The 90,819-nt window shown below is 66.4% G+C and carries 91 protein-coding genes; 37 read left to right on the top strand and 54 right to left on the bottom strand.

The genetic code is table 11. The annotated features are described in order from the left end of the window. Positions 1–115: 115 nt before the first annotated feature. Positions 116–916, bottom strand: a complete 801-nt coding sequence (locus OE647_RS12580; protein ID WP_263722088.1) for an NAD(P)-binding domain-containing protein — start codon at positions 914–916, stop codon at positions 116–118. Continuing rightward, positions 913–2,223: an ATPase gene (locus OE647_RS12585; RefSeq protein WP_263722089.1), complete on the bottom strand. Its 1,311-nt coding sequence runs from the start codon at positions 2,221–2,223 to the stop codon at positions 913–915. The genes OE647_RS12580 and OE647_RS12585 overlap by 4 nt, the downstream gene beginning before the upstream one ends. A 147-nt stretch (positions 2,224–2,370) precedes the next feature. Between OE647_RS12585 and OE647_RS12590 the strand changes: the two genes are divergently transcribed. After that, entirely contained in the window at positions 2,371–4,038 is a 1,668-nt protein-coding gene (locus OE647_RS12590) for a hypothetical protein (protein ID WP_263722090.1), read from the top strand. Here the strand turns inward: OE647_RS12590 and OE647_RS12595 are convergent. From OE647_RS12595 to OE647_RS12650, 12 genes are all read right to left on the bottom strand, one after another. Next, complete coding sequence (locus tag OE647_RS12595) at positions 3,978–4,505, bottom strand: prepilin peptidase (RefSeq protein ID WP_263722091.1); 528 nt, start codon at positions 4,503–4,505, stop codon at positions 3,978–3,980. The two genes, OE647_RS12590 and OE647_RS12595, sit on opposite strands and share 61 nt — an antisense overlap. A 12-nt stretch (positions 4,506–4,517) precedes the next feature. Continuing rightward, entirely contained in the window at positions 4,518–5,363 is an 846-nt protein-coding gene (locus OE647_RS12600; RefSeq protein ID WP_263722092.1) for a tetratricopeptide repeat protein, read from the bottom strand. A 26-nt stretch (positions 5,364–5,389) separates the two neighbouring features. Continuing rightward, entirely contained in the window at positions 5,390–5,956 is a 567-nt protein-coding gene (locus tag OE647_RS12605; RefSeq protein WP_263722093.1) for a tetratricopeptide repeat protein, read from the bottom strand. Positions 5,957–5,960: 4 nt separating this feature from the next. Next, positions 5,961–6,953 (bottom strand): type II secretion system F family protein, encoded by a 993-nt coding sequence (locus OE647_RS12610; RefSeq protein WP_263722094.1) that lies wholly within the window; start codon positions 6,951–6,953, stop codon positions 5,961–5,963. Between the two features lie 10 nt (positions 6,954–6,963). Beyond that, positions 6,964–7,932, bottom strand: coding sequence for a type II secretion system F family protein (locus OE647_RS12615; protein ID WP_263722095.1), 969 nt, complete (start codon positions 7,930–7,932; stop codon positions 6,964–6,966). Positions 7,933–7,937: 5 nt separating this feature from the next. Beyond that, positions 7,938–9,383, bottom strand: a complete 1,446-nt coding sequence (locus OE647_RS12620; RefSeq protein ID WP_263722096.1) for a CpaF family protein — start codon at positions 9,381–9,383, stop codon at positions 7,938–7,940. A 15-nt stretch (positions 9,384–9,398) separates the two neighbouring features. Continuing rightward, positions 9,399–10,640, bottom strand: a complete 1,242-nt coding sequence (locus tag OE647_RS12625) for an AAA family ATPase (RefSeq protein ID WP_263722097.1) — start codon at positions 10,638–10,640, stop codon at positions 9,399–9,401. 248 nt (positions 10,641–10,888) lie between these two features. After that, the gene (locus tag OE647_RS12630) at positions 10,889–11,551 is read right to left on the bottom strand and encodes an OmpA family protein (RefSeq protein ID WP_263722098.1); all 663 of its coding nucleotides are present in this window, start codon (positions 11,549–11,551) and stop codon (positions 10,889–10,891) included. Positions 11,552–11,555: 4 nt separating this feature from the next. After that, complete coding sequence (locus OE647_RS12635) at positions 11,556–12,950, bottom strand: type II and III secretion system protein family protein (protein WP_263722099.1); 1,395 nt, start codon at positions 12,948–12,950, stop codon at positions 11,556–11,558. A gap of 209 nt (positions 12,951–13,159) precedes the next feature. Further along, positions 13,160–14,038, bottom strand: a complete 879-nt coding sequence (gene cpaB / locus OE647_RS12640; protein WP_263722100.1) for a Flp pilus assembly protein CpaB — start codon at positions 14,036–14,038, stop codon at positions 13,160–13,162. Positions 14,039–14,249: 211 nt separating this feature from the next. Then, positions 14,250–14,516 carry a hypothetical protein gene (locus OE647_RS12645; protein ID WP_263722101.1) on the bottom strand — a complete coding sequence of 89 codons (267 nt, stop codon included), beginning with the start codon at positions 14,514–14,516 and terminating at the stop codon, positions 14,250–14,252. A gap of 133 nt (positions 14,517–14,649) precedes the next feature. Beyond that, complete coding sequence (locus tag OE647_RS12650) at positions 14,650–14,835, bottom strand: Flp family type IVb pilin (protein ID WP_263722102.1); 186 nt, start codon at positions 14,833–14,835, stop codon at positions 14,650–14,652. Positions 14,836–15,201: 366 nt separating this feature from the next. Between OE647_RS12650 and OE647_RS12655 the strand changes: the two genes are divergently transcribed. Together OE647_RS12655 and OE647_RS12660 are read left to right on the top strand one after the other, a co-directional pair. Beyond that, complete coding sequence (locus tag OE647_RS12655; RefSeq protein WP_263722103.1) at positions 15,202–16,071, top strand: lytic transglycosylase domain-containing protein; 870 nt, start codon at positions 15,202–15,204, stop codon at positions 16,069–16,071. A 7-nt stretch (positions 16,072–16,078) separates the two neighbouring features. Beyond that, positions 16,079–17,509, top strand: a complete 1,431-nt coding sequence (locus tag OE647_RS12660; protein WP_263722104.1) for a UbiA family prenyltransferase — start codon at positions 16,079–16,081, stop codon at positions 17,507–17,509. 15 nt (positions 17,510–17,524) lie between these two features. Here the strand turns inward: OE647_RS12660 and OE647_RS12665 are convergent, their stop codons facing one another. From OE647_RS12665 to tldD, 8 genes are all read right to left on the bottom strand, one after another. Next, entirely contained in the window at positions 17,525–18,262 is a 738-nt protein-coding gene (locus tag OE647_RS12665) for an SDR family oxidoreductase (RefSeq protein ID WP_263722105.1), read from the bottom strand. Continuing rightward, positions 18,259–19,572: an FAD-binding oxidoreductase gene (locus tag OE647_RS12670; protein ID WP_263722106.1), complete on the bottom strand. Its 1,314-nt coding sequence runs from the start codon at positions 19,570–19,572 to the stop codon at positions 18,259–18,261. The genes OE647_RS12665 and OE647_RS12670 overlap by 4 nt, the downstream gene beginning before the upstream one ends. After that, complete coding sequence (locus OE647_RS12675) at positions 19,553–20,563, bottom strand: lysylphosphatidylglycerol synthase transmembrane domain-containing protein (protein ID WP_263722107.1); 1,011 nt, start codon at positions 20,561–20,563, stop codon at positions 19,553–19,555. The genes OE647_RS12670 and OE647_RS12675 overlap by 20 nt, the downstream gene beginning before the upstream one ends. Positions 20,564–20,668: 105 nt before the next feature. Next, positions 20,669–21,313, bottom strand: coding sequence for a CoA transferase subunit B (locus tag OE647_RS12680; protein WP_263722108.1), 645 nt, complete (start codon positions 21,311–21,313; stop codon positions 20,669–20,671). Continuing rightward, the gene (locus OE647_RS12685) at positions 21,313–22,017 is read right to left on the bottom strand and encodes a CoA transferase subunit A (RefSeq protein ID WP_263722109.1); all 705 of its coding nucleotides are present in this window, start codon (positions 22,015–22,017) and stop codon (positions 21,313–21,315) included. Before OE647_RS12685 ends, OE647_RS12680 begins: the two co-directional genes overlap by 1 nt. A 78-nt stretch (positions 22,018–22,095) precedes the next feature. Beyond that, a complete protein-coding gene (topA, locus tag OE647_RS12690; RefSeq protein WP_263722110.1) occupies positions 22,096–24,675 on the bottom strand; it encodes a type I DNA topoisomerase in 2,580 nt (859 codons plus the stop codon). 200 nt (positions 24,676–24,875) lie between these two features. Next, positions 24,876–26,054 (bottom strand): DNA-processing protein DprA, encoded by a 1,179-nt coding sequence (dprA, locus tag OE647_RS12695; protein WP_263722111.1) that lies wholly within the window; start codon positions 26,052–26,054, stop codon positions 24,876–24,878. 293 nt (positions 26,055–26,347) lie between these two features. After that, complete coding sequence (tldD, locus tag OE647_RS12700; protein WP_263722112.1) at positions 26,348–27,769, bottom strand: metalloprotease TldD; 1,422 nt, start codon at positions 27,767–27,769, stop codon at positions 26,348–26,350. Between the two features lie 176 nt (positions 27,770–27,945). Here tldD and coxB point away from each other — a divergent pair, with 176 nt between their 5' ends. From coxB to OE647_RS12750, 10 genes are all read left to right on the top strand, one after another. Next, positions 27,946–28,809 carry a cytochrome c oxidase subunit II gene (coxB, locus tag OE647_RS12705; RefSeq protein ID WP_263722113.1) on the top strand — a complete coding sequence of 288 codons (864 nt, stop codon included), beginning with the start codon at positions 27,946–27,948 and terminating at the stop codon, positions 28,807–28,809. 51 nt (positions 28,810–28,860) lie between these two features. After that, a complete protein-coding gene (gene cyoE, locus OE647_RS12710; protein WP_263722114.1) occupies positions 28,861–29,793 on the top strand; it encodes a heme o synthase in 933 nt (310 codons plus the stop codon). Next, positions 29,793–29,960: a hypothetical protein gene (locus tag OE647_RS12715; RefSeq protein ID WP_263722115.1), complete on the top strand. Its 168-nt coding sequence runs from the start codon at positions 29,793–29,795 to the stop codon at positions 29,958–29,960. The genes cyoE and OE647_RS12715 overlap by 1 nt, the downstream gene beginning before the upstream one ends. Then, entirely contained in the window at positions 29,957–30,535 is a 579-nt protein-coding gene (locus OE647_RS12720; protein WP_263722116.1) for a cytochrome c oxidase assembly protein, read from the top strand. The genes OE647_RS12715 and OE647_RS12720 overlap by 4 nt, the downstream gene beginning before the upstream one ends. A 21-nt stretch (positions 30,536–30,556) precedes the next feature. Beyond that, on the top strand, positions 30,557–31,357 hold the full coding sequence (locus OE647_RS12725) for a cytochrome c oxidase subunit 3 (protein WP_263722117.1): 801 nt from the start codon (positions 30,557–30,559) through the stop codon (positions 31,355–31,357). A 63-nt stretch (positions 31,358–31,420) separates the two neighbouring features. Next, positions 31,421–32,104 carry an SURF1 family protein gene (locus OE647_RS12730; RefSeq protein WP_263722118.1) on the top strand — a complete coding sequence of 228 codons (684 nt, stop codon included), beginning with the start codon at positions 31,421–31,423 and terminating at the stop codon, positions 32,102–32,104. 10 nt (positions 32,105–32,114) lie between these two features. Beyond that, positions 32,115–33,503: a threonine synthase gene (gene thrC, locus OE647_RS12735; RefSeq protein ID WP_263722119.1), complete on the top strand. Its 1,389-nt coding sequence runs from the start codon at positions 32,115–32,117 to the stop codon at positions 33,501–33,503. Then, a complete protein-coding gene (locus OE647_RS12740) occupies positions 33,500–34,759 on the top strand; it encodes a M16 family metallopeptidase (RefSeq protein WP_263722120.1) in 1,260 nt (419 codons plus the stop codon). Before thrC ends, OE647_RS12740 begins: the two co-directional genes overlap by 4 nt. Next, positions 34,759–35,343 (top strand): GNAT family N-acetyltransferase, encoded by a 585-nt coding sequence (locus OE647_RS12745; protein WP_263722121.1) that lies wholly within the window; start codon positions 34,759–34,761, stop codon positions 35,341–35,343. Before OE647_RS12740 ends, OE647_RS12745 begins: the two co-directional genes overlap by 1 nt. Before the next feature lie 70 nt (positions 35,344–35,413). After that, positions 35,414–36,832 (top strand): FAD-binding oxidoreductase, encoded by a 1,419-nt coding sequence (locus OE647_RS12750; protein WP_263722174.1) that lies wholly within the window; start codon positions 35,414–35,416, stop codon positions 36,830–36,832. Positions 36,833–36,977: 145 nt separating this feature from the next. Here the strand turns inward: OE647_RS12750 and OE647_RS12755 are convergent, their stop codons facing one another. The 4 genes from OE647_RS12755 to OE647_RS12770 form a co-directional block, all read right to left on the bottom strand. Next, complete coding sequence (locus OE647_RS12755) at positions 36,978–37,511, bottom strand: adenine phosphoribosyltransferase (RefSeq protein WP_263722122.1); 534 nt, start codon at positions 37,509–37,511, stop codon at positions 36,978–36,980. A 302-nt stretch (positions 37,512–37,813) separates the two neighbouring features. Then, positions 37,814–38,389, bottom strand: coding sequence for a hypothetical protein (locus OE647_RS12760; protein ID WP_263722123.1), 576 nt, complete (start codon positions 38,387–38,389; stop codon positions 37,814–37,816). Positions 38,390–38,460: 71 nt separating this feature from the next. After that, positions 38,461–38,994, bottom strand: a complete 534-nt coding sequence (locus tag OE647_RS12765) for a hypothetical protein (RefSeq protein ID WP_263722124.1) — start codon at positions 38,992–38,994, stop codon at positions 38,461–38,463. A 60-nt stretch (positions 38,995–39,054) separates the two neighbouring features. After that, entirely contained in the window at positions 39,055–39,933 is an 879-nt protein-coding gene (locus OE647_RS12770) for an S-methyl-5'-thioadenosine phosphorylase (RefSeq protein ID WP_263722125.1), read from the bottom strand. 261 nt (positions 39,934–40,194) lie between these two features. On the opposite strand from OE647_RS12770, the gene OE647_RS12775 reads away from it, so the two are divergent. Then, positions 40,195–40,803 carry a DUF6639 family protein gene (locus tag OE647_RS12775; protein ID WP_263722126.1) on the top strand — a complete coding sequence of 203 codons (609 nt, stop codon included), beginning with the start codon at positions 40,195–40,197 and terminating at the stop codon, positions 40,801–40,803. A 187-nt stretch (positions 40,804–40,990) separates the two neighbouring features. Beyond that, positions 40,991–41,386 (top strand): NYN domain-containing protein, encoded by a 396-nt coding sequence (locus tag OE647_RS12780; RefSeq protein ID WP_263722127.1) that lies wholly within the window; start codon positions 40,991–40,993, stop codon positions 41,384–41,386. Positions 41,387–41,393: 7 nt separating this feature from the next. Here OE647_RS12780 and OE647_RS12785 read toward each other — a convergent pair whose 3' ends face one another. Next, positions 41,394–41,813, bottom strand: a complete 420-nt coding sequence (locus OE647_RS12785) for an OsmC family protein (protein WP_263722128.1) — start codon at positions 41,811–41,813, stop codon at positions 41,394–41,396. A gap of 62 nt (positions 41,814–41,875) precedes the next feature. Further along, a complete protein-coding gene (locus OE647_RS12790; protein ID WP_263722129.1) occupies positions 41,876–42,460 on the bottom strand; it encodes a flavin reductase family protein in 585 nt (194 codons plus the stop codon). Between the two features lie 88 nt (positions 42,461–42,548). Between OE647_RS12790 and OE647_RS12795 the strand changes: the two genes are divergently transcribed. Both OE647_RS12795 and OE647_RS12800 read left to right on the top strand, forming a co-directional pair. Beyond that, positions 42,549–43,037 carry a GNAT family N-acetyltransferase gene (locus OE647_RS12795; RefSeq protein ID WP_263722130.1) on the top strand — a complete coding sequence of 163 codons (489 nt, stop codon included), beginning with the start codon at positions 42,549–42,551 and terminating at the stop codon, positions 43,035–43,037. An 87-nt stretch (positions 43,038–43,124) separates the two neighbouring features. Continuing rightward, the gene (locus OE647_RS12800; RefSeq protein WP_263722131.1) at positions 43,125–43,898 is read left to right on the top strand and encodes an EcsC family protein; all 774 of its coding nucleotides are present in this window, start codon (positions 43,125–43,127) and stop codon (positions 43,896–43,898) included. Between the two features lie 16 nt (positions 43,899–43,914). Here the strand turns inward: OE647_RS12800 and ptsP are convergent, their stop codons facing one another. After that, positions 43,915–46,161, bottom strand: coding sequence for a phosphoenolpyruvate--protein phosphotransferase (gene ptsP / locus OE647_RS12805; protein WP_263722132.1), 2,247 nt, complete (start codon positions 46,159–46,161; stop codon positions 43,915–43,917). Between the two features lie 195 nt (positions 46,162–46,356). Here ptsP and OE647_RS12810 point away from each other — a divergent pair, with 195 nt between their 5' ends. The 10 genes from OE647_RS12810 (at position 46,357) to OE647_RS12855 (ending at position 57,554) form a co-directional block, all read left to right on the top strand. After that, entirely contained in the window at positions 46,357–48,759 is a 2,403-nt protein-coding gene (locus tag OE647_RS12810; protein WP_263722133.1) for a ligase-associated DNA damage response DEXH box helicase, read from the top strand. Between the two features lie 170 nt (positions 48,760–48,929). After that, positions 48,930–49,583: a ligase-associated DNA damage response endonuclease PdeM gene (gene pdeM / locus OE647_RS12815; RefSeq protein WP_263722134.1), complete on the top strand. Its 654-nt coding sequence runs from the start codon at positions 48,930–48,932 to the stop codon at positions 49,581–49,583. Continuing rightward, entirely contained in the window at positions 49,580–50,020 is a 441-nt protein-coding gene (locus tag OE647_RS12820) for a PaaI family thioesterase (RefSeq protein WP_263722135.1), read from the top strand. The genes pdeM and OE647_RS12820 overlap by 4 nt, the downstream gene beginning before the upstream one ends. Before the next feature lie 64 nt (positions 50,021–50,084). Beyond that, complete coding sequence (locus OE647_RS12825) at positions 50,085–50,933, top strand: FAD binding domain-containing protein (protein WP_263722136.1); 849 nt, start codon at positions 50,085–50,087, stop codon at positions 50,931–50,933. Beyond that, on the top strand, positions 50,926–53,655 hold the full coding sequence (locus OE647_RS12830) for a molybdopterin-dependent oxidoreductase (RefSeq protein ID WP_263722137.1): 2,730 nt from the start codon (positions 50,926–50,928) through the stop codon (positions 53,653–53,655). The genes OE647_RS12825 and OE647_RS12830 overlap by 8 nt, the downstream gene beginning before the upstream one ends. Beyond that, positions 53,652–55,124, top strand: a complete 1,473-nt coding sequence (locus OE647_RS12835) for a 6-hydroxynicotinate reductase (protein WP_263722138.1) — start codon at positions 53,652–53,654, stop codon at positions 55,122–55,124. Before OE647_RS12830 ends, OE647_RS12835 begins: the two co-directional genes overlap by 4 nt. 4 nt (positions 55,125–55,128) lie before the next feature. Continuing rightward, positions 55,129–55,974: a UPF0280 family protein gene (locus tag OE647_RS12840; protein WP_263722139.1), complete on the top strand. Its 846-nt coding sequence runs from the start codon at positions 55,129–55,131 to the stop codon at positions 55,972–55,974. Then, positions 55,967–56,551, top strand: coding sequence for an amino acid synthesis family protein (locus OE647_RS12845; protein WP_263722140.1), 585 nt, complete (start codon positions 55,967–55,969; stop codon positions 56,549–56,551). The genes OE647_RS12840 and OE647_RS12845 overlap by 8 nt, the downstream gene beginning before the upstream one ends. Continuing rightward, on the top strand, positions 56,548–57,132 hold the full coding sequence (locus OE647_RS12850; protein ID WP_263722141.1) for an amino acid synthesis family protein: 585 nt from the start codon (positions 56,548–56,550) through the stop codon (positions 57,130–57,132). Before OE647_RS12845 ends, OE647_RS12850 begins: the two co-directional genes overlap by 4 nt. After that, positions 57,129–57,554, top strand: a complete 426-nt coding sequence (locus OE647_RS12855) for a MarR family winged helix-turn-helix transcriptional regulator (protein ID WP_263722142.1) — start codon at positions 57,129–57,131, stop codon at positions 57,552–57,554. Before OE647_RS12850 ends, OE647_RS12855 begins: the two co-directional genes overlap by 4 nt. A gap of 3 nt (positions 57,555–57,557) precedes the next feature. Here the strand turns inward: OE647_RS12855 and OE647_RS12860 are convergent, their stop codons facing one another. The 5 genes from OE647_RS12860 to OE647_RS12880 all read right to left on the bottom strand — a co-directional run bounded on the left by OE647_RS12860 (position 57,558) and on the right by OE647_RS12880 (position 62,834). Further along, positions 57,558–58,736, bottom strand: coding sequence for an amidohydrolase family protein (locus OE647_RS12860; RefSeq protein ID WP_263722143.1), 1,179 nt, complete (start codon positions 58,734–58,736; stop codon positions 57,558–57,560). Positions 58,737–58,815: 79 nt separating this feature from the next. Further along, positions 58,816–59,634: an ABC transporter permease gene (locus OE647_RS12865; RefSeq protein ID WP_263722144.1), complete on the bottom strand. Its 819-nt coding sequence runs from the start codon at positions 59,632–59,634 to the stop codon at positions 58,816–58,818. Then, positions 59,631–60,521, bottom strand: a complete 891-nt coding sequence (locus OE647_RS12870) for an ABC transporter permease subunit (protein WP_263722175.1) — start codon at positions 60,519–60,521, stop codon at positions 59,631–59,633. The genes OE647_RS12865 and OE647_RS12870 overlap by 4 nt, the downstream gene beginning before the upstream one ends. A 16-nt stretch (positions 60,522–60,537) precedes the next feature. Next, complete coding sequence (locus OE647_RS12875; protein ID WP_263722176.1) at positions 60,538–61,677, bottom strand: ABC transporter ATP-binding protein; 1,140 nt, start codon at positions 61,675–61,677, stop codon at positions 60,538–60,540. Positions 61,678–61,748: 71 nt separating this feature from the next. Further along, positions 61,749–62,834, bottom strand: coding sequence for a polyamine ABC transporter substrate-binding protein (locus OE647_RS12880; RefSeq protein ID WP_318527945.1), 1,086 nt, complete (start codon positions 62,832–62,834; stop codon positions 61,749–61,751). 165 nt (positions 62,835–62,999) lie between these two features. Between OE647_RS12880 and OE647_RS12885 the strand changes: the two genes are divergently transcribed. Continuing rightward, on the top strand, positions 63,000–63,659 hold the full coding sequence (locus OE647_RS12885; protein WP_263722146.1) for a GntR family transcriptional regulator: 660 nt from the start codon (positions 63,000–63,002) through the stop codon (positions 63,657–63,659). Positions 63,660–63,794: 135 nt separating this feature from the next. Beyond that, a complete protein-coding gene (locus OE647_RS12890) occupies positions 63,795–65,195 on the top strand; it encodes an aspartate aminotransferase family protein (RefSeq protein WP_263722147.1) in 1,401 nt (466 codons plus the stop codon). A gap of 65 nt (positions 65,196–65,260) precedes the next feature. Here the strand turns inward: OE647_RS12890 and OE647_RS12895 are convergent, their stop codons facing one another. From OE647_RS12895 to OE647_RS12950, 12 genes are all read right to left on the bottom strand, one after another. Then, positions 65,261–65,752 carry an A24 family peptidase gene (locus OE647_RS12895; protein WP_263722177.1) on the bottom strand — a complete coding sequence of 164 codons (492 nt, stop codon included), beginning with the start codon at positions 65,750–65,752 and terminating at the stop codon, positions 65,261–65,263. A gap of 2 nt (positions 65,753–65,754) precedes the next feature. Beyond that, positions 65,755–66,543 (bottom strand): helix-turn-helix transcriptional regulator, encoded by a 789-nt coding sequence (locus OE647_RS12900; RefSeq protein ID WP_263722148.1) that lies wholly within the window; start codon positions 66,541–66,543, stop codon positions 65,755–65,757. A 346-nt stretch (positions 66,544–66,889) separates the two neighbouring features. Next, complete coding sequence (locus OE647_RS12905; RefSeq protein ID WP_263722149.1) at positions 66,890–67,897, bottom strand: type II secretion system F family protein; 1,008 nt, start codon at positions 67,895–67,897, stop codon at positions 66,890–66,892. Positions 67,898–67,909: 12 nt separating this feature from the next. After that, on the bottom strand, positions 67,910–68,878 hold the full coding sequence (locus OE647_RS12910; RefSeq protein WP_263722150.1) for a type II secretion system F family protein: 969 nt from the start codon (positions 68,876–68,878) through the stop codon (positions 67,910–67,912). Further along, on the bottom strand, positions 68,865–70,268 hold the full coding sequence (locus OE647_RS12915) for a CpaF family protein (protein ID WP_263722151.1): 1,404 nt from the start codon (positions 70,266–70,268) through the stop codon (positions 68,865–68,867). The genes OE647_RS12910 and OE647_RS12915 overlap by 14 nt, the downstream gene beginning before the upstream one ends. Before the next feature lie 11 nt (positions 70,269–70,279). Beyond that, positions 70,280–71,473, bottom strand: a complete 1,194-nt coding sequence (locus OE647_RS12920; RefSeq protein WP_263722152.1) for an AAA family ATPase — start codon at positions 71,471–71,473, stop codon at positions 70,280–70,282. A 52-nt stretch (positions 71,474–71,525) separates the two neighbouring features. Next, on the bottom strand, positions 71,526–72,209 hold the full coding sequence (locus OE647_RS12925; RefSeq protein WP_263722153.1) for a TadE/TadG family type IV pilus assembly protein: 684 nt from the start codon (positions 72,207–72,209) through the stop codon (positions 71,526–71,528). Beyond that, complete coding sequence (locus OE647_RS12930; RefSeq protein ID WP_263722154.1) at positions 72,206–72,727, bottom strand: TadE/TadG family type IV pilus assembly protein; 522 nt, start codon at positions 72,725–72,727, stop codon at positions 72,206–72,208. The genes OE647_RS12925 and OE647_RS12930 overlap by 4 nt, the downstream gene beginning before the upstream one ends. Positions 72,728–72,731: 4 nt before the next feature. Further along, complete coding sequence (locus OE647_RS12935) at positions 72,732–74,198, bottom strand: pilus assembly protein TadG-related protein (RefSeq protein ID WP_263722155.1); 1,467 nt, start codon at positions 74,196–74,198, stop codon at positions 72,732–72,734. Between the two features lie 77 nt (positions 74,199–74,275). Next, positions 74,276–75,082 carry a Flp pilus assembly protein CpaB gene (gene cpaB / locus OE647_RS12940; protein WP_263722156.1) on the bottom strand — a complete coding sequence of 269 codons (807 nt, stop codon included), beginning with the start codon at positions 75,080–75,082 and terminating at the stop codon, positions 74,276–74,278. Between the two features lie 111 nt (positions 75,083–75,193). Next, positions 75,194–75,391, bottom strand: a complete 198-nt coding sequence (locus OE647_RS12945; RefSeq protein WP_263722157.1) for a Flp family type IVb pilin — start codon at positions 75,389–75,391, stop codon at positions 75,194–75,196. Between the two features lie 422 nt (positions 75,392–75,813). Then, entirely contained in the window at positions 75,814–76,572 is a 759-nt protein-coding gene (locus tag OE647_RS12950; RefSeq protein WP_263722158.1) for a sulfite exporter TauE/SafE family protein, read from the bottom strand. Between the two features lie 162 nt (positions 76,573–76,734). On the opposite strand from OE647_RS12950, the gene OE647_RS12955 reads away from it, so the two are divergent. After that, positions 76,735–78,399 (top strand): acyl-CoA dehydrogenase family protein, encoded by a 1,665-nt coding sequence (locus OE647_RS12955; protein ID WP_263722159.1) that lies wholly within the window; start codon positions 76,735–76,737, stop codon positions 78,397–78,399. A gap of 32 nt (positions 78,400–78,431) precedes the next feature. Here OE647_RS12955 and OE647_RS12960 read toward each other — a convergent pair whose 3' ends face one another. Beyond that, a complete protein-coding gene (locus OE647_RS12960) occupies positions 78,432–79,634 on the bottom strand; it encodes an MFS transporter (RefSeq protein WP_263722160.1) in 1,203 nt (400 codons plus the stop codon). A gap of 133 nt (positions 79,635–79,767) precedes the next feature. Between OE647_RS12960 and OE647_RS12965 the strand changes: the two genes are divergently transcribed. Further along, entirely contained in the window at positions 79,768–80,169 is a 402-nt protein-coding gene (locus OE647_RS12965; protein ID WP_263722161.1) for an META domain-containing protein, read from the top strand. On the opposite strand, the gene recO is transcribed toward OE647_RS12965, so the two are convergent. The 3 genes from recO to OE647_RS12980 all read right to left on the bottom strand — a co-directional run bounded on the left by recO (position 80,160) and on the right by OE647_RS12980 (position 82,373). Next, on the bottom strand, positions 80,160–80,882 hold the full coding sequence (gene recO / locus OE647_RS12970) for a DNA repair protein RecO (RefSeq protein WP_263722162.1): 723 nt from the start codon (positions 80,880–80,882) through the stop codon (positions 80,160–80,162). The two genes, OE647_RS12965 and recO, sit on opposite strands and share 10 nt — an antisense overlap. A gap of 70 nt (positions 80,883–80,952) precedes the next feature. Continuing rightward, positions 80,953–81,837 carry a cation diffusion facilitator family transporter gene (locus OE647_RS12975; protein ID WP_263722163.1) on the bottom strand — a complete coding sequence of 295 codons (885 nt, stop codon included), beginning with the start codon at positions 81,835–81,837 and terminating at the stop codon, positions 80,953–80,955. Positions 81,838–81,902: 65 nt separating this feature from the next. Next, on the bottom strand, positions 81,903–82,373 hold the full coding sequence (locus OE647_RS12980; RefSeq protein ID WP_263722178.1) for an SH3 domain-containing protein: 471 nt from the start codon (positions 82,371–82,373) through the stop codon (positions 81,903–81,905). A 159-nt stretch (positions 82,374–82,532) separates the two neighbouring features. Here OE647_RS12980 and OE647_RS12985 point away from each other — a divergent pair, with 159 nt between their 5' ends. From OE647_RS12985 to rfbB, 4 genes are all read left to right on the top strand, one after another. After that, positions 82,533–83,519 (top strand): 2-hydroxyacid dehydrogenase, encoded by a 987-nt coding sequence (locus tag OE647_RS12985; RefSeq protein WP_263722164.1) that lies wholly within the window; start codon positions 82,533–82,535, stop codon positions 83,517–83,519. Positions 83,520–83,523: 4 nt separating this feature from the next. Next, on the top strand, positions 83,524–83,967 hold the full coding sequence (locus OE647_RS12990) for a DMT family transporter (RefSeq protein ID WP_263722165.1): 444 nt from the start codon (positions 83,524–83,526) through the stop codon (positions 83,965–83,967). Between the two features lie 69 nt (positions 83,968–84,036). Continuing rightward, positions 84,037–84,606, top strand: a complete 570-nt coding sequence (gene rfbC / locus OE647_RS12995) for a dTDP-4-dehydrorhamnose 3,5-epimerase (RefSeq protein ID WP_263722166.1) — start codon at positions 84,037–84,039, stop codon at positions 84,604–84,606. Further along, complete coding sequence (gene rfbB / locus OE647_RS13000) at positions 84,603–85,643, top strand: dTDP-glucose 4,6-dehydratase (RefSeq protein WP_263722167.1); 1,041 nt, start codon at positions 84,603–84,605, stop codon at positions 85,641–85,643. Before rfbC ends, rfbB begins: the two co-directional genes overlap by 4 nt. Before the next feature lie 36 nt (positions 85,644–85,679). Here the strand turns inward: rfbB and OE647_RS13005 are convergent, their stop codons facing one another. Next, on the bottom strand, positions 85,680–87,209 hold the full coding sequence (locus OE647_RS13005) for a DegQ family serine endoprotease (protein WP_263722168.1): 1,530 nt from the start codon (positions 87,207–87,209) through the stop codon (positions 85,680–85,682). A 264-nt stretch (positions 87,210–87,473) separates the two neighbouring features. Between OE647_RS13005 and rfbD the strand changes: the two genes are divergently transcribed. After that, complete coding sequence (gene rfbD, locus OE647_RS13010) at positions 87,474–88,343, top strand: dTDP-4-dehydrorhamnose reductase (RefSeq protein WP_263722169.1); 870 nt, start codon at positions 87,474–87,476, stop codon at positions 88,341–88,343. Beyond that, positions 88,340–89,233 (top strand): glucose-1-phosphate thymidylyltransferase RfbA, encoded by an 894-nt coding sequence (gene rfbA / locus OE647_RS13015; protein ID WP_263722170.1) that lies wholly within the window; start codon positions 88,340–88,342, stop codon positions 89,231–89,233. The genes rfbD and rfbA overlap by 4 nt, the downstream gene beginning before the upstream one ends. Before the next feature lie 16 nt (positions 89,234–89,249). Here rfbA and OE647_RS13020 read toward each other — a convergent pair whose 3' ends face one another. The 3 genes from OE647_RS13020 to OE647_RS13030 form a co-directional block, all read right to left on the bottom strand. Next, complete coding sequence (locus OE647_RS13020; RefSeq protein WP_263722171.1) at positions 89,250–89,537, bottom strand: DUF1330 domain-containing protein; 288 nt, start codon at positions 89,535–89,537, stop codon at positions 89,250–89,252. A 173-nt stretch (positions 89,538–89,710) separates the two neighbouring features. Continuing rightward, positions 89,711–90,601, bottom strand: a complete 891-nt coding sequence (gene folD / locus OE647_RS13025; protein ID WP_263722172.1) for a bifunctional methylenetetrahydrofolate dehydrogenase/methenyltetrahydrofolate cyclohydrolase FolD — start codon at positions 90,599–90,601, stop codon at positions 89,711–89,713. A gap of 48 nt (positions 90,602–90,649) precedes the next feature. Beyond that, the coding region (locus tag OE647_RS13030) for a chorismate mutase (RefSeq protein ID WP_263722179.1) at positions 90,650–90,819 on the bottom strand (170 nt) is incomplete at its 5' end.

Below are 90,819 nucleotides of genomic sequence, written 5' to 3' on the forward strand. Positions count from 1 at the left end.
CGAGAGTTTTCGTCAGCCCTAATCCATGTCCCAAATTCCGGAGTGCGTCAGGAAACCCAGAGCGGGCTTTCTTATTTGCCCTTCCGCGAAGCCCCGGTCGCGGCGCCCGCCGCTCCTAGTGAAGCGCGCGGCTGCGGAGGTTGCGGAACGCGTCCCTGATGGCCGCAGGCGGCGTCAGATGGGCGTCGGACAGCGCGGCGTCAAGCGCCCCCTCCACGTCGCGCACAAGGGCCATCACCGTTTCATCCGAGGCTGGCGCGTCGATCGCGAATTCGGCTGCGTCGAATTCAGCCGCAACCATACTGCGGGCGGGCGTCGCTTCCAGCATGTCCAGGAGCTTTGGCTCGTCGAGCCCCTGCGCCTCCGCCCAGTCGAGCGCAAGCCGCGTCATCGCCGAGGAGGACGCCGAGAGGAAATCGCGCAGCACCTTGGCGGAGGTTCCCGCCCCCAGGCCACCCATCCGGCCGACCGTCGTCCCCAGCGCGTGCAGGATCGGCGTGATCGCCTCCACCGCCTCGACGGTTCCGCCGACGAGGAAGGTCATGCGGCCCTCCGCCGCCTGCCGGGCGCTGCCCACCGCAGGCGCATCGACAAGCGCGATGCGCTTGGCAACGCGGTGCCGCAAGGCGCGCACATAGCGCGGCGTCAATGTTCCGCAGATGATGATGGTTTCAAGGCTTGGCGCGCGGGTTGCCAGCGCGCTCGCCTCAAAGAGCAGGTCCTCCGTCTCCGCGATATCGGCGGCCATGACGATCAGCGTGCCGAGGCCATGAAGGAACTCGGTCTCTGCGCTACCGGGGTCCTCGGCCGCGCTGGACGGCAGGAAGCCGCGCGCGTCGAACCCCGCCTCGCGCAGGCGGCGCAGCGCGGGAACCGACAGACGGCTGAAGCCCGCAATTCCAAGGAAGCCTGTCAATGTACGATCCTTTCGTCACGAACGAACATGTTGGCCCAGGCGCGGTCGATCAGTTCCGGGGACATCTGGTAGGGGATGCCCTCGAAGTTGCAGATCGCGATGATCTGGTCGATCAGGAAGACCGGCTGGTAGTTGGCGTAGATGTTGTCGATCTTGGGGTATTTGTCCTTCAGCAGGTGGATCAGAGAGGCCTCGTCCAGCGGCACCTTCTTCTTCTTCGCCACCATCGCGAAGATCTTGAGGTACATTTCCTGGTCCGGCCCATCGATCTTGATCTTGAAGAAGATCCGGCGCAGCGCCGCCTTGTCGAAGATCTCGTTCGGATGGAAGTTGGTCGAGAAAACCACCAGCGTGTCGAAGGGAACCTCGAACTTTTCGCCGGACTGGAGCGCGAGGATATCGCGGTGTTCTTCCAGCGGCACGATCCAGCGGTTGACGATCTTCTGCGGCGGTTCCTGCTGACGTCCAAGGTCGTCGATGATGAAGACGCCGCCGGTGGCCTTCATCTGCAACGACGCGGTGTAGGTCCGCGCCGTCGGGTTGTAGGTCAGGTCCAGCATGTCGAGCGACAGTTCGCCGCCCGTGATCACCGTCGGGCGGTCGCAAAGGACGTAGCGGCTGTCAAAACGGTTCGTGGTCCGGCGCAGCGCCGTGGGGTCGTCCTGCTGCTCTTCAGCGGCGGAATGGACGATCGGGTCGTAGACCGTGATCACCTGGCCCGCGTATTCGACGGCGCGTGGCACATAGATCTTGTCGCCCAGGGCATCGCGGATACCGTTGGCGATCGAGGATTTGCCGTTGCCCGGCGGGCCGTACATCAGGATGGAGCGGCCGGCGCTGACAGCGGGGCCGAGGTGGTCGAGAAGCTCGTTCGGAAGGATCAGGTGACCCATCGCGCCGATCAGTTGCTGGCGCGTCATCTGGATGTTGCGGATCGACTGCTTCTTGATCTGCTCCCGGTAAAGGTCCAGCGGGACGGGCATGGCGCCATAGTATTCCGACTGCGCCAAGGCATCGAGCGCGCGCGCCTTCCCCGCATCGGTCAGCTGGAATCCCATCTCGTTGCCGGAGTTGGCGTGAAGCGTGCCCGTCGCCTCCAGAAGCCTCTGGCCACGGGCGAGGTCGATCAGTTCCTGGACGATCGGCACCGGGATGCACATCGCCCGCGCCAGTTCACTCGCCCGGTCAAGGTTCATGCGGAACATCGTCTTGAGGAAGATGTCGCGCATCATCACCGTGTTGAGACCCACTTCCGCCATCGAGCGCGGAGAGGCCGGTGCAACCACGTTGGACACCAGCATGTTCATCGGCAATTCCCCCTACCGACTATTCCGAAGCGGACAATCCCGCGGGATTGGCCAGATTATTCAGCCGGAATCCCGATCAGGATTCCCTTGCGCATCCTGCGAAGCTAATGTGGCTAAAAAATGGAAATCGAGGCGGGATTCAGGGACATGAACAAAGCGCAATTGTGGCGGCTTTCGGGATTTTCGGCTCTTTTTGTGGGTATTGTCGCCGCCCTCACCCTCGCGAAAGGGGGTGTTTACCTCGGTATGCACGAGGGGGACGCCATTCACCTGGCGGACATCGTTCTGCGCACGGCAAGGGGCGAATGGCCGCATATCGATTTCATGACGCCGCTGGGTGTGCTCTCCATCGCGCCGATCGCGGCCTTTATCCCGCTTGGCTTCGGCGTCGGGCACGCGATCTTGCTGGCGCAGATCCTGGTCGCGGTTCTTGTCGCCCCCTTTGCCATCCGCGCCGCCGCGACACGGCTGCGGGGAGGGCTTGTCTATGCCTTCGTGGGCTACGTCCTGATCCTCTGCCTGGCGCTCGTGCATGGCGGGGACACCTCCACCGCGTCGATCTCGATGCACTACAACCGCTGGGCCTGGGCGGTCAGCTACGTCATTCTGCTGCAAGTCCTGATCGCACCCCGTGACCCGCTCCACCAAGGGGTCGAGGGCCTGTCGCTGGGCCTGGGCCTCGCGGCGCTCGCCCTGATCAAGGTCACCTATTTCGTGGCCTTCGCGCCGGTGATCGCCGTCGCGTTGATCGCACGGCGCTGGTGGCGCGCGATGCTGGTCGCCATCGTCACCGGGCTTGCGGTCGCGCTGATCCTGACACTTCTGGCGGGGCCAGCGTTCTGGCTGGCCTACCTGTCGGACCTGATCACCGTCGCCACCTCGTCGGTCCGAGAGGAGCCGGGCGACAAGTTCACCGAGGTTCTCGGCGGAACCGGCTATCTGGCGGTCAACATGGCGCTGGTCGGGGTGGTGATCCTGGTGCGCAAGGCTGGCCACATGACCGAGGGGATGCTGCTTTTGCTGCTCTATGTCCCCTTCGCCTATGTCGTCTACCAGAACTACGGAAACGATCCGCAATGGATCGTCCTGACGTTGATCTGCCTCTTCACGCTCTGGCCGCAGGGCGGAGACCAAAGGTTTTTCGGCCTCAAGCTCGCGCAATGGGCGCTTGTCGTCGCCGGCGTGCTCGGCGGGTCGGGCTATGCCTCGGTCCACAACCTCGTGATGAGCCCCGTTCGCCACCTGACCCTGCCCGCCAAGGGCATGCGCCCGCTGCTGGGACTTGAATCGCAGCACGACCTTCTCGCCAACCGCAACCGCATGGTGGCGCTGCGGGCAAACGTCCCCATCGACGGCCCGGAGTGGGAGGTCGCGTCCCTGGCCGCCGATGCGGAGGAGGCCAAGAGCGAGGCGGAAAAAAAGACCATCCTGCCCGGCGGGGAGGTTCTTGCGGACTGTTCGCTCCAGGGCGGGTTCACGACCTGGCTCGCCGCGGCGGCAAGCGACCTGGAGCGCAACGGCTATGCCGGCAAGGCCGTGGTTGCGGCCGACCTTTACGGCGCCTTCTGGCTTTACGGCGATCTTGCGCCGGTTCGCGGCGCGGCACCCTGGTACTACGGAAAGGTCTCAGGACTGGCCCAGGCCGACTACCTTCTGGTGCCGCTCTGCCCCGTTTCCGGAACGGCCCGTCACGCCTTCCTCGATGACATGGAGAAGCAGGGGTGGACGGCGACGGAAGTTCTCCGCACGCCGCTTTACATCCTCATGGAGACCACGGCGATGGTCAACGCGGGGAACGCCAAGGACGCCAAGTAGATCATCAGCACGGCGGCCAGCGCGACACCCATCGGGAACTCCTTGCGCGACCAGGAGGCCCAGTCGGGCGCAAGCGCGCGGACTGCGCGGATTCGGCGCACCAGCCGGTGCGCGACGAAGGCCGCCAGAAGGCAGGCCGCGAGCAGAAAGAGCGCGACCGAACTGTGCGCCGGCGCAAAGAACGGCGCGGCGGCGGCGGCAAACTTCACATCACCCTCGCCGACGCGGGCCACGACATGCAGGACGACCCCCACGGCCAGGACCACCGCGAGGTTGACCCAACGCCAGAGCCAGACATCGATCGGCAGCACGATGAAGCCCGCGACCGCAAAGACCAGCACCGTCGCCGCCACCGCGCGGTTCGGAATGCGCATCGTGCGCAGGTCCGACAGCATGACCCAAAGCGCGATGGGCAGCATCAGCACGAAAAAGACGAGGTGCACTTGCTGTGAGTTCAGTTCAAGCATTTCCGCCCCTCGTCAGTGGTTGAGTGCTTCGAGCGCACGGACCGCTTCCTCGAAGTGTTGGGGATGCGTCTCGATCGCTTCCTCAAGAAGCCCGCGGCCGATCACGACATCGCCCTGCTTGATGGCCGAAAGCGCGATCGTGTAGAGCAGCTGCGCGCGCTCCACCTGGGTCATCGGAATGATCGGCAGATCGTATTTGCGCTGCGCCGCGCGGGCCAGGACGAGGTTGTTCTTGGCCACGAACATGTTGCGATCGTGGGTCAGGGCCTGGCCGAACAGCTTTTCCGCGCCGGGATAGTCGCCGCGCGTCAGTTTCGAATAGCCCCAGTTGTTCAGCACACCGGCTGGGCGCGTGGTCATGCCCGCCGCGGTGTCATAGTAACTGTCGGCCTTGTCCCAGCGCTTGTTGGCGTCGGCGATCATCGCCTCAAGCCGGTAGCGGTCGAAGGTCTCGTAGGTCGGCGGCACGGCGTTCAACTCCGTCTCCGCCCGCTTCCACTCGTTGGAGCGGATCAACGCATCGGCCAGAAGCACGCGGTCCTCGCTCGTCCCGCTGCCGCCCTGGATGATGTCATTGAGCACCTTCGTCGCCTCGACCGCACGGTTGGCGCGGACCAGCGACTTCGCGAGGCCGCGCTTGAGATCCACCCGATCGGGCTTTTCACGCACCGCCCGCTGGAAGTAGGCAACCGCCTCCTCCGGGTCGGCCGAGGTCAGCATCACGTCGTTGAGATTGCTCTCATCGATGACGTTGATGCTTTCCAACGCCTTCTTGACGTCTTGGTCTTTGTTCTTGTCGCAGGCGGACAGCGCAAGCGCGCCCGCGAGAATGGCGATAAAATGAACCGATTGGCGCATTTGCTGCGTCCCTTGCTGCTCTGGCCTCACTTCACCGTCAGCAGAAGGTAGACACCGCCCCCACGCCGCACCAGTGAAAATTCTTCTTCATTATCCTCGGGAGCATAGTCGGGATTGTCTCGCATGGCGAGGGCACGGCGCAGATTTTCGCGTATGGCGTCCGTTCGGCCACTGTCGAGCGCGAAGGCAGTCTGGAAGGTCTGTGCGGCCTCTGCGACCTCGCCCTTTTCCATCAGCACGACGCCCAGGTTGTTCCAGGCCGGAACGAAGCTGTCGTCGAGATCGATCGCATCGCGCAGCGTGCTTTCCGCCTGGCCCAGGCGCCCCAGGTGAAGGTTCGCCGAACCGATCGCGGAATAGACATCGACAGTGGCCCCGTGCTGCGAGGCGGCACGGTAATAGGCCTTGAGCGCCAGTTCGTATTCGCCTGCGGCCATCAGGCGGTGGCCGACGATCAGACCGTCGATATCCTCGGCCGAGGCGTCGATCGAAGGCGCGAAAGGGGAATCCTTGCTTCGAAAGCCATCGCCGCCCATCTGGCAGGCGGCGAGCAGCAAGACTGAGGCGGCAAGGGCCGGTAGGTGGCGCGGCATGAACCTAGATTTTGAAGTTCGCGAACGCCTCTACCATAGCGTATACGGAGGGGCCGACAATGACGATCAGCAGCGGCGGCACCGTAAACATCATCGTGCCCAGCGTGATCTTCGTCGGCAGCTTGTTCGCGGCTTCCTCGGCGCGCATGACACGCTTGTCGCGCATTTCCGAGGCATAGACCCGCAGCGCCTCGGCGATCGAGGTGCCGAAGGTCTGCGACTGGATCATCACGGTCACGAAGGAGGACACATCCGGCACCCCCGCGCGATCCGCAAAGGCGCGCAGTACCGAGGTCTTTTCCTTGCCGGCCTTCACCTCGGCGGAGACGGTCGAAAGCTCCTCCGCCAGCGCGGGGTAGCCGATGGCGATCTCGCGCGAGACCCGCAAGATCCCCTGGTCGAGCGATTGCCCGGCCTCGACGCAGACCAGCAGCATGTCAAGCGCGTCGGGGAACCCGTCCTGGATTTCCTGCTGTCGCATCTGCAGACGCCGTTCGATCCAGTAGCGCGGCAGGAAATAGCCGGCAATGCCGGGGCCCACACCGAACAGCGCAAGCTCGGTCGTGTTGATCTCCCCGGTCGTTGACTTGTAAAGCACGTAGGCCGCGCCCAGCAGCAGGAAGGTCACGCCCAGAACGAACTGGATGGCGTGGAAGGTTCGCACCGCGTGCTTGCCGCGATACCCTGCCCGCATCAGCTTGAGGCGCGCAGAGGTCATTTCCTCCTCGGTTTGCGGTTCCAGGAAGGCCGCGAACTTGTCGAGCTTCTCGCCGCGCCCACCCATCCGCAGGGGCTTGGCCTGCGACTTGCCCGTCGCCCCGCCATTGGCGGCACGCTGGGCATCGCGCAGCTTGCTCAGCGGGTCCACGCGCCGCTTGAGCAGCGTGGGCAGCGTGACGAGGATCAACAGGAAGCCGAAGAAGCCCACGGCGGCCAGCGGCCCAAGCGGGCCGAGTTTTTCGATCAGAAGTGCGTTGATCGTGTCGATCAGTTCCATGGTTCCAGCCTCAGACCTTGATGTTCGTCATGATGCGCATGAATATGAGGTTCATCGCCAGCATGAAGGCCACGACCAGCGCCGCGTAGATGAAGTACGGGCTGTCCTTGACCTTGTCGAAATAGTTCGGCTTCACCACCTGGATCGCGACCAGGGCGAACAGCGGGAAGCCGGACAGGAAATTGCCCGACCATTTCGCCTCGGCGGTGATCGCCTTGACGCGGCGGAAAAGCCGGAAGCGCGCACGAACGACCTTGGCAAGCCCGTCGAGGATCTCTGCCAGGTTACCGCCGGACTGCTGCTGGATCGTGACCGCCACGGCAAGGAAGCGCAGGTCCTGCATGTCCATGCGTTCCGCCAGATCCTTGAGCGATTCCGAAACATCGCGGCCGTAGGCGCTTTCGTCGGCGATCATGCCGAATTCGCTTCCCAAGGGATCGGCCACTTCCTTGGCAACGATCTGGATCGCCGAGGAGAAAGGATGGCCGACCCGCAGGCTGCGCACCATCAGCTCGATCGCCTCGGGAAGCTGCTCCTCGATCTTGGAGAGCCGCTTCTTCGCCTTGCCGCTCACCCAGATATAGACCGCGCCCACGCCCATGGTGATGGCGAGCGCGATCTGCACGGGCGTCGATGCCTCGGTCCCGATTTTGAGGCCCATGAACGCGACGACGGACAGAACGCCCATGACCGCGACCAGCGCCTTGGGCGAAAACGCGATATTGGCCTTCTGCGCTTTCGAGGCGAGGATCGAATAAAGCGGGATGCCCTTCGACTTCAGGTGCTGGCTGGCCTCCTTGCGGAGCTGCTCCAGCACCTGTTCGCGTTGGCCGCCCTTTTCCAGCAGCGCCAGGCGCCGGTTCACCTTGTTGTTGAGCGAGATCGACTTGCCGAAGAAGACGAGATAGAGGCCCTCGACCAGCAGCAGCACCGCCAGGAAGATCAGGCCATAGATGATCGGGGTCGCACTGAGGATCATGGCTGTTACTCCGCTGCGATGGGATCGTAGATCGAGGCCGGCAGGTCATAGCCCCACTGACGGAACCGGTCGGAGAAGTGCGAGCGCACGCCCGTCGCGGTGAAGCGGCCGATGATCTTGCCCTCGGGCGCGATGCCCAGGCGCTCGTAGCGGAAGATCTCCTGCATCGAGATGACGTCGCCCTCCATCCCGGTGATCTCGGTGATCGAGACCATCCGGCGCGAACCGTCCTGAAGGCGCGATACCTGCACGATCAGGTTCACGGCGCTTGCGATCTGGCTGCGGATCGCCTTGATCGGCATTTCGATACCGGCCATGGCGACCATGTTTTCCAACCGGCTGATGCCGTCGCGCGCCGAGTTCGCGTGGATCGTGGTCATCGACCCGTCGTGGCCGGTGTTCATGGCCTGAAGCATGTCGATCACTTCCTCGCCGCGCGTTTCACCGACGATGATGCGGTCGGGACGCATCCGCAGCGCGTTGCGCAAGCAGTCGCGCTGGGTGACCGCGCCCTTGCCCTCGACGTTCGGCGGGCGGCTTTCCATGCGCCCCACATGCGCCTGCTGAAGCTGAAGTTCCGCCGTATCCTCGATCGTCAGGATGCGTTCGTGGTTGTCGATGAAGGATGAGAGCGCGTTCAGCGTGGTCGTCTTACCCGAACCCGTCCCGCCCGACACGATCACGTTCAGGCGCGTGGCGACGGCGGCCTGAAGATAGGCGGCCATTTCCTCGGTAAAGGCGCCGAACTTCACCAGGTCGTCGATCGCGAGCTTGTCCTTCTTGAACTTCCGGATCGAGACGAGCGAGCCATCGACCGCGATCGGCGGCACCATGCAGTTGAAGCGCGACCCGTCCGCCAGACGGGCGTCGCAATAGGGGTTCGATTCATCGACGCGACGGCCGACGGCCGACACGATCTTGTCGATGATCCGCAAAAGGTGGCGTTCGTCCTTGAACGTGATGTCGGTCAGTTCCAGCTTGCCCGAGCGTTCGATGAAGATCTGCTGGGGGCCGTTGACGAGGATGTCGTTGACCGAGTCGTCCTTGAGCAGCGGCTCCAGCGGGCCAAGGCCCATGACCTCGTCATAAAGTTCCTGATGGAGCCCGGCGCGCTCGTCCTTGTTCAGGACGACGCTCAGTTCTTCCAGCGCCTCGGCGGAGATCGACGCGATCTCCTGCTTGAGATCGTTTTCCGACGCGTGTTCCAGCGCCGAAAGGTTCAGGTTGTCGAGCAGCCGCTTGTGAAGCTCGACCTTCAGTTCGGCCATGCGCTCCTTGCGCTTGCGTTCCTTGTCATTCACGCCCGGGTGGGCGGGAACAAGGTGTCCGGCGGCGGGCCGGCGCATGCTTTGCGATGCCGGTGCGGCCGGCGCCTCTGCCGCGGCTTTCGGCTGGGCGGCCTCAGGCTGCGGCTTGGTGGCGGGTGCGGATTTCTTGTAGCGCGAGAACATTCAGACCCCCGGTTTTCAGGAAGAAGCCGTTTCGGCCCTCTGCTGGGTGTTGACGAGAGATGCGGCGAGCTTCGCGATCTCCTTGCGGAGAGGACTCTTGCCTGCGCTCTCGGCCAGAGGCAGGCCCTGGTCGTTGGCCTGCGTGATCATCTTCCCCCCATCCGGAAGGTGGATCTCGATCGCGATGTCCAGGCTTTCGGCAAGCCGCTTGGCCCGCCCCTTTCCGGTCAGGTCGGTGAAGCCGGGCGCACGGTTCAGGATGTAACGGAACTTCTCGAACGGGAGATCTTCGGCCTTCAGCGCGCGGATCAGGCGCAGCGTGTTCTGCGCCGAGCGCATGTCAAGCTCCATGACCCCGAAATAGACCTTCGCCTGTTGGAGAACCGCCTCGGTCCACTGCACGACGGTCTTGGGCATGTCGATGATCACGAAGTCGAAGTGCGACCGCGCCATGTCGAGGATGCGGTTGATGTCATCCGACTGGACGATGTCCAGGGGCAGCATGTCGGCCGGCGCGGTCAAGACATGCATGCGGTCGTTGAAGCTCAGCATGCTCTGCATGAAGATGTCGCGATCAAGCTTCGCGGTGTCCGAGAGCATCTCGTAGACCGCCTCGCGCCGCGGCAGGTCCAGGTAGGTCGAGACCGACCCGAACTGGAAGTCGAGATCCAGAAGGCAGACTTTTGGCGGGTTCTTCTTGTTGGAGACTGCAAGCTCCCAGGCCAGGTTGACCGCGAAGGTCGTGGCCCCCACGCCCCCCGCAAGGCCGTGAACCGGAAGAATCATCCCGTCGCGGTCGCCCTTCGCGCGCACCGCGGGCGAGGGTTCGTGGGCCTCGGGCACCACTGGCGCCTTGCGGATACGGTCAATCGCTTCGTGCAGCGCGTTCTCCGGCAGCGGGTAGGGCACGAAATCGTCCGCCCCATGCTTGAGAAGCTGGTGCAGCGCGATGGGCCCGACCTCTTCGGCGATGAGGATGACGCGGATGCCCTTGGCCTTTGCCGCCGCAATGACGTCGCCCACGCGCGCCATGCTCTGTTCGTCCTGACCGTCGACCGCGATCGCGATGAACTGAAGCGCATCGGCGTCGGGCTGCCCCAGAAAGACGATCGCATCCTCGAAGCCCAGATCGCCCCAGCTGTCACCCAGCTCCGTCTCCATGTCCTCGATCAGCAGATCGAAGGCACTGACGTCGCGCGACACCGTGCAGGCGACGATCGGCGCAGGGTCCGATTGCAAAGCCGCAGCGTTGCTCATGGTCCTACATCCCCTTTCATCCGGTCGGCGCTCGCTGGCCGATCAGTTCGGTTTCATTGCAGCCGCAGGTTTTTCCAGCCAGCCCGGCGCGACTCTTCGCGCGTGTTCCCGACTTCGGAAAATCAGTGAGAAAGTTGGCAAGAATGGGGCCGAATTATCGAAATAGTGCGAAGCTTGGCGACGATGAAAGAAAACGGCGGCCTTTGTTGCCAAAGACCGCCGCTCTGAGAAAAAGATCTTGGCGCGAATCAGCCGCCACCGCTCCCGGCTGCCGCATCGGCTTGCTGATGCGGCGGGACCGCGCTGTTGACGTATTCGCGGAAGATCACCTGCGCGTACTTGCCGTTCAGCAGAAGCGGGTTCGTGGCGACGAAGCCCGAGACTTCCGTGACCGTCCGGCGGTTCCGGCGCTCCTCGGTCTGGACAAAGACCAGGGGCTGCGTTTCGCCGTAGGAGACGACCGCCTCCAACCGCGAGCGGGAAATGCCCTGGCCGATCAGGAAGTTGACCACCGCCTGCGCACGGCGCATGCCGAGCGACTTGTTGTAGGCGTTGGAACCGACAAGATCGGTGTGCCCATAGACCCGGAAACGGATCTCGGGGAACTGCCTGATCCAGCTTGCCTGCTGAACCAGCGCCGACCGTGCGGCCTCGTCCAGGACCGCGCTGTCGAAGGCGAAGTTCACCGTGTTCGGAACATCCGCGGCGAACTTGCGCGTCATGTTGACCAACTGGCTGATCGAACCCGACTGAAGCGCCGCGTTGTTGCGGGTCGCATTGCCGAAATCGGAGGTTTCAACCTCGCTGCCGGCCTCACCATAGAAGGCACGCATGGCGTTGGTTTCACGGGAGCAGGCAGAGATGGCCAGCAGACCCGCGGATAGCAGAAGGAGTTTCACATTGCCGCGCATCTTCTTACTCCATCACATAGCCGTAGGCGCCGGAGAAGTCCTGACGCGCGACCTCGGCCGCACCGCCGGTCACCTTCGTTCCGTTCGCAGCCGTCTGTCCCAGCAGGAACAGTTGCGCTTCTGACGGCGGCTTGACCCGATCGGTCGGCAGGGCAAGCGCCTCGCCGCGGATCGGCGACACCAGATGCGCGGTGACGATCACCACAAGTTCGGTCTGGGCGCGCTGGTATTCCGCGCTGCGGAAGAGGGCGCCGAGGATCGGGATGTCACCCAGCCAGGGAACCTGCGCGTTGTTATCGCGGAAGTCGTCCTGCAACAGGCCGGCGATCGCGAAGCTGTCGCCATCATGCATCTCGACGGTCGTCTCCGCCTCGCGGCGACGGAACGCGAGCGCACCGCTCGCGGCCTCGATATCCGAATCGATGCCCGACACCGCGGTATTCAGCGCCAGGTTGATAACATCGCCATCGACCACACGCGGGGTGAAGGCCAGTTCGACGCCGAAAGGTTTGTACTGGATCGTGGTGCTGGTGCCGCTTTCATCCGTCTCACGCACGGGGATCGGATATTCGCCACCGGCGAGGAACTTAGCCTCCTGACCGGAGAGCGCCGTCAGGTTCGGCTCCGCCAGTGTCCGGATCAGACCCTTGCCCTCCAGCGCCTCCAGGGTCGCCGCCATCTGGACGCTTCCCGCAGAGAAGCGAACGCCGATCGCGCCGAACTGGTCGGTCGTGGGGGCGGTGCCGCCGCTGATGAGCGCGCCGACCGCCTGAATGTTGTTCGCGGCGCCTGTCACGTCGGTGCCGAGGAATCCAAACGACCCGCTCAGGGTCTTGCTGACCGAACGCTGCATTTCGGCGAAGCGGACGTGCAGCATGACCTGCTGCGTCCCGCCGACCATCATCAGGTTCGACACGCGCCCCGGCGCATAACGGTCTGCAAGGTCAAGCGCCCGGTCGAGCTTGGCGATCGAGGAAACGACGCCCGACAGAACGATGCCGTCATTGGCGGTCCGGACTTCGATCTTCTCGTTCGGAAGGATTTGCTGAAGCCGTTCCTTGAACTCCGCCACATCAAGCGAAACCTGCACATCGACGTTGGCGATGAGCTGACCGTCAGGCCCCAGAAGGGTCATCGTGGTCCGCCCCGGCGCCTTGCCGAGCACGTAGATCGTCCGATCCGACAGCGTCGAAATATCGGCAATCCCAGGGTTCGCGATCGACAGTTCCGCAAAGGGCTGATCCGCCTCGACGACGACCGCCCGGTTCATCGGAACCGTCAGTGGTGCTGCTGTTGTGCCTTCGAGAACCTTGAGGGTTTCCGAAAAAGCGACGGGCGCAACCGTGACGGCGAGCGAAACGCCCACCACCCCTGCCCGTATGAATGTCTTGACGCCCATGTTTATTGTGCCTCTCGATCGCGTCTGTTTTTTGAGTGGGTCTTCTGCCCTTTGCCGGAAGAATGCGTGAACTCGCTATTTTTTGCAATAATCAACGATTTGGGTTGTTTTTCTTATGTGGGCATGGGGCAACACTGCGACACTGCTTGTGCAAAGTCAATTCGCGGCCACTACATTGAGTGGCCGCGAATTGGTCGGCTCACACGCCGTCAGTTCGTGCAAGGAATGACGGTCTCTACGATCTCGCCGCCCTTGTTGGTGCGGATCGTGCAGACCTTTTCTTCCTGGATGACAACGACTTCCTGTTTCTTGATGCCAAGAAGCGTGTCGCGGTTGATCTCGACCCCCGCATCCGCGGTCTCGGCGGACACGCCCCCGCCGCCGACGAGCGACAGGCTCAACTTCCCGGTCTGCTGCGCCAGGGCCAGGGATGCGACACGCTGCCGCGTCCCCTCGATCGTCACGGTGCGGGCGATCACGGTTTCCTCGCTGCGGTCGGCATCGGCGCTTTGGTTGATCGCGATCAGGCGGACATTGCTGTCGATCAGCTTGGTGGTCTCGCTGTCCCCGACCTGCCCGGTCCAGTAGACATCGACGAAGTTGCCCGGGCGCAGGAAGCCCGCGACGCCGCTCGACACGTCGACGTTGATCGCGAAGGCGCTCATGCCATGCGAAAGGCTCGACATGATACCGGCGTCGATGCCCGGATCGGTGATCTTCGCGGCCAAGAGCGGCTCGAAGGGCTCATAGCTGCGCAGCGCGGCGCGCGGGCGCGTCTCGATATCGGTGAAAACGGGATTCTTCTCGGACGCCTCGGCCAGCGGGCTGGAGATGACCGAGAAGACGCCTTCGGGCACCTTGTCCGCTTCCCATTTGACGGTCTGAAGATCGTCGCGCGTAAAGCGTTCGCCGTAGTCGAGATGGCGCGCGACCACGACTACATCGACAAGCCTCGTGGCGCGCGCCTGAATATCCAGGAGGTAATCCCGCTCGCGCTGGTTCTTCTCGATCACCCCTTGGGCCATGTGGACCGCGAAGCCCGCCAGCCCGAGCCCGGCGATCAAGACCAGGCCGAATATCAACCGCATGGTAGTCCCTTTCCTCGCATTGCGCCGCGTCGGGGCCGTCTGCCGGGCGCATCCGACGCTTTCCCGCAATATCCCGATCAAATCGGGCAAAATCGTGGTAAAGCAGCGCCCAACCGATGGAATTTTTCCAGTTTGGAAACGGCGAACGCCCTGAAAAAAGCAAAACCCGGAAGGCGGGGCCATCCGGGCGATGCATGCTTTCGGCAGGTGCTTATTTCAGCGTGATTGCCGACAGGTAGTTGTCGATCTCGTCCGAGGCTTTCAACGTCCCCTTGGTATAGAGCGACAGCGCCCAGACACCCAAAATCACGACAAGTGACGTGAGAACGACCCAATCCACCGTCACGGCGCCAGCTTCGGACGCGGTGAATGTCTTAGCCTTCTTGAGCATATGCATTTCCATATTCTCCGATCCGCAGGCGCGCGGCGCCCCTCTCTTCGCGGCGCCGCTTCCCTCCACATCAGCCGTCAGAACCATGGCATTTCTTTGACGGAGGTGCAAAAAACCGCGGCGATTTCGCGAAATCTTTTCAGCAGGCTGTTTCAGATTAAAACAAAAAGAAACCGCGCCCGGACGGGGCGCGGCCTGAGTTCTTCGCGTGTCGGCGTGATCACTTGATGGTGATGCTCGACAGGTATTGGTCGATCTTGCTCGCGGCGTTGCCGACGCCGCTGGTGACGAAGTTCAGGGCGAGGATGCCGAGGATCACGACGGCGGCGGTCAGAACGACCCAGTCCACGGTCACGGCGCCATCTTCAGACTGCCAGAATTTCTTCGCAAACTTAAACAGTTTCATGTGCTCTCTCCAGGTTTCGCTCTCTTGACCAGCCGCTGCGTGTTGCCGGGTGGCTCTGCCTGAAGCCCGATCGCGTTGCGGTGTGAACGCATATCGCCCTTCAACCATGGCAAGATTTGGGCGCATACGGTACATTTTCGGGCTCAACAGGTCTTTCGAGACCCCCAATCCCCACAAAACACCCGAATCTGTTTCCAAAACCGTCACGTCGGCACTGCGAATCTGGCGCGATTCCCTATTCAAAACAGTTGTTGCCAAAAGAGCGAGTTGGCGCGTCTTTTGTGCCAATGTCGCGCCCCGGTCTGGCGAAAAACCTCGCTTTCTGAAAGAGTACCGGGGAAAAGCGATCGAGGCGAACCGAAGCAGATGAGAGCAAATTTCCTTTATGCTCTAACACTTGCGCTTGCCTGCGCAGGCGCGCACGCCCAGGCGCAGGATGCCGAGGGTGCCGCCGCCGGTTATGAGCAGTTTACCTTCAAGCGTATCTCCGCGTCGGCCAAGACGACGGGAAAACGAATCACGATCCAGATCGACCCCTCTGAACAGGCGCGTCGGCTCGCCGGGGTGCTTCCTCCGCCGGAAAATCCGATCCCGCGCGGCGGTGTGGCGCCCGGGCTTGTCCCCGTGCCCCCGGGCGCGGGCGGCGGCGGGAGCTATGGCTGGTACTGGGATCTCGTTTCCCCGGCAATCGCCGAGTCGCCTGGCCGATTCTCTCAGGCTTTGCTAGCACTTACACAGGGCCCGGATGGGGCGCATGTGGGCGCCCCAAGGCTTCAGAGCCTCCAGGATATCGCCCTTCTCCACGGCCGCGAGATCATGCGGGCGACGGTCGGCACACGCGTCTCTCCCGCCTTCGCGCTCGCGGTCATCTCGGTCGAGAGCGCGGGGCGCAGCGATGCCGTCTCCCATGCGGGCGCTGCGGGCCTGATGCAGCTGATCCCCGCCACGGCGGAGCGATTCGGCGTCGCCGACCGCATGGACCCGGCCGACAACATCAAGGGTGGTGTCGCCTACCTGAACTGGCTGATGGGCGAATTCGGGGGCGACCCGCTTCTTGTTCTGGCCGCCTATAACGCGGGCGAGAACGCCGTACGCGGCGCCGGGGGCGTCCCCCCTTATGCCGAGACGCGCAACTATGTCCCGAAGGTTCTCGCCGCCTGGCTGGTCGCGCGCGGGCTTTGCGTCACCCCGCCGGATCTCGTGTCCGACGGCTGCGTGTTCGCCGTCAACGGATGAGGACGCGATGACGATCGACAAGCCGCTGGTGCTGGACGTGGACGGCACGTTTCTGCGCACCGACATGCTTTACGAGACGTTCTGGGCGGGCCTCGGCACCGCGCCGGTGCAGACCATCCTTCTGTCCCTGCGCCACCTGCGCAATCCTGCCGCGCTGAAGGCGGAGCTGGCGCGAATCGCCCCCCTGCGCACCGATCTTCTGCCGGTGAACCCGGAAGTGGCCGAACTGGCGCTGCAAAGCCGCCTGGCGGGGCGGGAGGTGGTGCTGGCCTCCGCCAGCGACGTCACGCAGGTCGCGCGCCTGGCGGCCGACTACGGCCTATCGGAGCACGTCTTCGCCTCTGACGGGGTGACGAACCTCAAGGGTGACGCCAAGGCGCAGGCCCTGGTGGAGGCGTATGGCGAAGGCGGGTTCGACTATGCCGGAAACAGCGCCGTCGACATGCCGATCTGGGAGCGGGCGGAAAACGCGCTTGTCGTCGGCCATGTCCCCTCTGCCCGCGCGCTGGCCGCAAATGGGCGCAATGTCGTCGAACTGGCGGGCGGCTGGTCGGCCCGCGCGCTGTTCAAGGCGATGCGGCCCCACCAATGGGTCAAGAACGTGCTGCTGCTGTTGCCGATGCTCGCCTCTCATCGCTTCGACCTGGCCGCGCTGGTGCCGATCCTGTGGGGCATGGTGGCCTTCTCGCTCGCGGCCTCGACAATCTACATCTGCAACGACCTTCTGGACCTGGAGGCCGATCGCCTGCATCCGACCAAGTGCCGTCGGCCCTTCGCCAGCGGGGCAGTGCCCATTGCCGCGGGCATGGCCGCGATTGGGGTTCTCGGCGTGGCCGCGCTGCTGATCGCCTTCAGCCTCTCCTCCGGGTTCCTGCTGGTCACGCTGCTCTACATGCTTCTGTCGCTCGCTTATTCGCTGAAGCTCAAGCAGATGCGCTGGGTCGATATCACGGTGCTTGCGGCGCTTTACACGATCCGCGTCGTCGCCGGCGCCTCGGCCGCGGTGGTCGAGGTCTCGATCTACATGCTGATCTTCATCTTCCCGATCTTCCTGATGCTGGGCTGCGTGAAGCGGATCACGGAGCTTTCACGCGCGACGGGTGACGAACGCCTGCCGGGGCGCGGCTACGGGCGTGCCGACCTGCCCGACCTGCGCAACGTCGCGGGCATCGGCATCGCGGGCGCGCTGGTGATCTTCCTGCTCTATTCGGTGTCAATCCAGGGGCTCGCGCTTTACCCGACGACCTGGCTCTTGTGGGTTGCCATGATCCCGATGACGGTCTGGATGGTGCGCATGGTCAGCCTGGCCTGGAACGGGCGCCAGGACTACGACCCGATCGTCTTCGCGCTCCGCGACCCGCTTGGCCTTGGACTGCTGATGCTGATCCTGAGCCTGATGTTCTGGGCGGCGGGCCTTTGGCAGCAGTGGTTCGGCTAGATCCCCACCCGCCGATCAGATCTTCATCTTCTTGAAGATCGGCTCCGGGATGTGGCGGATGATCAACATGATCAGGGCCCAGAAGACCGGCGTGTAGATCACGTTACGGCGCTTGCGCACCGCCTTCAGGATATCTGCGGCGACCTTTTCCGGCGCGGCGACCAGGAACATGCCGGGCAGGCCCCAGGTCATCGCGGTATCGACGAAACCGGGCTTGACCGTCACCACATGCCCGCCCGCGCGTGTCAGCCGGTTGCGAAGGCCCGACAGGTAGGTGTGGAAGCCTGCCTTGGCTGCGCCGTAGACGTAGTTGCCTAGCCGCCCGCGGTCCCCCGCGACCGAACCGACGCCGACGACCGTGCCCTGGCCGCGCTCCTCGATCACCGAGGCGAGCATTTGCAGGAACCGGGCGGGCCCAGTGAAGCTGTCGGTCACGGTGCCGTCGATCAGCGACGGATCGGCGTCGATCTCGGCCTGTGCGGGCATGGAGCCGACGAAGACGGCGGCGTTGATCTCCCCCTCCTCGGCCAGGGCGCGCTCCACGATCGCGGCGAAGCCCGACGGGTCGCGTGCGTCGAAGGGCACCGCCTCGGCCAGACGCGCGCCCCTCAGCGTGCAGTCGGCGGCCAGCGCCGCGAGGTCGTCGCTGTCCCGTCCGGCCAGAAGCAGCGCGGCCCCCTCAGTCGCGACCTGCCGCGCAAAGGCCCGCGCCATCGCGGAGGTGGCGCCAAGTACGATCCAGGTCCGGTTCATGCCGCCCCCCTGAGGTTGAGCCGACGGACGATATCGGTGACAAGCGCGCCCTGCGGGTCGGCTTCGGCCGCCGCCGCGCGCCAGTCGTTCAGTTCGGGATACATCTCCGCAATGTCCTCTGCCCGCGCGAGGCTGTCCTTGGCGAAATAGACCCGCCCACCCGCATCCTTCGTCCGCCCAATCAGCCGCGCGACCAGCGCGCGCGCCTCTTCGCGGTTAGCGAAATCGACGGCGAGGGTGTAGCCCTCCATCGGGAAGGACAGATGCCCCGCCCGCCCCTGCCCCATGCGCTTGAGCACAGCGAGCGGTGAGGCCAGGCCCGACCCCGCGATCGCTTCGAGCATGCCGCGCAGTTCGCCCACGGCGGCCAGCGGCACGACACATTGGAACTGGTGGAAACCGCCCTTGCCGTAAAGCCGGTTCCAGTCGTGGATCTTGTCGAGCGGGAAGAAGAAGTCACCGATGGGCTTCACCACGGTCCGCCCGTTTTCCGGCACGCGCCGCCAGTAAAGCTGGTTGAAGGCGCGCACGACCGGCGCCGACAGCGCGAAGCGTGGCGCATCGAAGGGCACCTTGCGGAACTTCGCGCGTCCGGGCACGAGGCCCGAGCCGGTTTCCCCCTCCTCCAGGATGCCACGGCCCAGCGCAGAGCCGGTCGCGGTCGCGTCGATCCAGCCCACGGTATAGCTCGCCTGGGAGGCGTCGAGCATGGCGACATGTTCGTCCCAGCCCTCGATCCGCCGCTCGGTCACGATCATCACGTCACCCTTGGCGGGCATCAGGCGCAGTTTGGCCGACAGGATCACCCCGGTCTGCCCAAGCCCCCCCGCCGTCGCCCGGAAAAGCTCGGGCGTTCCTTCGGGCGTGACCTCGACCTCGCCCGCCGCGGTGCGCAGGCGGATCGAGGTCACATGCTGACAGAAACTGCCCGCGTGATGGTGGTTCTTGCCGTGGACATCCTGTGCGATGCAGCCGCCGATCGTGGCGAAGCCAGTACCAGGCATCACCGGCGGCAACCAGCCGCGCGGCGCGAAGATCGCCGCCAGATGGCCGATCTGAACGCCGGCCTCCGCCTCAAGCTCCCCCGTGACGGGGTCGAAGCCGATCAGCCGGTCAAGCCGCGTCATCTCGATGGCACGGCCGCCGCTGTTCAGCGCCGCATCGCCATAGCTGCGGCGCATCCCCATGGCCGGGACAAGGCCATCGGCCAGGATCGCCTCCAGCGCGCGGCGCCGTTCGGGGCGGGCGACATCGCAGCGCGCCGTCAATGCGCGGCCCCATCCGGCAAAGTCAGCGGTTTTCCAGAGCATCGCGCCCCCTTGTCGATAGTTTCTCGGCCAGCGGAAAGGCCGCAATGCCGATTGCCAGCGCGAACCAGAGCGTCGTGACCCGGATCACCGCCGTCGCGGGCACCGAGACCTCCATCGGCACGCCTTCGAGCGTGAGCAGCGCGATCATCGCGGCCTCCGCGCCCCCGACACCGCCTGGTGTGCCCGTCAACCCGCCGGCCAGCGTGGCGAAGACGAAGATGCCGACGGCCTTCCACAGCCCGATCTCGCTGCCCATCCAGCCCAGCAGAAGGTGAAATGCATAGCCTTCGGCGAACCAGCCCGCGCAACCAAGCCCCAGTGCGGCCAGAAGCACCCTCGGCTGGCCGAAGCGGTGCAATGAGCGCGCGGCAATCCGGGCCCGCGCGAAGAGCCGCGGCAACCGGCCCGTGAGCCGGTAGCCGAAGGTGACCATTGCGGCGATCAGCCGGGGCCGGGTGGCGATATAGGCCACGCAAAGCGCCAGCCCCGCGACCAGGATGCCGCCGCCCATGCCGCCTGCGGTCAAGGAAACCGCCAGCGCCAGGATCAGCGCCATCACGGCAAGGTCCGATGCCCGGTCGACCAGGGCCAGCGGCGCCGTGCGCTCGACGCTCCACCCCGTCTCGCGCCGCAGCCAGCGCATCCGCACCAATTCGCCCACCCGCCCCGGCGTCACGCTCATCGCGAAACCACCAAGGTAGTGACGCAGCGACTGCGCGGGAGAGACGACAAGGCCAAGCCTGCGCGCGAAGACGTGCCAGCGCAGGGCCCGCATCATGTAGTTCGCGAGCGAGAGACCCAGCAGGAGGACGATCTGCGCCAGCGAAAGCCGCAGGAATTGCGCGACCGTCTCCTCCCACCCGGTGGCGGCGGCAAGCCCCACCAGCCCTGCCAGAAACAGCAGCAGAAGGGCGCCGATGATGACAAAATCGGCCCGCCGGCGCCGGTTCGGCGCCGCCGGAAGCTTCGTCAGGGTCGGATCGCTGCTCATCATTGCCGCCGATCTAGCTACGGATTGGGGCATTATTGTGATGTTGTTTCGAAAAACGTCACAGTCAATTGAAAAGGCCGCGCCCTTCGGCACGGCCACTGTTGCTTAGCCGACGATGGTCGCCTCGGTCGCCGCGCGCAGCTCTTCCTCGGTCACGCCGGGGGCAAGTTCAACGATGTGCAAGCCCTTGTGCCCCACGTCGAGCACGCCGAGGTTGGTGATGATCCGGTCGACCACGCCCTTGCCGGTCAGCGGCAGCGTGCAGTCCCGCAGCACCTTCGATTCGCCATGCTTGGAGGTGTGATCCATGACCACGACGACCCGGCCCACGCCGGCCACCAGATCCATCGCCCCGCCCATGCCCTTGACGAGCTTGCCCGGGATCATCCAGTTCGCAAGGTCGCCGTTTTCAGCCACTTCCATCGCGCCCAGGATCGCCATCGCGATCTTGCCGCCGCGGATCATCGCGAAGCTGGTGGCGCTGTCGAAATAGGCGGTCTGCGGCAATTCGGTGATCGTCTGCTTGCCCGCGTTGATCAGGTCGGGGTCTTCCTCGCCCTCATACGGGAAGGGCCCCATTCCCAGCATCCCGTTTTCCGATTGCAGCGTCACATGCACACCCTCGGGGATGTAGTTCGCGACCAGCGTCGGGATCCCGATGCCGAGGTTCACATACATCCCGTCGCGCAGTTCCTGCGCCGCGCGGGCCGCCATCTGGTTGCGGTCCCAGCCCTTCACGTCCCCGGCCATTACGCGTTCTCCCGCTTGCGCACGGTGCGCTGTTCGATCCGTTTCTCGTGCGTCCCCGCGATGATCCGGTGGACATAGATCCCCGGCAGGTGGATCGTGTCGGGATCGAGGCTGCCCAGCGGCACCACTTCCTCGACCTCGACCACGCAGGTCCGCCCGCAGGTCGCCGCCGGCACGTTGAAGTTGCGCGCGGTCTTGCGGAACACCAGGTTGCCCGAGGGGTCAGCCTTCCACGCCTTCACGATCGACAGGTCCGCCACGATCCCGCGTTCGAGGATATAGGTCTTGCCGTCGAAATCGTGATGTTCCTTGCCCTCGGCGATGACGGTGCCGACGCCGGTCGCGGTGTAGAAGCCCGGAATGCCCGCGCCGCCGGCCCGCATCCGTTCGGCCAGCGTGCCTTGCGGGTTGAATTCCAGCTCAAGCTCGCCGCTGAGGTATTGGCGCATGAATTCCGCGTTTTCGCCGACGTAGGAAGAGATCATCTTCTTGACCTGGCGCGTCTCCAGAAGGACGCCAAGCCCGAACCCGTCCACGCCCGCGTTGTTCGACGCGACCGTCAGGCCCTTGGTCCCGGCGTCGCGGATCGCCGCGATCAGAAGCTCCGGAATGCCGCACAGGCCGAAGCCCCCGGCCGCGATCAGCATGCCGTCGAACAGAAGCCCCTCTAGGGCCTCGCTCGCGGAGCCGTATACCTTGTTCATGGATCTCTCCCCGAAAATTCCACGCCGATTAGTGGCGTGGCGGGGCGGCGGTGTCAATCGCTGCGGCGCAGCAGCCGGTCAGGCGCTCTTTGCCTTTTTCGGCGCTGCCTTCTTTGCGGCGGCCTTCTTCGGCGCCGCCGTCTTCGGGGCGGCCTTGGTCTTCGGCGCGCGGGCCTTGCCCTTGCCGCCCTTGGCCGCCTTTTCGGCGATCAGGGCCAGCGCCTCGTCCAGCGTCACGGCCTCCGGCGAGACCTCCTTGGGGAGCGTCGCATTGACCTTGGCCCATTTCACATAAGGACCGTAGCGCCCCGCCATGACCTGCACCGGCCCGCCATCGGGATGTTCACCCAACTCGCGCAGGGGCGCCGCCGTCGCAGCCCCCCGCCCGCCGCGGGCGGCCTTCTGCGCCAGGACCTCCACCGCGCGGTTCATGCCGATGGTGAAGACCTCTTCGACCTCGGGCAGGTTGGCGTAGGTCGTGTTGTGCTTGACGTAAGGCCCGTAGCGGCCGATCCCGGCCTCGACCAGCGCGCCGTCGTCGGGATGGGGGCCGATGGCGCGGGGCAGGTCCAGCAGCATCAGCGCGCGTTCCAGCGTCAGGCTGTCGGGCGCCCAGCCCTTGGGCAGGCTCGCCCGGCCGGGTTTGGGATTGTCCTCCGTCGCCTCGCCGCGCTGGACGTAAGGTCCAAAGCGCCCCGCACGCACGGTGATCGGGTTGCCATCAGCGTCCTCGCCCAGAGGCTTTCCATCCGGCGTGACCGCCTCTTCCCCGTTCGGGGCCGAGATCGGGCGCGTGTAGCGGCAATTCGGATAGTTGGAGCAACCGATGAAAGCCCCGCCAGACCGCGCGGTCTTCAGGTTCAACCGCCCTTCGCCGCAGGTCGGGCAGATGCGCGGGTCGGTGCCATCGGCCCGCGGCGGGTAAAGATGCGGGGCAAGGAAATCGTCGATCTTTTCCAGAACCTCGCCGATCCGGAGGTCCGCCGTCTCGGCGATCGCGGCGGTGAAATCGCGCCAGAAGCGCGCCAGCACTTCCTTGTAGTCCCGGTCGCCGGCCGAGATCTCGTCCAGCTCGTTTTCAAGATCGGCGGTGAAATCGTATTCCACATAGCGGCGGAAGAAGTTCGTCAGGAAGGCCGTCACCAGCCGCCCCTTGTCCTCGGGGAACAGCCGCCCCTTGTCCTTGCGCACATAGTCGCGGTCCTGGATCGTCGTCACGATCGAGGCATAGGTGGACGGACGCCCGATCCCCAGCTCTTCCATCCGCTTGACCAGCGTGGCCTCGGTATAGCGGGGCGGGGGCTGGGTGAAATGCTGCTCGGGCGCCACGGCGCGCTTGTCGGCCGCCTCGCCGCGCATGATCTGCGGCAGGCGGGCCCCGTCCTCGTCGCCGTCGTCGTCGCGCCCTTCGTCGTAGACCTTGAGGAAGCCGTCGAAAAGCACGACCTGCCCCGTCGCGCGCAGCTCCACCTCTCCGTCGGCGCTGCCGATATCGACCGTGGTCCGTTCCAGCCGCGCGGCGGCCATCTGGCTGGCAAGCGTGCGCTTCCAGATCAGGTCGTAAAGCCGCTTCTGCTCGCCCTCGGCCTTGAGGCCATCGGGCGACTGCATCATGTCGGTGGGCCGGATGCATTCATGCGCTTCCTGCGCATTCTTTGCCTTGTTCTTGTACATGCGCGGGCTGTCGGGCACGTATTCCGCCCCGAAGCGCGCCTTGATGGCGTCGCGCGCGGCCATCACCGCCTCGGGCGCCATGTCGATCCCGTCGGTCCGCATATAGGTGATGTGCCCCGCCTCGTAGAGGCGCTGCGCCGCCGCCATGCAGGCCTTGGCCCCCATCCCCAGCTTGCGGCTGGCTTCCTGTTGCAGGGTCGAGGTCATGAAGGGCGGATAGGGGTTGCGCGCGGCGGGCTTCGCCTCCACCGACTTCACTGTCAGGTCGCGGGACCGGATCGCCTGCACCGCGAGCTCGGCGGCGGTTTCGTTGGCTAGGTCGTAGCGGTCGAGCTTCTTGCCGCCCAGAACCGTCAGCCGCGCCTGGAACTCCTGGCCGCGGGGCGTCGCGAGCGTGGCCGTCACCGTCCAGTATTCGCGTGCCCGGAAGGCCTCGATCTCCAACTCGCGCTCGACGATCAGGCGCAGGCAGACCGACTGCACGCGCCCGGCCGATCGTGCGCCGGGCAGCTTGCGCCAAAGGACCGGCGACAGGTTGAACCCCACGAGGTAATCGAGCGCCCGGCGCGCGAGGTAAGCCTCCACCAGCTCCATGTCCACGTCACGCGGATGGGCCATCGCCTCGCTCACCGCGGATTTGGTGATCGCGTTGAAGGTCACGCGGCGAACGGTCTTGCCCTTCTTCAGGCTTGAGGCCAGCGCCTCCTTCAGGTGCCAGGAAATCGCCTCGCCCTCGCGGTCGGGGTCGGTGGCGAGGATGAGCGTGTCGTCGGATTTGAGGGCCTCGGCGATGGCGCGGACATGCTTGCGGCTGTCCGGCGCCACCTCCCATTTCATGTCGAATCCGGCGTCAGTATCGACGGAACCGTCCTTGGCCGGCAGGTCGCGGACATGCCCATAAGAGGCCAGGACCGTATAGTCCGGGCCCAGATACTTGTTGATTGTCTTGGCCTTGGCTGGGGATTCGACGACCACGACGGCCATGACTGCCTCACTCGCATGCTTCTTCGACTTGGGCGCGGAACATGGGGGGCAGGACCGGGTAATGTCAATGACCGCGCCACAAACAGCCCTTTCGGATGGGGTTTGAGCCCCGAACCGTTGCCATTTTCCGGGCGCCGCGCCTTCGGCCACGGGGTGGGTCGAAACGGCCCCGCCGCCAGTTCGCGGACCGAAAACCGATGTCACGCCCGCGACAGAAGGCCCCCCGGCGCGCGCTGGATGCGCCCGTCCATTTCCAGAAGGACAAGCTCCGGCGCGACGACCGCGGCGGACAAAGCCAGGTCGCGGATCAGTTGATCCTCCGAAAGCGGGCTCGGCCCCAAGCGGTCGAGGATGCGGCGTTGCAGAGGGCCCGCGCCTGCCCCTGCCTCTCGCCCTTCATCACGCGACGCGGGGGGCACCGGGACCGGCCGGGGCGCATCCGCAGCCCCGCCTGGCGCGCGCCGCGCAGGGGCCGGCCCGGTAGGAAGCGCCTCGGGAAGCGAGGCCAAGGCCGCCAGAACGTCTTCCGCCCCGCGAACGAGCGTCGCGCCATCCCGGATCAGGGCGTTGCAGCCGGACGCGCGCCCATCGAACGGGTGGCCCGGAACCGCCAGAACCTCGCGCCCCTGGTCGAGCGCGATGCGCGCGGTGATCAGGCTGCCGGATTTTGCGGCGGCCTCCACCACGATCACGACGCGCGCCAGCCCGGCGATGATCCGGTTGCGCATCGGGAAATGCCGGGCCATCGGCTCCAGCCCCGGCGGCTGTTCGGACAAGCGCAAGCCCCGGCTCGCTATATCGGCGGCAAGTGTTGCGTTCTCGGCCGGATAGACATGATCGACCCCGCCCGCCATGACCGCCACCGTGCCGGTGCCCAGCGCGGCCGCATGCGCCGCCGCGTCGATCCCGCGGGCGAGCCCCGACACGATGACATATCCTTCGGCGCCCAGCCCCTCCGCCAGCCGCCGCGCCATGCGTATCCCGAGCGACGATGCACCGCGCGCGCCCACGAGCGCGACCATCGGGCGCTCCAGCAGGTCCATGTCGCCCAGCGCCCAGAGCACAGGCGGCGCATCCGCGATTGTCGCGAGCGCGGCCGGATAGCCGGGCTCCCCCCGGCACAGAAGACGGGCACCGGCAGCCCGGCCGGCCTGCACCTCCCGAAGGGCCGCAGCCTGCGAACAGGGATCGTAGCGCGCCACGCCCGCGCCGCGCGCGATCCCCGGCAGGGCGGCCAGCGCGGCTTGGGCACTGCCATGTTCCGCCATCAGCCGGTAAAACGTCGCAACGCCCACACGGTGGGAGCGAATGAGGCGGAGCCACGACAGTCTGTCGTCTTCCGTGGTGGGTGGGGTGAAGGGGGTGGGGTAAGAAAACAAACCTTGTCCCTCGTGCCTTCGCCTCATTCGCAAGGCCGACAATCCCGCAGCAAGGTTAACCAAGGGTTACGAATCGCGGCAGTTTTGGCGTTGGGGGCAGTTTTTGAGACCGGCCGCGTCTTGAAAGGTTGGGGAGAGCGCCGGAGGGTAATGTTCTATGGAACCGACCCGCGCGCCGGAGGCACCAGGAACCGTACACCCTATAACATTCCTCCGGCGGCGCAGCCGCGCGCCCGTCCAGACTTAGACCGCAGGGCTAAACTCCCCGCAAGGCTGGAAAACCTTACCCTGGGTCAGGCCGCCGAGCCGCCCACCGTCAGGCCCCCGATCAAAAGCGTCGGCTGTCCGACCCCGACCGGCACCCATTGCCCGGCCTTGCCGCAATTCCCGACCCCCGGGTCAAGCTTCATGTCGTTCCCGATCGCCCGGATGTTGCGCATGGCCGTCGCGCCGTCGCCGATCAGGGTCGCGCCCTTGACCGGAGCGCCGACGACGCCGTTCTTCACCCGGTAGGCCTCGGTGCATGAAAAGACGAACTTGCCGTTGGTGATGTCGACTTGGCCGCCGCCGAAGCCGACGGCATAGATCCCGTCCTTCACCTCGGCCACGACGGAGCCGGGCTCGGCGTTGCCGCCCAGCATGTAGGTGTTCGTCATCCGCGGCATCGGGATATGTGCGAAGCCTTCCCGCCGTCCGTTGCCGGTCGTCTTCACGCCCATCAGGCGCGCGTTCTGCCGGTCCTGCATGAAGCCCACCAGGATCCCGTCCTCGATCAGCACATTCCGGCCCGAAGGTGTGCCCTCGTCGTCGATCGTGATCGATCCGCGCCGGTCGGGGATGGTGCCATCGTCCAGCACCGTGACGCCCGGCGCCGCAACCCTTTGCCCCATGAGCCCGGCGAAGGCCGAGGTGCCCTTGCGGTTGAAGTCCCCCTCAAGCCCGTGGCCGACCGCCTCGTGCAGCAGCACCCCGGGCCAGCCGGCCCCAAGCGCCACGTCCATCACGCCGGCGGGCGCGGGCTCCGCGCGCAGGTTGACAAGCGCGATGCGCAGCGCCTCGCGGGCGACCGACTGCCAATGTTCCGGCACCATCAGCGCCGCCAGCCCCGAGCGCCCGCCGCCGCCATGCCCGCCGCTTTCGCGCCGGCCGTTCTCCTCGACGATGACGGAGACATTGAGACGGCTCATCGGGCGGATGTCGGAGACCAGCCCACCCTCAGGCCTGAGGATGAAGACCTCTTGCAGCGAGGCCGCGATGGTGGCGGAGACCTGGACCACCCGCGGATCGAGCGCGCGGGCGAAGGCGTCGATCTCGCGCAGGGTCTCGACCTTGATCCCGAAGCTCGCGTCGGCCATCGGGTCGGCCTCGGTGTAAAGCTTGCGGTTGGTGCCCGCCGGCGGCGCGGCCAGGATGCCGCCACCCGAGCCGACCGCCAGCCGCGCGGTTTCCGCCGCGCGCCGCAGCGCCCGCTCAGATATCTCGGTCGAATGGGCGTAGCCCGCGACATCGCCGTTCACGGCGCGCAATCCGAACCCTTCGGAGGCATCGTAGCTCGCATTTCTCAGCCGGCCGTCGTCAAAGACCAGCGCCTCCGACCGGCGCCGTTCGAGAAACAACTCGCCATCCTCGCCCCCTGCCACGGCCTCGCGCAGAATCGCGAGCGCGTTGCCCTCGTCCAGGTGGGTGTCGAACGGGGAAAATCGGGCATCGTTCATGGCAGATCGCTTTCCTGTCCTTGATATCGATCAAAAGCGACGCCGTGCCGCGTTGGTTTCACTTGTCGCCTTGCTTCTAATATGATTTTAGGGATCGCGTATACAACCGGCTCGGTCACGGAAAGGACGGGGCCGGAAAGCGGCATGACAAGCCGCGGCAGGAACGGGAACACGACATGCGCTTTGCGACCAAACTTTCCGGCCTCGGGGCCGCCATCACCGCAACCCTCTTCGCCGGAGCGGCCCTTGCCCAGGACGGAATCACGGGCCTGGAAAGCGTCGGCAAGCCGCACGCGGCCGGAACGGGCTTCCAGCCGGCGGCGACCGAACTGGCGCGCGACCAGCAATGGCTCGACGGGATGCTTCTATACCTCTGCATTGCCGTCTCGGCGCTGGTCATGGTGCTTCTGCTCGTCGTGATTCTGCGCTTCAACAGCCGCATGAACCCCAAGCCCGCGAAATTCAGCCACAACACCCCGCTGGAGATCGCCTGGACGCTGGTTCCGGTTCTGATCCTCATCATGCTCGGTGCGAACTCGCTGCCCATTCTCTTCAAGCAGCAGCAGATCCCGCATGGCGACGTGGTCATCAAGGCGACCGGCAACCAGTGGTTCTGGTCCTATGAATATCCGGACGAGGAAATTGCGTTCGACAGCTTCATGCTGGCGCGCGAAGACCTGGCCGCGAACGGCTACAGCGACGACGAATACCTTCTGGCGACCGACAACGCGGTTGTGGTGCCTGTCGGCAAGACCGTGGTCGTGAACGTGACCGCCGCCGATGTGATCCATTCCTGGACCGTGCCGGCCTTCGCCGTCAAGCAGGACGGCGTCCCGGGCCGCATCGCCCGCCTCTGGTTCAGCGCCGAGCGCGAGGGCGTATTCTTCGGCCAGTGCTCTGAACTCTGCGGCAAGGACCACGCCTACATGCCGATCACCGTCAAGGTCGTCAGCGAAGCCGCCTATGCCGACTGGCTTGCCCGTACCAAGACCGCGGCACTCGGCACCTCGGCGCCGATCAAGGTAGCCTCGTCCGAGTAAGGACTTGCGGCTGGGCGCGCCTCCGCGCGCGCCCGACCACAGGGGGAAAAGATGAGCGATCTGAGCGCCTATGAACACACGCAGGAGGCGGAGTTTGGCGATTACGTCCAGCTCCTGAAGCCGCGCGTCATGTCGCTTGTGGTCTTCACGGCGATGGTCGGCCTGATCGTCGCCCCTGTCGCCGTCCATCCCTTCGTCGCCTTCACCTCCATCCTCTTCATCGCGCTCGGCGGCGGCGCCTCCGGCGCGCTGAACATGTGGTACGATGCCGACATCGACCGCGTGATGCGCCGCACCCGCAGCCGGCCCATTCCGGCAGGCCGCGTGACCGAGGGCGAGGCTCTGGCCTTCGGCCTCGCGCTGTCCGCGATCTCGGTCCTGATGCTTGGCCTGGCCGCGAACTGGTTCGCGGGCGCGTTCCTCGCCTTCACCATCTTCTTCTACGCGGTCGTCTATACGATGTGGCTGAAGCGCTCGACGCCGCAGAACATCGTGATCGGCGGCGCGGCGGGGGCCTTCCCGCCGATGATCGGCTGGGCTGTCGCCACGGGCGGTGTCTCGGTCGAATCCGTGCTGATGTTCCTGCTGGTCTTCATGTGGACGCCGCCCCATTTCTGGGCGCTGGCGCTGTTCATGAAGGACGACTACTCCAACGCCCGCGTGCCGATGCTGACCGTCACCCATGGCCGCCCGGCCACGCGCAAGCACATCTTCGCCTACACGATCCTGCTGGCGCCCTGCGCGCTCGCGCTGGCGCTGTCCTCCATCGGCGGACCGGTGACGCTGGCGGCGGCGATCGTTCTGAACGCGCTCTTCATCCTCGGCGCGTTCCGCATCCTGCGGCGGAGCGAAGAGGCCGCACAGGCCGACGGTTACAAGGCCGAGAAAAGCTTCTTCAAGCTCTCGCTCGCCTATCTCTTCCTGCATTTCGGCGCGCTTCTGGTCGAGGCCAGCCTGACGCCCTTCGGGCTGGGGGGCTGGTGATGGCCATTCAACCCGAACACGAGCTTCACCGCCGCCGCTGGGGCCGCAACCTGGGCCTGGGCCTGGTGCTGGGCGCCTTTGTCGTGCTGGTCTTCGGCCTGACGATCGTCAAGGTTTCGCGCCAGGATGAAAACGGCAATCCGCCGCGCGCGGAGGCGAGCCAATGAAGCGTCTTGAGGGGAACAACCGCACGGCCGCCATGCTGGTCGGTGTGATCGTGACCATGGGGGCGCTGGCTTGGGCGGCGGTACCGTTCTACAGCTGGTTCTGTCAGGTCACGGGCTACGGCGGCACCCCCAGCATCCGCGAGGCCGGGGCTGACCGGGTGCTCGACCAGACCATCAACGTACGTTTCGATGCGAACACCGCGCAGGGGATGGGCTGGGAATTCCGCCCGCTCCAGAACGAGATGACGCTGCGGATCGGCGAAACCGGCATGGCCTTCTATGAGGCCTACAACCCGACGGACCATGCGATCGCGGGCCAGGCGAGCTACAACGTGGCGCCCGACCTTGCGGGCTACTACTTTTCCAAAATCCAGTGCTTCTGCTTTACCGAGCAGGTGCTGCAACCGGGGGAGCGGGTGAAGATGCCGGTCATCTTCTTCGTCGACCCGGATATCGTGACGGACAGCGATGCCAACGGGATCCGTGACATAACTCTCTCGTATACGTTCTTCGAAATCGACCTGCCCAAGGCTCAGGCGGCCCTTCCGCCCGCCGAAGGGCCAAACTATAACTGAGGCCAAATCAGGGAAACCGACATGGCGCACGCGAAAAACCACGACTACCACATCCTGCAACCCTCCCTCCTGCCGTTCCTCGGCGCGGTCGGTGGTTTCATCATGCTTTTCGGCGCCGTCCTGTGGATGCATGCCGTCACGCCATTCATCTTCCTGATCGGCCTCGCGCTCGTGCTCTACGTCATGTTCGCCTGGTGGTCGAACGTGGTGCACGAGGCCCAGACCGGCGACCACACCCCGGTGGTCCGGATCGGGCTGCGCTACGGCTTCATCCTGTTCATCATGTCCGAGGTGATGTTCTTCTCGGCCTGGTTCTGGACCTTCTTCAAGCATGCGCTTTACCCGATGGGGCCGGAAAGCCCGCTGGTCGATGGCGTCTGGCCCCCCGCGGGCATCGAAACCTTCGACCCCTGGCATCTGCCGATCATCAACACGCTGATCCTGCTCTGCTCGGGCGCCGCGGCGACGTGGGCGCACCACGCCATCGCGCACGACAACAACCGCAAGGACATGATCAACGGCCTCGCGCTGGCGGTGATCCTGGGCGTCTGTTTCACCTTCCTCCAGGCGTTCGAGTACAGCCACGCGGCCTTCGGCTTCGCCGGCAACATCTACGGCGCGTCCTTCTTCATGGCGACGGGCTTCCACGGCGTACACGTCATCATCGGCACGGTCTTCCTGCTGGTCTGCATGATCCGGGCGATGAAGGGCCACTTCACCCCCGATCACCATGTCGGCTTCGAGGCCGCCGCCTGGTACTGGCACTTCGTCGACGTGGTGTGGCTGTTCCTCTTCGCCGCCGTCTACGTCTGGGGCCAGTAAAACGCGGCCCCCGCGAGTGGACTGACAAGCGCGGGGGAGACCCCGCGCTTTCGTTTTGAGGTGATGATGCGCCGCGTTCTCTTTCCCTTGATCCTGGGCCTTGGCGGCATCGCCATCCTGCTGTCCCTAGGGTTCTGGCAGCTTGGGCGGCTGGAGTGGAAAGAGGCGATGCTGACGGAGATTGCCGCCAAGATCGATGGTGCGCCCGTTGACATCGCAGCCCTGGGCCGCCCCGACCCGGTCACGCAGCTTTACCTTCCCGTGACCGCCAGCGGCCGCACGACGGGCCAAGAGGCGCTTGTGCTGTCGGGCAAGAAAAACGTCGGCGCGGGGTACGAGGTCATCGCCGTTTTCGAAACCGACAGCGGGCGCCGGGTGCTGATCGACAGGGGCTTTCTGTCCGAAGACGCGCGTGACGCTTCGCGGCCGCCCGTCGCCTTGACCGTATCGGGAAATCTGCACTGGCCGAACGAGGCCGACGCCTACACGCCGCCGCCCGATGCCGCGACCGGTCTCTGGTTCGCGCGCGATGTGGGCGCGATGGCCAAAAGCCTGGGAACCGAGCCGCTCATGATCGTCCTGCGCACGGCAGAGGGGGACGCCCAGGGGATCGAGCCGCGGCCGGTCGATACCTCCGGCATTCCCAACGACCACATGAACTACGCAATCACCTGGTTTTCGCTGGCTTGCGTCTGGGCGGGGATGACACTCTACCTGCTCTGGCGTATCAGGCGGAGAACGATCTGAGGACGGAAGAATGCGCTACGTATCCACGAGGGGTCAGGCCCCGATCCTGAGTTTTGGCGAGGCGATGCTGACGGGCCTGGCCCGCGACGGCGGGCTCTATGTGCCCGAGACCATCCCGACGCTCGACAAGGATGCGATCGCCGCGCTCGCGGGCCTGTCCTATGAGGATGCCGCCTTCCGCGTCATGCGCCCCTTCGTCGGCGATGCCTTCTCCGACGACGAGTTCCGCAGCGCCATCGCCAAGGCCTATGCCGGGTTCGGGCATGCCGCCCGTGCGCCGCTGGTTCAACTCGCCCCCAACCATTTCCTGCTGGAACTGTTCCACGGCCCGACGCTCGCCTTCAAGGACTTCGCGATGCAGCTGATCGGCCAGCTTTTCCAGATCGCGCTTCAGCGCGACGGGCGGCGGGTGACGATCGTGGGGGCGACCTCGGGCGACACCGGGTCGGCGGCGATCGAGGCGTTCCGCGGCCTCGACAACGTCGATGTGTTCATCCTCTTCCCGCATGGCCGCGTGAGCGAGGTTCAGCGCCGCCAGATGACGACCCCGTCCGAGGGCAACGTGCACGCGCTGGCGCTTGACGGAACCTTCGACGACTGCCAGTCGCGGCTCAAGGACATGTTCAACCATTTCGAGTTCCGCGATGCGGTCGGGCTTGCCGGCGTGAACTCCATCAACTGGGCGCGGGTCCTGGCGCAGGTGGTCTATTACTTCACCTCGGCCGTGTCGCTGGGCGCCCCGCACCGCAAGGTCAGCTTCACCGTTCCCACCGGCAACTTCGGCGACATCTTCGCGGGCTACATCGCCAAGCGCATGGGCCTGCCCATCGAGAAGCTGGTGATCGCCACCAACCAGAACGACATCCTGCACCGCTGCCTGACCACCGGGCGCTACGAGATGGGCGGCGTGAAGCCCTCGATCTCGCCCTCGATGGATATCGAGATCTCCTCGAATTTCGAACGCGCGCTGTTCGAGGCCTACGGGCGCGACGGCGGCGCGGTCGCGCAGTTGATGGACGAGATGAAGGCCAAGGGCGGCTTCGCCGTCAGCCAGGGCGCGATGGAATGGCTTGGGGAGACCTTCGCCTCCGGCCGCGTCTCCGAGGATGAGACCCGCGCCTCGATCGCAGATGAGCGCGCGGCTTCGGGCGAGCTTCTTTGCCCCCATTCCGCCGTCGGCGTGAAGGTCGCGAAGGATCACCTGGGCGCGGTTCCGATGGTCACACTCGCGACCGCCCACCCCGCCAAGTTCCCCGACGCGGTCGAAGCCGCGACCGGCATCCGCCCTGGCCTGCCCCCGCGCATGGCTGATCTGTTCGACCGGGCAGAGCGCGTCACACGGGTTCCCAACGATCTCGCGGCCCTTGAGGCCATCGTTCACGAAAGGCGCGCCCGGTGAACACCAATCTGACAACGCTGCCCAACGGATTGAGGATCGTCACCGAGCGCATGCCCGGACTGGGCTCCGCCGCCGTCGGGCTCTGGATCAACGCGGGCGGACGGCACGAGCGCGCGGACCAGAACGGCATTGCGCATTTCCTCGAACACATGGCCTTCAAGGGCACGCCCACCCGCAGCGCGCTGAAGATCGCCGAAGAGATCGAGGATGTCGGCGGCTATATAAACGCCTATACCTCGCGCGAGATGACGGCCTACTACGCCCGCGTGCTGGAGGCCGACGTGCCGCTGGCGCTGGACGTGATCTCCGATATCGTGCTCAATCCCCTCTTCGAGGAGAAGGAGATCGAGGTCGAGCGCCACGTGATCCTTCAGGAGATTGGCCAGGCGCTGGATACGCCCGACGACATCATCTTCGACTGGCTGCAAGAGGCGGCGTTCCCGGACCAGGCGATGGGCCGCACGATCCTTGGCCCGGCCGAACGGGTTTCGGCCTTTGGCAAGACGGACCTGCGCCGCTTCGTGGCGGAGCACTATGGCCCCGACCGCATGATCCTGGCCGCTGCGGGCGCTGTCGATCACGACCAGATAGTGAAGCTCGCCGAAGCGACCTTCGGCCACTTGCGGCCCGTGGGCGAGCCTGCGCCCGAACCCGCGCGCTGGCAGGGCGCGGAGCGGCGCGAGGAAAAGGACCTGGAGCAGGTCCATTTCGCCATGGGCTTCGCAGGCCCCGGCTACCGCCATCCCGACCTCTACACAGCCCAGATCTACTCGACCGCTATGGGCGGGGGCATGTCCTCGCGCCTGTTCCAGAAGATCCGGGAGGAACGCGGCCTGTGCTACTCGATCTATGCGCAGGCGGGCAGCTACGACGAAACCGGCATGATCACGATCTATGCCGGAACCTCGGCAGCCGAGATCGGCGAGCTTTGCCATCTGACCATGGACGAGTTGAAGCGCGCCACCGAGGACATGACCGAGGCGGAGGTCGCCCGCGCCCGCGCCCAGCTCAAGGCGGGGCTGGTGATGGGCCTCGAAAGCCCGACCTCGCGTACGGAACGGCTGGCCCGCTACACCGCGATCTGGGGGCGCGTCCCGCGTCTGGAGGAAACCGTCGAGAAGATCGAGGCCGTGACCACCGCGGGCGTCCGCGACTTCGCGGCCCGGATGGTGGAAGGAACGGCGGCCCTTGCCCTTTACGGCCCCGTCACAGGAGCACCGCACCTTGAGCGGTTGCGCGAAAGGCTCGCGGCCTGATGCTGATGCGGCGCCGGAAGGTCCGGATCGAGACGGAGCGGATGACGCTTCGCCTGCCCGCCCATTCCGACTACCGCGCCTGGGCCTCGTTGCGAAGCGACAGCCGCGAATTCCTGGTTCCGTGGGAGCCGACCTGGTCCTCCGACCATCTGACGCGCCGCGCCTTCACCAACCGCGTCTACTGGGCCTCCCGCGCCGCAGGGGGCGGGACGGCGCTCCCCGTCTTCCTGATCCGGCGCCACGATGACATGCTCCTTGGCGCGCTGACGCTCGACAACATCCGCCGCGGGCCGGCACAGGCCGGAACGATGGGCTACTGGATCGGCGCGCCCTATGCCCGCCAGGGCTACATGCGCGAGGCGATCCGCGCGATGGTGCACCACGCCTTCACCGAACTCGACCTCAGCCGGATCGAGGCAGCCTGCCTTCCCGAAAACGCGGCCTCGCGCGGCGTTCTGGAGAAGTCGGGGTTCAAGTACGAAGGGGTGGCGCAAAGCTACCTTCAGATCAACGGACGCTGGCGCAACCACGTCCTTTACGCCAACCTTAGGGCCGACCGGCGGGGGCGGACGGACATCGGCTGAAGGGCCGTTCCCGCGACGCGCCGGGATTAGCGCTTGCCGAAGCCGGGGCGCCATGCTTCACCCTGTTGTCATGCTCAATCCCGCCGACGACGCCTTTGCCCAAGCCCTGTCCGCCGTCCTTCCCGAAGGCACGGTCACGCGCGCACCGGACCACTATCTTGAGGAGCCCCGGCGCAAGGCCGCAACACCCGCCGCCCTGCTCGCCCGCCCCCGGTCGATAGATGAGGTCGCCCGGATCGTCCGGACCTGCACCGAGGCGCGGGTGGGTATTGTCCCCTGGGGCGGCGGCACCGGCCTGGTTCAGGGGCAGGTCAAGCCCGAGGGCCCGGCGCCACTGATCCTGTCGCTGGAACGCATGGCCCGCGTCCGCGCCCTCCACGCCGAGGAAAACGTGATCGTCGTCGAAGCCGGTGCGACCCTGGCCGAGGTTCGCACGGCGGCGGAGGCGGCTGGCCGGCTCTTTCCGCTTTCGCTTGCCTCGGAAGGCACCGCGCGCATCGGCGGCAACCTGTCCACCAACGCCGGCGGGGTCAACGTCCTGCGCTACGGCAACGCCCGTGACCTATGCTTGGGGCTGGAGGCAGTGTTGCCCGACGGTTCGGTCCTGAACGGTCTGACGCGCCTGCGCAAGGACAACACGGGTTACGCGCTGAAGGACCTGCTCATCGGCGCAGAAGGGACGCTGGGCATCATCACCGCCGCCGCGCTCAAGCTCTTCCCGCGCCCAGCCGGGGTGGGCACGGCCTTCTTTACCGTCACCGGCCCCGGCGCGGCGCTGGCGCTTCTGGCCCGCGCCCAGGCGCTCACCTTCGGCGGCGTCACCAGTTTCGAGCTGATCCACCGCCAGGGCCTGCTCTTCCTCGACGAGTGCCTTCCCGACCTGCGCCAGCCCTTCGCCGACCGCCCGGAGTGGAGCGTGCTGGCCGAAATCGGCCTTCCCGAAGGGCCCGCCCCCGAAGACATCCTTGCGACCCTTTTCGAGGCGTCGCTTTCGGACGGCCTCGTGACCGACGGCGTCATCGCGGCCTCGCTGACGCAGCGGCAAGCCTTCTGGACGCTGCGGGAATCGCTGCCGGAGGCCAACCGGCGGATCGGGGCGGTGTCGTCGCACGACATCTCCCTGCCCCTGTCCGAGATCGAGGGTTTCGTGGCGGAGGCCCCGGCCCGCATTGCGGCAATCGCCGATCTGCGCATCAACTGCTTCGGCCATCTGGGCGACGGCAACCTGCATTACAACGTCTTCCCGCCCAAGGGCGGCGAGGCGCGCGCGTTCAGGCACCTTGCCCCCGCGGTCATGGACTGTGTTCACGCGATGGTCGCCGCCCGCGGCGGATCGATCAGCGCCGAACACGGGATCGGACGGTTGAAGGTCGCCGACCTCGAACGCTACGGCGACCCCACGAAGCTTGCGGCCATGCGCGCGATCAAGGCGGCGCTCGACCCGCTGGGCATCATGAATCCCGGCGCCGTGCTGCGGCAGGCGGATTAACCCCGCCGGCTGGAGAACCGGCGGGGTCCGCGGGGAAACCCCGCCTGCAAGGAGCGAAAGGCCGGCATCGAACCGGCCGCCGCGATCCTTGCGCGCATTTCCCCAACAAGCCCTTAACGCGGCCAAAAAAATCGACCCTGCGGCCTCAGGCGCCCTCGAACTCGCACAGGACATGGACGTTCATGCCCAGCTTCTCAAGAAGCGCCCTCCCGCCCAGCTCGGGCAGATCGACGACGAAGGCGCAACCGATGACCTCGGCGCCCAGCCGTTCGCAAAGCTTGATCCCGGCCTCGCAGGTCCCGCCGGTGGCCAGAAGGTCGTCAACGATCAGAACCCTTTCGCCCGCCATCAGGGCATCCTCGTGGATCTCCATGATCGCCTCGCCGTATTCGAGCTTGTAGGCCTGGCTGACCGTCTGGCCCGGCAGCTTGCCCTTCTTGCGGATCGGCACGAAGCCCCTTGTCAGCTGATGCGCGATGGCCCCGCCGAGGATGAAGCCCCGCGCCTCAAGCCCCACGACCTTGTCGATCCGCTCGCCCGCGTAGGGGTGCAGAAGCTGGTCGATCGCCATGCGGAACCCGCGCGCGTCGGCAAAAAGCGTGGTCACATCGCGGAACATGATCCCCTCGTGCGGGAAGTCGGCGATGGTGCGGATATAGTCCTTGACGGTCTGCTTCATGGGGCCTCCGGAGGGTCGCGCGCCGCTTCTGGTAGCACGGGTCGCGGCGCCCGCGAAGGGGCCGATCGCTAGTCCCGCCGGATGATCCCGGTGATCGCCGCCGCGCCGAGCGCCGTGACAATCCACCCGGCCGAGGAGAGAACCCATCGCGCCCACCAGAGGACACGCCCCCAAGCGCCGCGATTGGTGGAGGGCGCCCATGCCGTCGTCTGCCCAAGCGTCAGGATCGGGACGACCACATCGAAGCCGTAGGCATAGCGGTTGAACGTCTCCCAATCCTGACCCGGCGCGCCGCCGGCGGACTAGGTCACCGCGGGGTTCACGACCGCCGGATCGTCTGCCAGCCCCATCCATCCATCCGAGACGAGCATCACATCGGAGTTGGGGGCAAAGCTGCCCTCGTTCCACGCCCGGCTGGCAATAAAGGTTGCGAGCAGAAGCAGCAGGGTCAGCACCACAAGGCTTCGCCCCGGCGCGCGGCCGTAGCCCACCGTGAATCGCAGCAGGATATCCCAGAACCACAGCACCCCATTGCGCAGGTCTGCCCAGACACTTGTGAAGGCAGCGCCCACCGAGCCGTCCGGGGTAATTCGGCCACGCGCCCTGGCATCCTGACGCATCAACTGCTCCTGCCGCATACCTACAACCCGCGCCGCGCGCTCATGGCCCATTTCACGGTAGACCTTGGCAAGTTGGGCGTAGGGTTGGGGCAGAAACTCACCTTCCCAATGATCGCCCTTGGAGAGCCATTCGAGGTGCTTGGCGACATCGGTGAAGCCTGCAATCTTGTCGTAGATGAAGCCGTCGAGGATTAGCCGACCCGGATCTGGCCAACTTTCTGAGTCATCAACGAGGTCGTCGACACGAGCACTCTCCAATCTAATTAACCCTAACGAAACCTTCACCTCTCGCCAGAAGAAGCCCTGTTCGACCCGCAGCCTTTCTGCGCTCAGCGCATCCCCTTCAGCGTTCTCGAAATCCCCCCCTCGCAACTAAGCTGCCCACCGATCTTCGCGCGGGCAAGGCTCACCTCACCTGTGGAATGAAAGCCCTTGCGTAGACGGACCGAGCCCGTGATCTCGGCACCTTCGATATTCAGACCGGATAGCTTGCTTCCCTGAAGGTTGAGCATCTGAAACCGGGCCTGAGGTGCCGTGAGTTCCTTTTCAAAGGCGCAGTTTACAAACCCTCTCAGGCCGACCGCCGTCGTGGAGCGCAGGTCCAGCCTATCGCGGACATAGGCACCGCTTAGCATTACCCCGCTTTCATCCACCCGGCAATCATCGCTGCCGCCCAGGATCAGGAAGCGCAGCAAGTCCGCGCGGATGGTGCGGTCGGGGTCCGGGCCCTCTGGCCGTTTTCCGTCACCAAGGGTGCAAGGCACGCCCCGCCGGCAGCACTCGATCAGGTCGCGTTCGGGATCGGTCAGGGCCTCGTCGCCCTTCAGCGCCTTCCATTCCTTCAATGTGCTGTAGCGCGTCAAGAATGCCTCCGTCAAATGCCGGAATCTTGGCCGAAGGCGGGCGGTCGCGCAAGCCGGGCGTCAGGCGCCCAGCACACGCCCCGCCACGGCGTCGAGCCGGGCCACCAGGGCCGCGTCGCGCTTGTTCGGTGCGGTCATGATCGCGTGCTCCAGCGCCCGGTCGCAGCCGCAGGGGCAGGCCGCGGGGCGGTCGCCGAGATGCGCGGGCAGGCGGGCGACCAGGGTGCGGGCGTTGGCAGAGTTCTGCGTCAGCGTGCGGATCACGGCGGCCACATCGACCGCGTCATGGCCGGGGTGCCAGCAGTCGTAGTCGGTGACCATCGCGACCGAGGCATAGCAAAGCTCCGCCTCGCGGGCGAGCTTGGCCTCGGGCATGCCGGTCATGCCGATCACGTCGGCGCCCCAGACCTCCCGGTACAGGCGGCTTTCGGCGAGGGTGGAGAACTGCGGCCCCTCCATCGCCAGGTAGGTGCCGCCCCGGTGGACCCGGACACCGGCGGCGGTGCCCGCCTGTGCCGCGGCCTCCGAGAGCCGTGCGCAGGTCGGGTGGGAAAAGGCCACATGCGCCACGCAGCCGGTGCCGAAGAAGGACTTCGCCCGCGCGAAGGTGCGGTCGATATACTGGTCCACGACCACGAAGTCCCCCGGCGCCATCTCCTCCCGGAACGACCCGCAGGCGGAAACGGCGAGGACATCGGTCACGCCAAGGCGTTTGAGCGCATCGATGTTGGCCCGGAACGGAACCTCGGAGGGGGCATGGACATGGCCGCGCCCGTGACGCGGCAGGAAGGCCATGGCGATCCCGTCCAGGAGGCCCGTCAGGATCGCGTCCGAAGGCGCCCCCCAGGGCGTGTCGACGTGCCGCCATTCGGCATCGGCCAGCCCCTCGATCTGATAGACGCCCGAGCCGCCGATGACCCCGATCATGGGTTGCGCCATCCGTTCCCTCCTTGGTTGCGGCGACCACGCTAAGCGCATCTGATAGGAGACAAAAGGAGGAAATCCGGTCCGGTTTGCGAAGAAATCGGGTCATCTTATGCGCACCGTCATGCAAGGATAACCGTGCGGCGGGGTAGGCTTAGGACGCGTTTGGACGGCAGCGGGGTGGTCATGGTGGCGGTTGGCGGGCGAAATTGGGCAGGGGCTTGGCTCTTGCTGGGTCTGGTGGCTTTGTGCCCGCGTGGAGCCTCAGCGGCGGAGTTGACCTGCGCCGACCCGGGGCTCAGCGCCAGCGCGCGCAGCGCGGCGCTGGCCGCCGAGGCCTGCGCGGCCGGCACCGAAGCGAAACGGGCGTTGGCGGCCTGTGGGCTGGCCCAGACGCAGCCGATCCGCATCGCGGTGGTCGAACAGGCCATGCACCCAAGCTTCGGCGCCTGCCTCGCGATTTACGATGTTCGGGCGGGTTGCCTGGAAATCACCGAACCCGACCGGATCGCACCGATGCTGGCGGGCAAGGACGCCCGCGCCGATCTGCCCGCCGAAGAGGTCTTCGACGCGCTGATCGCGCATGAGCTGGCCCATGCGCTGGTCGCGCAATCCGCCCCGGAGATCAGGGTCGGCCCCGCCGAGCAGGAGTTCATCGCGAATGTCTTCGAGATGATGGCGCTCCCGCCCCGATCGCGTGAACTTATGCTGAGCGCGCATCCGGTCGATCCCCCGGGTTCGCTCAGCGTGGTTCATGCCAGCGTTTACGTCCTTGCGCCGCGCGCCTTCGCTAACAACGCCTGGCGTGTCTTTGAGGCCGAGGGCAATGGCTGTGCGCTGGTCCAAAGGATCATCGCCGGGGAGTACCGCTTCCCGGCGCGCTAAGCACCAGGCTTGATCCCCCGTGGCCTTTAACGGATGATCCGCGCGAAAGCATTTTGTCCGGACGAGTGATTTGATGAGCGACCGCGTGGCGATTTTTGTGGACGGCGAAAACCTGAGCGCCAGTCATGCGGCAGCAATTCTCGACCTCGGCGCCTAGGTCGGCTCCGCAGATGTCGTCCGGGTCTACATGAATGCCGCGTGCAATTCCGATTGGCATGGCGCCGCGGGATTCCGGCTGATCCACGCGGGGACCGGCAAGAACGCAGCCGATCTGCTCCTGTGCATCGACGCGATGGAGCTTGCGATGGGTCAGAGCTTTTCCGACGTGGTGATCGCCAGCTCAGACGGGGATTTCGCGCATCTGGCGGTGCAGCTGCGCGAAAGGGGTCTACGGGTGATCGGCGTGGGGGAAGCCAAGGCCCCGCCGCTTTTTCGGGCCGCCTGCACGCGGTTCGAGGTGGTCAGCGGCAAGGCACCCGAGCGGACCTGGCGCGCCTATCTCGCCGCGCGGCCTTCGCTTTACGAACTCGATCCCCGGGGTCCGGAAGCCAAGGTGCGCTTCCTCCCGGCCGGATTCGCCTGAGCCAGGCTCACGCCGAGGTGTCGATCACCTCGAAATCGTGGCTCATCTGGGCCGTCTTGGCCATCATCGCGGAGGCGGAGCAGTATTTTTCCACGGAAAGGTTGATCGCCCGCTCGACCTTGCGGGGGTCGATGGCGCGGCCCTTGACGACGAAATGCATGTGGATGCGGGTAAAGACCTTGGGTTCGGTCTCGGCACGGTCGGCGTCGAGTTCCACCGCCACGTCCTCGACCCGCTCCCGCCCCTTTTCGAGGATCGAGACCACGTCATAGGCCGCGCAGCCGCCGGTACCGATCAGGACAAGCTCCATCGGGCTCGGGCCGGGCTTCGGGCCCTCGTTGTGGCCCGTGCCGAAGGCGATCTTGTGGCCGGTGGTGGCCTCGCCGACGAAGGTGCGGGCCTCGGCCCATTTGACGCGCGCTTTCATGTCTCTCTCCGGGTTCGGGATCGGGCGGGACTATAGGGTCAGCCCCGGCGCGCGCAAGGGCCTCATGTCTGGCCGGGGCGCAGCATCTCGAAGACCTCGGTCACGACCGAATAGTCGCGATAGCCAAGCCGGGCCAGCGGCTGGAATCGGGTCACGTCGAAGCGGCCATCCACCAGGCAATCGTCGCGCAGGTGAATGCCCGTGACCTCCCCGATCGTCAGCGCGTTCGCCTTGCCCAAGAGCGGCACGACCTGCACCACGCGGCATTCGAGCGTCGCGGGCGCACGGGCAACGCGGGGACAGTCGATGGTCGCGCACTCGGCCCGCTCGATCCCGGCCAGGGCGAATTCGTCCGTCTCGGCCGAATAGGCGCCGGAGGTCGCGTTCATCTGCTCCCGCATCGCGTATTCGACGATGTTGACCGCGAAAACGCCGGTTTCCTCGACGTTGCGCAGCGTGTCCTTGGCCTCGGTCGAGGCAAAGACCACCTGCGGCGGGGTATAGGCGACGCCGTTGAAAAAGGAATAGGGGGCGATGTTGTCGCCCAGGCTGCCCCGGGTCGAGATCCACCCGATCGGGCGCGGCGTGATGATCGCGTTGAACGGGTTGTGGGGCAGGCCGTGGCCATTCTCGGGCCGATAGAACATCCGCCAGTCTCCTTCGCAGGTTTGCCCCTGACCTAGGGCCATGCTACGCGCGATTCCAGAAGATTCGTCGAAAAAGGTCAGGGCCCGCGTGTACAGGCTAGAGGAAGAGAAAGAGGCCGACTGGTGGGAGGTGGAGGCGCTTTACGACCTGTGCTTCGCGCCGGGGCGCACGGCGCTGTCCTCCTACCGGCTCCGCGACGGGGTGGACCGGGTCAAGAACCTTTGCCACGTCCTGCGCGATCATGACGGGGTTCTGGCCGCCGTGATACGCTATTGGCCCGTCACGGTCGGGGGCCAGCGCGTGCTGCTGCTGGGGCCCGTCGCCGTGCACCCGACCCGCCAGGGCGAGGGGCTGGGCGGCCTTCTGATCAACGAAAGCCTGGCCGAGGCGCGGCGGCTTGGGTGGGAACGGGTGCTCTTGGTGGGCGACGCACCCTACTATAAGCGCTTCGGCTTCGAAAAACTGTCCGGGGTGGAAATGCCGCCCCCCACCAACCCCGACCGGGTTCTGGGGCTTGAGCTGCAACCGGGCGCCTGGGACGGCGTCAGCGGCAGGGTTGAGAAATTCAACGGGTAGAGTTGGGCCGTTTTCCCCCTCCGGTACAATTGAACCCGGTGCATGAACCCCCAAATCTGAAGCGAACCCAATTGCGGGAGGTTTGAGATGACCGACGACCTGCCCCAGCCGCGCCCTGACCTTCCAGCCGCGGCAGAGACGGAGATCGCGGCGCTCGTGAATCGCGCCGCGAAAGCGCATGGCCCGGTGATCAAGGCGCTGAACGCGGTCGGCGGATCGCTGGAATCGCGCAGCGGCGCGCTGCCGGACCGGATTCGCGGCGTTCTCGACGCGGGCATTTCGGGCCTGCTGGAAGGGGCCTACCGCACCGCCGGCGCGGTCGGATCGATGCCGAAGTTACCACCCGCACGCGACTGGACGCACCGGGCCGCCGCCGCGGCTGGCGGGGCGATGGGCGGGCTTGGCGGGATTGGTACCGCGCTGGTCGAACTGCCCGCCACGATCACGCTCATCTTCGGCGCCATGCAGCGCGCGGCAGCGCAGGAGGGCTTCGACCCGGCGTCGGAGGAGGTGCGGCTGCTCTGCCTCGACATCTTCGGCGCCGGGGGGCCGGGGCGGGCGGACGACGGCGTGAACACCGCCTTCCTGGGCACGCGGCTCAGCGTCAACGGGGTCACGCTTCAGGCGCTGATCCAGCGGGTCGCGCCCGGCGTTGCGGCGGTTCTCGGGCGCAAGCTCGCGGGACAGGCGGTTCCGGTCCTGGGCGCGGCCGCGGGTGCCGGGATCAACTACGCCTACATGAGCTATTACGAGGAAATGGCCCGCGTCCGCTTCGCGCTCAAGCGCCTCGCCGAGGCCCATGGGGAAGAGGTGGTGCTGGCCGCCTGGCGCGAGCGCGCGCTGCCACTTGCCCAACGCTAAGGCGCGCGGCGCCCGCTCAGATATCCTGACCCGACAACCAGGACATGACCGCGCCGCGCAGGTTGACGGCGCCCGAGGCGCGGGCCTCGTCCATCGTCGCGCGCAAGTCCTTCAGGTTGATCTTGCGGATCAGATGCTTGACCGGCCCGATTGAGGCCGGGCGCATCGAGAGCGTGCGAAGGCCGATCGCGGCAAGGCAGGCGGCCTCGACCGGGCGGCCGGCGTCCTCTCCGCAGAAGGACAGATGCGTGCCGCCCTCGGCGCAGCGTGCCACGATCTGCTCGATGAAATTCATGTAACTGGTATTGAGCATGTCGTAGCGGCGGCGCACCGCCTCGTTCTCGCGGTCGGCCGCGAAGAAGAACTGCTTGAGGTCGTTGCCCCCGATCGAGATGAAGTCCGTCATCTCGAAAAATTCTCGCGGGGCGAAGGCCAGCGAGGGCGTCTCGAGCATGGCGCCAACCTCGATCCGTTCGGGCAGGGTGTGGCCCAGATGGCGCTCCCGCTCGATCTCGTCGAGGAAATGTTGGCGGGCCGCGCGGAACTCGTCAAACTCCGCGACGAAGGGGAACATGACACTCAGCGGCCGGCCGTTCGCGGCACGGATCAGCGCCTGAAGCTGCATCCGCATGATCCCGGGCTTGTCGAGCCCGACGCGGATCGCGCGCCAGCCCATGGCGGGGTTGGGCTCCTCGACCCGTTTCATGTAGGGCAGGACCTTGTCGGACCCGATATCGAGCGTGCGGAAGGCGACGCGCTTGCCGTGGGCGGCCTCCAGAACGCGCGCGTAGATCGCGACCAGCTCGGAGCGCTTGGGCACATGGGCGCGCACCAGGAATTGCAGCTCGGTGCGGAACAGGCCCACGCCCTCGGCCCCGGACCCGGCAAGGGACGGCAGGTCGGCGATCAGGCCCGCGTTCATGTGAAGCGCGACGCGGGTGCCGCAGAGCGCCTCGGCCGGCAGGTCGCGCAGGCTCGCGTAACGGCTTTGGGCCGCCGCCTGCATGGCGATCTTGTCGCGAAAGGCGCTTGCGACCGTCTCTTCGGGGCGCAGGTGCACGACGCCCTGGTCACCATCGACAAGGATGCGATCGCCGTTCAACGCCTCGGTCGTGATCCGTTCGGCATGAATGACGAGCGGGATCGCGAGCGCCCGCGCAACAATCGCCGCGTGCGAGCCGACGGAACCTTCCTCCAGCACGACGCCGCGCAGCTTGCGGCCATAGTCCAGAAGCTCTGCCGGGCCGATGTTGCGCGCAACCAGGATCGGGTTCGCGGGCATTTCCGCCCCGGTATCGGCGCCCTGCCCGGTCAATATCCGCAAAAGCCGGTTCGACAGGTCGTCAAGGTCGTGCAGGCGATCGCGAAGGTAGGGGTCGGGCACCGTTTCCAGCCGCGCGCGGGCGGCGGACTGTTCCTTTTCAACCGCGGCCTCGGCCGAAAGGCCACGCGCGATGTCCTCTTCCATGCGCCGCATCCAGCCACGCGAATTCGCGAACATCCGGTAGGCTTCAAGGACCGCCAACTGTTCCTTGTCGCCGTTTTCATTGGTGCTCAGCATCGCGTCGACGGACAGGCGGAGCGCGGCCACGGCTTCGTTCAACCGCGCCTGTTCCTTCTTGGGGTCGTCGGCCACCGGGTTGGTGATGACGACGCGCGGTTCATGCAGCCAGACCTGCCCCTCGGCGCTGCCTTCCTGCCCGGTCGTGCCGCGAAACATGACGGGCTGCTTGTGAAGCGCGGCCAGCGCCTCGCCCTCACCCACGAAGGCGCCAAGCTCCGTCATCTCGGCCAGCACCATCGCGACGACTTCCAGCGCGTAGACCTCGTCATCGGAGAAGGCCCGCGCCTGCTTCGACTGGACGACAAGTACGCCGAGCTTTTCGCCAAGCCGCTGGATCGGCACGCCAAGGAAGGAGGAATAGATCTCCTCCCCCGTCTCCGGCATGTAGCGGAACCCCTTTTCCGCCGGCGCATTGGCTGTGTTGACCGCGCTGGAGGTCTTGGCCACGCGCCCCACCAGGCCCTCACCCAGGCGCATCCGGGTCTTGTGGACGGACTCGGCCTTCAGGCCCTCGGTCGCACAAAGTTCAAGCGTTTCGTCGTCGCGGAAAAGGTAGATGGAGCACACCTCGCTCCCCATCGAATCCGCGATCAGGTGGGTGATCCGGTCAAGCCGCTCCTGCCCTGCGCCGGCCTCGGCCAAGGTGTCACGCAAGCGTCTGAGAAGCTTGCGGCTTTCGCTTTCCGTCCGCTCTGGCATGTCCGCCCTGTTCCCAACTTCCCCCTCTATAGGCGATGCCGTGCGAATTGGGGAGTAGGAAAGGGGCGACCTAATGGCGCGGCCGCGGAAATGCCCGCATGGCGGGCACAGGGTGCGCGGCTGCCGTTTTCTTGGGCAAGACCCGCGGGTCGATGCCGCCTTTCCCTTGCAGCACGGGCTGACTAAGTTCACCTCATGCGCGCCTTGCCCGGCCCTTTTTCAGACTGGTTCGAACGGCGCGGATGGCAGATCCATCCGCACCAGCAGGCAATGCTTGAGCGCGCGCAGGCGCCCGCCTTGCTGCTGATCGCTCCGACGGGGGGCGGCAAGACCCTCGCGGGGTTCCTGCCCACCCTGGCCGAGTTGGCCGACGGGACGCATCGCGGGCTCCACACGCTCTATATCTCGCCGCTGAAGGCACTCGCGGCCGACATCCGCCGCAACCTGACCGCACCCGTCACCGAGATGGGCCTGCCCATCCGGATCGAGGACCGGACCGGCGACACGAGCCATTCCACGCGGCAACGCCAACGCGCCGATCCGCCACATATCCTTCTGACAACGCCCGAAAGCCTGGCGCTCTTGCTGAGCTACGAGGACGCGCCGCGCATCTTCGCAGGGCTCCGGCGGGTCGTCGTGGACGAAATCCACGCGCTCGCGGAATCGAAGCGCGGCGACCAGCTGATGCTTTGCCTTGCCCGGCTGTCGCGCCTGGTGCCGGGCCTGCGCCGCGTCGGCCTTTCGGCCACCGTCGAGGACCCCGGCGCCATCGCCCGTTTCCTGGCCCGCCATCCCGACCCTTGCGAGGTCCTCCATGCCGATCCGGGCCCCGACCCCGACATCGGGATGCTGGAGACCGAGGAACCCCCGCCCTGGGCCGGCGGCGGCGGACGCTACGCCATCCCCGCGATCCTGGACGAGGTGCGCCGTCATCGCACAACGCTCATCTTCCACAACACCCGCGCACAGGCGGAGATCTTCTTCCACCACCTCTGGCTCGCCAACGAGGACGCGCTGCCCATCGGCATCCATCACGGCTCACTCTCGCGCGAGGCGCGGGAGCGGGTGGAGGCGGCGATGGTCCGGGGCGACCTGCGCGCCATCGTCTGCACCGGCTCGCTCGACCTTGGCATCGACTGGGGGGACGTGGACCTGGTGGTCCAGGTCGGCGCGCCCAAGAACGTCAAGCGACTGGTGCAGCGAATCGGGCGGGCCAACCACCGCTACAACGCGCCCTCGAAGGCGCTGCTCGTCCCTGCCAACCGCTTCGAGGTCATCGAATGTCAGGCCGCGCTCCAGGCGGTGCGCGACCATGACCTCGACGGAGAGCCGCGCGGACCCGGCCCCCGCGACGTGCTCTGCCAGCACATCCTGATCGCCGCCTGTTCCGCCCCCTTCGATGCGGATGATCTTTACGCCGAGGTGACGACCGCCGGCCCCTACGCGGCGCTGTCGCGCGCGGACTTCGACGCCTGTCTCGATTTCTGTGCCACGGGGGGCTACGCGCTTCGTGCCTACGACCGCTGGCAAAGGCTGATGCAGCGCGCGGGCCTCTGGTCGCTGCGCGATCCCCGCTCCGCCCGCGCGATCCGCATGAACATCGGCACGATCACCGACGCGGACCTTCTGAAGGTTCGGATGCGCGGCCGCATGGGCGGCCAGCCGCTGGGCGAGGTCGAGGAGGGCTTCGCCGCCTCCCTCACCCCCGGCGACACCTTCCTGATCGGCGGGCAGGTCGTCCGCTACGAGGGGCTGCGCGAACTGACGGTCGAGGTCAGCCGCGACCCGGGGCGCGACCCCAAGGTCGCGGTCTTCTCCGGCTCCAAGTTCTCGACCTCCACCCGCCTGACCGAACGAATCCTGGGCATGTTGGCGCAGGCCGCCTGGCCCGGCCTGCCTGCCCACACCGCCGATTGGCTGGCGCTTCAACGGCAGGTCTCCCACCTGCCCCGCGCCGACCGGCTCTTGATCGAGAGTTTCCCCGCCGAGGGGCGCGAGCACCTCTGCATCTACGGCTTCGCGGGCCGCAACGCCCAGCAGACCCTCGGCCTTCTCCTCACCCACCGGATGGAGGGCCTGGGCCTCAACCCGCTGGGCTTCGTTGCGACCGATTACGCGACCTTGATCTGGGGGCTCGACCCCGTCCGGGAAGCCGCTCCGCTCCTCGACCGCGCCGCACTTGCCGAAGGGCTGGAAACCTGGCTTCAGGGCAACGCCGTGATGAAGCGCACCTTCCGCGGCGTCGCCCAGATCGCCGGCCTGATCGAGCGCAACCATCCCGGGCAGCGCAAGTCCGGCCGCCAGGCCACCTTTTCGACCGACATCCTTTACGACACGCTGCGCCGCCACGACCCCGGCCACCTGATGCTCAAGGTCACACGCGAAGAGGCGCTGCGGGGCCTCGTCGATTTCGCAAGGATCGAGGCGATGCTCGACCGCGTCCAGGATCGTTTCGACCACCTGCGCCTCTCCCGCGTCACGCCCTTGGCCGCGCCGCTCTTCCTCGAACACGGCAAGGTCCCGGTCGAGGGGGCCGCCCGCGAACGCCTCATCGCCGAAACCGCCGCCCGCCTGATGGCCGAGGCCGGTCTGGCGTGATCCCCGGCCGTCCCTGACCTCATTTCTTCATTGCGCAAATACCCCGGGGGTGAATGCGGGCAACGCCCGCAGAGGGGGCAGCGCCCCCAACCTGCATGATCGAACGGCAGACGGGTCGCGCGATCCGCCGTCTCTTTCCCTTCCCGACGGCCCCGCCTAGGATCGCCGCCATGACCGGCCATCGCTTTTCCCTTTCCGGCGCCAAGCTTTTCGCCCTGCCCTCGGGCGCGCTCTGGTGGGCGGACGAGGGCCTGCTGGCTGTCTCGGACCTGCACCTTGGCCGCTCATCCCGGATCGCGCGGCTGGGAGGGACACTCCTGCCGCCCTACGAAGTCGATGAGACGCTGGCAAAGCTCGACGCCGAGATCGCGCGGACGGCCCCGCGCGTCGTGCTGTGCCTGGGCGACAGCTTCGATGACCTCGCCGCCGCGGATCTGGAGGCGGACCACCGGCTCTGGCTGACGCGGCTCATGGCCGGGCGGCGCTGGCTCTGGATCGAGGGCAACCATGACCCCGGCCCGGTCGACCTTCCCGGCGAGCATCTGCGCGAGATGACGCTCGGCTCCCTCACCTTCCGCCATATCGCGGAGCCGGGCGCCGGCGGAGAGGTCTCGGGACATTACCACCCGAAGATCCGCGTCGCCGGTCCCGCGCGGCCCTGCTTCCTGATCGACACGGCGCGGGTGATCCTGCCGGCCTTCGGCGCCTATACCGGCGGGATGGAAGCCACGCGCCCGCCGCTATCCAACCTGATGGCGCCCGGCGCCATCGCCTGGCTGACCGGCCCCACGCCCTGCGCCTTGCCCCTGAAAGGAAGACGATGACCGACCTCTCTCCCGCGATCGAGCGCAAGACCCGCGACAGCTTCGCCCGCCAATCGCTGATGGCCACCTTCGGCGCGTCGATCGGGTTGCTCGCCCCCGGCACCTGCACGGTCGTCGCGCCGATCCTGCCGCTGGCCCGCCAGCAGCACGGCGTCGGCCACGCGGGGCTGACCTTCGCGCTCGGCGATACCGCCGCGGGCTATGCCGCGCTGACCCTCATGCCGGAGGAGTCCGAGGTCATGACGGTCGAGATGAAGATCAACCTGCTCGCCCCCGCCCGGGGCGATCGTCTTATCGCCGAAGGCCGCGTGATCCGCGCAGGTCGCCGCGTGAGCGTGGTCACGACCGAGGTTTTCGCGGAGAAAGCGGACGGACGCGATCTTGTCGCGATCCTGCAGGGCACGATGGTGCCGGTCACCCCACGCGACAGAACATAGGATTTGACAGCCCCCGCGTGCAGCCTCATTATTCGTATACAAATGAATATTGGGGAGGCCTGCCTTGGCCCTCATCCGGCCCGAGTCCCTATCCGAAGCGCTTGCGGCGCTGAATGGGGCGCCGATACCCCTGATCGCGGGGGGCACCGATTTCTACCCTGCGCGCCAGGGCCGCCCTCTGCCTGCCGATGCGCTGGACCTGACGGGGATCGCCGACCTGCAGGGCATCGCCCATGACGGCGCGGGCTGGCGCATCGGTGCGGCCACGACCTGGACGCAGATCGCGCACGCGGACCTGCCGCCCGCCTTCGACGGCCTGCGCGCGGCGGCGCGCGAGGTGGGCTCGATCCAGATCCAGAACGCGGGCACGATCGCGGGCAATCTCTGCAACGCCTCACCGGCGGCCGACGGCGTGCCACCGCTTCTGACACTTGACGCGGTGGTGGAATGCGCCTCGGCAACGGGGCTGCGGCGGATCGCGCTCTCCGATTTCATCCTGGGACCGCGCCGGACGGCGCTGGGCCCGGCGGAAATTGTCACCGCGCTCCTTATTCCCGATGCCTCCGAAACCGCGCGTGCGACCTTCGTGAAGCTGGGCAGCCGCCGTTACCTCGTCATCTCGATCGCCATGGTCGCGGCGGTGGTCAGCACCGGCAGCGACGGCCGGATCGAAGGCGCGCGCATCGCCGTCGGGGCCTGTTCCCCGGTCGCCCGCCGCCTGCCGGGGGTGGAGGCGGCGCTCCTGGGCCGCCCGCTGTCGGACGGCTTGAACGAGGTGGAGATCACCGCCGACATGCTCTCGCCCCTGTCCCCCATCGGCGATGTGCGGGCCCCGGCGGCCTATCGGCTGGAGGCGGCGGCCGAACTGATCCGGCGCGCGCTGAGAGGCATTGCGGAGGACCGTCATGGGTAGCATCGACTTCACCCTGAACGGCGCCCCCGCCCGCGCCGAAGCCAGCCCCATCGAGCGCCTGTCGCGGGTGCTACGCGAAGCCTGCGGCGCGCGCGACGTGAAGGTCGGCTGTGACGCCGGCGATTGCGGGGCCTGCACCGTGCTCGTCGACGGGGACCCAGTCTGCGCCTGCCTGACGGCTGCCGGTCAAGCCGCAGGGCGGCGGGTCGAAACCCAGTCCGGCCTCGTCTCCGGCGATCCTTTGGCGGGCCGGCTAGCGAAGGAGTTCCTTGCCCACGGGGCCGCGCAGTGCGGCATCTGCACGCCGGGAATGATGGTCGCGGCAACCGCGCTTCTGCGCGCGACACCGCGCCCGGACGAGGCACAGGTGATGGACGCGCTCGGCGGGGTTCTCTGCCGCTGCACCGGCTATCGCAAGATCATCGAAGCGGTGGTCGCGGCGGGGCAGCCCGAAGCCAGCCCGGAGGCCGCAAGCGGCGCGGTGGGAACCTCCCTCCCCCGGCTCGACGGCGCCGCCAAGGTCGAGGGGCGGGAAACCTTCGGCGACGACATCGCCCCCCCGGGGACGTTGGAGCTGCGGGTGATCCGTGCACCACATGCCCGCGCGGGCTTCACTTTCGGCGACCTCGATGCCTTCGTCGCTGACACACCCGGCATCGTGGCCGTTCTGACCGCGCGCGATGTGCCCGGCCAGAACAGCTTCGGCGTGATCCCCGGGTTCCAGGACCAGCCCGTCTTCGCCGAGAGCGAGGCGCGCTTTCGCGGCGACGCGGTGGCCGCCGTCATCGCGAACCCAGAGGCGATGGCGGTCTTCGACGCCGCGAGCTTTCCCATCCGCTGGGAGGAGCGCGCGCCCGTCCAGACCCCGGAGGCCGCCCGGGCCGAGGGCGCGCCCCTTCTGCACGTCGACCGGCCGGGCAACGTCATGACCGGCGGGCGCGTCCAGCGCGGCGACGCGGAGGCCGCGTTAGCCCGCGCCGATGTGGTGGTGGAGGGGCACTTCCGCTCGGGTTTCGTCGAACACGCCTATATCGAGCCCGAGGCAGGCCTTGCCGTCCCCCGCGAGGGCCGGGTCGAGGTGCACGCCTGCACCCAGGCCCCGGTCATGGACCAGGAGGGACTGGCGCGCGTTCTCGACCTGCCGATGGAGCGCGTCCGGATCATCCCCACCGCCGTCGGCGGGGGCTTCGGATCGAAGCTCGACCTGTCGGTGCAACCCTTTATCGCGCTGGCGGCGCTGAAACTCGGCCAGCCCGTGCGCGTCACCTACAGCCGGGCCGAATCGATGGCCTCCACCACCAAGCGGCATCCCTCCGACATCCGGTTGCGGATCGGCGCGACGCGGGACGGGCGGATCTCTGGCTTCGACTTTGACGGCACTTTCGACACCGGCGCCTATGCCTCCTGGGGGCCGACGGTCGCGAACCGGGTGCCGGTCCATGCGTCCGGCCCCTACCGGATCGCCGACTACCGCGCGATCTCGGCGGGGATCTACACCAACAATCCGCCAGCGGGCGCCTTCCGCGGCTTCGGCGTGCCGCAATCGGCCATCGCGCAGGAGGTGCTGTTCGACGAACTGGCGGAACGGCTGGGCCTGGACCCGCTGGAATTCCGGCTGAGGAACGCGCTGGACAACGGCACGCCCACCGTCTGCGGCCAGGTCTTTTCGCAAGGCGTCGGCATCGGCGCCTGCCTTGGCGCCCTGAAACCCGCTTGGGAGCGCGAGCGCGCGGCCTGCGCGGTCTTCAACGCCACCGCCTCCGGCGTCCGGCGCGGGGTCGGTCTGGCGGCGGGCTGGTATGGCTGCGGCAACACCTCGCTGCCCAATCCCTCTACGATCCGGGCGGGGGTCCGGGCGGACGGGCGGATCGCGCTGCACCAGGGGGCCATGGACATCGGCCAGGGCGCGAACACCGTCATCGCCCAGATCTTCGCCGAGGCATTGGGGGTGCCGGTCGCCTGCCTCGACCTGATCGGCCCGGACACCGACCTGACGCCCGACGCGGGCAAGACCTCGGCCTCGCGCCAGACCTTCGTCACGGGCAATGCGGCACGCCTTTCGGGCCTTGCACTGCGCGCGGAGATCCTGCGCCAGGCGAACGCGGGTGCCGACGCGCGGCTGAGCTTTGGCGCGGGCGCGATCGAGGTGCGGGACGGCGCCGGCCTTCACCGCATCGACCTTGGCGCGCTGGAGCCCGACGCCCGCGGCTATGTCCTGTCGGCTGAGGAAAGCTACGACCCGCCGACCCTGCCGCTGGACAACAACGGCCAGGGCCACCCCTACGCGCAGTTCGGCTACGCCGCGCACCTCGTGGTGGTGGAGGTCGATACCGCCCTTGGCCTTGTCCGGCCACTGCGCTTCACGGCCGCGCATGACGTGGGCCGCGCGATCAACCCGCTGCTGGTCGAGGGTCAGGTCCACGGCGGCATCGCCCAAGGCCTCGGCATGGCGCTGATGGAGGAATACATTCCTGGCCGGACCGAGAACCTGCACGACTACCTGATCCCCACGATCGGCGATGTGCCCCCGATCGAGACCCTGATCATCGAGGAACCGGACGCCCACGGCCCCTTCGGCGCCAAGGGGCTGGGCGAACATGTGCTGATCCCCACCGCACCGGCGATCCTGAACGCGATCCGCCACGCGACGGGCGCCCGGCTCCGGCAGGTGCCGGCAACGCCCGACCGCGTCCTTGCCGCCATAAGGGAGGCCAACCGATGAGCGAACGCGCCGAGCGTATGGCGGACAAGATCCGCTGCGATGCCTGCCCGGTCCTGTGCTATATCGCCGAGGGACGCGCCGGAGCCTGTGACCGCTACGCCAACCATGGCGGCGAACTGGTGCGTCTCGATCCGCTGACGGTAATCGAGGCCGGGGCCGAGACCGTTCCCTTCCTCTCCACGGACGAGGAATGGGACGGCGACATCCTGCGCGCGAACCGCCCCTTCATCACCGCCGTTGGCGCCGGGACGACCTATCCCGACTACAAGCCCGCCCCCTTCATCGTCAGCCAGGAGGTCGCGGGCGTCGATATGGTCACCGTCGTGACCGAGGGCATCTTCAGCTACTGCGGCGTCAAGGTGAAGATCGACACCGACCGCCACATCGGCGACGAATGCGCCATCGTGCGGTCTGAGGGCGAGCCCATCGGCCATGTGATGACCTCCGAATACGGCTCGAAGATGCTGTCGCTGGGGGGGGTGGAGCATCTGACCGGCGGGACCAAGGCCGAGGGGCGCGCGACCTGCGACGCGCTTCTGCGCCTGTGCAACCGCGAGGCCGTCGAACTGACCGTGGAGGGCGGCGCGACTGTCGTCGTGCAGGCAGGCCAGGCCCCGATCATCAACGGCGTGCAAGAACGGCTGATGCGGGTCGGTTGCGGATCGGCCACCATCGGCATGTTCGCGACGCAATGGGCGCCCCATGTCGATGAGGTCATCGTGGTGGACGATCACATCACCGGCGTCCTGTCCGAACACCAGGCGGGACGGATGCTCGACATCCCGCCCACCGGCATCCGCGTCACCGGACGCAAGTCCACTCCGGGGCGCTATTTCCAGGTCGCCCATCCCGGCACCGGCTGGGGTGGCACCGATGTCGAGGACCCGCTGACGATCCTGCGCCCCGCCGATCCCAAGATCGCCTGGCCGGGGCTGCGGCTCCTGATGGTTTCGACCACGGGCGAGCAATGGGCCTATTACACACTGGACGAAAATCTGGCACCGCAGCCGGCGGAGATCACCGCCCCGCTCCTGGCCTCGGTCGAGCGGATCGCGGAGAACTGTGAACCCTCTGTCTGCTCGGTCCTCTTCATGGGCGGCGCGGGCGGGTCGCTGCGCGCGGGCGTCACCGAGAACCCGGTCAAGCTGACCCGCTCGGTGAAGGAGGCGCTGACCCATGTCTCCTGCGGCGGGGCGGAGGCCTATGTCTGGCCCGGCGGCGGGATCACGGTCATGGCCGATGTGATGGACATGCCGACGAATGCCTTCGGCTACGTCCCCACCCCTGCCCTTGTCGCGCCGATCGAATTCACCCTGCGCCGGTCGGACTATGCGGCCCTTGGCGGGCATGTCGAGCGGATCGTCCCGGCCAAGGATGTGGTGAAGCCTGGAATTCGCCGCGTCGGACCGGCGCCCCGCCACCCGGACCCGCGCCATGCCGGGAACTTCAACTGGTCGAAAGGGGGGTAAGTCCATGCCCGCCACGGCCGCCCGCCTGCCGGGAAACCGCCTGCACCTTCAGCACGGGCCCATCGACCTGATCCTCGGCGCCGACGGCCCGGGGCGGGAGGCGGCCTTCGCGGCCGCGACCCGCCGCTTCGCCCCGCTTCTGGACGAACTGGTGGCGGAACTGCCGCTGTTGCGCCAGCCCCCCGGCGCGACCCGGCCCAGCGGGCCGGTCGCCCGGCGCATGGACGCCGCCGTTCGCCCCCACAGTGGGCGCCATTTCATCACCCCCATGGCCGCCGTCGCAGGGGCCGTCGCGGACGAGGTGCTGGCGGCCATGGTCGCCGCGGGCGACCTTTCGCGCGCCTATGTCAATGACGGCGGGGATATCGCGCTTCATCTGGAATCCGGCCAAGTCTACCGCGCGGGGATGGCGGGGCTCGACACAGAAGCCCTCGGCGCGGTGGATATCCGCGCAGACAGCGGCATTCGCGGCATCGCGACCTCGGGCCGTGGCGGGCGGAGCCTGTCGCTCGGCATCGCAGACTCGGTCACGGCGCTGGCTGCCACGGCTGCGGCGGCCGATGCCGCAGCGACGCTGATCGCCAACGCGGTCAACCTGACCGACCATCCAGCCATTACCCGCCGCCCGGCCCGCGCATTGGACCCCGACAGCGATCTGGGCGACCGCCCGGTGACGGTGGCCGTCGGCACTCTGAGCGCAGCCGAGATCGCCACCGCCCTTGATCGCGGCCTTGCGGAGGCCGCCGCGATGCAGGCGGCTGGCCTCATCGCCGGGGCTGCGCTATTCCTGAACCGGGCAAGCCGCGTGCTGGCCCCCACGCCCGAAACGGAGGCACTGGCCCATGCCTGAACCCGAGATCCGAAAGCTCCTGACCGTGGTCGAGGAGATCCACCACGAGGGCGGGCCGCGCGCGGAACGCCCCCTGATGCGCGCCGCCGCGGTGGCGGTGGTCAAGAACCCGTTCGCCGGGCGCTACGAGCCCGAGATCAAGGGCTTCATGGAGGATCTGAAACCGCTGGGCCTGATGATGGCGCGACGGCTTCTGGATGCACTGGGCGGCGATCCGAAGGCGGTCGAAGGCTACGGCAAGGGCGCCATCATCGGATCGGCGGGGGAGTTGGAACATGGCGCGCTCTGGCATGCGCCGGGCGGCTACGCGATGCGCGAGGTTCTGGGCGGCGCCAAGGCCATCGTGCCCTCGGCCAAGAAGGTGGGCGGCACGGGCGCGCGGCTCGATGTGCCGGTGACCCATGTGAACGCGAGCTATGTGCGCAGCCATTTCGATTCCATGGAAGTCGGCCTGAACGATGCCCCGCGCGCCGATGAAATGGTTCTGGTTCTGGTCATGACCACCGGCCCGCGCGTCCATTCCCGCTCTGGCGGGCTGGAAGCCTGGGACATCAAGGGAGAGGACGGTCTGAGATGAAAGCCGATATCCGCAAGCTGGCCGTCTGGGTCGAGGAAACCCACAAGGAAATGGGCCGTGAGATCACGCCCGCGACCCGCAAGGCCGTGGCCGTCGCCGTCATCGCCAACCCCTTCGCGGGCCGCTATGTCGAGGACCTGACGGACCTCATGGACATCGGCGCGGAGCTTGGCGGGCTTCTGGGCGAACGCTGCGTCAAGGCGCTGGGGATCGAGCCGCAGCAGGCCGAAAGCTACGGCAAGGCCGCCATGGTCGGTGAAAACGGCGAACTGGAACATGCCGCCGCCATCCTCCACCCGAAGCTTGGCGCGCCGCTGCGCGCGGCGGTGGAAAAGGGCGCCGCACTCGTCCCGTCCTCGAAGAAGATGGGCGGGCCGGGACAGGATCTGGACGTGCCGCTCGGCCACAAGGACGCGGCCTATGTCCGGTCGCATTTCGACGGGGTCGAGGTGCGGATGAACGACGCCCCCCGCGCGAACGAGATCATGGTCGCGGTCGCGGTCACCGACAGTGGCCGCCCGCTGCCCCGCGTCGGCGGCCTCACGGCCAGCGAAGCCGAGGGCAAGGACGGGCTTCGGTGACGGGCGACGACCGCCCCTACCGGCTGGACGATCAGGTGGGCTATATCCTGCGGCTGGCGAGCCAGCGGCATGCCTCGCTTTTCCTGGCGCGGTTCGGCTCCGACCTGACGCCCACGCAGTTCGCGGCGATGGCCCGCCTTGGTGAGATCGGGCAGTGTTCGCAGAACGAACTGGGGCGGCAGACGGCCATGGACGTGGCAACGATCAAGGGCGTAGTGGACCGGCTGCGCGCCAAGGGGCTCGTCAGCCAGATGTCTGACCCCGCCGACAAGCGGCGCAGCCTTCTGTCGCTCTCCCCCCGGGGCGCCGCGATGCTGGCCGATCTGCACGCGAAGGGCAACACGGTGACCGAGGATACGCTCGACCCGCTCGATGTCGCCGAGCGCGAGGTCTTCCTTTCCCTGCTGCGCAAACTGGGCTGAGGGTCAGGCCGTCACGACCTCGGGGATCTTCCAGGCGGGCGGCGTGTTGCGGCTGCGATTCGAGCGCACCTCCCCGTCGATGATGGTCATGCCGACGCCTGGCAGGTTGCCGAGTTGCACCGATTCCAGGATGGTCTTGCCGCCGGAATGCTGGGCCTGGTCCATCAGGACGAAATCCGCCGCAAAGCCGCGCTCGATCAGGCCCACGTCAAGCTCGCGCTGGCGCGCGGTGTTGCCGGTGGCAAAGCAGAACGCGATTTCAGCCGGGACATTGCCCAGCGCCGACAGCATCGCGACCATGCGAAGAATACCCAAAGGCTGAACGCCCGACCCCGCCGGGCCGTCAGTACCCAGGATGATCTGGTCCATCTTGCCCAGTTCGCGCGCCGTGTTCAGCGTCAAAAGCGCCGCGCGTTCATTGCCGTTGTGGACGATCTCCAACCCCTTGAGGCAACCTTCGCAGAGGCACACGATCTGGTCGTCCGGCAGGGCGGAATGGCCGCCGTTGATATGGCCAACCACGTCCGTGCCCGTTTCCAGCACCATGTCCGCGTCGATCAGGCCTGATCCGGGGATCGACGGCCCGCCGGTGTGGATCGTCGACTGGATGCCGTACTTGCGCGCCCAGTCGACCATCTGCCGCGCGGTCTTGCCGTCCTTGACGGAGCCCAGCCCGACCTCGCCCAGGAACTTCACGCCGGCATCTGCGAGGTCCTTGAAGTCGTGCTCTTCCATCCCGTGTTCGATGACCGGCGCGCCCGCCAGAACCTTGACGCCCGAGGGGCGGAAGTTCTCGTACCAGCGCTGGGATGCGATCGCCATCGCCTTCAGCCCGACGATATCCTTGGGCCGCCCCGGCATATGCACCTCACCGGCCGAGATCATCGTGGTGACGCCGCCGTGAAGCGTGGAGTCGATCCAGTGCAACTGCTGCTGGCGCGGGGTGTAGTCGCCGACAACCGGGTGGACATGGCTGTCGATCAGCCCGGGGGCCAACGTCGTGCCCTGCGCGTCGATCAGGGTCGTCGCGCCCTCGGTGTCCAGGTCCGTTTCGCGTCCCCAGTCGGAAATGCGCCCGTCGGTCGCGATCAGGCAATCGGCGTCGTAGATCGGCTGTTCGAGCTTGCCCGAAAGCATCAACCCGATGTTGCGAATGACGAGCTTTCTGGACGCATGCTCCATGATCGCCTCCCCCGGCCGGTTGGATCATTAGCACGCTAACACATGCCGGCCCCCGATCAAGGGGCCGGCACCGGGAAGCCTAGAGTTGCAGGGCCTTTTGTTCGTCGGCCCGCTGGCGCGCGATGTTGCGCTTGGAGATCAGCGAGGCGGAGATCACGCCCACGGTCACGATCGAGATCAGGATCGTGGAGAGCGCGTTGATTTCCGGACTGACGCCCAGGCGCACGGCCGAGAAGATCTTCATCGGCAGCGTGGTCGAGGACGGACCCGCCACGAACTGCGAGATCACGAGGTCGTCGAGCGACAGCGTGAAGGCCAGAAGCCAGCCGGAGATGACCGCCGGGGCGATGATCGGAAGCGTCACCGACTTGAAGGCGTCGAAGGGCGTGCAGCCCAGATCCAGCGCCGCCTCCTCCAGCGACTTGTCGAAGGTCGCCAGGCGCGAGGACACCACCACCGAGACGAAGCACATCGTGAAGGTGATGTGGGCCAGAATGATCGTGAACACACCGCGATCCAGCCCCAGCGAGATGAAGAGCAGCAGCATCGCAAGGCCCGTGATCACCTCGGGCATGACGAGCGGCGCGTAGATCATGCCCGAAAACAGCGTCCGCCCCGCGAAGCGGCCGGCCCGGACCATGACGTAGGCCGCCATCGTGCCCAGCACCGTCGCGACGGTCGAGGAGATCACCGCCACCTTCAGCGTGATCCAGGCGGCGCCCAGGAACGCCTCGTTCTGCAAAAGCTCGCCATACCACTTGGTCGAGAACCCGGCCCAGACCGTCACCAGCTTCGAGGCGTTGAAGCTGTAGATGACCAGGATCAGCATCGGCAGGTAGAGGAACGCGAAGCCCAGCGTCAGCGAGGTCGCGTTGAACCAGGAAAAGCGACGGTTCATTGGTTCGCCTCCCTCTGTTTTTGCTCGTTCCGCTGGAAGAGCACGATGGGTACGATCAGGATCAGGAGCAGCACGACGGCGACCGCCGAGGCCACCGGCCAGTCGCGGTTGGAGAAGAACTCCTCATAAAGCACCTTGCCGATCATCAGCGTGTCCGATCCGCCCAGAAGCGAAGGGATGACGAACTCGCCGAGCGCCGGGATGAAGACCAGGAAGCAGCCCGCGATGACGCCCGGGATCGACAGCGGGAAGGTCACCAGCCAGAAGGCCGACGCCTTGGAACATCCCAGGTCCTCCGCCGCCTCGATCAGCGATCCATCGAGCTTTTCAAGCGCGGCATAGATCGGCAGGATCATGAAGGGCAGGTAGGAATAGACGATCCCGATATAGACCGCGTTCTGCGTGTTCATGATCGCGAGCGGTTCGTTGATGATCCCGGTCCAGAGCAGGAACTGGTTCAGGAACCCCTCGTTCGAGAGGATCCCGATCCAGGAATAGACGCGGATCAGGAACGAGGTCCAGAAAGGCAGGATGACCAGCATCATCAGCGTCGGGCGCCATTCCTCGGACGCCTGCGCCATGCCGTAGGCGATGGGATAGGCCACCAGAAGCGTCAGCACGGTCGAGATCAGCGCGATCTTCAGGCTTGAAAGATAGGCCGTGACATAAAGCGCGTCCGTGGCCAGGAAGGTGAAGTTTTCAACGTCGAGGCCCGAGAGGAACTCCTTCAGCCCGTCCCAGCCCGCGGAGATGTCGAAGGTCGGCGTGTAGGGCGGGATGGAGATCGCGTAATCCGACAGCGCGATCTTCATCACGATCACGAAGGGGATCAGGAAGAAAAGCAGGAGCCAGGCGTAAGGCGTGAGGATGAGCAGAAGGCGGCGCAGGTTCATGACCGCCCCCTCACTTCAACAACACGATGCCGGCGGTGTCCGTGAAGGACAGCCAGACCTTGTCGTCCCAGGTGATGTCGCGCCGCGCGATGCGGCGGTCGTTGGCGACCTGCGCCTTCATCATCCGGCCGCCGGGCAGTTCGACCTTGTAGGTCGAGATATTGCCCAGGTAGGCGATATCGTGGACCGTCCCCTCGATCACATTGGCGCGGTCGCTGGGCGGTTGCGTCGCGATGGCCACCTTCTCGGGGCGGATGGCGTAATGGACGCGCGCGCCCTTCGCGATCCCCTCGGGCGCGGTGCCGATCAGGGCGGGCTGGCCCTCGGCCCAGGAGATCGAGACCTTGCCGCCCGCGACATCGGCGACCGTCCCCTCGATGATGTTAACATCCCCGATGAAGTCGGCGACGTAGACCGAGTTCGGCGTCTCGTAGATCCGGTCGGGCGTGTCGATCTGGATCATCTTGCCGTGGTCCATGACCGCGACGCGGCTGGCGACGGTCATCGCCTCTTCCTGGTCGTGGGTCACGATCACGAAGGTGGTGCCGGTCTTTTCCTGGATGTCCATCAATTCGAACTGCGTGTCCTGGCGCAGCTTCTTGTCGAGCGCACCCAAGGGCTCATCCAGCAGCAGCAGCTTCGGCGCCTTGGCGAGCGAACGGGCCAGCGCGACGCGCTGGCGCTGGCCGCCGGAGATCTGGTGGGGCCGACGCTTGGCGAATTTCTCAAGCCGGACAAGGCGCAGCATTTCCTCGACCCGGGCCGGGATCTGCTCCTTCGGCATGTCCGAGCGGCGCAGCCCGAAGGCGATGTTGTCCCAGACGCTGAGATGCGGGAACAGCGCGTAGCTTTGGAACATCATGTTGACCGGGCGCTTGTTGGGCGGCACCGGGGCGATGTCGACCCCGTCCAGAAGGATCGTCCCGCTGGTCGGCGCTTCGAACCCGGCGAGCATCCGCATCAGGGTCGTCTTGCCGCAGCCCGAGGGGCCGAGCAGCGCGAAGAATTCCCGCCGGAAGATATCGACCGTGATGTTGTCGATCGCGACAAAGTCGCCAAATTTCTTGGTGACGTTGCGGAACTGGATCAGCGGCTTTTCTGCGGGGTCGCTCCAGGGGGCGAAAACGGGGCGTGTGCCGGGCTGTGCCATTTGCATTCTGTCCTCATTCACGAAAAGACCCCGCACCGGCGCGGTGCGGGGTCCTGGTTCAAGCGAAGCGATCAGGTCCCGGACTTGATCTTGGTCCAAAGCCGCGTGACACCACGGTTCACCTTCGGATCGTAGGGCGAGGTGGTGTAGAGGTTGGAGGTCGTTTCCTCGTCGGGATAGATGGCGCCGTCGCCGATCACATCCTCGTTGAGGAACTCCTGCGAGGCCTTGTTGCCGTTGGCGTAGTAGACATAGTTCGACGCCGCGGCCGCGTTCTGCGCGTCCATCATGAAGTTGATGAACTTGTGGGCCGCCGACGGGTTCGGTGCATCGACCGGGACCGCCAGTTGGTCGAACCACATCAGCGCGCCTTCCTTCGGGATGTGATACTCGATCTCGACCCCGTTGTCGGCCTCGGCCGCGCGGTCGCGCGCCATGAGCACGTCACCCGACCAGCCGAAGGCCACGCAGATGTCGCCGTTGGCCAGGGCGTTGATGTATTCCGAGGAGTGGAACTTCTGCACATAGGGCGCGATAGCGGTCAGAACCGGCTCGACCTTCTCGATCGTCTCGAGGTCCTGCGCATCGGGGTCTTCGCCGATGTAGCGCAGCGCCGCCGGGATGATCTCGGTCGGCGCATCCAGGATGTGGACGCCGCAAGAGGCCAGCTTTTCCATGTTGGCCGGATCGAAGACCAGCGCAAGCGAGCCGACCGGCGCGTCATCGCCCAGGACTTCCTTGACCTTGTTGATGTTCACGCCGATCCCGGTCGTGCCCCACATGTAGTTCACGGCATATTCGTTGCCCGGGTCGTATTTCGACACGCGGTCGGCGATGACGTCCCACATGTTGCCGATGTTCGGAAGCTGCGCCTTGTCGAGCTTCTGGAACGCGCCGGCCTGGATCTGGCGTTGCAGGAACGACCCGGTCGGGACAACCACGTCATAGCCTGAACCGCCAGCCAGCAGTTTGGTTTCGAGGATCTCGTTCGAATCGAACACGTCGTAGACAACGTCGATCCCGGTTTCGTCCTTGAACTTGGTCAGCAGTTCCTCGTCGATGTAGTCCGACCAGTTGTAGACATGAACCTCCTCGGCGCTCGCCGAGAACGCCCCGGCCGCGATGAGCGCGGCAACGGACAGCATTGTTCTTTTCATCATTGACTCCCTGTAGTGACGTCAGCAGGGCTTCCCCACTGACGACATTTGATCAAAAATCCGATCAAAATACAATATGGCAAATTTCGGGGGGAACCGATACCGTAGGCGCCCGAAACAACCACACCATGACCGGATGGTCTTTCTGCGAAAGGCGACAACTCGTTGAACGCTGATTTTCATAAGCCGCCAACACACGAACTCGTATATCGCAAGATTCGCGAGATGATCCTGTTCGGAGAACTTGCCCCTGGTCAAGCAGTTACGATTCAAGGGCTTGTGAGCGATCTGAACGCGGGCATGACCCCCGTGCGCGAGGCCATCCGCCGTCTGACGGCCGAGGGCGCGCTGCAGTTTCAGGGTAACCGGCGGGTCTGCGTGCCCGAACTGACCCTTGCGCAGTTGGACGAACTGGCTTTCGCGCGGCAGGCCATCGAGCCGCAGTTGGCTTATCTTGCGGCCCAGAAGATCACGCCCGAGGCGATTTCAAAGCTGGAAAGCATCGACGAATCTCTCAACACGGCGGTGCGCCGGGGCGATGTGAAGGCCTATCTGGAACACAACCACCGTTTTCACACGACGCTATACGAACAGGCAGACGCGAGCATTCTTTTTGCCATCGCGCAGATGCTACTGCTGCGCGGCGGCCCGTCGCTGCGGGTGGTCTGCGGGCGGCTGGGCACCAACGGGCTTCCCGACAAGCACCAGCAGGCGCTGCTCGCGCTGCGGTCGGGTTCGCCCGAGGCGGTCGCAACCGCGATTCGCGACGACGTGAACCAGGGCATCGATCAGATCCGCATGACCCTTTCGAGTCTGGACGTTTGATCAAATCAGGTTGACATCCAATATTTTGATCATATCCTGAGCGCAATCGGCCAGGGCCGCGAATCCGGCGTGCCCGGACGCGCCTCTCAGACCTGAAGGTGCCGGACTGGCCGTCCCTCATTCCAGGAGCTCGCCATGACGACGATCACCAACCACATGCCGACGAAGGAGCTTCAGGCCCTCGACGCCGCGCACCATATGCACCCCTTCACCGAGGATGCGGCCCTGGCGAAGAAGGGCGCGCGGATCATCACGCGCGGCAAGGGCGTGTTCCTGACCGACAGCGAGGGGAACGAGATCCTGGACGGGATGGCGGGCCTTTGGTGCGTCAACCTGGGTTACGGCCGCAAGGAGCTGGCCGAGGTCGCCGCCCGCCAGATGGAGGAGCTGTGCTACTACAACACCTTCTTCCAGACCTCGCATGTGCCCGCGATCGCGCTGGCCGCGAAGATCGCGGAACTGGCGCCCGGCGATCTGAACCACGTCTTCTACGCCGGCTCCGGCTCCGAGGCGAACGACACCAACATCCGCCTGGTGCGCCGCTACTGGGACGTGAAGGGCAAGCCCGAGAAGAACATCATCATCAGCCGCAAGAACGCCTACCACGGATCGACCATGGGTGGCGCCTCGCTTGGCGGGATGTCCGGCATGCACGCGCAGGGCGGCCTGCCGATCCCGAACATCGTCCACATCAACCAGCCGCACTGGTACGCCGAGGGCGGCGACGCCACGCCGGAGGAGTTCGGCCTGGCCCGCGCGCGCGAGCTTGAGGCGAAGATCGAGGAACTGGGCGCGGACCGCGTCGCGGCCTTCATCGGCGAGCCGATCCAGGGCGCCGGCGGCGTGATCATCCCGCCCGCGACCTACTGGCCGGAGATCCAGCGCATCTGTGACAAGCACGGCATCCTTCTGATCGCGGACGAGGTCATCACCGGCTTCGGCCGCACCGGAAACTGGTTCGGTAGCCAGACCATGGGCATCAAGCCGCATATCATGACCATCGCCAAGGGCCTGTCCTCGGGCTATGCGCCGATCGGCGGGTCGATCATTTGCGACGAGGTTTTCAACACCATCGCGGGCTCGGGCGATGATTTCAACCACGGCTACACCTACTGCGGCCATCCGGTCGCCGCGGCCGTGGCTCTGCGCAACCTTGAGCTTCTTGAAGAGGAAAAGGTGCTCGATCACGTGCGCAACGTCGCGCATCCCTACCTGATGGAGCGGTGGCAGGCCCTCAGCGACCACCCGCTGGTCGGCGAGGCGAAGCTGGCCGGCCTGATGGGCTCGATCGCGCTGACCCCGAACAAGGAAACGCGGGCAAAGTTCGCCTCGGACGCGGGCACAGTCGGCTATATCACACGTGAGCGCTGCTTCGCCAACAACCTCGTCATGCGCCATGTCGGGGACCGCATGATCATCTCGCCCCCGCTGGTGATCACGCCGTCCGAGATCGACATCCTGATCGAGCGCGCGACCAAGTCCCTTGACGAGGCCTATGCCAAGATCCGTTCCGAAGGCCTGCTGAAAGCGGCTTGAGCTCAAAAGTTACAGGCCCGCCCCCCACCGGACGGGCCTGTTGACCCCACCCATGGGGCGATCCGTCAACCCGCAGAGGTTGCGAGGACGGCAATGGGATGGGCAAGCCCGGCCAGCCCGATGGACACGCCCATCGGGAACTGCCGCCCCGGCCGCATGGAGGCCCAGCCGGTTCCCGCAAAAACCGGGATGCGCTTCATGGTGAAGACGGCGGCGATGCCTGCGAACATCGAGAGCGAAAAGACATGGGCGAAAAGGCCCAGCGACCAGACCGGGATCAGCAGCATGAGCGCTGAAAGCAGCTTCACGTCCCCCCCGCCGAAGAGGCGGAAGTGAAAGCCGACCATTCCGGCCGCGAAGACCGCCCCCGCCACGAGCAGCCGCCAAAGCAGATCCGCGGGCGGGAAGGCCAGGGCGAACAGCACGAAGGCTGCCAGCAGGATCAGGCTCAGCACGTTTGGAATACGCAGAAAGCGCAGGTCAAACCAGGCCGCAGTCACCATCACGGGTGCCACCGCGATCAATGGCACGAAGGGGATGAGCGTCCCGGAGATCATGATCACGCCCGCCGCCGCGTGTTGTCGGCCGACTGCGTCCCCTGATCCAACAGCCGAAACACCAGCTCCGCCAGCGACCGGGTGCCTGTCTTTGCGTAGATGCTGCGCAGGTGCGACCGCACCGTCGCTTCCGTCAGGCCGACCTCCGCCGCCACGCCGCGGACCGAAAGCCCCCGGCTCAGCATCACGCAGACCCGGAATTCCGCCCGGCTAAGGCCCGCTGGATTGGAGATACCCAGAAGCGGACGGGAGGGGGGGCAGTCCGGTTGCGATTCGTCTTTCTTCCTATTTTCAACAACCTGCGCAGTCACGAGCCCCACCTGGCGCCCTGTCCAGATGCGTGCGACCGCCGGCAGGACCGCATTGAGACAGGCCAGCGTCTGGTCATCCAGACGCTCTCGGAAATGAAGCTCGACATGGTCGCGGAACGACGGGTCGGCCGTCAGCGTCAGAACCGCCATTTCGCGCATGTGCCGGGCCACCTGCCAGACGTGCAGGCCGACACCCGCAACCGCGTCAGATTCGTCGGCGTGTTCCGAGGCCAGCCAGATCGTCGCGGGACGGGCATTTTGCAGATAGGCCCCGAACAGGTTCGTCGCGTAGCTGCCCCGAAGCGGGCGCGACACGGCATCCTGCGCCCTTGCATCATGAAGCGCGACGATCTGCGGGAAGGGGCGGCCAGGATAGGTACGCGCGATCGCGCCAGCCTCGGCACCAAGGCCGCGCACGAGGCCAGCGAAGCCTTCGTCGAGCGTGGTGTTCCCGTGCAGCCCCTCGCTCCAGCCAGCCACAACCTCGACAAGCCGGGCCGGATCGGCCGGACTGACACTTGCGGGATCTGTTCCTGAAGCTCTTCTCAAACCGACCAATGCAACCTCCGCCCCCTTGCGGGGGGATACAATAAGCTGTCTGCGAAACGGATGCAGACAGGCGATACACACATCCCCATCACCCAGTTTGAGCGTATGATCGCCCCCGAGAGGGGTCAATGATCGGCGACAGTAAGGGCTGAAATGGCGATAAATTACAACTTTAAGGCGATATTCTGGTCATTTTGAGTAACCAGTTCAATGACTTTTCGCATATTGTCAGCATCGAAGCGCTTCGGCGCGGGCGTGCGGGGCCAGGCCCCGCGACTCAGCCCGCCCCCGAGATGTTGCGCAGGTAGCGGATGACCACCGGCCCGAGGACAAGCAGCACCAGCGCCGGCAGCATGAGCGAGGCCAGCACCGCGGACATCTTCACCGGCAGCTTGTTGGCTTTCTCCTGCGCGCGCATCTCGCGCGCATGGCGCATCTCGTCGGCGTAGGTTGTCAGCGCGTCCGAGATGCTGGTGCCGAACTGGATCGACTGCATCACGACGCTGGCGAAGGAACCGACCTCGCGCACACCGGTCCGTTCCGCGAGGTCCATCAACGCCCGGTCGCGCGCACGGCCCGCCTGGATCTCGCGCTGGGTGATCAGGAACTCCTCCGACAGGATCGGGGCGGTCGTTACGATTTCGTTGGCGACACGCGTCATGGCCCCGTCGAAGCTGAGACCGCTATCGACCGAGATCTGGATAAGGTCGAGGGCGTTGGGAAACGCCTCCTCGATCTGGCGGCGGCGTTTGTCGACGCGGGCGCGCAGCCAGTAGTTGGGGCCGTAAAAGCCCGTCCAGACAAGGGCCGCCAGACCGGCCGTGATCCGGGTCTGCGACAGTTCCGAAAAGTTGTGCGTGACGGCATCGGGCATGGGAACGACACCCGCACGGGCGTTGTAGATCATGAAGATATAGAGCCCGGGCAGCAGCACCCCCATGACGAGGCGGAACAGGTAGTAATTGCGCATCGCATGCGGGTTGTTGAACCCGGCCTGGGCAAGCTGCCGCTGGATCTGTGTCCGCTCTTTCTTGTCGCCCGGCACAATCGCCTTCAGGAACCCGGTCGGATCGTTCTGCACCGAGTGCAGGATGTCGGCGTCGCGGCGCTTCGCGCGCGCGCGACCACTGGTTCCGGCCATGCGGCGCGCGACGGGATCCTTCTGGCCCACGCTTCCGAAAAGCCCGTAGATGAACAGCATCACGCCCACGCCGACCCCGACGACCAGCAGGGTCTGGAACAGGGCGGGGTCTTCCGACATCCGTGTCATGAGCGCGTCGAACATGTTACTCTCCAATCAGATCCGGAAGTCCACCAGGCGGCGAAGCACCAGATAATTCACCACGATCAGGGTGCCGATGATGATCGCGAAAGGCTTGAACAGCGGGTCATCGATCACCCCCATGTAGTAGCTGGGGGAACTCATCTGGGTGAACACAAGGATGAAGATGGGCAGGGCGGACAGGAAGATCGAGGTCAACCGGCCCTCGGCCGAGATCGCCTGGATCCGGCGGCGCATGGCCATGCGCGCGCGGATGACCGAGGACAGCGTATTCAGCACCCGCGCCAGATCGCTGCCGGTGCCGTGCTGGATCGCGATACTGATCGCGAGATAGCGCACGTCTTCCTGGTCGATCCGGTCGGCGAACTCCGAGAACGCGTCGGGAAGGTCGTCGCCGTAGCTGACCTGGTCGAGCACGATGCCGAACTCCGTCGCGATCGGGTCCGACATGTCGTTGGCGACCGAGGCGATCGTGGCGTTGATCGGATGCCCGACCCTGAGCCCGCGCGCCATCAGGTCAAGCGCGTCGGGCAGTTGGGAGACCATCGCCTCCATCCGCTTGTTGCGCATGGCGCGGATCGCGACGATCGGGACGGTAAAGCTGACGGCAAGCGCCACAGCGGCGGCGGGAAGCGCACCGATGAAGGTCGATCCAGCAACCGCGAAGACGATCGCCGCGGCAAGGCACCCGGTCAGGACGACGGCCGGGCTAAGCGTCAAACCCGCCTGGCGCAGCACGACCGGCAGGTCGCCGATCAGCGGCAGGCGCGCGAGCACCCAGCGATCGACCGACGGCCGCAGAAGCCGCAGAACGTCCTCGGTGGTGGCCCCGCCCGCGATCATCTTCATCCGGCGGCTGCGCGCCGCGCCGGAGGTTTCGGTGCGTGTCAGAAGCTGGCGGACGCCCTCGTAGGCGATCAGGACGCCGACGAAGATGCCGACATAGACCAGCGCCTCGATCTCGAAACTGTCAAGCCCGCGCATCCGGTCCCCCTTCCTTGCGCAGGAAGATGTCCTGGCGCAGATCGACGCCGGCCTGATGCAGCAGTTCCGCGCAGCGCGGCCGGATGCCCGTCGCGATGAACTCGCCCAGGACATCGCCGTTTTCGGACTTGCCGGAGCGCTTGAAGACGAAAATGTCCTGCATGGTCAGGGTGCTGCCTTCCATGCCGGTGATCTCACTCACGCTGACGACGCGGCGCTTGCCGTCGCTCATGCGGTTGAGCTGGACAACCATGTGCAGGCCGGATGCGATCTGGGCGCGGATGGCCGACAGCGGGAAGTCGATCCCCATCATCGTCACCATCTGTTCAAGCCGGCCCAGCGCGTCGCGGGCGGAGTTGGCGTGAACCGTGGTCATCGACCCGTCGTGACCGGTGTTCATCGCCTGGAGCATGTCGAAGGTCTCGGCCCCACGGACCTCGCCCACGATGATGCGGTCGGGGCGCATCCGGAGCGCGTTGCGCACCAGGTCGCGCTGCGTCACCGCGCCGGAACCACCGGGGGTGGGCGGACGGGTTTCCAGCCGCACGACATGTTCCTGCTGAAGTTGAAGCTCCGCGGCGTCCTCGATCGTCACGACCCGTTCACTATGGCCGATGTAGGAGGACATCGCGTTCAGCATCGTGGTCTTGCCCGAACCGGTCCCGCCAGAGATCAGGACGTTGAGCCGCGCCTCGACCAGGCCCTTGAGCAGCGTCGCCGCCGGTGCGGTCACAGAACCGATGTCGATCATGCGCTGCATGGTCAGCGGATGGCGCGAGAATTTGCGGATCGAGAGCGAGGGGCCATCGATGGCGCAGGGCCGGATGATCGCGTTGACGCGACTTCCGTCCTCAAGGCGCGCATCGACCCAGGGCTGGCTTTCATCGACCCGGCGCCCGACCCGCGACACGATCTTGTCGATGATGCGCAGGAGGTGGCGTTCATCCCGGAAGCGGACCTTGGTCCGCTCCAGCTTGCCGAAGCGTTCGACATAGACGCTGCTGTGGCTGTTGACGAGGATGTCGTTGATCGTCGGGTCGGCCAGAAGCGGCTCCAGCGGGCCGAAGCCCAGGACCTCGTCCAGAAGCTCGTCGATCAGCTGGTTGAATTCCTCCGACCGCATCGGCCGCTTCTGCTGCGAGAGCACGTTGGAGACGAGCGCGGCCACCTCGCGCCGAAGCTCCTCGGGCTGGACCTTGTCGATCACGGCCAGGTTCAGCCGCTCAAGCAGGACCTCGTGCAGCTGGCTTTTCAGCTCCAGCCGCTCGATCAGTTCGTTGTCGGCCTCGGTCGGCTGCCAAAGGGGTGCGACCGCCTCGCCCGTCTTTCCGCCGATCTCGATGACATTGCTGGCGGCGGCGGGATTGCTGCGAGTGAAACTCTTGAACACGGTCGGACCTCCTATTTTGCAGCCCCGACCCGCGCCGCGGCGGGAAGGGCTTTTGTTATGGCTTTGGCAAGCTGACCGATCGCCTTGGTCAACGGCGACCGGCTTGCAACGGAGAACAGCGGCTTGCCCTGATCGACGGCGGCGCGGGCAGCCTTGTCGTCGGCGGGCAGCCAGAACTCCAGCTTGCTGTCGAGGGCGGCGGCGGCCTCCTTCTGGACGCTCGTGCGCATGAGGGGTCGGCCTTCGCGGTTGACGACGATTGTCACCGTCAGGCCGATGTTCACCGTCTTGAAGAAATCCATCAGGCGCCGGGCATGACGCACCGAGGGCACGGTGAGGTCGGTCACGATCAGCAGTTCATCAGCCTCTTCGATGACCGGCTCGACCCAGCTGACAAGGGCGCGCGGCAGGTCCACGACGACATAGTCATTGGTCTGGCGCAGAAGGTCGAGGATCGCCGCCACCTGGTCGTTGCGCAGGGCATCGACCGGGGCAAATTTCGAAGGCGCCGGCAGGACATTCAGCCCGCCGGGCAGCTTGGTCATCGTCTGTTCCAGGAACCGCAGATCGGGAACGGTGCCGTCCTGCGCGAGCTTCAGCAGCGCGTCCTGCTCCTCCAGATCAAGGGCGGAGCCGATGGTGCCGAACTGAAGATCGAAATCGACGAGCGCGACGCTGTGCTTGTCGGCCTTGTGCAGGAACCCGCTCTTGCCGGTCAGCGCATCGGCCAGGTTCAGCGCGACCGTCGTGGCGCCCGACCCGCCGCGGGCCTGGGCGACCGCGATCACCCGCCCGATCCGCCCCGGTGCGCTGCGCGTCTCGGGCACGGCCTTTTTGCCGAGACGCTCCAGTTGTTCGGTCAGTTCGGCGCCCGTGATTGGATAGGGCAGAACCTCGTCCACACCCGCCCGGGTCAGCTTGCGCGCATCCGCCAGCGAGATGTCGCCCGAGGCCAGCGCCAGAAGGATCGTGCCGTCGCGCCGGTTCTGGGCCAGCGCCTCGATCGCATGAATATCCGCCTCGTTCCCCGGATCGGTGTCGAAGATGATGAAGTCATGTTCCTGCGCGAACTTGACGGCCTGGCCGTTCAGCTGCGTCAGGGTCGAGGACTTCGTGTCGAGCTTGATCGCCGGGTCACCGCCAAGTGCTGCGCCGATCGCCTGGGACACCGCCTTGTCGGGGGTGATCACGAGGATGGATTTCATTGGAACCTTCATGGCCCTACCTTTCTTCTCACTCGTCCGCACTTGCCCCCGGTCATCCGTTTTCCCCCTGCGCCAGATCCTCCGCGGGCAGCGAAACGCTGAGCGCCGGGAACTGGACCGTCTGCGCGAAGGTCGATGTCCCCCCCGCCATCGACACGAAGCCGGAGATGGGCGTCACGAAATTGAACTGCAAATTCTGCACCTGCGCCGTCACGATGGGGACGTAGGGTCCGCCCAGGAAACCGAGCCGCAGGGAAGTGCTGCCAAGGATGGCACTGTCGTCGTAGGTGATCCGGACGTTTGCCGCGGTGGCCTTGCCCGGCATCAGGTCGTCGATGCTGTTCCAGATCTCGATCGCGGTCGGGTTGGCGACGGCGATCCCCTGCGCAAGGCTGCAGGTGGACTGGGCCACCTGGGCGCAGATCGAACCGGACTGGTTGCAGGCGGTCCCGAAGCGCGGCGCGATCGGGTCGGAGTTGCCCGGATCGCGGCTTGTCGTGTCAGGGATCGCGACCGCGCCGGGAACCCCGTTGCAGGCGCCGGGGCGGACGATGGCGATGCGCACGGCGCGCTGCATGGCCTTTTCGGCGGTGACGACATCGTAGCCCAGCCGACCGAAGTCGATGATGCCGAGGAAGATCAGCAGAAAGATCGGCAGCACCACCGCCAGTTCGACAAGGACGGCCCCCCGCTCGCGGCGGACGAAGCCGCCAAGGATATGGAAGGCCCGCGTCATGTTCCGAACACCTTGACTGAATCGCTGATCGTCGTGGTCAAGCCAGAAAACCTTTGCCCGCCCAGAAGCTCGAAGGCCGAGGAAAACGGGAAGTTGACCGTCATCGTCGCGGCCACCCGTACGACGGCCGGGCGCACATGATAGGCGGGGCTGTTCGACGGGCAGGTGTAGGTGGCCCTGACCGACGTCAGGGTGATGCCCGACGGAAAGAGCGAGGCGTTGCTGACGCTCCGGCCGACAATCGTCTGCAAGATGGCGTCATAGTTGCTGAGGGCGTTGGCCGTGGGGGCGGTGTTGCAAAGGTCGATCGGAAGGTGCCGCGACATGTAGCGCGTCGCGTCGCGCACGCCGGAAATCGCGGTGTGGTAGTTTTTCATCATCCGCGTGCCTTCCACGATGACCGCGAAGAAGATCAGCAGGATCGGAAGGGAGAAAGCGAACTCCACCAGGATCGCGCCTTCCTCCCGCCGGAGGAACCGGCGCAGGCTTTTCGGAAGGTCGATGCGCAGGATCCTCATGACATCACCGGAAAAGCTGGACGATTTCGTGGAAGACGCCGCTGCCCGCGTTGCCGTTGCCACCGGCAGAGCCGATGACCTCGCCATAGATCGACAGTTCGGGCGCCGCGCCCACAGGCTGGAGAAGGAAGACCCGGACGTATTCCTTGACCGGGATATTGGTCGCGCTGCCGCGCAGGGCCTCGGCGACGGTTCCTTGCGAACAGTCGACGGCCGCCATGATCAGCTCGCGACGCGCGGGATCGGGATAGGGAAGCGCCCCGCACATCGGCCGGCCCGTCTCTGACTTGCCAGCGGGAAAGATGGCCGGCGTGGTGGCCGAGTAGTTCCCGTTCAACTCCGACAGGTAATAGTCGTAGCGGGTCGTCGCGGACGCATGCGGATCAGCCGGGGCCGGGTTCGCCGTGGTGCCATAGTTCATGGTCACATAGTTCGCGCGCCCGACGCTCCAGTCGCCATCGCCGTAGCGCCCGCAGCCGGGGAAGCAATCGTCAGGCGGCAGAGCCACGGTATCGGGCGACGGATCGGCGTTGTTGTTGATGCAGCTGCTGCCGTTGCCGTTCGGCACCAAACCCTTGGTGACGCCGGGGGCGGGGGCATATTTCACACCGTCGGCCCCGGGCTTCAGGTCACCAGGCCACATGTCGAACCGCGTGTTCAGCGAATTGGTGAGGCCGTTTTTCTGCCCCGGCTCTGTATCGACGCCGCGCTGGCGGAAGCATTGGGTGATGGACCCGGCGGCGCCCAGCGCACAGCTCAGCGCCTGCGGCCCGGACAGACCCGCGCAGTTGCCCGTCGAGTCGACCGCGACGGTGGACGGCTGGAGAAAGCCGAAATCGCCCGGTCCCCAGGCCGCGCTGTTGCCGCCCGCGCGCATCAGGATCGTGCGCCCTTCCCAGGTGTCGGCATCGAAGCCCGGCGGCATGCAGAACATCATCGGCGTGATGTCGCAGGCGTAGGAGGCGAAGCCCGCGACCGCCTCTGCCCCAAAGGTCGGGGTGCTTTGCGCCTGCCCGGTCAGCGCGAAAAACGCGCGCCCGAAGGTGAAGGGCACGGTCTTCGGCGCAACCTGAACACGGGCAAAGATCGCGTCCGTATCGCCGAGGGCCGTGTTGGCCGAGGTGATCGCAGTGGTATCGAGCGTGGGGAGGGAACGCAGGAACGTCAGCGTGAAATCCGTCGAGTCCAGCGCGTTGCCACTCGCGTCATCCGCAAAAGTCTGCCGGTCGGTAAAGAAGTTGGTGGCGGCCGCCTGCGCCCGCGCCCGCGCGCCGTTCTCGCCGTCAAGCTCGCCCGCGGCGCTCAGCGCGATGTGATCGGCAAAGGACTGAAGCTCGGATTGCGTCGTGGCCATGCGGCCGAGGTCATAGGACAATGCGATCATGCCAAGGATCGTACCCAGAGAGACCGCGACGATGATCAGGATCGCTCCGTCGTCGTTCTTCGCAAATCTGGCGGCAGTCCTGCGCATCGCATCGCTCCGTTTGACCAATCCCGTCCGCTGTCCCTCACGGATAGCGGTGCCGGAGGGTGTTTGCCCCCGCGTCGTCAGTTGTTGATTTCGACCTCGGTCAGTTCGTTCCCGCGCCGGACCTTGATCCGCGTCTTCTCGACCTCGTCCTCGGTCGGCGATTTTTCCTGAAGGATGTCCGACAGACGGATGGAATTCAGCGGCTGGTCAACGACGTTGTCGAGCGTGCGCAGCGTCAGGCTCAGCGTGCCGGCGCTTTGCGCCAGCGCGAGCTTCTGGCTCTGCTCGGGCGAAACCTCGACCGTGACGGTGCGCGCGATGTCGGGCGCGGCATTCTGTTCGTTCGTCTGCTGATCAACGCCGATGACGCGGATATTCTGAAGGATCGTGACGGCGCGCAGCCCATCGCCCCCGCCCTGGGTCAGCACGATATCGACCGTGTCGCCCGGCGTCACGAAACCGCCGACACCGGTGACGGCATCGACGCGGATCGCCATGGCGCGAGTGTTGGCGCCAAGCGTCTGCACGATCGTGACCTTTTCGCCGAAATTCGAAACCTTGGAGGCCAGGATCAACTCGCCCGGCGACATGGAGCCCTTGGCCCGGCGCGGCTGGCCGCCCGCCTGGGGCAAAAGCGCATCAACATCGGTGAAGGCACCGACGGGCAGCGCCTCGCGCGGCCAGGACACGATCTGGAGCATCTGCGGTTCGATCGCCTGACCGAACTTGATCTCGCGCCCCGCGACGATGGCCGTCACCAGACCGTTCGTCGGGTCGGTGGAGGCGGTCGCGGCCGTCTGCTTGAGATACTCGCGGGCGCCAAAGGCCGATCCGCCGGCGACGGCGATACCTAGTAACGCGACGAGCACGGATTTCATGGCCATGACGGTATTCCTTCTGCTCTCAAATTTCTCGATTTAGATTTTGATCCGGGCGCCGGGCGCCCGGATCTGTTTTAATCTGAAGCCCCGTTCAAGATCGGGTCACGTCAGATATCAGCACGTTGCGCCGGAATCGGCCGTCATCTGGTTGCAGGCCGCATCCATCTGCGCCTCGATCTCGCCGGCCAGCCCGGAAAGGAGCGTGGTGCCGATGGTCACCGCGAGGATCAGCGCGATGCCGTATTCGACGAGGGTCACACCTTCATCATCTTTGCGAAGACGGGCGAAGAGTTTGGTAAAAGCGTCACGCATTTGTTTCTCCCTCAATTGCGTTCCGTGAAAAGGCCGGAGGTCCGGCGTTTGGTCCGAACCGGAAGAAATCCTCACGGCTCCCATTCATGATCGCGGTTCGCGGCCCTCGCCGCATCGTCTGAACAGATGAATTTTTCACCTATCGGTTGTATTTCTGCGCTTGCGGCATTCCCCAAAGGGGATTTTGGTGCCGTAAATCCCGAAAAGTCCGGCTTGGCGCCCAGAGAATCGGGCCTTTCCACCGTCTGATCGTGATTCCCGGCCGAGCCACGCGATCACCTCGGGCATTTATCGGCAACAAGCGCCGATAGCCAGACTTGATTGTTTCCATTAGCGGCCAAATCACCCGCACCGCGGGCAGGTTTTCTGCACTGACCGGGTGAAAACATCGCTTTCCTGCAGTGCAGCGCGGGCGGAGTGCCTCAGACCGACAGCGCGCGGCGGATCAGGTTCAGCCCGGTGATGGCGAGCACGACAAGCGTCCAACGGCGGAAGCGGCGCGCGTCAAGCCGGTCCTGAATCGCAAATCCGAACCAGAGCCCGGCCAGGGCCGGCGGAAGCAGCCAGACCGACAGCCCGAGCCGATCCATCGTGATGACACCCGATCCCAGGTGCCCGGCCAGAAGCGCGACCGAGCCGATGGAATAGACCACCCCCTGCACCCGCACGCTTTCACGCTTTTCTGCCTCCAGCGAGACCAGAAGCGCGATGATCGGCGGCCCCCAAACCCCCGATACGCCGCCATAAACACCGCCGACGACCCCTGTCAGAACCTCGACCAGGCCGCGGTTCTTCGCGTCGAACCGGATCTGGCGCCCGGCGAGTTGCGTCAGGGCGAAGGCCACGATCGGCACGCCAAGCGCCCCCAGCAACACCGCCTGCGGGATCAGCGGCACGGCCTGCGCCGTCAGGAGGACGAAGATCACCAGCGTCGCGATCATGCGCTTGTAATCGCGGACCGAGGCCCAGGCCTCCCCCGCGCCCTGCCTGAGGGCTTGGACCGCATTGGTCAGAAGCGTGGGCAGGATCAGTGCGACCAGCGCCTGTTCCGCTGGCATGAAGGAGGCCAGGCCAGAGATCATGATCATCGGCATGGCGAATCCCACCGCGCCCTTCACGACCCCCGCGAAAAGCGCGACACTTGCCGCCGCCAGATAAAGCCAGATCTCTGCTGCCACCATGGGATGCCGCCCTTTCGCCTGTCCTATAGCGATCACGCCAAGCGGCCGCACCCCAAATCCGCCGCGACAGATTTGTGCCTCTGACGGCGGAAATGCGAATTAATATTGCGCTGCACCTGCAAAATGGCTAGGAGAGTGCGACCGCAGAATAGGAGTCCACCGATGGCACATGACGGGGCCGAGATGCCGATGAGCGTGATCCTTTCCGACCTGACCGAACTGACGACCGCCGCCCTGCCGCAGGTCGAGGCGATCCTGGCCGATGCCACCGCCGCGGTGCGCGCCATGGTCGACCGCGACGGCAAGATCTCCGGCGCCGCGCTGGAGGCGAACCAGTTCTCGGCCCATGCCCTGTCCTGGCTGGCAACTTACGTCGAATCGCTGCGGCAGCTGAACGCCTGGGCCGGTCGGATCGCCGCATCCGGCGGCTTTGGCGAGATGGAGCAGCTGATCCTCCAGATCGGCTTTGGCGAGTACCTCGCGCAGATCGCCGGCGGCATCCCGATGAGCCAGGGTGAGGTCGCGCGGCTTTCCGATCTGGGCACCGCCTGGGCGCCCGACGGCGCGGCCGCGACGCTGATCGCGCATGGCAACTCGCCCGCCGCGCGGGCGCGCCTGGTCGCGCTCATGCGCGACAACCACGGGCGCGCGACCTTCGGCGCCTCGGGTCTCGACGACGAACTGGAGATGATCCGCGACCAGTTCCGCCGCTATGCCGAGGACCGCGTGGTGCCGAACGCCCACAGCTGGCACCTGAAGGACGAGCTGATCCCAATGGAGATCATCCAGGAACTGGCGGAACTGGGCGTCTTCGGCCTGACGATCCCGGAGGAGTTCGGGGGCCTGGGTCTCTCCAAAGCTTCGATGGTCGTGGTCAGCGAGGAACTGAGCCGCGGATACATCGGCGTGGGTTCGCTCGGCACCCGATCCGAGATCGCAGCCGAACTGATCCTTTGCGGCGGCACGCCCGAACAGAAGGCCCAGTGGCTGCCGAAGCTCGCGAGCGGGGAGATCCTTCCGACCGCCGTCTTCACCGAGCCCAACACCGGCTCCGACCTCGGCTCGCTGCGCACCCGCGCCGTGCGGACCGAAGACGGCTGGGAGGTGACCGGCAACAAGACCTGGATCACCCACGCCGCGCGCACCCATGTGATGACGCTGCTCGCACGGACCGACCCGAACACGACCGACTGGCGCGGCCTGTCCATGTTCCTGGCCGAGAAAACCCCCGGAACCGCCGAGGAGCCCTTCCCCACCCCCGGCATGACGGGCGGAGAGATCGAGGTGCTGGGCTATCGCGGCATGAAGGAATACGAGCTTGGCTTCGACGGCTTCAAGGTCAAGTCGGAAAACCTGCTGGGCGGCCAGCCGGGCCAGGGTTTCAAGCAGCTCATGCAGACGTTTGAATCCGCCCGCATCCAGACAGCGGCCCGCGCCATCGGCGTGGCGCAGTCGGCGCTGGAGGTCGGCATGAAATACGCCGAAGACCGCAAGCAGTTTGGGAAATCCCTCATCGAGTTCCCGCGCGTCGCCGGCAAGCTGGCCATGATGGCAGTCGAGATCATGATCGCGCGCCAGCTGACCTACCACTCGGCCTGGCAGAAGGACCATGACAAGCGCTGCGACCTGGAGGCGGGCATGGCCAAGCTTCTGGGCGCCCGCGTGGCTTGGGCGTCCGCCGACAACGCGCTCCAGATCCATGGCGGCAACGGCTTTGCGCTGGAATACCAGATCAGCCGCATCCTCTGCGATGCACGCATCCTCAACATCTTCGAGGGCGCGGCGGAGATCCAGGCGCAGGTCATCGCGCGGCGGCTTCTGGACTGAAGCCGCCAGGCCAGGCGGCGGCGGTCCGGCAGCTAGCCGTGACGGCCGCCCAGCCGCGGATGAAGCCGCGTGGCCACGGCCGCCGCGGCGGCCAGCCCCGCGCCGCAAGCCACGAAGATGCCCGGCACCGGCGCGACCAGCAGCACCAGCCAGGCGAAGCCCGGCGTCAGGATGCCCGACACGTCGCGAAAGCTCGCGTAGACCGCGGCCATTTCCGCCCGCTCTGCCGGTCTGACGGCCATCAGGAAGGGCAGCCCCCCGAACGTGTCGAGCATCACGAGGAAGTAGGCCCCCGAGAAGAGCGCGATCAGCGCCAGCGGCGGCCAGACCGGCGCCAGCCCCGCCGCAAGGAAACAGCCCGCGGAGGCCGCGAAGGCGATGATGACCGACCGCCGGAGACCGCGGCGCTGCATCCAGCGCAGGATCAGCGGCGAGGTGAACAGGCAGGCGTTCGAGACCGAGTAGACGAGGCTCGCGATCTGATCGCCAAGTCCGGCCTCGATACAGTAGATCGGCAGGTAGACGATATAGACCCACCATCCGACCGAGCGCAGGACCGCGAAGAGCCATCCCGCCACAAGGCGCGGCTGGGCGAAGAAGCGGCCGAGGAAGGCCAGGGGGTTTGGCGCAGGCGCGCGGGCGCGGGTGATCGTCTTGCCGTTGCCCATCCGCATCGCCCAGAAGGTCGCGGTCAGGATCGCCGCGAAGGCTATCGCAACCAGGAACGGCAAGGGCGCCCAGAGTTTCCAGAGCCAGACGCCGAGCATGGGTCCGATCGTCCAGGACAGCGCGCTGTAGGTCAGTTTGCGCGTCTCGACCCGGCCCAGCTCCTGGCGCGCGATGAAATCCATCAGGTAGGCATTGATGCAGGTGAAGGCCGCCATCGTCGCCCAGCTTGTCAGCAACAGCCCCAGCGGCGTCAGGATCGGCCCGCCGACGATCGCGCAAAGCGGGCCGAGGATGTAGAAGGCCATGCCCATCGAATAGAGCCAACGTCGCGCGATGAACCGCCCGAGCCAGGGCATCAGCATGCCGAAGCTGAACGAGAGGATCCCCGCCAGGAAGTAAAGCTGGCTGACGCCCTCCGCGTCGCCCAGCGCCTCGTAGATCACCAGCGGCCAGACGGACACCAGGATGCCGCGCACGGCGGCTTCGATCCCGGCCAGCAGCGCGAAGCCCTGCACACCGGGGACGGGCGCATGGCGCAGCAAGGTCGGGATGTAACGGCCAATCATATGTGTCTCCTGCCCACCTGACAGAGCCGAAGCCCGGGACAAAGTCGCAGCGGTTTCCGACACCGCCGGGTCGCTCCGGTGCAATGCGGCAGGACGGCTGGCGCGATCGGGCCGAGCGCGCTAGGGTGGGATCATGCGCAGCATCCTTGGCCCCGCCCTTGCGCTTGTCCTGGCAACAAGCGCCTGCATCGCGGACGAAAACATGACCCAGCTTCCCGAAACCGGCTCCGTCTGGCGGCTCGTCAGCCTTGACGGCGCGCCCTACCCCGCGCGGGCGACGCTAGGCTTCCCCGAGGACGGCGTCGTCGCGGGAACCGCGCCCTGCAACGCCTACAGCGGCGCGCTGCGCGTGCGCCTGCCGGGCTTCGGACTTGGCCCGGTCCGGGCAACCCGCAGCGCCTGCGGCGAGTTGGAGGCGGAGCGCGCCTTCTTCACCGCGCTTGGCGCGATGACGCAGGCGGAGATACGGGCGGGCGCCCTCGTCCTGACCTCGCCCGAGGGTCGGGAAATGACGTTCGAGCGCCTTCAGCCCTGACGCGCCAGAAGTTCGACGAACCGCCGCCGCGCCTCCGGCAGGGGCCGCGTGCCAAGGTCCGGCGCGAGCCGATGTTCCAGGAACCACCCGGTCGTGGTGAGCCCGGCCCGAGCTTCCTCCGCCGTCGCGGCACCCTGGCCCAGCAGGCAGGGCGGCAGGGGCAACAGCCGATCCGCCCAGGTACCGGCGCCTTCTCGCGACACCGCCCGGCCGGACTTGGGGCTGACATAGACAAGGTCCTCGCGGCTGCCGGTGACGGCGCAGGCGGTGAGGTCAAGGCCATAGCCCAGATCCTCAAGCAGCCGCGCTTCCCAGCGCAGATAGGTGGTGACCCAGTCCAGACGGGCGCCCAGCGCGTCGAGCAGGTCGATGCTGTCGCGGTAGAGAAGCGGATGCGGCTCGCGTTCGGGAAGCGCGAAATGCAAGAGCGCGCAGACCGCGTTCAGCCCGGCCAACGCCAGCCGGTCCGAGAGCACGCCGCTGCGCGCCCGCAGGGGTTCCACCACGAAGGCGCCGATATGTTCATCGAGCCGCGCGCGCCAGGTCAGGTCAAGCTGCGCGCCGGGCTGAAGGATCGGCGCGATGCGGCGTGAAACACCGCCGCGCACCACGCCCGCGTGCCGGCCGTGGGCGGCGGTAAAGACCTCGATGATCGCGCTCGTCTCGCCATGCGGGCGAACCGACAGCAGCGCGCCCTGATCCCGCCATTCCATGCGCCCCTCCCTTGGCCGCGACTATCCCAGCGGCGCCCGGCGAAGTCCACGGGGCAGGACCGCGCGGCGTTCAGGTTTCGCGCGCCACGTCCTTGTGGACGATGACATCGCATTGTGGGTAGGTCTCGATGATCCTGCGCCGTAGGCCCGCGCCGATGGCATGGGCCTCGCGCAGGCTCTGGTCCCCGTCCAGCTCGATGTGGATGTGAACGAAGACCCGGCTGCCCGCCATCCGGGTCTTGAGGTCGTGGAAGCCACGCACGCCGGGCCAGGCGCGGGCGATGGCGGCGATGGCCTCGACCAGTTCCGGGTCGGCCGTGCGGTCCATCAGCGCGTCCCAGGCACCCTTGCCGATGCGTATCGCCCCGGACAGCAGGATCGCCGCCGAGGCCAGCGCCACAACGCTGTCGACATGCGCCAGACCAAATCGGCGCGAGGCCCAAAGCGCCCCGATCGCCCCGAGCGTCGGCAGCAGATCGGAAAGGTAGTGCAGCGAATCCGCGGCCACGACACGGCTGCCCGTCCGCCGCGCCACCTGCCGCTGCCAGAGGACGAGGCAGAGCGTCAGAAGGACCGAGACGCCCATGACCGCGATGCCCTTGTCCTGTGCCGCAATGCGCGACTCGGCCAGGCCCAGCAGGCGCGCTGCCGCAGCCCAGGCGATCACCATCCCCGACACCGCGATGAAGATCGATTGCGCCAGCGCCGCCAGGTCCTCGACCGAGGTGTGGCCGAAGGCATGGTCCTCATCCGCGGGCCGGGCGGCGTAGATGATCGCCAGAAGCCCGCCCAGCGACATCATCAGGTCAAGCGCGTTATCGGCAAGCGAGGCCGCCACCGACAGCGACGAGGTGAGTCCGAGCGCCCAGAGCTTCAGGCCGACAAGGGTCGCCGCCACGGCGACGGATGCCAGCCCCGCCGAAATGTTGAGCCTGTTGTGATCCCCGCTGGACATGGAACGCTCCGCCGTTTTCGGCCCGCTCATAACGCCCTCTGCCGCGACAGGCCAGAGGCAGGGTGTCACTCCCGCAGTTCGTCCGGCTCCACGCCCCAAAGCGCCGCCTTGGGCACCCAGCCGTCGCCGCCGTCGGCCGAGATCTCGCACCATTCCGCCTGGCAGGCCCCGAGCCGCGCGATCACCCCGGCCTCGGCCTTGGCCACGGCGGGGGCGTTTTCGTCGGGGCGGGTATGAAGCACGGCCAGGTTGGCCTCGACCAGGACAGTCCGGACGCCGGAAAGCAGCGAATAGTGAATCCAGCCGCCCTGACCCTCGTTGTCCTCGACCCGTCGCCAGTGGCCGAATTCGGCGGTGATGCGCAGCGGCATGGAGCGGTGGGTAAAGACCCAGTCGATCCGGTGCGACAGACTTGGCCCGCGCCGGACGTTGCCTTCGCCGGTCTTCAGCGACACGAAGCGCGGCAGCGGAAGGTTCGTCACCGGCCCCTTGGCGCTGTCCCCCTGGGCCGCCCCGGACGCCTGTGAAAACGCCATCGTCACCGCAAATACGATCCCGACGAGTCCTGCCCGCTTCATCTGCCTGCTCTCATGCCCTCGCGCCACGACCGGCGCCGTTTTCGGGGCTTGTGACTTGCCCCTTTCCCCTGCACTTTGCCAACTAAGATCGCGCCGCGAAAGAGAGGAGAAGCCCCCATGCCGTCACAACGTCTGAGTGTTGTCGTCACGCGACGCCTGCCCGAGGCGGTTGAAACGCGGATGAAGGAGCTCTTCGACGTCGAACTGCGCGACCCCGACACGAAGATGACCCGCGATGAGCTCGCCGCCGCGATGCAGCGGGCCGACGTACTGGTTCCCTGTGTGACCGATCACATCGACGCCAACCTCCTGGCCGGCGCGGGGGAGAAGCTGAAGCTCATCGCCAACTACGGTGCGGGGATCGACCATATCGACGTGGCCTCGGCCCGCCAGCGCGGGATTCTCGTCTCCAACACGCCGGGCGTCGTGACCGACGATACCGCCGACATGACCATGGCGCTGATCCTGGCGGTGACGCGCCGTATCCCCGAGGGGCTTGCGGTGATGCAATCGGGCGAATGGAAAGGCTGGGCGCCCACCGCCTTCCTGGGCGGGCGTGTCGGCGGGCGCAGGCTGGGCATTCTGGGGATGGGTCGCATCGGCACCGCCGTGGCCCGCCGCGCCCATGCCTTCGGGATGCAGATCCACTACCACAACCGCCGCCGCGTCCGCCCCGAGCTGGAGGAGGAGCTGGAGGCGACCTATTGGGAAAGCCTCGACCAGATGGTCAGCCGGATGGATGTCATCTCCATCAACTGCCCGCACACGCCCGCGACCTTCCACCTGATGAATGCCCGGCGGCTGAAGCTGATGAAACCGACCGGCGTCATCGTCAACACCTCGCGCGGGGAGGTCATCGACGAAAACGCCCTGACGCGCATGCTGCGCGCGCATGAGATCGCGGGCGCCGGGCTCGATGTCTATGAGCACGGGACCGAGATCAACCCGCGCCTGCGCGAGCTTCCCAATGTCGTGCTCCTGCCCCACATGGGTTCGGCCACCGTCGAGGGCCGGGCGGAGATGGGGGAAAAGGTCATCATCAACATGAAGACCTTCGCGGACGGGCACCGCCCGCCCGATCTCGTCGTGCCGGGGATGCTGTGATCCCATGACCCAGGGCGCCTGGCTGCCGGTCCTCCTGGTCGTCTGCGGCGGCATGGCGATTGCCGTTCAGGCCCCGGTCAACGCCGCATTGGGCAAGACGCTGCAAAGCCCGCTGGGGGCCGCGGCGGTGTCCTTCGGGGTGGGCTTCGCCTGCCTCACCGCGCTGACGCTGGTCTGGGGCGGCGGCGGCTTCAGTCGTGTGGGCGGCGTGCCCGCCTGGCAGCTGCTGGGCGGGAGTCTGGGGGCCTTCTACGTCTGGGCGATGGCGGCCTCGACCTCTGCGCTCGGGGTCGTGACGGCGCTGGCGGCCCTGATCCTCGGCCAGCTTGGCGCGGCGCTGCTGATCGATCACTTCGGCGCCTTCGGCCTGACGGAGCAGCCCATCACGCTGAAACGCATCGCGGCCGTCACGCTTGTCGCGGCGGGGCTCCTGCTGTCGAGAAGCTGACCAACAGCCTTTCGCAACCGGGCTCCAGGCCCTAAGAGGCATGAAACGGAACCGATCCCGAGGGCCAAGATGCAGATAGAGCCAACAGAACTGGAAGGTGTCCTGATCCTGACCCCGCGCCGCTTCGGCGATGCCCGCGGCTGGTTTTCCGAGGTCTGGAATGCCCGCGCTCTGGCCGAGGCCGGGATCGCAACTCCATTCGTGCAGGACAACCATTCCTATTCGCGCGATGCGGGCACGGTGCGCGGCCTGCACTACCAATCGCCGCCGCATGCGCAGGCCAAGCTCGTGCGCTGCGGCCGTGGCTGCATCTTCGATGTGGCGGTGGACATCCGCCTGGGCTCCGCGACCTATGGCAAATGGGTGGGCGTGGACCTCTCCGCCGAGAACGGCCGCCAGCTTCTGATCCCCGCAGGCTTCCTGCATGGCTTCGTCACCCGCGAGGCCGACTGCGAAGTGCTTTATAAATGCTCTGACTACTACGCGCCCGACTGCGACGGCGCCGTCCGCTTCGACGATCCCGCGATCGGCATCGACTGGGGCGTCGATCCGGCCTCGGCAATCCTGTCGGAGAAGGACCGGGGCGCCCAGTCCTTCGCCGCGTTCCGCTCACCCTTCCAGCTTGAGGGCGGCGCATGAAGATCCTGGTGACCGGAGGGGCGGGCTTCATCGGCTCTGCCGTCGTGCGCCACGCGATCCGCGCGGGCCATGCGGTCGTGAACCTCGACAAGCTGACCTACGCGGGCAGCCTTTCGAATGTGGCGGAGGTATCGGACAGCCCGGCCTATGCTTTCGAACAGGCCGACATCTGCGACCGCGCGCGGGTGGACGCGATCCTCGCCCGCCACCGCCCCGACGCGATCATGCACCTGGCGGCCGAAAGCCATGTCGACCGCTCGATCGACGGCCCCGCCGCCTTCATCGAGACCAATATCACCGGCACCTACACGATGCTTGAGGCCGCCCGCGCCTACTGGACCGAGGCGGGCCGGCCCGAGGGGTTCCGTTTCCACCATATCTCCACCGACGAGGTCTTCGGCTCGCTCGGCCCCCAGGGGCAGTTCACCGAGGAGACGCCCTACGACCCCCGTTCGCCCTATTCCGCCTCCAAGGCGGCGTCGGACCACCTGGTCGGGGCCTGGCACGAGACCTACGGCCTGCCCGTCGTCCTGACCAACTGTTCGAACAACTACGGGCCCTATCACTTCCCCGAAAAGCTGATCCCTGTCGTGATCCTCAAGGCGCTCGCCGGTGCGCCGATCCCGGTCTATGGCGCGGGCGACAACGTGCGCGACTGGCTTTATGTCGAGGACCACGCGGACGCGCTTCTGCTTGTCGTCGCGAAGGGCAAGGTCGGGCGCAGCTACAACATCGGCGGAGAGAACGAGGCGACGAACCTGCACATCGTCGAGCGGATCTGCGCCATCCTGGACGAAAAGCGCCCCGGGAACCGGCCCTACCGTGAACAGATCAGCTTCGTCACCGACCGCCCCGGGCATGACAAACGCTACGCCATCGACCCGTCGCGCATCCGCGAAGAACTGGGCTGGCGCCCCTCCGTCACGCTGGAGGAGGGGCTGGAGAAGACTGTGGAGTGGTTCCTGGATCACGAGGACTGGTGGCGCGCGCTCCAGGGGCGCGAGGGCGTGGGCCAAAGGCTCGGCACCAAGGCGTAAGGGGCGCGACGGCAGGCCGCGCGCCCCTTTTGCGACTTACCCGACGTGGAAGGGGATGGCCACGAAGGACCGGTCCTGCCCGCGCGCGACAAGCAGCAGCGCGGCTTCGCGATGCTTGTCCTTGGCCTTTTCGATGGCGGCGGCCACGTCCTCGGCCGTGGCGACCGGGGCCTGGTTCACCGACAGGATCACGTCGCCCTCACGAAGGCCCTTGTCCGCAGCCTCGCTGCCCGGCTCGACGCGGGCGACGATCGCCCCCTGTGTGCCGTCGGGCAGGCCAAGCGCCTGGCCATCGGCGGCGCTTAGCGTCTGGACCGAAAGGCCCAGATCGGCCACCGCGACACCGGGCCCGGCATCCTGCGACGCGGCGGCGGCCTCTTCGCCCTCCATCCGGCCGACGTTGATGTCGAGGTCGGTCTCCTCCCCGCCGCGCAGGACCACGAGCGCGGCTTGATCACCCGGCGCCAGATCGGCGATGGCCCGCGACAGGTCCTTGGGCGTCGCGACATCGGCGCCATTGACCTTCAGCACCACATCGCCCACCTGCACCCCGGCCGCCTCGGCCGGAGAACTCGGCTGGACCGAGGCGACCAGCGCGCCAGCGGCGCGGTCGAGCCCGATGGCCCCCGCGATCTGGTCATCGACGGGCTGGATCGTCACGCCGATGAAGCCGTGCTCGATCGTCCCATGTTCGATGATCTTGGCGACGACCTGCTGGGCATGGGCTGCGGGGATCGCGAAGCCCACGCCGACGTTACCGCCGTTGGGCGAATAGATCGCGGTGTTGATCCCCACCACCTCGCCCCTGGCATCGACCAGCGGGCCGCCGGAGTTGCCGTGGTTGATGGCCGCATCGACCTGGATGAAGTCGTCATAGGGCCCCGAATGCAGGTCGCGCCCGCGGGCGGAGACGATGCCCGCCGTGACCGTGGTCCCGATCCCGAAGGGGTCACCGATGGCCAGCACCGGGTCCCCGGTCCTGAGCGCGTCGCTGTCGCCCCAGCGGACCGTGGGCAGGCTGTCCTCCGCCGCGACCTTCAGGACGGCGATGTCGCTTTTCGCGTCGGTCCCGACCAGGGTCGCGGGCAGCTCCCGCCCGTCATCGAGGGAAACCGTGATCTTCGTCGCGCCCTCGACCACATGGTTGTTGGTGACGACATAGCCGTCGGTCGAAACGATGAAGCCCGACCCCAGCGCCCGGCCATGCGGCGCGTCTTCAGGCGCTTGGCCCTCACGGCCACCGGGCATGCCGGGAAGACCCGGGAAGGGGCCATTCTCACCGAAGAAGCGGCGGAAGAATTCTTCCGGCGGAGTGCCCTGGGGGCCACTCTGGTCGCGCCCGGCGGCGGGGCGGACCATCTCGGTGGTGACGGTTACGACGGCGGGTTTGTCTGCGGCGACGATATCGGCATAGGACACGAGCGGGTCACCAATGCCTGCAGCAGCCGGCCCGGCAGCGAAGGGCAAGGGCGCGAGCGGCGCGCCAAGCGCCACGATCACGGCAAGCGTCGAAAGGCCAGCGAACATGGTTTTGCGGCCTGCTTTGGAAACGGTTTTTCCGATCATCTTCTCTTTCCTGCGAGACGGACGGACAAGCGGGTGTCCCACACCGGGGCTCCGGTGGATTGGTGTTGCCGGTCGCGGTCTCGCGGGGCGCGACCGGGCGCCATCCGCCCCTTACATCGTCCTTCATTTCGCGAATGGGAACGATGTGTCGGAAACCTCGCGCATGCGTGACGGTTCGTGTTCACCTGCGAGCGGGCGGGGAGAATTCCCTTTCCGAAGCCCCCCGCGCATGCCAGAAGTCAGACAGGAAGGAACGAGGCAGGCATGCGATTTCTGGTCTTCGGTGAAACAGGGCAGGTGGCCCGCGAACTCGTGCGCGCGGGCGCGGCGGCGGGACACCGGCTCGAAATCCTCGGGCGCGGGGACGTGGATCTGCGCGATGCTGCGGCCTGCACGGCGGCGGTTTCCGAGACCGGGGCGGAGGCCGTGGTCAACGCCGCCGCCTACACCGCCGTCGACCAGGCCGAGGCGGAGCCCGCACTGGCCGCCGCCGTCAACGCCGATGCGCCCGGCGCGATGGCCCGCGCCGCCGCGGCGCGCGGGTTGCCCTTCCTGCATGTCTCGACCGACTATGTCTTCGACGGCACGGGCGACCGCCCCTGGCGGGAAACCGACCCGACCGCGCCGCTTGGCGTCTACGGCCGCACCAAGCTGGACGGCGAACGCCAGGTTGCGGCCGCGGGCGGCGCACATGTGATCCTGCGCACGGCCTGGGTCTTCTCCGCGCATGGCAAGAACTTCGTGAAGACCATGCTGCGCCTGGGGGCGGAGCGTGACGCGCTTTCCGTCGTCGATGACCAGCGAGGCGGCCCCACGCCCGCCGCCGACATCGCGGCGACGCTCCTGACGCTGGCCGAGGGGCTCGTGACGGGAAAGCCCGGCGGCATCTTCCATTACGCCGGGGCGCCGACCGTCAGCTGGGCCGGTTTCGCCGAGGCGATCTTCGACGCTTCCTCCCTGCCCCGCAAGCCGCGCGTCACCCGGATCCCGACCAGCGCCTATCCCACGCCCGCGCGCCGCCCGGCCAACTCGGCGCTCGACTGCGCGCGCATTCTCGAAACCCACGGCATCGCCCAGCCCGACTGGCGCGCGGGCCTTGCCGAGGTCCTGAACGAACTGGAGGCTGCACAATGACCGCGACGGGCCGCAAGGGCATCATTCTGGCGGGCGGATCGGGCACGCGGCTTTATCCGATCACGCATTCGGTGTCGAAGCAGATGCTGCCGCTCTACGACAAGCCGATGATCTACTACCCGCTCTCGGCGCTCATGCTGTGCCACATCCGCGAGGTCGCGATCATCTCGACCCCCCGCGACCTGCCGCAGTTCCGGACGCTCCTGGGCGACGGGTCGGCCTGGGGGATGCGGTTCGAGTTCATCGAGCAGCCCTCGCCCGACGGCTTGGCCCAGGCCTATCTTCTGGCCGAGGATTTCCTGGCCGGCGCGCCCTCGGCCATGGTGCTGGGGGACAATGTCTTCTTCGGGCCGGGCCTGTCGGAAAAACTCAAGTCCGCCGACCGGCAGGCGCAGGGCGGCAGCGTCTTCGGCTACCGCGTCGCCGACCCGGAACGCTACGGCGTGGTGGAGTTCGACCGCGAGGGCCGCGTCCTGTCGATCGTCGAAAAGCCCGAGCACCCCAAAAGCGACTATGCGGTCACCGGGATCTATTTCCTCGATGGGAGCGCCCCCGAACGGGCCCGCGCCATCCGGCCGTCAGCGCGCGGAGAGCTGGAGATCACCGATCTCTTGAACCTCTACCGCGCCGAGGGGCTCCTGAGCGTTGAGCGCATGGGGCGCGGCTACGCCTGGCTCGACACCGGCACCCACGAGAGCCTGCTGGAGGCGGCGGAATTCATCCGCACCATCGAGGCGCGGCAGAACCTGAAGGTCGGCTGCCCCGAGGAGATCGCCTTCCTCAACGGCTGGATCGACGCGGATACGCTCAAGGGCCTTGCCCGGCCCTATCTCAAGACCCAGTACGGCAGGTATCTCGCGCGCGTCGCCGATGAGGCAGAGGCAGGCTGAACAACCGCGCGCGCCGTCATGCCCCCTCGATAACGATGATGTCGTTTTCGCTGGAAGCCGTCTGCAGTTCTTGCGCCGCGCGATACTCCGGTGAGTTGTAACAGGCCAGCGCCGCCTCATAGCTGTCAAATTCGATCACCACATGGCGTTCGCGCGACTGCCCCACCAGGCATTGGAAGCGCCCGCCCCGGACGATGAAACGGCCGCCGAATTTTTCGAAGGCGGTGGCATTCGCGGACTTGTAGCGCTCATAAGCATCCGGGTCTTTGACCGTGATATGCCCGATCCAATATCCCTTCGCCATATCCCGATCCCTCCTGCGAGCCCGGGCATCAGGGTGACACAGCTTGCTGTGCCCCGGTAACCCTTTTTACCGCGCGTCAGTTGGTCGATTGCATTTCTGGAAAAGACGGCCCCGGGAAAAGGAAAACCCCGGCCACGGCCGGGGTTCATTTGCGTACAGGGATCACACCTCTCTCAGGCAGTGAGGCCTTCTGGTTCGGTGAGTTGGTTTGCGCGGCAGCAGGCTGTGAGGGTGTTTGCGAGGAGGCAGGCGATGGTCATGGGTCCGACGCCGCCGGGGACGGGGGTGATGGCGCCGGCGACCTTGGCCGCGCTGTCGTAGTCCACGTCTCCGACGAGCACGGTCTTGCCGTCGCGCTCGATCCGGTTGATGCCCACGTCGATCACGGTCGCGCCCGGCTTGACCCAGTCGCCCGGGATCATCTCCGGCCGGCCCACCGCGGCCACCAGGATGTCGGCGCGGCGGCAGACCTCGCCCAGGTCCTTCGTGCGGCTGTGCGCGATCGTCACCGTGCAGCTGTCGCCCAGGAGAAGCTGCGCCATCGGCTTGCCGACGATGTTCGACCGGCCCACCACGACCGCGTCCAGGCCCGCCAGCTTGCCGTGATGGTCGCGCAGCATCATCAGGCAGCCCAAGGGCGTGCAGGGCACCATGCTCTTCTGCCCCGTCCCCAGAAGCCCGACGTTCGAGATGTGGAACCCGTCCACATCCTTCGCCGGGTCGATCGCGTTGATCACCAGGTCCGAATCCAGATGTTTCGGCAGCGGCAGCTGCACCAGGATCCCATGCACCGCCGGGTCGTTGTTGAGCTGGTCGATGAGCGCGAGCAGGTCGGCCTCCGACGTGGAGGCGTCGAGCTTGTGCTCGTAGGAGTTCATCCCCACCTCGACCGTCTGCTTGCCCTTCGAGCGGACATAGACCTGGCTCGCCGGGTCCTCGCCCACCAGCACGACCGCAAGCCCCGGCGTGATCCCGTGCTCGTCCTTCAGACGCGCCACGTGATCGGCCACCTGGCCGCGAACCTTGGCCGCAAAGGCCTTGCCGTCGATAATCTGCGCCGTCATGTCCTCACATCCCTCTCCTGCGCGGCCCTGCCCGGCTCGGGACCCGCCCTAGCCCCGGCCCAGCCGGCGTTCCTCCCGCGCGATCGACCATTCGATCAGACGCCGCCAGAGGTCCTCGACCAGCGCCGGGTCCAGGCCATCGGCCTCTGCCCGCGCCCTTACCTTGGCCACCACCTCCTCGACCCGGTCCTCGATCCGGGCCGGAAGGCCGTTGGCCG

It is taken from the genome of Albidovulum sediminicola (genome assembly GCF_025751575.1).
GTDB lineage: Bacteria > Pseudomonadota > Alphaproteobacteria > Rhodobacterales > Rhodobacteraceae > Albidovulum > Albidovulum sediminicola.

Excerpts from the sequence above, each read along its gene's own strand:
- OE647_RS12585 (WP_263722089.1), bottom strand. The coding sequence starts at position 2,223 with ATGAACATGCTGGTGTCCAACGTGGTTGCACCGGCCTCTCCGCGCTCG.
- OE647_RS12590 (WP_263722090.1), top strand. The coding sequence starts at position 2,371 with ATGAACAAAGCGCAATTGTGGCGGCTTTCGGGATTTTCGGCTCTTTTT.
- OE647_RS12595 (WP_263722091.1), bottom strand. The coding sequence starts at position 4,505 with ATGCTTGAACTGAACTCACAGCAAGTGCACCTCGTCTTTTTCGTGCTG.
- OE647_RS12600 (WP_263722092.1), bottom strand. The coding sequence starts at position 5,363 with ATGCGCCAATCGGTTCATTTTATCGCCATTCTCGCGGGCGCGCTTGCG.
- OE647_RS12605 (WP_263722093.1), bottom strand. The coding sequence starts at position 5,956 with ATGCCGCGCCACCTACCGGCCCTTGCCGCCTCAGTCTTGCTGCTCGCC.
- OE647_RS12610 (WP_263722094.1), bottom strand. The coding sequence starts at position 6,953 with ATGGAACTGATCGACACGATCAACGCACTTCTGATCGAAAAACTCGGC.
- OE647_RS12615 (WP_263722095.1), bottom strand. The coding sequence starts at position 7,932 with ATGATCCTCAGTGCGACCCCGATCATCTATGGCCTGATCTTCCTGGCG.
- OE647_RS12620 (WP_263722096.1), bottom strand. The coding sequence starts at position 9,383 with ATGTTCTCGCGCTACAAGAAATCCGCACCCGCCACCAAGCCGCAGCCT.
- OE647_RS12625 (WP_263722097.1), bottom strand. The coding sequence starts at position 10,640 with ATGAGCAACGCTGCGGCTTTGCAATCGGACCCTGCGCCGATCGTCGCC.
- OE647_RS12630 (WP_263722098.1), bottom strand. The coding sequence starts at position 11,551 with ATGCGCGGCAATGTGAAACTCCTTCTGCTATCCGCGGGTCTGCTGGCC.
- OE647_RS12635 (WP_263722099.1), bottom strand. The coding sequence starts at position 12,950 with ATGGGCGTCAAGACATTCATACGGGCAGGGGTGGTGGGCGTTTCGCTC.
- cpaB (WP_263722100.1), bottom strand. The coding sequence starts at position 14,038 with ATGCGGTTGATATTCGGCCTGGTCTTGATCGCCGGGCTCGGGCTGGCG.
- OE647_RS12645 (WP_263722101.1), bottom strand. The coding sequence starts at position 14,516 with ATGGTTCTGACGGCTGATGTGGAGGGAAGCGGCGCCGCGAAGAGAGGG.
- OE647_RS12650 (WP_263722102.1), bottom strand. The coding sequence starts at position 14,835 with ATGAAACTGTTTAAGTTTGCGAAGAAATTCTGGCAGTCTGAAGATGGC.
- OE647_RS12655 (WP_263722103.1), top strand. The coding sequence starts at position 15,202 with ATGAGAGCAAATTTCCTTTATGCTCTAACACTTGCGCTTGCCTGCGCA.
- OE647_RS12660 (WP_263722104.1), top strand. The coding sequence starts at position 16,079 with ATGACGATCGACAAGCCGCTGGTGCTGGACGTGGACGGCACGTTTCTG.
- OE647_RS12665 (WP_263722105.1), bottom strand. The coding sequence starts at position 18,262 with ATGAACCGGACCTGGATCGTACTTGGCGCCACCTCCGCGATGGCGCGG.
- OE647_RS12670 (WP_263722106.1), bottom strand. The coding sequence starts at position 19,572 with ATGCTCTGGAAAACCGCTGACTTTGCCGGATGGGGCCGCGCATTGACG.
- OE647_RS12675 (WP_263722107.1), bottom strand. The coding sequence starts at position 20,563 with ATGAGCAGCGATCCGACCCTGACGAAGCTTCCGGCGGCGCCGAACCGG.
- OE647_RS12680 (WP_263722108.1), bottom strand. The coding sequence starts at position 21,313 with ATGGCCGGGGACGTGAAGGGCTGGGACCGCAACCAGATGGCGGCCCGC.
- OE647_RS12685 (WP_263722109.1), bottom strand. The coding sequence starts at position 22,017 with ATGAACAAGGTATACGGCTCCGCGAGCGAGGCCCTAGAGGGGCTTCTG.
- topA (WP_263722110.1), bottom strand. The coding sequence starts at position 24,675 with ATGGCCGTCGTGGTCGTCGAATCCCCAGCCAAGGCCAAGACAATCAAC.
- tldD (WP_263722112.1), bottom strand. The coding sequence starts at position 27,769 with ATGAACGATGCCCGATTTTCCCCGTTCGACACCCACCTGGACGAGGGC.
- coxB (WP_263722113.1), top strand. The coding sequence starts at position 27,946 with ATGCGCTTTGCGACCAAACTTTCCGGCCTCGGGGCCGCCATCACCGCA.
- cyoE (WP_263722114.1), top strand. The coding sequence starts at position 28,861 with ATGAGCGATCTGAGCGCCTATGAACACACGCAGGAGGCGGAGTTTGGC.
- OE647_RS12715 (WP_263722115.1), top strand. The coding sequence starts at position 29,793 with ATGGCCATTCAACCCGAACACGAGCTTCACCGCCGCCGCTGGGGCCGC.
- OE647_RS12720 (WP_263722116.1), top strand. The coding sequence starts at position 29,957 with ATGAAGCGTCTTGAGGGGAACAACCGCACGGCCGCCATGCTGGTCGGT.
- OE647_RS12725 (WP_263722117.1), top strand. The coding sequence starts at position 30,557 with ATGGCGCACGCGAAAAACCACGACTACCACATCCTGCAACCCTCCCTC.
- OE647_RS12730 (WP_263722118.1), top strand. The coding sequence starts at position 31,421 with ATGATGCGCCGCGTTCTCTTTCCCTTGATCCTGGGCCTTGGCGGCATC.
- thrC (WP_263722119.1), top strand. The coding sequence starts at position 32,115 with ATGCGCTACGTATCCACGAGGGGTCAGGCCCCGATCCTGAGTTTTGGC.
- OE647_RS12745 (WP_263722121.1), top strand. The coding sequence starts at position 34,759 with ATGCTGATGCGGCGCCGGAAGGTCCGGATCGAGACGGAGCGGATGACG.
- OE647_RS12750 (WP_263722174.1), top strand. The coding sequence starts at position 35,414 with ATGCTCAATCCCGCCGACGACGCCTTTGCCCAAGCCCTGTCCGCCGTC.
- OE647_RS12755 (WP_263722122.1), bottom strand. The coding sequence starts at position 37,511 with ATGAAGCAGACCGTCAAGGACTATATCCGCACCATCGCCGACTTCCCG.
- OE647_RS12770 (WP_263722125.1), bottom strand. The coding sequence starts at position 39,933 with ATGGCGCAACCCATGATCGGGGTCATCGGCGGCTCGGGCGTCTATCAG.
- OE647_RS12780 (WP_263722127.1), top strand. The coding sequence starts at position 40,991 with ATGAATGCCGCGTGCAATTCCGATTGGCATGGCGCCGCGGGATTCCGG.
- OE647_RS12785 (WP_263722128.1), bottom strand. The coding sequence starts at position 41,813 with ATGAAAGCGCGCGTCAAATGGGCCGAGGCCCGCACCTTCGTCGGCGAG.
- OE647_RS12790 (WP_263722129.1), bottom strand. The coding sequence starts at position 42,460 with ATGTTCTATCGGCCCGAGAATGGCCACGGCCTGCCCCACAACCCGTTC.
- OE647_RS12800 (WP_263722131.1), top strand. The coding sequence starts at position 43,125 with ATGACCGACGACCTGCCCCAGCCGCGCCCTGACCTTCCAGCCGCGGCA.
- ptsP (WP_263722132.1), bottom strand. The coding sequence starts at position 46,161 with ATGCCAGAGCGGACGGAAAGCGAAAGCCGCAAGCTTCTCAGACGCTTG.
- OE647_RS12810 (WP_263722133.1), top strand. The coding sequence starts at position 46,357 with ATGCGCGCCTTGCCCGGCCCTTTTTCAGACTGGTTCGAACGGCGCGGA.
- pdeM (WP_263722134.1), top strand. The coding sequence starts at position 48,930 with ATGACCGGCCATCGCTTTTCCCTTTCCGGCGCCAAGCTTTTCGCCCTG.
- OE647_RS12820 (WP_263722135.1), top strand. The coding sequence starts at position 49,580 with ATGACCGACCTCTCTCCCGCGATCGAGCGCAAGACCCGCGACAGCTTC.
- OE647_RS12830 (WP_263722137.1), top strand. The coding sequence starts at position 50,926 with ATGGGTAGCATCGACTTCACCCTGAACGGCGCCCCCGCCCGCGCCGAA.
- OE647_RS12835 (WP_263722138.1), top strand. The coding sequence starts at position 53,652 with ATGAGCGAACGCGCCGAGCGTATGGCGGACAAGATCCGCTGCGATGCC.
- OE647_RS12840 (WP_263722139.1), top strand. The coding sequence starts at position 55,129 with ATGCCCGCCACGGCCGCCCGCCTGCCGGGAAACCGCCTGCACCTTCAG.
- OE647_RS12845 (WP_263722140.1), top strand. The coding sequence starts at position 55,967 with ATGCCTGAACCCGAGATCCGAAAGCTCCTGACCGTGGTCGAGGAGATC.
- OE647_RS12850 (WP_263722141.1), top strand. The coding sequence starts at position 56,548 with ATGAAAGCCGATATCCGCAAGCTGGCCGTCTGGGTCGAGGAAACCCAC.
- OE647_RS12860 (WP_263722143.1), bottom strand. The coding sequence starts at position 58,736 with ATGGAGCATGCGTCCAGAAAGCTCGTCATTCGCAACATCGGGTTGATG.
- OE647_RS12865 (WP_263722144.1), bottom strand. The coding sequence starts at position 59,634 with ATGAACCGTCGCTTTTCCTGGTTCAACGCGACCTCGCTGACGCTGGGC.
- OE647_RS12875 (WP_263722176.1), bottom strand. The coding sequence starts at position 61,677 with ATGGCACAGCCCGGCACACGCCCCGTTTTCGCCCCCTGGAGCGACCCC.
- OE647_RS12880 (WP_318527945.1), bottom strand. The coding sequence starts at position 62,834 with ATGAAAAGAACAATGCTGTCCGTTGCCGCGCTCATCGCGGCCGGGGCG.
- OE647_RS12890 (WP_263722147.1), top strand. The coding sequence starts at position 63,795 with ATGACGACGATCACCAACCACATGCCGACGAAGGAGCTTCAGGCCCTC.
- OE647_RS12895 (WP_263722177.1), bottom strand. The coding sequence starts at position 65,752 with ATGATCTCCGGGACGCTCATCCCCTTCGTGCCATTGATCGCGGTGGCA.
- OE647_RS12905 (WP_263722149.1), bottom strand. The coding sequence starts at position 67,897 with ATGTTCGACGCGCTCATGACACGGATGTCGGAAGACCCCGCCCTGTTC.
- OE647_RS12910 (WP_263722150.1), bottom strand. The coding sequence starts at position 68,878 with ATGCGCGGGCTTGACAGTTTCGAGATCGAGGCGCTGGTCTATGTCGGC.
- OE647_RS12920 (WP_263722152.1), bottom strand. The coding sequence starts at position 71,473 with ATGAAATCCATCCTCGTGATCACCCCCGACAAGGCGGTGTCCCAGGCG.
- OE647_RS12925 (WP_263722153.1), bottom strand. The coding sequence starts at position 72,209 with ATGACGCGGGCCTTCCATATCCTTGGCGGCTTCGTCCGCCGCGAGCGG.
- OE647_RS12930 (WP_263722154.1), bottom strand. The coding sequence starts at position 72,727 with ATGAGGATCCTGCGCATCGACCTTCCGAAAAGCCTGCGCCGGTTCCTC.
- OE647_RS12935 (WP_263722155.1), bottom strand. The coding sequence starts at position 74,198 with ATGCGCAGGACTGCCGCCAGATTTGCGAAGAACGACGACGGAGCGATC.
- cpaB (WP_263722156.1), bottom strand. The coding sequence starts at position 75,082 with ATGGCCATGAAATCCGTGCTCGTCGCGTTACTAGGTATCGCCGTCGCC.
- OE647_RS12945 (WP_263722157.1), bottom strand. The coding sequence starts at position 75,391 with ATGCGTGACGCTTTTACCAAACTCTTCGCCCGTCTTCGCAAAGATGAT.
- OE647_RS12950 (WP_263722158.1), bottom strand. The coding sequence starts at position 76,572 with ATGGTGGCAGCAGAGATCTGGCTTTATCTGGCGGCGGCAAGTGTCGCG.
- OE647_RS12955 (WP_263722159.1), top strand. The coding sequence starts at position 76,735 with ATGGCACATGACGGGGCCGAGATGCCGATGAGCGTGATCCTTTCCGAC.
- OE647_RS12960 (WP_263722160.1), bottom strand. The coding sequence starts at position 79,634 with ATGATTGGCCGTTACATCCCGACCTTGCTGCGCCATGCGCCCGTCCCC.
- OE647_RS12965 (WP_263722161.1), top strand. The coding sequence starts at position 79,768 with ATGCGCAGCATCCTTGGCCCCGCCCTTGCGCTTGTCCTGGCAACAAGC.
- recO (WP_263722162.1), bottom strand. The coding sequence starts at position 80,882 with ATGGAATGGCGGGATCAGGGCGCGCTGCTGTCGGTTCGCCCGCATGGC.
- OE647_RS12975 (WP_263722163.1), bottom strand. The coding sequence starts at position 81,837 with ATGTCCAGCGGGGATCACAACAGGCTCAACATTTCGGCGGGGCTGGCA.
- OE647_RS12980 (WP_263722178.1), bottom strand. The coding sequence starts at position 82,373 with ATGGCGTTTTCACAGGCGTCCGGGGCGGCCCAGGGGGACAGCGCCAAG.
- OE647_RS12985 (WP_263722164.1), top strand. The coding sequence starts at position 82,533 with ATGCCGTCACAACGTCTGAGTGTTGTCGTCACGCGACGCCTGCCCGAG.
- OE647_RS12990 (WP_263722165.1), top strand. The coding sequence starts at position 83,524 with ATGACCCAGGGCGCCTGGCTGCCGGTCCTCCTGGTCGTCTGCGGCGGC.
- rfbC (WP_263722166.1), top strand. The coding sequence starts at position 84,037 with ATGCAGATAGAGCCAACAGAACTGGAAGGTGTCCTGATCCTGACCCCG.
- rfbB (WP_263722167.1), top strand. The coding sequence starts at position 84,603 with ATGAAGATCCTGGTGACCGGAGGGGCGGGCTTCATCGGCTCTGCCGTC.
- OE647_RS13005 (WP_263722168.1), bottom strand. The coding sequence starts at position 87,209 with ATGATCGGAAAAACCGTTTCCAAAGCAGGCCGCAAAACCATGTTCGCT.
- rfbD (WP_263722169.1), top strand. The coding sequence starts at position 87,474 with ATGCGATTTCTGGTCTTCGGTGAAACAGGGCAGGTGGCCCGCGAACTC.
- rfbA (WP_263722170.1), top strand. The coding sequence starts at position 88,340 with ATGACCGCGACGGGCCGCAAGGGCATCATTCTGGCGGGCGGATCGGGC.
- OE647_RS13020 (WP_263722171.1), bottom strand. The coding sequence starts at position 89,537 with ATGGCGAAGGGATATTGGATCGGGCATATCACGGTCAAAGACCCGGAT.
- folD (WP_263722172.1), bottom strand. The coding sequence starts at position 90,601 with ATGACGGCGCAGATTATCGACGGCAAGGCCTTTGCGGCCAAGGTTCGC.